Consider the following 113,961-nt stretch of genomic DNA (forward strand, 5'->3'; position numbering starts at 1 on the left):
GGAGGTGGGAGGGGGAGGGGGCCCCAGAGCGGCCAGCACCACCACCGGCTGACTGTTGGCCCGCATACTGGCCGAGTGCCGCTCTCTCTGCATCACGTGGTCATCGATGCCCACGACCTGCCCAGGCTGGCCCGCTTCTGGTCGGCCGTGCTCGACTGGCCGATTCTGTCCGAGCGGGAGCGAGAGATCGTGATCGGCCCGGACGAGACCTCGCCGGTCGGGATCTGCTTCATGCCGTCGCCGGACCAGAAGAGGACCAAGAACCGGATCCACCTCGACCTCACGACGGGCGCACATGACCGCGAGGAGGAGATTCAACGGATCCTCGGGCTCGGTGCGACCCGAGTCGATATCGGGCAGACCGGTGAGGAGTCGTGGCTGGTCCTTGCTGACCCCGAGGGCAACGAGTTCTGCGTCGTCCGGCCCAAGCAGACGCTGATCAGCTGAGGTCGGCCCGCAGCTCCCGGACGACGGAGTCGACGACGGCGACCAGGTCGCCGCCTGTGGCGGCGGCAACGGCGCGCTGGCGCTGGTACGACGCACCGTCGCGGGGGATGTCGGCGACGGCGCGGAGCTCGTCCTCGCAGTTGAGCTTGCGGGCGATGGGGGTGAGCCGTTCGAGGAGGTCGTCGAGGTCCTCGGTGACCAGCCGCTCCCGAGACGAAGCGTCCAGGATGATCACGGCGTCGAGGCCGTAGCGGGCGGCCCGCCACTTGTTCTCCTGGACGTGCCACGGCGGCATCGTGGGCAGCGGCTCGCCAGAAGCCAGCCGGTTGTCGAGGTCCACGACGAGGCAGTGCATCAGCGCGACGAGCGGGGCCAGCTCGCGGAGGGTGGAGACGCCGTCGCAGACCCGGTTCTCCAGGGTGCCGAGGTGCGGCGCGGGGCGGACATCCCAGCGGATCTCCGACAGCTCGTCGATGACGCCGGTGGTCAGCTGGTCGTTCACGAACGACTCGAACTCCGACCACATCTCGAACTGGAACGGCAGCCCGGCGGTCGGCAGCTGCTGGAACATCAGCGCCCGGTTGGACGCGTAGCCGGTGTCGGTCCCTGCCCACACCGGCGAGGACGCCGACAGCGCCTGCAGGTGCGGGTAGTGGTTCAGCAGCGACGACAGGATCGGCATCACCCGGTCCCGCTCCGGCAGCCCGACGTGGACGTGCACCCCCCAGATCAGCATCTGCCGGCCCCACCACTGGGTGCGGTTGATCAGCTCCTCGTAGCGATGGCCGGGGGTCAGCTGCTGCTCCGACCACGCGGCGAACGGGTGGGCGCCGGCGCCGTACAGGTCGACCCCGAGCTCGTCAGCAGCCGGTACGACGACCGACAGGCTCTCGCGGAGATCGTCCATCGCCGACCCGACGTCGTCACAGACGCCGGTCACCACCTCGACGGTGTTGCGGAGCAGCTCCTTGTGCACCTTCGCCGGCTCCTCCAGCTGCGGATGGCAGGCGGCGAACAGCTCGGCGGCGGAGTTGACGAGATCCCGAGTTTGCTTGTCCACGAGCGCGAACTCCCACTCCACGCCCAGGGTCGGTCGCGGCGAGCTCCGGAACTCGATCTCCATCGCACGATCGTGACAGCCGGAGCCCGGCTACGGCGACCGTCTTGTCCCTCCCGTGGACGATCTGGACAAACCGACCGGATTGTGGTCTCGACGAGGGTTGTCGCGCAACCTGCTCGACCCGGGTCGGGCTAATAGCCGGTCGCCGCTCGGGAGCGAACAGCCAGTCCTCGAACAGCCCGTCGAGCTGCTTGCCCGACACCTGCTCCGCGAGCCTGATGAACTGCGCGGTGGTCGCGGTGCCGTACTTGTGATCCCGCAGCCAGCGCTTCGCCAGCCGCTGGAAGGCCGAACTGCCGATCCGCTCCCGCAGCACCTGGAGCGTCATCGCGCCGCGGTCATAGATGGCGGAGTGGAAGAGGTTCTCGGGCCGGTCGGGGTTGCCGGGCGGCACCGTCCAGAAGTCGTCGCCAGCCGGATGCGCGGCATAGGTACGGCGGAACGCCCGGTGCGGCGACGGCCCGCCCTGCCGGTGCGCCCATAGCCACTCGGAGTAGACCGCCCAGCCCTCGTTGAGCCAGATGTGGTTCCAGTCCCGCGGTCCGACGGAGTTGCCGAACCACTGGTGCGCCAGCTCGTGCACGGTGGTCGACGGGTCGGCCCCGCCGGGCATCACCGGCCGGGTCTGGGTCTCCAGGGCATATCCGGAGCTCACGTTGTCGATGACCAGCCCGGACGAGCCGAACGGGTACGGCCCGTAGACGCTCTCCAGCCACGCGAGCATCCGCGGCAGCCGCCGGAGCGCCGTCTTCGTCGCGGGCGTGACCAGCTTGGGGTCGGTGAAGCTGATGAACGGCGTGCCGTCGGCGCCGCGCCGGCGGTCCACGTCGTACTGGCCGATCCCGACCATCGACAACGCCGGCGACATCGGCCGGCCCATCCGCCAGTGCCACGTGGTCCGGCCGTTGCTGGTACGCCGCGACACCAGGTTGCCGTTGCCGGCCACCTCGAGCCCGGACCGGACGTTGACGCGCACGTCGAACCGCGCCTTGTCGCGCGTGGTGTCGTTGTTGGGGAACCAGGTCAGCGCGCCGACCGGCTGGTTAAGCGCCACCGCGCCGTCGCCGGTCCGGAACCAGCCTTCGGAGCTGCCGTCGGGGTCCTGCATGGTGCGCGGCCGGCCGGAGTACCCGATCTTGACCCGGAACGTCGCGCCCTTCCGCACCACCCGTGGCAGGTCGATCCGCAGCTTGTGCCCGGCCTGCTGCGTGGCCGCCACGCGGCCGTCGACGCGGACCGCGCCGACCTTGAGGTTCCGGGCGAGGTCGAGGGAGAGGCCGGTCAAGCCATGCTTGGCCTTCGCGGTGACCGTCGTGGTGGCCACGATCCGCTTGGTCGCAGCGGCCCACCGGATCCGCATGTCGTAGTGGCTGACGTCGTACCCGCCGTTGCCGTACGCCGGGTACACCGTGTCGCCCGCGGTCTCCGCGCCCGGGCGAGGCCCGCCGCTCGACGCACCCATCACCGACGTCGGCGCGGCCACCGCCGTCGCCACGACCATCGCCACCGCGGCGGCCCAGGTCCGCCGGTTCCTCCGAGAAGTCATCGCCACTCTCGCGACCCTACTTGGGCGATCCAGGCGGCCGCGGTGCCGTCGTACGGCGCGGTCCGAGCGAGTACGGCGGCGTGCACGACCTCGCAGCTGACCAGGGCGCCGGCGATCACGTCGGCCGGGTAGCCGAACTCCACCTGGTGCTCGGCGAACTCGTCCTCGTCGTCGATCCGGGTGCTGCCGTCGAGGTCGCCGATCACGTCCAGGTCGAGGTCGACGGCGCGCAGGGTGCTGCGGTCCCACTCGGGCGGGCTGGTGATGTCGACGTACACCTCGACCGCGCCGCCGTCGTCGTGGAACCACGCCAGCCAGCCCCGGTCCCCCGCGTCGACAGCGGGCACCAGCCCGACCTGGTCGGTCGGCGCGACGTACTCCGCGCCGGGCCGCGTCATCAGCGTCCCGGCCGGGATGCCGAGCCACTCGCCGTGGTGGTCGGTGCCGAGCCATCGGGCGTCGTACTCCCAATGCGGGCGGCCGCCCCACTTCGACATCACGACCCGGACCTGCTCGCCGATCTCCCTGCCACCAACCCTGCCAACAACCATGCCGGCCAGTCTGCCAACAGCGCCCTACTTCTTGGGCTTCGGCACGACCCGCTTCGAGGCGGCCGCGAAGACGTCCTGGTAGCGGGCGCCGGTGAACTTGGCGAACTGGTGGATCAGGTGCGCGTCGATGCCGACCAGCACCCGCGGCTTGCCGCCCAGCATGCCCTTCACGATGATCTCGGCGGCGTCCTCGGGCGACATCCGGGCGAGCCGCTTCTCGAACAGGTCGTCCAGAGCGTTGGCGTCGATGTCGGCGGTCTTGCGGCCGTTGCGCGAGATGCCGGTCTTGATGCCGCCGGGGTGCACGCAGGTGACGCCGACGGGCCGCTTGTTGACCAGCATCTCTTCGCGCAGCGCCTCGGTGAAGCCGCGGACGGCGTACTTGGTCGCGTTGTACGCCGACTGGCCGGGCATCGAGACCAGCCCGAACAGCGAGGAGATGTTGACCAGGTGCCCGTCGCCGGAGGCGATGAGGTGCGGGAGGAACTCCTTGGTGCCGTTGACCACGCCGGTGAAGTTGACCCCGACGATCCAGTCGAAGTCCTCGTAGGACATGTTCTCGAAGTCGCCGGTCGCGGTGACGCCGGCGTTGTTGACCAGCACGTTGACCCGGCCGAACTGGCCCGCGACCGCCCCGGCCCAGTCGGCCATCTGCTCGCGCGAGGACACGTCGACCACGTCGCTGCGGACCTCGGTGACGCCGGCTGCCTTCAGCAGGTCGACGGTCTCGGCGAGCCCGTCGCCGTTCCAGTCGGAGATGGCCAGCAGCGCACCGCGCTCGGCCGCGTTGAGGGCCAGCGCCCGGCCGATGCCGGAGCCGGCGCCGGTGATGGCGACTACCTTGCCGTCGAGCGTCTTCATGCGAATGCGTCCTCTCGGGTGCGGGCCGGAGCCACGGTGTACGCCGTCTTGTCGAACCTACTGAGCAGGCGCCGGAAGGTGAAGGTCGCCCGCGGCCAGAGCGTGGTGTTGCGGCCGTGCTCGTCGAGGTACCAGCTGGCGCAGCCCCCCGAGCTCCACACGCTGGGTTCCATCCGGCGCTGCAGGTCGTCGTTCCACGCCTGCTGCACCTCCGCCCGCGGCTCCACGGTCGCCAGGCCGTCGGTCTGCATGGTCCCCAGCGCGTCGCGGATGTAGGCCAGCTGCGACTCGATCATGAACACCATCGAGGAGTGGCCGAGGCCGGTGTTGGGCCCGACGATCTGGAACAGGTTGGGGAAGCCGTGCACGGTGCAGCCCTTGTAGGCGCCCTGCCCGTTCTCCGACCACACATCGGCGAGCTTCCGGCCGTCGCGGCCGCGGATCCGCTCGGCGATCGGCGGGTCGGTGACGTGGAAGCCGGTGGCCACGACGAGTACGTCGATCGGCCGCTCCACGCCGTCGGCGGTGACGATCGCGTCGCCGGTGATCTTGGCGATTCCGTCGGTGACCAGCGAGACGTTGTCGCTCGCGAGCGCCGGGTAGTAGGTATTGGAGATCAGGATCCGCTTGCAGCCGATCGCGTAGTCGGGCGTGACCCGCGCGCGCAGCTCGGGGTCGGCGATGCCCCGCCGGATGTTGGACAGGCCCAGCAGCCTGGCCGGCAGCGCGAGCTCCGGGCGCCGGGTGAACGCCGGGACGTACGCCTCGCGGCCCCAGTAGATCGCGGTCCGGTAGAGCTTCTGGATCGCCGGGACGCGCTTGAACAGCGCCTTCTCGACGCCGGTGTAGGCGCGGTCGTGGCGCGGGATCACCCACGGCGCGGTGCGCTGGTAGACGTCGAGGTGGCCGACCACCTTCTGGATCTCCGGGACGATCTGGATCGACGATGCGCCGGTGCCGATCACGGCCACCCGCTTGCCGGTCAGGTCGGTGTCGTGGTCCCACCGGGCGGAGTGGAAGACCTCGCCCTGGAAGGTGTCGATGCCGTCGATGTCGGGCAGCCGCGGCTCGCAGAGCGCGCCGGCCGCGGAGATCAGGACGTCGGTGGTGATCGTGTGCCGCTCGCCGGCCCGGGACACCTCGACCTGCCAGACCTGCCCGGCCTCGTCCCAGGCGGCCTCCTCGACCGCGGTGTCGAACGCGAACCGGTCGAGTACGCCGGCCTCGCGCGCCACGCCCTGCAGGTACGCCTGGATCTCCGGCTGCGGCGAGAAGGACTTCGACCACGACGGGTTCGGCGCGAACGAGTACGAGTAGAGCTGGCTCGGGACGTCGCACGCCGCGCCGGGGTAGGTGTTGTCGCGCCAGGTGCCGCCGACGTCGCCGCCCTTCTCGATCACGAGGAAGTCGCGCTCGCCGTCCTCGTCGAGCTTGATGGCCATGCCGAGGCCGCCGAAGCCGGCGCCGATCACAAGCTGGCGGACCCGGTCGGGGAGGACTCGAGGGTCGCTGTCGTGGTTCATGCCAACAACGGTAGGTGGGCTATTGAACAGGCGTCAATAGCCTGAGACAACTTATTGAAAGTTGTTCAGTAGTAGCATGGTCCGGTGACCACTCCGCGGATCCGCCTCAGTCCTGACACCCGACGCGAGCAGCTGCTCGATCTCGGGGTCAAGCTGCTGGCCACCCGTCCGCTGGAGAAGCTCTCGATCGACCTGCTCGCGGAGGCGGCCGGGATCTCGCGCGGGCTGCTGTACCACTACTTCGGCAACAAGCAGGACTTCCACGAAGCGGTGGTACGCCGCGCGACGGAGGACTTGTTCGCGCTCACCGCACCCACCGACGACCCGGACCCGCTCGCCCGGCTCAGCGGCTCGCTGGACGGCTACCTCGGCTTCGTCGAGACCAACCGGCAGGGTTACCAGTCGCTGGTGCGGGCGGCGTACTCCGGCAACCCGACGATGCGTGAGATCTACGAGTCCGCCCGGGCCGCGCTCACCGACCGGATCTTCGACGAGGCCGAGCCGGGGGTCCTCGAGGAGTTCGGCATCGAGGACACCCCGGCGCTGCGGCTGATGGTGCGCGGCTGGTCGGCGATGGTCGAGCACGTCGTACTCGCCTGGGTCGAGGACTCAGGCGGCATCGACCGGCAGGCCCTTCTGGACTCGCTGAGCCAGGCGCTTTTCCAGATCATGACGACCGCGCCCAAGGCCGACTGAGACCTTCGCGACCCGCAGCACCACCGGCAACCGCAGCAGCTGCTGCGGCGGGTCGACCAGGTGGCTGACCCGCAGGAACGCCGCCGCCAGTTCCGGGTCGTGGACAGCCGCGGCCAGCAGCCGGTCGATGTACGCCGCCATCGGCCTCGGGCCGGCGCCGACCGCGATCATCCACGGGGTGTCGATGTGCACCGCGGCGCGCTTGTGGAAGCGGCGCGCCAGGTCGTGACGGCCGGCGTCCAGGCAGCGGCCGAGCTCCTCTGCCTCCAGCGCGGCGACCGTCATCCCCTGGCCGTAGACCGGGTCGAACGAGCACAGCGCGTCACCGGTGACGACCAGGCCCTCCGGGAACTCGGCCAGCCGCTCGTAGCGGCGCCGCCGGCTTGCCGGGAACCGGTAGAACAGGCCGTCGTCGAGCGGCTCGAGACCGCGGAGCGCGGCCGCGACGTCGGGGCTGGCCAGGCTCCGGGCGAACCTCACGAAGCCGTCCAGCTCGCGTGGCGGGCGGTCACCTGCAGTGCTGGTGAGGGAGACCGTCCACCGATCGTCCTCGTTGCGGACCATCACGCCGGACCTCGGCTTGGTCGCAGTGGCGTTGACGGCGCGCACCACCATCCGATCGGGCTTCCGCACGCGGAACTGCCGGGTCGCGTAGTGCTTGTCGCAGCGCACGACCTCCTCCTCGGGTGCGTCGTACCCACGCCGCTGCAGCCACTCAGGTGTCCGGGCGTTGCGCCCCGAGGCGTCGACGACCAGGTCGGCGGCGAGGAGCTCGGCCCGGCCGCCGCTGCAGCCGGCGACCCGTACGCCGACGACCCGCGCCCCGTCCGCGGCGAAGGCCAGGTCGAGGACCGACGTACCCTCCGCGACCCGGATCCGTGAGTCGGCCAGCAGCCGCCGGCGCAGGTGGTGCTCCAGGAGCGGCCGGCTGACGCCCAGCATCCGCAGGCCCGACCGGCCGCTGGCGAGCCGGCCGGCCGGGAAGTTCCACCGGCCGTCGGCCAGCATGTCGCCGAGCACGGCGCCTTCGGCCACCAGTTCGTCGGTCACGCCCGGGAATAGCGACTCGATGACCTGGAGCCCGCGGACCAGCAGCCCGTGGGTGTGGCGCCCCTGCGGGACACCCCCACGGGCTGCCGGCCCATGCGGCAGCTCGTCCCGGTCGACCAGGGTGACCCGGTCGTAGTGACGGGTGAGCGACCGAGCAGCGAGCACGCCGGCGATGCTGGCGCCGATCACCACGGCGGTGCGCTCACGCGCTTGCGTGCTCGCTTGCGTGTCCGGGTGCGTGCTCGACATGGCGGATCACCAGGCCGTGGGCTTGAGGATCGCGCCGACCGTGCCCGGAACCTGGCTCAGCCACACGTTGCGGAACTGCGGGTGCGCGGTGTTGAGGTAGGCGACCTTCGCCTGGCCCTTCACCGGGCTCGGGCAGAAGACCTTCTCCACGTCCTTCTGGCGCACGGTCACCGCCGGGGTGCCGTTGACGTTGAACCGGACCAGGAACTGGAAGCCGAGGTTCTCCGACCTGGGGACGGCCACGATCGTGCAGCTGAAGTTCGGCTTCTCGTCGATGTCGACCCGCGGCACCTTGCGGTCGCCGTACGAGCTGAGCACGAGCGAGCCGTCGGGCTTCTCGACGAACGGCGCGAAGATCATCGTGTCGTAGTTCTCGTTGCCGATGAACGCGTCGCTGCCGTCGCCGGGCGCCCAGATGTTGATGTCGTTGCCGGTGTCGCCGACGAGTACGTCGCTGTTCGGCGCCGCGAAGTCCTCCGGGCCGCCGACCAGGATGTCGCTGCCGGAGCCGCCGAGCGCGGTGTCGCCGCCGAGCCTGCCGATCAGCAGGTCGTCCTTGCCGCGCCCGAACAGCACGTCGGTGTTGTCCATGTGCTGCTTGGCGGCCACGCCGGGCGGCTGGATGAAGGTGTTGTCGGCGTTGTCGTTGTCCGCGCCGACGGTGACGTCGTTGCCGTTCGTGCCGGGCGCGACGAACGCGGCGGCGCCCGTCGCGATCCCGGCGGTGAGTACGCCGACGACAGCGGCCGTGGCGAGCAGCCGACGGCCGCGGCGGCCGGTACGGGCCGGAGTGGGGTGGGTCATTGCAGTCCCTTTCGTGGATTGTCTATGTGGGTCAAGTCAGTGGATGACACGGCCCTCACGCTAGGAATCGCGGTGCCTCAGCCACATGGGGAAGCCGCCTTAGATGCGGGCCTGAGGGCCTCAGATGTGTCCGTGGGCGGTCACCGACGTCTCCTAGGGGCCCGTGGAACAAAGAATGGGATTGGCGGCCGATCCGGCCGCGGAGGATAGTGACGCCATGTCCGGTGGCGAGACTGCGATGGTCGAACTGGTCGGCCGTGACGACAGCCTGGGCGTGCTGCAAGAGGCGCTCCAGCAGGCTGCAGCGGGCCGTCCTGCGTTCGTACTTATCTCCGGCGAGACCGGCGTCGGCAAGACCTCCCTAGTCGAGGCGTTCCTTCGGCGTGCCCGGATCCAGCGGCTCGCGGGCGCCTGCGTGCCGGTGGCCGGTGAGCCGCTGCCGTACGCCGCGCTCTCGCAGGCGCTGCGCGCAGCCTCGGCCACCGGCGTGGTCCGTCAGGAGCTGGGCCGCTCGCCAGACCTGGCCCGACTGCTGCCCGCGCCGCCGGTTGAGGAGGTCGCGCAGCGACCGACTCGAAACCAAGGCGATGAGACCGGATCGCGGCTGCGGCTGTTCCAGGCGGTGCTCGGCCTGCTCGGGCGCATGAGCGCCGCCGGGCCCGTCGTACACGTCGTCGAGGACCTGCACTGGGCCGACCGGTCCACGCTCGACCTGCTCTCGTTCCTGGCCACCAACCTGACCAACGAGCGGGTGCTGGTGGTCCTGACCTACCGCGAGGGCGCACTCAGCCAGACCGGCGGCCCGGCCAGCTCGCTCGGCCCGTGGCTGGCCGACTTCGGCCGGCTGTGTGACCCCCGCCGGCTTCGGCTGGAGCGGCTCGACAGGGGATCGGCGACCCGGCTGATCACCACGCTGCTCGGCGAGGTGCCGAGCCCGGAGTTCCTGGAGCGCACCCTGGAGCGCTCCGCGGGCAACCCGCTGTTCGTCGAACAGCTGGTCCGCGGCGGCGACGAGCCGGAGACCCTGCCGGCCACCCTCCACGAGCTGCTCCGGAGCCGGGTCCATGGACTGCCCGACCAGACCCGCCGGGTGCTGCGCGCAGCATCGGTGATCGGGCGCGGCGGCTCGGTCTCGCTGCTGTCGCGGGCGACCGGTGCGGCCCCCGAGGACGTGGAGGACGCGCTCCGGCCGGCGATCGAGGCACTGGTCGCCGAGGTGCGCGCCGACGACAGCATCGGCTTCCACCACCCGGCCTTCCGCGAGGTGGTGTACGCCGAGCTGCTGCCCGGCGAGCGCACCCGGCTGCACCGCGCCGCAGCTGAGGCGCTGACGGGCGATGTCGAGGCGGCGTCGTCCGACGCCGGGCCGGAGGTGATCGGCGAGGTGGCCCGGCACTGGCACCGGGCCGGCGACCTGCCCCGCGCGCTGGACGCGGCGATCACCGCCGGCGCGGCGTACGAACGGATGTTTGCCTTCGCCGACGCGCATGCCGCCTACGCGCGGGCCATCGAGCTGCTGGGGCAGGTGCCGGCCGACCTCGATCGGGTCGACCTGATGCGCCGTGCCGCGGATGCGGCGAGCCAGGTCGGCGAGACCGCCGCTGCTGTCCGGTTGATCCGGCAGGCCCTCGACGACGAGGAGGATGCGCGCGGACGGGCGGCCTTGTTGGAGCGGCTCGGCTCGTTCCAGTACTTCGCTGGGGACGGTGTGGCCGCCGAGGCCGCCCTTCGCGAGGCGGTCGGGCTCCTCGACCCCGACGAGAAGAGCACGCTCGCCGCACGGATCCACGCGGGCCTGGCGCTCTACGGGGCGGCCTGGTCACGTGTCGATCACGCCGAGGCCGACGGGACGCTCGCGCTGCAGCTGGCAACCGCGACCGGTGGCCGTCGCGAGGAGGGCCTGGCCCTGCACGCACTTGGACAGGTCGCCGCTACTCGCGGCGACACCGACCGCGGCGTCGAGCTGCTCGGTCAGGCACTCGAGATCGCACGCGAGGTGGGAGAGGCCAACGACCTCGGCATCGCGTACGTCGATCTCAGCCACGTCCTCAGCGTCGCCGGCCGCCTGGACGAAGGCATCGACCTCGGTCGGCAGGGGATCGTCGAGCTTGGCCGGTTCGGGCAGGACCGGCAGACCGGCAGCCTGTTGATGGTCAACGCGAGCGATGCGCTGATCAAGGCCGGGCGGCTGCCTGAGGCAGAGGAGCTGATCGACCAGGCACTGGCCCGGCACCCGCGCGGGATCATGGCGGCGCCCGTGCTCCTACTCTCTGCGCGGCTGACCATGGCCCTCGGCGAGCTCACCACGGCGTGGGACCGGTGCGAGCAGGCGCGCCTGGTGATCGAGTCCGAGAACGCCCCGGTCGGCTGGTTGCGCGAGGCGATCGAGACCGCGGCCGAGATCGAGCTGTGGGCCGGCCGCCCGACGGCGGCGTACGACCTGGTCATCGACGGCCTCGCTGCGATCCGAGGCACCGATGACGCGCACTTCGGCCGGTCTCTGGTCGCGCTCGGCCTGCGCGCGCTCGCCGACGATGACGCGGTACGCCGCGACGCCAAGTCACGCTCCGAGAGGGCCGGGCGGCTCGCCGTCCTGGAGGCAGAGTGTGATGCGGTCGGCGAGCTGCTCGGCGCGAAGGCGCTGCCCGAGACGGCCGCGTGGGCGGCGCTGTGCGATGCCGAGACGGCCCGGCTGAACGTCGACCGGGCGGGTGCGGGCGACCTGTGGGCGGAGGTGGTCGAGGCGTGGACCGCCATCGACCGGCCGCTGCCCGCGGCGTACGCCCGCTGGCGGGAGGCCGAGGCCCGGCTGATCGCGCGCGTCGACGCCGCCTCGACGGCCTCGCTGCGCGACGCGCACGCCGCCGCTCTGGAGCTGCGTGACGCGCGGCTGACGAGCGAGGTCGAGTCGCTGGCCACCTGGTACCGAGTCGACCTGCTCCCCGCCAGCGATCCCGCTGGCGCCTGCGCGGGGGACGACGGCGCGCTGGACGCCTACGGGCTGACCGCTCGCGAGCTGGAGGTCCTCACCGCACTCGCCGCCGGCCACACCAACCGCGAGATCGCCGACGCGATGTTCATCAGTGCCAAGACCGCCTCGGTGCACGTCTCCAACATCCTGCGCAAGCTCGACGTCACCGGCCGCCAGGAGGCCGCCCGGGTCGCCCACCGTCTCGGCATCACCGGCTGACCGTAGCCCTGATTGCCGCGGGCTTCCTGGCTTCAGGTGACTACCGAGTTACGCGGTCACCGTCGGCGGTTGGTCGCGGTACTACTCAATGTCCGCATTTGTCTTACGCGCCGCTGTGGTCAACGGTCTGTGGTTGCGGTCTATTAGTTCCTCCGGTGGAATCGGATATCGCCGTTGGGCATTCTTTCCGTTGAATAGCGATTATCGTGTGCTCGGTGATGGTGATGTGAGCACAAGAGGATTCCGTCGGTCAGATTCGTCTTTCCTCCCCTCGACCACGGGCTCAGATGATGGGCCTCACACCACTGTGCCGGAACCGAGCAGTTCTCGCCGCGGCATTGCTGGTCGCGGAGTCGGAGTGCCTTGCGTTGAGGCGCGTTGAACAGTCTCCTGGTGCGGCCGAGGTCGAGGATCTCGGACTTCCCGCCCAGCACCACCGGCACGATCTGGGCGGTGCAGGCCAGCCGTCGGGCCTCCGATGCGGTGATCTTGTCGTCGGTGCCGACCAGGCCAGCGGATGCGAGGTCGCGGGTGAGGGCGTCGTGGTTGATGGTGACCATGACGGTGGTGGCGTCGCCGCCGTGGTCGGGGAGCTTGGCTGGGTCGAGATGTTCCAGCAGTGCGATGAACGCCTGACCCCTGGCCCGATCCTGTGGCGCCACGGTGGCGTGCTGGCGGGGTGAGGTGAACGCATCGAGGTAGGTCGCGAGGCGGCTTGCCGCTGCGTCAGGCAGGACGCCGGCGAGTCTGGTGGTGCCGTCTCCACGCCTGGTCAGCGTCAAACTCACTGCTTCCCAGGCTCGTTCTTCCTCGCGCGTGAGCTGCTTGGCCTCCTCGGCTTCTCCGACCTCGGGCGCGATGACGTCCAGAATCCTGCGACCCAGCACCCGTAACTGATCCGGCCGATACTCCTTGGCGGCTTCGACCAGGTGTTCCTCAGCCTGCGCCCGCAGCGCCGGGTCGAGATCGCTGGGGAGCTCGTCGAGAGCGCGGGCGATCACTCGGGCTTGGGCCAGGTTCACCGAACCCTCGGCGACCGCCGTACCGAGTCGGGTCCACCGGCTATGCAGCGCCACCGCGAGGTGCTGCTCGGCCCGACAGGCAGCCGGGACATCGCGAGACTCATGGGCCAGCCACGCGGCCACATCCCGGGCGCCGGCCTCCTCCGCGACATCGTCAGCCGTCGCCATGATCCGCAACCGCAACGCGGCTAGCTGGACCTCCAACCGCGACAGCGCCAGCAGGGCATCAGCCTTCTCCGAGGTCCGCATGAAAGCTGGCTCGATACCGGCCACTTCACTCAATGCGGCATCGATAGCGGCGGCACAGGAAAGCACCGGATGCGGCGCATTCACGAGCATTCTTCCGGCACCTCCTCCACGCTCACCGACGAGATCAACTAAGGCCATCGTAGGGGCTGTCGAACACCAGTTCGAGGTTATCCACAGGGCAATTCAAAGAGATTCTGCGAAGCCTTTCGAGACTAAGGCGCCCTGAGCCAGATCTAAGTGCTAGCCCCGATGCCCGCGCCGGCGCCCCGACCTACCGTCGTATCTACCGTCCGACCTGGACACTCTGGCTTTCCAAGACTCGACGCGAGACCACCTGAGGAGGTGAACCATGTCCGAGCTTCCCGTGACCGTGCTGGCGGGCATGGTCTCCACCGCGGTGTTCGTGGTGAGCTACCTGCCGATGCTGGTGAAGGCGTTCCGCACCCGCGACCTCACGTCGTACAGCCTCGGCAACCTAGTGCTCGCCAACGTCGGCAACGCCGTGCACTCGGTCTACGTCTTCAGCCTGCCGGTCGGCCCGATCTGGTTCCTGCACAGCTTCTACGTGCTCGCGACCGTGCTGATGCTGGTCTGGCACCGCCTGTACGCCGGGCCGCGCCGGGCCTCAGCTTCCAACAGCGCTGAGCGCCAACCGGACCAGGTCTTCGCCAGTGAGGCCGGGCCAGCCGTGGACGGCCTGCCGCCACTCGGCCGGAACGGCACCGGCCCCGAACCTGGCTCCGAGCAGACCTCCGGCAATGGCGGCCACGGTGTCTGTGTCGTTGCCAATCCGGACCGCGTTGTGAAGAGCCGATGTGAGGCCCGCCGAGTGGGTCACGGCAGCCAGCGCCGCCTGTAGCGCCGCCACCGTGAATCCGTTCGGCACGAACCGGCTGCCGGGCACCTCGCCTGCATGATCGCCCAGCGCATCATTGAGCCAGTCCCGCCAGGTGCTCTGTCGGGAGTCGGGCAGTAGGTCGAGACCGGCCAGTACGTCGATCTCACCACCTCGTACTGCCAGGCGGATCGCCTCGCTCCACAAGACGCAGGAGTCGCCGGCGAGCGGGTCGGCGTGGGTGAGACGAGCCACGAGTCGAGCCGCGCGTGCGCACTTGTCGCGGTCGTCGAGGTGCGCGAGCGCGACCGGCGCGGTGCGCATCAGCGCGCCGTTGCCGGCCGAGTGGGCGTGCTGAGCCGTGTAGGCCGCGGCCTCCAGCATCATCGCATCCGCCGGACGGCCGCCTGCCCTGCTCGTGGCCGCGAGGACGGCTCGCGTCTGGATGCCGACGTCGGCCGGCCCATCGGCGTACCAGGCCAGGAAGCCGCGCGCGATCTCGTCGAGCGCATCCGCGCTGGTCAGGTCGACGCCGGTTGCGGCGACGCGCGCGATCGCGACCGCCATCGAGGTGTCGTCGCTCCACTCGCCGGGCGCGCAGTTGCCCAGCCCGCCACCTGTCATCACCGCTTCCTCGCCGGGCAACGGCGGGACGGCGAACTCGTAGGGCACGCCAAGTGCGTCGCCGACGGCTGAGCTCAGCAGCACGCCCGCTGCTCGATCACCGATCACATCTGCCTCTCGTTGCTACTTGTCAAGACGACAAGTTAAAGTCCGAGCCATGGTTTACACCAGCGAGCACCCCATCTTCTATGTGACGACCGACATCGTGGTCCTCACGTTGATGGACGGGGTGCTCTCGGCGCTAGCGGTACGCCGCGACGAGGACCCGCACGCCGGTGAGCTGGCGCTGCCGGGCGGCTTCGTCCGCGAGGGCGAGGATCTCGACGCCGCGGCCCGGCGGCGGCTGGCCGACGAGACCGGTGTCGAGGTCGACGAGCTGGTGCTGGAGCAGCTGCGGACGTACGGCGCACCCGACCGCGACCCGACCCGCGGCCGCGTCGTCAGCGTCGCCCACCTGTCGGTGATCCCGGCCCCGCTCGCGGCCAGCCCGGGCGCGCGCACCCGGGAGGCGCTGTGGCTGCCGGTGGCCGAGCTGCCCGGCACCCTCGCCTTCGACCACAACCAGATCCTCGACGACGCGATCGAGCGGACCAAGGCCAAGCTGGAGTACACCGCGCTCGCGACCTCGTTCCTCGACGCCGAGTTCACGCTGGCCGAGCTCCGCTCGGTCTACGAGTCGATCTGGGGCAGCGAGCTCGACCCCGGCAACTTCCAGCGCAAGATCCGCAACAGCGAGGACTTCGTCGAGCCGACCGGCCAGACCCGCCGCTCGCCCAGCGGCCGCGGCCGCCCCGCCGAGCTGTTCCGCGCCCGGAAGCGGCGTACCGAGCAGCTGGCCAGCCCGCTCACTCGCGTCGCGCTCTAGGGTCAGCGCCGGCCGCCGAACGTCCAGGCGTGCACCTCGATGTCGGCGTACCGGTCCGCGGTCAGTACGGCGCGGGCGGCGTCCGGGTCGGCCGCCCGGACCAGCGCGGCGGTGCCCAGCCATGCGGTGCCGTCGTCGGACAGCAGCGGGCCGTAGCCGATCAGATCGCTGGTGTCGGCGGGCAGCTCGAGGTCGGCGGCCGGGCCGGTGCCGAGGCCGAGCACCAGGTACCGGTCCTCGTCGCCGTCGCGGCCGCCGGGGAACTCCCACATGGTCCGGCCGAGCGTGTTGCGCCAGCGCCGCAGGAGTATGTCGCGGTACGCGCCGGCCTGGTAGTTCGGCTCCTCGAAGGCGAACGCGCGGGCGGCCGCAGCGTCGGGCAGGTCGACGATGTGCACGCTGCCGGTCGGGATCTCGCCGACGAACGTCGGACCGCGGGCGATCAGCTCGGCCTCGAACCGGTCCATGTAGGCCCAGTGCGCCTCGCCCAGCTCTTCGCGCAGCGGCAGCGAGCCGACCCGGTCACGGTGGTAGCAGAAGAACTCCATGCCGATCATCGTGACCGGAACACCCAAAGCCGCAGGGCCAGGAAGCGGGCGACGGTGACCCCGAGGTTCACCAGCGTGAGTACGACGACCTCGGCGCCGTGCGACGCCCCGTCCATCACTGCGAGCGCCGTACTCGTCGCGACCAGGCCCATCGCGAAGACAAGCAGCCCCCCGCCTGGTGCCGGACCAGGTCGGCCCGGCCGCGGACGCCGAAGATCAGCCGCCGGTTGGCGGCGAGGTTGCCGACCGCGGTGATCAGCAGCGCCAGCACGGGCCAGCTGCCCACCACGTCACCTCGATCAGATGACGACTCCGACAACAACTGAGGCGGCGAATGAGTCTCGGCGGCCGGTAGTGGACAGGTGGTTTACCGGGTGGGCGGCGGACAGCGATCCTGAGCACTGTCCGCTACCTACCTCTCGGGGGGACTCATGCCGACCACGACCACTCGCCGCGCCGCGGCCTGGCTCACCGCCGTACTCACCGCCCTGGTCGCACCGCTGGCGCTGGCCGTGCCCGCCGAGGCCGCGAGCGCGTGGCCGACCGAGCAGGACTCCTCGCCACGGTCCGCCAACGTGATGGCGCTGCAGTACCTGCTCACCGCCCGCGGCATCAGCACCGCGGCCGACGGCGACTTCGGGGCGGGCACGCTCGCCAATGTGAAGACCTTCCAGTCCCGCAACGGGCTGACCGCCGACGGCATCGTCGGCCCTGCCACCTGGTCCAAGCTGGTGGTCACTCTGAGCCAGGGCGCGACCAACACCAACGCCGTGAAGGCGCTGCAGACCGCGCTCAACAAGTACCGCTACGGCCTGGTCGTCGACGGCGCCTTCGGCAGCGGCACCAGGTCGGCGGTGGTCGCCTTCCAGCAGGCGCGCGGGCTGGCGGCCGACGGCGTCGCCGGCCAGAACACCTGGCGCGAGCTGCTCGGCTACAGCCGGACCCACGACCAGATCTACTGCTACTACTACGGCGGTACGACGTCGACCACGGTCACCACCGCGCAGGTCGAGAACGCCAAGTCGATCATCGCCGCCGGCAAGAGCGTCGGCGTGCCGCGCGACGGCCTGATCGTCGGGCTGATGGCCGCGATGCAGGAGTCCAAGCTGTGCAACATCTCGTTCGGCGACCGGGACTCGATCGGGCTGTTCCAGCAGCGGCCGAGCCAGGGCTGGTGCAACAACCAGGTCGGCTGCTGGCACCACACCCAGTCCTCGCTCGGCTTCTTCGGGCGCTCGTCGTACACCAACAACCGCGGCCTGCTCGACATCGCGAACTGGCAGTCGATGAGCAAGACCCTGGCCGCCGATGCCGTCCAGCGCTCCTGCTGCCCCAACGCCTACGCCAAGTGGGAGGCACTCGCCACGGCGCTGGTCAACGCGCACGGCTGACCCCAGCCGATCCCGCGAGTTCCCCGCCGACGGCAACGCGACCGGCCTTTGCATCGTCCTACTAGGGGAAGGGGAGCTTCGGGAAGGGGAACCCATGTTGTCGGTGATGCCATCGGTGACGCTGTCGGGGCTGTTGGCGTCCGACGACGGCGAGCTCGTCGAGGTCGCAGTGTCCGACGACCCACCGGCAGTCAGCGGCCGGTGGGCCGTCGACGGTACGCCGGTCGCCGTACTCCGACTGCTGCTGCCGACGCGCGACTCCGGGCTGGTCGGCGAGCCGCCCGCCGAGTGCGACGTGGTGATGGTCGACAACAAGGTGGTGCTGGTCTACGACCTGGCTCCCGAGGCTGCCGGGTACCTCGTGAGCTACGGAGGACCGCGACAGTCGGTGCTCGTGGAGTGGCTGCGCCTGCCTGGGGCCACGAGCGACGGCCTGAGCCGCAAGCGCCTTGCCGAGCTCGCGTCGAGCGATCACTGGCAGGGGTGAGTTTCCGGCCTGGGCCGCCCCGGTGCCGGTGGCGCGGGCGGTTCGGCCTCGGGCGTTCGCGGGCGCTGCGGCGGCGCGTCGCGCGCATGGCCGCCGCCCTTGCTTGCGCGCCGTTGGCGCGCGCCGCGGCCAAGCCGCTTGACGCCGCCCGCGAGCGCCCGAGACCGAACCACCCGCGTGGCTAAGCCCGAACCCTCCAGGCGAGGAGGGAGTGACAAAAACGGCAAACCACCTATACTTCGCGGCGCTGGATTCTTTCTGACGGGAGACCTCATGCGAATCGTCGCGTTGCTCGCGATCGTTGCTCTGACAAGCTCGGCCGTTCCGGCGCAGGCCGCCGAACCGAGCCCCCTCACGCCGTACCACCGGAGCCCAGGCCAACCCGGCGCCGCCGGGGACGAGCAACCCCCTCGCCTGTCGGTGCGCAGGTACGAGACGGCCGTCTATCCGCACCGCGACCGCTACCTCGACCGCACCCCGGTCGACGTCGAGACCAACGAGTGGGTCCGGCTCACCATCGAGTACGTCGACAGCGCGGGCAAGGTCGCCGAGACGATCAGGCGCGAGGGCACGATCGACGAGCGGTTCTGGCTCGACGCCCGTACGGCGGGCGGCACGATGTGGCCCGCCGGCAGGTACCTCCTGCGGGCGACCGCGGTCGACCGGGACGGCAACGTGCGGGAGACCGAGCGCCGGTTCACCGTGTCCCACAAGCGCCTGGTCAAGCGGACCTGGAGGCGGACCTTCTCCGCCGCCGATGTGCTCACCCAGGGCGGCATCGACGTCGGCGACTGCTCGACCCTCAAGCGCCCGGCTCGCTCGGACTGGCGAGAGTCGCGTGGCTACTACTCGATGACCAAGTGCGACAACGCGGACGAGGGTCAGGTGGCGTCGGTGAACGGCGTCTGGGTGCCGAAAGCGCTCGAGGGCAGGTACGACTGGCTCCAGATCTCGATGCACGGCGCGGGCGCGCGGTCCGGCGGGCTACGCAACGGCCCCGATGCCTACCTGAACTTCGGCTACTACAACAAGGCGGGCACCTTCACCGGGCGGGCGGAGTTCGACGGCCGCATGATCGAGCACTTCGGGCCACGGGTGAAGGCCAACGGCTTCGTCCGCGACAAGGACAGCGCGCCGTACATCCTGTTCTGGACCGGCCTCGCCGGCGGCAGCCGGTACGACGTGAAGTCGTTCACGGTGCGACTGCGGCGCTCCGTGCTCCGGTAGCCGCTGGCGCGGGTTATCCACAGCTTCGCGGATTTTTACTTTGCGGAGGCGAAGTTCCGCATAGGCTCCCCTCGCCACTTTGCATTTCTCAAGGGGGAGTTCCCATGCGCATCTCTGCGCTCATCGCTGTGCCCATGGCCCTGGTGGGCCTCGCCGTGCCGGCGTCCGCCGAAGACCCGGGCCTGACAGTCACCTGGCCGACGACGACCGAGGTCGAGGTGCCGACGACGTCGTACACGATCACCGTCGCCGACGAGGCCGCCGAGCCGCAGGGCACTCTGTACGCCGAGTGGCAGGGCGAGCGTCAGGAGATCCCGCACGCCGGCAACTACGCGATGCAGTTCGCCAAGGGCGGCGTCGGCAGCATCAAGGTGATCCGCTGCGTGCCGGCCGACCCTGAGCCCGTCTGCACCGACACCGGCGTCACCTCGCCGGAACTGACAGTGTGGAAGCAGGCGTCGGTCACCCTCAGTGACGTCGGCGGTGTCGTCCGTCCGGGCACCAGGACCGCTGGCATTCGGCTCGACTACGTACCGAGCACGCCGGTGCAGGTGACCTGGTCGGTGTGGACCGCCGGCGGCGTGGCGAAAGCCGCCGGCGGGGCCACCTTCGTCCCGAATGGGGAGGGCTACGGGGAGTTCAGCTACCCGGTCCCCAACCTGGCAAACGGTTGGTACTACGTCCAGGCGAGCGTGGAGTTCGACATGGCGCCGTTCGGCCCGTTCAAGGGTGCCTCGGACAATGTGGTGGCCTTCTATCTCGACGCGACTGCGCCGCGGCTGTCACTCGGCCTGAGCGCGTCCTCGTTCTACCCGGCGACCGACGGCTATCGAGACCAGCTGTCAATCCGCGCTGCGACCAACGAGCAGGTCAAGCAGAGCCTCACTGTGCTCAATTCCTCGGGCGCCGTCGTCCGCACGCTCGGGTCCGGAAGGCTGGGCTTCCGCGACTCGGGCGCTTCGGTCGTGAAGACCTGGAATGGCCGCGACTCGCAGGCACGACTGGTGCGTGGCGGCACCTACACGATTCGATTCGAGGGCACTGACCGTGTTGGCCGCAAGACGACGACGAGCAAGGAGGTCTTCGTCTCCGGCAAGCGTCTGCAGCGGGTGACCTGGAAGCGGACCTTCGCCGCGGCCCGGACCATTGTCCGCAACGGCGCGTTCGTCCAGGCCTGCTCGACGCTGCGCAAGCCGTCGCTGCGCGGCTGGTCCGGGTCGCTGGGCTACTACTCGCGCACCAAGTGCAACCGGAACAACGCCGACATCGTGGCGACCAACAACGGCGTGTACGTGCCGAAGGCGTTCCAGAACCGGTACGGCACCTATCAGGTGAGCTTCTACGGTGGCGGCGCCCGCGGTGCGCGGAGCAAGTACATCGTGATGGGCTACCTCAACAACAAGGGCGACTTCACCCACCGGATCCAGGGCGGCGCCGCGGTTCGGACCTACGCCGGCAAGGTGGCCAGCGCCGGCAACTTCGTCCGCGCGAAGACGACCAAGCCGTACGTCCTGTGGACCGCCGGCCTCACCGACGGCAGCAGGTACGACGTGAAGTCGTTCACGGTGAGGCTGACCTACACCGTTCTGCGATAAGGGCCGGTGGTTCGCGGTTACCATCCATCGGTGCAGGGTCTCGGCTGGTTGTTGGCCGCCGGGCTGGCTCTGGCCGGCCTCGCGGTGCCGGCGTACGCCGAGCGCGACGAGCTGACGATCGACTGGACGGGGTGCCCCCTCGCAGTCGCGGTGCCGAGCACCGCGTGCACGTTCACGATCGAGGACTCCGCCGATCCGCAGGGTGACCTGTTCGCCGCCTGGCAGGACGACCCTCTGGAACCGCTACCGCACCTCGGTCAGCACACGATGAACTTCGACTCCGGTACCGAGCTCGGTGGCGTGATCTCGATCGTTCGCTGCGTCGATGGCTGTGCCCCGACCGGTGTCAGCTCACCCGAGCTCACGGTGTGGAAGGAGTCGCCGATGACCCTCGGCGGCGTGAGCGGCGTGGTGCGGCCGGGGGAGCGGACTGCCGAGGTCGACCTGCCGGACGCGCCGGACACGGAGCTCGAGCTGACCTGGAAGCTCTCCTACGGCGGGACGTCGTACGGCGACGGGACGGTGCCGGTGACCACCGACGACGACGGGCACGCCACCTTCCCCTACACCGTCCCGACCGGGCGCAGCGGCCGGCTGGGGCTGACCGCGAGGACGTCGTTCGACCAGCCGCCGTTCGGGCCGCACCGAGCCGTGGCGTCGCCGGCGTACTTCGACGTCGACCAGGCCGCGCCGACGCTGTCCCTCAGCCTCGGCACCACCTCGGTCTACCCGGCCACCGACGGCTACCGAGACCGGCTCACGATCCGCTACGGCACCAGCGAGCAGGTCAGCCAGCGGGTCGATATCCGCAACGCGGCCGGCACCGTCGTCCGCACGCTGGCGACCGGCACGCTCGGCTCCGGCCACTCCGGCGCCGCCCGGACCATCACCTGGAACGGCCGCGACTCCGCCGACAACGTGGTGCCCGCCGGTAGCTACACCGTGCGCTTCGATGGCGTCGACCGCGTTGGCCGCTCCGCGACGGTGGCCAGGTCGGTGACGGTCTCCCACAAGAAGCTGGTGCAGAAGACCTGGCAGCGCGTGGTCAGGGCCGGCGACGCGGTCGCGCGCGGCGGCGCGATCGTCGGCTCCTGCTCGTCGCTGCGCCGCCCGGCCCGCTCGGACTGGCCCGGCTCCCTCGGCCTGCACTCGCGGACCAAGTGTCAGCGCGCGGCCGACAGCCCGGTCACCGTGCTCCAGCGGGCCGCGGTGCCGAAGGCGTTCGAGGGCCGCTACGGCAGGCTCCAGATCTGGCTGTACGGCGGCGGTGCACGCGGTCTGTCCGGCGGCGGCCGAGGCGCCCGGATCGACCTGGGCTACGCGTCGACCGCCGGCCCGCTCGCCCAGCGGGTGCGGTTCGGTGGCACCGTCGGCAGCCACGCCGGCCGCTCGGCGTACGCCCCCAACTTCGTCCACGCCAAGTTCGGCTCGCCGTACGTCAAATGGCTGGTGGGCGTTAACGGCGGCAGCAAGTACGACGTCCGCTCCTACACCCTCAAGCTGACCTACTTCCTCCTACAGGAGTAGCCACCCAAGGTGGGCTAGACCACCCGGATAGGTGATTTCGCCGTACATCCTTTCCTGCTTATGCTTCGGCGACTTTCGACAACTACGGGGGAGTTCCATGCGTCTTCGCGCAGTCCTGATTGCCGTCCCACTTGCCGTCATCGGCCTTGCCGTACCGGCGTACGCCGAGCCGACCGTCACCGTCGACTGGGGTACGACCTCCGAGTTCAACGCCGACTACTACGGCTACACGTTCCAGATCACCGATGCGGTCGCGGAACCTGAGCGGGGCACCCTGTACGCCGAGTGGCAGGGCGAGCGGCAGGCAATTCCCCACAACGGCCGCTACACCATGGACTTCGTCACCGGTGGGATCGGGACCGTCAAGATCGTGCGCTGCGTGGGCGAGCCGGAGATCTGCACGGATACCGGGGCCATCTCACCGACCATCGAGGTCTTCAAGTACGCAAGCCTCGACGTGGAGGACTTCGACGACTGGTTGCTGCGAGACGGCGCACAGACCGCGCAGCTGAGGTCCTGGGACTCCAGGATGCGCGGCGCCACCGTCGACCTCACCTGGTACGTGCGACTCGGGGAGGAGGGCGAGCCGGCGAGCTCGGGTACCGCTCAGGTCGTGGTGGGTGACAACGACCGGGCGAGTCTGCCGTTCACGATCTCGAAGACGACCACGGGCTACCAGGAGCTCTGGATCGAGGGAACCGTAGACATCGGGTCCTTCGGGCGGCACCGCGTCAGAGGCCACACCGAGCACTTCGAGGTCGACGCGACCGCCCCGCGAGTGTGGACTGGAGCCTCGGCGACTGCCGTCTACCCTGTGCGCGACGGCTACCGCGACTCGATCAACCTCAAGGCGACGACGAACGAGTGGACCTCCGGTCGGCTGGAGATCCTGCGCGGCAGCAGCATGCTTCGCCGGATCTGGCTGACCGACCGCAGCGACCACGTCGTGCGCTACGACGGCCGCTCGTCAAGCGGCAAGGTGCTCGCCGCCGGCACCTACACCGCGAGGTTCACGCTGAAGGACCGGGTTGGCCATGAGGTGACCGCCAGCCGGTCGTTCACGGTCTCCGGGAAGCGGCTGGTCACCCGGCACTTCCGGCGTACCTACAGCGCTGCGAGCACCGTCGTCCGCAATGGCGCAACGGTGGGCCGCTGTTCGACGTTGGCGAAGCCGTCGGCGCGCGGCTGGGCGGGCTCACTCGGGTTCTATTCACAGACCAAGTGCCGGCGGCTCAACGACAGCCTGGTGGCCACCGTCAACGGCGTCTACGTGCCGAAGTCGGTCCAGGCGCGCTACGGCAAGCTCCGGGTCACGATGTACGGCGGCGGCGCCACGCGCGGCGTACGGCACGGCCGCAACGCCTACATTGTGATGTCATACATCAACCGGGCCGACGACTTCGCTGCGCGTGCCCAGTTCAACGGCAGCCTCGGACAGCACGCGGGCCGAACGGTCAACGCTGGCGGCTTCGTCTGGAAGAAGACGACCAAGCCGTACGTCCTCTGGTTCACGGGCCTGACTGAGGGCAGCAACTACGACGTCAAGTCCTACACCGTTGATCTCGACTACACCGTCCTGCGTTGAGCCGGTCCGAAAGGTGAACTCGATGACCAGAATCGCTGCGCTCCTCCTCGCACCGCTAGTGCTGCTCGGTGCCCTTACCTCGCCGACCCACGCGGACGACCCCGACCTGCGGGTGGACTTCCCCTGGGACCAGAGCTACGTGAACGCCCACAGCGACCAGTACCAGATCTACATCGAGGACCGAGGGGTCGGACAGGTGTACGCCGAGTGGCAGGGCGCGCGCCAGCTGCTTCCTCGCTCGGGCTGGCACACCATGACCTTCGACAAGGGTGGCGAGGGCCGGATCTCCATCGTTCGCTGCTCGGGGGAGCCGCAGGAGTGCGTGGACACCGGACGGAAGTCGCCGGAGCTCACGGTGGTGGGCTCCCTGGAGTCGACGGCCACCGGCATCCCCGAGGCGGTTCCGAGCGGCGCGGTCGCGCCTATCGAGATCACCTCACCGCACCTCGCCGGCATCGATGTCGCCGTCGCCTGGACGGTGAGTCGAGGAGGTGGGTGGTCGCCGGTGACGGGCCGGTCCGAGACGCTACGCGCCGACGAATCCGGCCGGGTCGCTTTCGACGTACGCTTCCCGCGCTCTACGCCCGAGGACGACTACGACGTGTCGATCCGCCTCGAGGCCGACGTCGCGCCGTTCGGTACCCGGGTCGGCCGGCACGGCGGCACCGTCCGGGTGGACAGCACCAAGCCACGGGTCAGTCTCAAGCTCCCGCCCGAGGTCTACCCGATTCGCGATGAGTACCTGGACACGGTGACCGCTCTTGCCGAGTTCTCCGAGCAGGCCGACAGCACCGTCGAGCTGCTCCGCGGCGACGAGGTGATCCGACGGTTCACGCACAGGGACAAGTGGGGTGCGACGCAGCTGATCACGGGCCGGACCGCCTCAGGTGGTCTGCTGCCCGCGGGCAGCTACACCGTCCGGGTGACGGCCATCGACCCGATGGGCAACACCGGATCTGCCTCCAGGTCGCTAGTGATCTCCCACAAGCGGCTGGTGAAGAAGACCTGGGAGCGCACGATCTCCGCGCAGGCCGCGATGCAGCAGAGCACAGTTGCCCCATGCTCGACGCTCCGCCGCGGGAGCTCCCGCGGCTGGTCCGGCTCGCTCGGGCTCTACTCGCAGTCCAAGTGCCGCAAGGGCGCCGACCAGGTTCGCGTGGTCAATGCGATCGAGGTGCCCGACGCGTTCCAGTTCCAGTCGGTGCGGGTATCGACGTATGGCGGCGGAGCCACGGGTCGCGGTGGCGGGACAACCGCGTCGCTGTCGCAACTGCTCATCGAGGACTGGAGCACGGCCGGAGTGAGCCGCTTCAACGGCAAGGTCGGCCTCCATCATGGCGGCTGGGGTGCCGCATTCAAGCGCATCGACGGCAAGTGGCTGGTCCGCTGGCGTGTCTGGGCCGAGCACGGCAGCCGATACGACGTGAAGTCGTACACCGTCCGCCTCATCTACACCGCGCTGCAGTAAACCGGTTCGCACGAGCTCAGGTGGGCCAGGCAGAATTGCGCCGTTGTGCGTATCTCCTACCCACCCGAGCTCCCGGTCAGCGGGCGCCGTGACGACATCGCTGCGGCGATCCGGGACCATCAGGTGGTCATCGTCGCGGGCGAGACCGGGTCGGGGAAGACCACCCAGATCCCCAAGATCTGCCTCGAGCTCGGCCGCGGGCTGGGGCAGGCCGAGGGCGGCAAGCTGATCGGACACACCCAGCCGCGCCGGATCGCGGCGCGATCGGTGGCCGAGCGGATCGCTGAGGAGCTCGGGACCGAGCTGGGCGACGTGGTCGGCTACCAGGTCAGGTTCACCGACCGGACCTCGCGCAGCAGCCGGGTCAAGCTGATGACCGACGGCATCCTGCTCGCCGAACTGCAGCGCGACCGGCAGCTGCAGAAGTACGACACGATCATCATCGACGAGGCCCACGAGCGCTCGCTCAACATCGACTTCATCCTCGGCTACCTCAAGCGGCTGCTGCCGCGCCGGCCGGACCTCAAGGTGATCATCACCTCGGCCACGATCGACCCGGAGCGGTTCGCCGAGCACTTCGCCGACAAGCGCGGCCGGCCCGCTCCGATCATCGAGGTGAGCGGCCGGACCTACCCGGTCGACATCCGCTACCGGCCGCTGGTCGAGCTGCCAGAGGAGGACGAGGAGGGCGAGGCGGTCGTCCGCGACCAGACCGAGGCGATCCTCGACGCCGTCCGCGAGCTCTCCGCCGAGGGCCAGGGCGACATCCTGGTCTTCCTGCCCGGTGAGCGAGAGATCCGGGACACCGCCGACGCGCTCAAGCCGCTCACGACCGGCCGGTCGGCGGTCGAGGTGGTGCCGCTCTACTCGCGACTGTCGGCGGCCGAGCAGCACAAGGTCTTCGAGCGGCACACCGGGCGCCGCGTCGTACTGTCCACCAACGTCGCCGAGACCTCGCTGACCGTCCCCGGCATCCGGTACGTCGTCGACACCGGCGTCGCCCGGATCAGCCGCTACTCCGCGCGGACCAAGGTGCAGCGACTGCCGATCGAGCCGATCAGCCAGGCCTCCGCCAACCAGCGTTCCGGTCGCTGCGGCCGGGTCGAAGCGGGCATCGCGATCCGGCTGTACGGCGAGGAGGAGTTTGCCGCGCGCCCGGAGTTCACCGATCCCGAGATCCTGCGCACCAACCTCGCCAGCGTCATTCTGCAGATGACCTCGCTCGGGTTGGGCGACCTGGCGCGGTTCCCGTTCGTCGACCCGCCCGACAAGCGCAACGTGGCCGCCGGCGTACAGCTGCTGGAGGAGTTGGGCGCCCTTGGCGACCAACGCCTCACCAAGTTGGGGCGGCGCCTGGCGCGGCTGCCGATCGACCCTCGGCTGGGCCGGATGATCCTCGAGGCCGAGCGGCTCGGCTGCGTGCGCGAGGTGATCGTGATCGCGGCGGCGCTCTCGCTGCAGGACCCGCGGGAGCGGCCGGTGGAGTTCCGGCCGCAGGCCGACCAGCAGCACGCCCGGTTCAAGGACGAGACGAGCGACTTCATCACCTGGCTCAACCTGTGGCGCTACCTCAAACAGCAGCAGCGCGAGCTGTCCTCGAGCGCCTTCCGGCGGATGTGCAAGGCCGAGTACCTCAACTACCTGCGGGTGCGCGAGTGGCAGGACTTCGAGTCCCAGCTCCGCCAGGTCTGCAAGGAGATGAAGATCCAGGTCGGTACGCCGGCCGACCTGCCCGACGCCGACGGCATCCACCAGTCGCTGCTCTCCGGGCTGCTCTCGCACATCGGGCTGCTGGAGGAGCGCGAGCGGCGGGTCGAGAAGGGCCAGCGCCCGGCGATGCGGGAGTACCTCGGCGCCCGTGGCGCGAGGTTCGCGATCTTCCCGGGCAGCGGCCTGAAGGGCAAGAACCCGCAGTTCCTGATGGCCGGCGAGCTGGTCGAGACCGGTCGGCTCTGGGCCCGCCAGAACGCCGCGATCAACCCCGAGTGGGCCGAGCGGCTCGGCTCGCACCTGGTCAAGCGCACCTACAGCGAGCCGCACTGGTCGAAGAAGCGTGCGGCGGTGATGGCCGTCGAGCGGGTCACGCTGTACGGCGTACCGATCATCGCCGACCGCCCCGTCAACTTCGGCCGGATCGACCCGGAGCTGAGCCGCGAGCTGTTCATCCGGCACGCGCTCGTCTACGGCGAGTGGTCGACCCTTCACAAGTTCTACGCCAAGAACCTGCGCCTCCTCGACGAGGCCGCCGAGCTGGAACACCGGGCCCGGCGCCGCGACCTGGTGGTCGACGAGCACACGCTGTTCGACTTCTACGACGCCCGGATCCCGGCCGACGTGGTCAGCGGGGCGCACTTCGACCAGTGGTGGAAGAAGGAGCGGCAACAGCGCGGCAACCTGCTCACCTTCGACCCCGCGATGCTCACCCACGACACCATCGCCGAGGTCCAGGAGGCGGACTTCCCGACCACCTGGGAGGCGGCCGGGGCCGACGGTGGGATGACGTTCCCGATCGGCTACCACTTCGAGCCCGGTGCGGCCGACGACGGCCTGACCATCGACGTACCCGTGGCCACGCTCAACCAGGTCGACGCCGCCGACTTCTCGTGGAACGTGCCGGGCCTGCGCGAGGAGCTGGTCACCTCGCTGATCCGCAGCCTGCCCAAGCCGCTCCGGGTCCACTTCGTGCCGGCGCCCAACCATGCGCGGGACTTCCTGGCCAAGGTGCCGGCGGGGGAGGAGCCGCTGCTGGACGCGTTGGAGCGGCACTTCCGCTCGACCACCGGTGTCGTGGTGCCGCGCGAGGCGTGGGACTGGACCAAGGTCGCCGACCACCTCAAGCCGACCTTCCGGGTGCTGTCGGAGCAGGGCGCCGAGGTCGGGCGCGGCAAGGACCTGGAGGCGCTGAAGGCGCCGCTGCGGCCGCGGTTCGCGCAGGCGATGCGCGAGGTCGCCGCGGAGACCGGACGGACGGTGACCGGCCAGACGACGTGGACGTTCGGCACGATCGAGCGGTCCTTCACCCAGAAGCGCGCCGGGCACGAGGTCCGCGGCTACCCGGCCCTGGTCGACGAGGGCGAGTCGGTGGGGCTGCAGGTGTTCGGCTCCGAGGATGAGGCGGACGCCCGGCACCGGCTCGGAGTACGAAGGCTGCTCCTCCTCGAGACGGCGTCGCCGGTCAAGGCGGTGCTGGACTCACTGACCAACCTCGAGAAGCTGTCCCTTGCGAGCACGCCGTACGCGGGTGTCGGTGAGCTGCTCGACGACTGCCGTGCCGCAGTCGTCGGCGAGACCGTCGACGCTCGGCCCGCCGTGCGCAGTACCGAAGAGTACGACGCCCTGCTGGCCGCCGCTGGCGCCGATCAGGAGGCGCGGCTGCGCGGGGTGCTCGCCGACGTGATCCGGGTGCTGGCCGCGTGGCGGCATACCGACAAGCTGCTCAGCGGCCGCGCGGACATGCTGATGCTGCCGGCGCTCGCGGACATGAAGGCCCAGCTGGGCCGGCTGATGGACCGCGGCTTCATCGGCGAGGCGGGACCCACGCAGCTGCGCCGCTACCCGGTCTGCCTCGCCGCGCTCGACTACCGCCGCGAACGCCTCGACGGCCAGGTCAACCGGGACCGCCAGCTGATGGACCAGATCGGCGACCTGCAGGACGCCTACCTGCACCAGATCGACGCCCTCCCCGACGGCCGTCCGCCGTCCGCCGCGCTGCGGCAGGTGCGCTGGATGCTGGAGGAGTACCGCATCTCGTTGTGGGCGCAGCACCTCGGCACAGCGGGCTCGGTCAGCGACGCCCGGATCCGCAAGGCCCTCGGGTGATCGGCTTAGTCATCTAGGCGAGCGTCCGGGGCAGGCCGAAGGACGGCGCGAGCGTCGTCTCGAACCGAGTGAGCTCGCGGACGCGGTCGCCAGCGAGGGCGACGACGAGAATGCCCGTGAGATGCAGGCCACCGGTGACGGGGTCAGCGACGTACTCACCCCAGGCCAGGTGGCGGTTGGCCCGCACCGGCACCAGGTGGCTGACCTCGCGCCAGTGAGCGTCGATCGCGGTGAAGAAGCGATGCGCGTCCGCGATGCCGCGATACTCGAACGGCAGCGGTGGCATCCGCACCCAGACGTCGTCGGTCATCAGGGCGACCAGGGCGTCGATGTCGTGGGCGGTGAAGGCCGCGACGAAGGCGTCGGCCAGCGCCCGCTCCTCCGGACTTCCGGTCGCCGGCGGCGGCGGGCCCGGCGCGTGGGTTGCTGCCATCGTCGCGCGAGCCCGCTTGAGCGCGCTGGTGACGGCGTCCTCGGTCAGGCCGAGCAGCGCAGCGGTCTCCTTCGCCCGATATCCGAGTACGTCGCGCAACAGCAGCACCGCACGCTGGTTGGGTGGCAGCAGCTGTACGGCGCTGACGAACGCAAGCGAGATCGCCTCCCGGGTCTCGACCTGGGCGTCCGGTCCCGGGACCGCGTCGGGTAGCCCGTCCAGCAGGATGTCCGGGTACGGCTGCAGCCACGGCACCTCGCCCAGGCGGCTCGGCTCGGAAGGAGCGACGGGCAGGGGTGCGGCGGTCACCGGCCTCCGCGACGACGACCGCAGCAGGTTGAGGCACCGGTTGGTGGCGATCCGGTAGAGCCAGGTGCGCAGCGACGCGCGTCCTTCGAAACCCGCGAGACCGAGCCAGGCGGCGAGGAGGCTCTCCTGCAGCGTGTCCTCGGCGTCCTGAAGCGAACCGAGCATCCGGTAGCAGTGCACCTGCAGCTCACTGCAGTGCGGCTCCACCAGAGCGGTGAACGCGTTGCGGTCACCGGCCCGTGCCCGCTCGAGCAACTCTGCTGTCATCGGCCACCTCCATCTCGCCGCTGTCTCGCCTCTGTTTCCTTGCAACGTACTGACACCGGCGCCGTACCGAACTGGGCGCCGCCGGCGCGCCCAGTTCCGAACGGGCGTCGTGTCTTCTCCAGTGCAGGCCAACCGTCGGCAAGCCAGCGCCGGCAATCACCTCAGGAGGACACATGACACCCGACGACCTGACGAGCAGAACCGCGGTGGTGGTCGGCGCGAGCCGCGGCCTCGGTGCCGGGATCGCCACGGCGCTGGCGGGAGTCGGCGCACGGGTCGTGGCGGTGTCCCGCACCGCAGCCGTCACTGCCGGCCCAGGCGACGGCGACGGTGATATCCGGGATATCCGGCACGAGACCGCCGATGCCGGAGAAGCGACCGTCGCAGGACGCCTGCTCGACCGCTACGACCCGGAGATCGTCGTGTTGGTGGCCGGTGCCAGCCCGCACATGCGGGCGCTTCAGCAGCAGACCTGGGAGACGTTCTCGGTCAACTGGGAGACCGATGTGAAGATCGCATTCCACTGGCTCCGGGAGGCGCTGCTCAGGCCGCTTCGCCGTGGTGGCCGGGTCATCGTGGTCAGCAGCGGTGCCGCACTCGCCGGGTCACCGCTCAGCGGAGGGTACGCCGGAGCGAAGGCGACCCAGCGGCTTATCACCGGCTACGCCCAGGCCGAGGCCGAGCGCGCCGGACTCGATCTCACCTTCACCGTCGTGCTGCCCAGATTCGCGCCGGAGACCGACTTGGGCCGGTCGGCGGTCCAGGCGTACGCCGCCCGCGCCGGCCGTTCGGTGGCGGAGTTTCTCCAGCCCATGGGCCCGCTGGTCACCCCCGAGATCGCGGGAGCGGCGGTGGTCCGGCTGTCGACGACCGACCACGCTGCGGTTGCCCAGGCGTACCTGCTGACCGGTGCGGGCCTCCAGGAGCTCAGCTGAGGAGGCCGGAGCGGGTGTGGACGGCGCTGGACCACGTGCGGGACTGTCGGTGACCTGTGACAGATTTCGTCTCGTGGCCGAACGTCCTGACCTTCCGCTCGCCTGGGTGGAGCGCCTGCGCGGCGTACTCGACGCGTTCCCGGAGTGCGAGGAGGACTCGGCCTGGGTCGGCCTGCGGTGGCGGGTCGGGCAGGCGACGGTCGCGCACGCCTTCGGTGGCGAGGACCAGCTGTTCCGGATCACGTTCCGCGCCGAGCCCGACGAGGTGGTCGCGTTCATGCATCTGGGCGCGCCGTACTTCAGGTGCGACTGGGGCCGCGACGTCGTCGGGTTGTTCCTGGACGAGGACACCGATTGGGACGAGCTCGGCGAGCTGCTCACCGACTCCTACTGCATCCAGGCGCCTCCGCGCCTGGCCGACCTGGTCGAGCGGCCCGCAGTCAGCTGAGCCGTCAGCTGAGGTGGCCCTCGAGCTCGGCGTGGCCGGCGTGCTCGAGCTGCTCGGAGACCAGCAGCATCCGGTTGGCGTCCTCGCGGCCCTGGAGCGCACGGCCGTGGGCGATCACCCGGGCGAAGGCGGCGGCGCGGAGGAGTACGTCGGCGAACTCGCGCTCGGCGATGCCGCGCAGCACCTCGTCGATCATCACCCGGACCTCGTCCGGGCCGGGCGGTTCGGCGACGCCGGCGACCACGTGGGCGACGTCGGCGTGGACCCTGCCTTCCTCGAACTGGCTCGCGGCCAGCAGCGGGTCGGCGTACACCCAGCTGCGCAGCGCATAGAGCCGCCACAGGCAGCCCGCCACCGACTCCGGCGGCGCACCGGACCAGAGCTCGGCGAGCTGGTCCAGGCCTTCCGACTCGGCCAGCCGGAGCACCCGGCCGGCGATCTCCGGGTCGTCGCTGGCCTGCGCGCCGCGGACGATCAGAGTGGCCACGGTGTCGGCGGCCTCGCGGAGGGCACCCGCGTCCGCACCGGTGGTCGCGTCCTCGAAGTACGTCGAGTCGCGCAGCATCGGTCGGTGGTGCGGGCGGTCGGTCACCGCTCCAGAGTACGTGCCGTTTGGGGAGGGCCGAACCCGGCCGATATGTCAAGACTTGTCTCGATGCCGGGGTAGCGCCGTACACTCGCAAGTGCGTCGGGCCGCGGCAGCCCCGGGTCCCAAAATTAGCCGCTGCGAGCGGCCACGCGCCGTGAGGCGCTCCCGGCCCGACGCGCCAACTCTTCTAGGCTGACTGTCATGGTCGAGCCCACGTATGCGCCCAAGGCCGACGGCCGCCCCGATCCCGGCGAGGTCGTCTGGGGCTGGGTCCCGTACGAGGAGAACGACGGCCGCGGCAAGGACCGGCCTGTGCTCCTGCTGGCCAGTGCGGGCGCCCACGTCTATGGGCTCCAGCTCAGCAGCAAGGACCACGACCGCGACGCTGCCGACGAGGAAGCCCACGGCCGGCACTGGATGGATGTCGGCAGTGGCGGCTGGGACCCCGAAGGCCGGCCGAGCGAGGTGCGGCTCGACCGGCTGCTCACTCTCGACGCCGCGACCGTACGCCGCGAGGGCGCCGCCCTGGACCGTGAGATCTTCGATGCCGTCGTTGCCGCTGCGCGGGAGTTCCACGACTTCGGCTGAGGTCCGGCCGGCGGCCGACGGCCGTGGTGGCATTCTGGTAGGGCTGACTCTGCTCTAGAGTTTATTGAGTTACGTGGTTACCGTCTGCTTTGGTTGCGGTACTACTCAATGTCGGCGCCTATTCTTGCGCGCCGCTGTGGTCATCGTTCTGTGGTTGCGGTTCGGTTTATGTTCGGCGGTGGAATCGGAGATCGCCGTTGGGCATTCTTTCCGTGGAATAGCGGATGTCGTGGGCTCGGTGATGATGATGCGAACACAAGAGGGTTCCGTCCGCGAGGTTGGTCTTTCCGCCTTTTGACCACGGCTTCAAATGATGCGCCTCACACCACGATGCCGGGATCGTGCAATTCTCGCCGCGGCACCGCTGGTCGCGCAGCCGCATCGCCTTGTGCTGGGCGAAGGAGAAGAGTCGCCGGGTGCGGCCGAAGTCCACGATCTCGGACTTGCCACCGAGGACGACGGGGATGATCTCGGCGGTGCAGGCCAGGCGTCGTGCCTCGCCGGCGGTGATCTTGTCGTCGGTGCCGACGAGGCCCCCGCTGGCAAGACCGCGTGTCAGTGACTCGCGGTCGATGGTGACCATGACCGTGGTCGCGGCTCCGCCATGGTCAGGCAGCTTGCTCGGGTCGAGGTGTTCCAGCAGAGCACAGAAGGCTTGGCCACGAGCCCGGTGCTGAGGTGTGGCGGTGGTCTGTTGGCGAGGTGAGGTGTACGCGTCCAGGTAGGTCGCCAGCCTGGTCGCCGCTGCATCCGGCAGCAGCCCGCTCAGCCGGGTCGTGCCGTCGCCGCGCCTGGTTAGGGTGAGGCTGGTGGTCTCCCAGGCCCGTGCTTCCTCGCGCTGCAGTTGTTTCGCTTCTTCGGCTTCGCCGACCTCGGGCGCGACCACGTCGAGGATCCGCCGGCCGAGCACCCGCAGCTGCTCCGGTCCGTGGTGCTCGGCCGCGTCGACCAGGTGCTCCTCGGCCTGCACCAGCAGCTCAGGGTCGAGATCGGCAGGGAGCTCGTCCAGCGCCCGCGCGATCACCCGGGCCTGCGCGAGATTCACCACGCCGTCGGCGACCGCCGTACCGAGCCGGGTCCACCGGGTGTCGAGCCCGACCGCGAGGTGCTGCTCCGCGCGACACGACTTCGGGCTCGCCTGGGTCTCATGGGCCAGCCACGCCGCCACATCCCGGGCGCCGGCGTCGACGGCCACGTCGTCCGCGGCGGCCATCACCTTCAGCCGCAGGGCGGCCAACTGGACCTCCAACCGAGCGAGCGTAAGCAGGGCATCAGCCTTCTCGCTGGTACGCATGAAAGCGGGCTCGACCCCGGCCACCTCACCCAGCGCGGCTTCGATAGCGGCGGCACAGAAAAGCACCGGATGTGGCGGATTGACAAGCATTCTTCCGGCACCTCCCCCGAAGCACGCCGATTGACTGAATAAGACCATCGTACATACGTTCGAGCGAGAGATCAAGAAATGCAACCGAGTTATCCGAGGAAACCGCAACCATAGAAAGTCGACCACGGGCGGCCGTTAGCCGGCAGCCAACCGCAACCAAGTACCGCAACAAGAAGCAGACGGTAGCCACGTAATTCGCTAACCGAAGCCCCGGCCCGAAGCAGCCCGCAGCGCACGGCGCGCCGGAGAGACGGAGTAGGTTCGACGTCATGGAGACCAGGAAGCTGGGAGACGTAGAGGTCAGCGCGATCGGGCTGGGCGCGATGCAGCTGTCGACGCGCGGCGCCGACGGCACCCTCCCGGACCGCGACCGCGCGTTTGCGACGGTCCACGAGGCGCTGGACCGTGGCGTGACGCTCATCGACGTCGCCGACTGCTACGCACCGAACAACCACCCGAAGGACAACGGGCTGGGCCACAACGAGGAGCTGGTCGCCGACGCGCTCCGCGGCCGCAGCGAGGACGTCATCGTCGCCACCAAGGGCGGCATCCGGCGACGCGGCGGTGAGTGGCCGGTCGACGGCCGGCCCGAGTGGATCCGCGAGGCGGTCGAAGGTTCGCTGCGCCGGCTCGGCGTCGACGTGATCGACCTCTACCAGAGCCACCGGCCGGACCCGACCGTGCCGTACGCTGAGACGATCGGCGCCTTCAAGGAGCTGTACGACGCCGGGAAAGTGCAGAGGGTCGGCCTGTCGAACGCCAACCCCGCGATGATCCACGAGGCCCACGGCATCCTTGGTGACGCCCTGGTGAGCGTTCAGAACCAGTTCAGCCCGAGCTTCCGCAGCAGCGAGCCGGAGCTGGAAGTGTGCGAGGAGCTCGGCCTGGCGTTCCTGCCGTGGGAGCCGCTCGGCGGGATGCGGCACGCCGCGGACCTGGGATCGGACTTCGCGGCGTTCGGTGAGCTGGCGGCCAAGTACGACGCCAGCCCGCAGCAGGTCTGCCTCGCCTGGATGCTGGCGAAGTCTCCGAGCATCATCCCGATCCCGGGCGCCAGCCGGCCGGCGTCGGCGGCGGGCTCTGCGGACGCCGTACACCTCAAGCTCGAGCCGGAGGACTTCGCCCGCCTCGATGGGTAGGGGTTTGACAGGTCAGTCACACCGGCGGAAAGCCGGGTTTGCCGCGGCTGCGAGTTGGCTATGGTGTCAGGGTGCGGCTGAGGAACGACCCCAGCTGAGAGAGGCTGTGGTGAGTTCTCGACGGACGTCGATGTTGGTGTCTGTGTGCGCGTTGGCCGTGGTCGCCGCCTGTAGCGGTGACACGGACCCGAAGTCCGACCCGACCAAGCCGACGAGTTCGTCGGCCACCCCGATCGACCTGACCTTCGGAGTGTACGGCGAGCCCGATGAGGTCGCGGCGTACCAGGAGGTCGCCGACGCCTACAACGCCGAGCACCCCGAGGTGACTGTCAAGATCGAGGCCACGAGGTCCGAGGCCGAGTCGATGACCGCGGTCGAGACGGGCGCCGCTCCCGACATCTACCTCGCCAACAGCCGCAACCTGCACAAGCTGCAGACCGAGGAGCTGACCCAGCCGGTCGACGAGCTGCTCGACGAGCGCGGCGTGGACTTCGGCGACGGCTACCAGCGCGGTGCCCTGCTGGCGTTCAGCGGCAACAACGCGCTCCAGTGCATGCCCTACGCGATCTCGCCGATGGTCATCTACTACAACACTGACCTGATCAACTTCCAGGCGATGCGCAACCGCGACATCGACGCGCCGTCCGAGCACAGCACCTGGACGCTCGCGCAGTTCGCGGCCGCCGCTCAGTGGGCGACCCAGCCGAAGAAGAAGGCGCGCGGGGTGCACATCGACCCGACACTCGACGGGCTGGCGCCGTTCGTCTACTCCGGCGGCGGCACGGTCTTCGACGACGACCTGGAGCCGACCGCGACCTCGTTCTCGAGCGACGGCTCCCGCGGCGCCCTGGAGGAGACGCTCGAGGTGCTCCGCAACCCACACGTCACCCTCACCGACAAGCAGCTCCAGCGTCGGTCGGCGGTGGAGTGGTTCGAGGCCGGCCGGCTCGGGATGATCGCCGGCTACCGCGACCTGGTGCCGGAGCTGCGGAAGGCCAAGGGCCTGAACTTCGACGTGATGGCGATGCCGGTGCTCGACGACAAGACGACCGTGGGCGACGTGACCGGCATCTGCCTGTCCGCGGAGACCGACCACGACGCGGCGGCCGACTTCCTGGTGCACCTGCTGTCGGTGGAGTCGGTGACCACCGTCGCCGAGGCGGGCTACATCGTGCCGGCCAACCTCGAGGTCGCGGTCTCCGACGCGTTCATCCAGCCGTCGCTGCTGCCCGCCCACGGCAGCACCTTCAACGCCACGATTCGGCACATCATCCCGCCGCCGATGGTCCCCGACTGGACCGCGGTGGACGAGGCGGTCGCGCAGGGCCTGCAGGAGCTGATGGACGTCCCGGTCCTCGACGCCGAGGAGATCACGACCACGACCGAGGAGATCGACGAAGCCTCGCGGGCGATCCTGAGCCCCGAGGACGAGTCCGAGTCGCCGAGCGACTAGTCGGTCTCGGGTTCCTGGTCGGCGGTGAGGATGGCGTCGACCAGCACCGGGCCGACGAGTGAGATCTGCCAGGGGCGGGCGCCGTACGCCGCGAGGGCGACGCCGATCTCGTCGGTCAACGCGGGCTCGTCGCGAGTCTCGGGCGGAGTCCACAGCACCCGGCGCAGGTAGTCAGGGGTCAGCAGGTTCTCGGCCGGCACGTTCTGCTCGGTCGACAGCGCGGCCAGCGCGGCCCGGGCCAGGGTGAGTCGCCGGGCGGCGACCGGGTCCTTCTCCGCCCACGCCCGGGGGATCGGCGGGCCGTCGTTGCGGGGAGCGCGAGTCGGCAGCTGCTCCTCGGGCATCTCCTTGGCCTGCTTGATCGCGGCCGCCCACCTGTTGGCGTAGCGCTCGGCGCCGCGGCCGTGGAAGCCCTTGGTCTTCAGCAGCGCCCCGCGGTCCGGCGGCATCGCCAGCGCGGCCTCCACGATCGCGGAGTCCGGGAGGATCCGGGTCGGCGTGACGTCGCGGTCCGAGGCGATCCGGTCGCGCAGCTCCCACAGCGCCCGGACCGCGCCCAGGCCGCGGCGGCCGCGGACCTTGTGCAGCCCGGAGGTACGGCGCCACGGGTCGGTGCGCACCGTGACCTGGTGCCCGAGCAGGTAGTCGAACTCCTGGCGCGCCCACTCGTCCTTGCCGGCCTCGGCCAGCTCCTTGGACAGCACCTCGCGCAGCTCGATCAGCACCTCGACGTCGAGGGCGGCGTACTCACACCACGGCTTGGGCAGCGGGCGGGTGGACCAGTCGACCGCGGAGTGCTCCTTGCGCAGTGACTTGCCGAGCGTGGTCTCGACCAGCGTGGCCAGCCCGACCCGCGGATAGCCAAGGAGCCGGCCGGCGAGCTCGGTGTCGAACAGGGACGACGGGATCAGCCCGACCTCGGCCAGGCAGGGCAGGTCCTGGGTGGCGGCGTGCAGGATCCACTCGACGCCGTCGAGGGCGGTCTGGAGTGGCGCCATCGACTCGAACGCGGTCGGGTCGATCAGTGCGGTGGCGGCGCCGTCGCGGCGGATCTGGATCAGATAGGCGCGCGCGGAGTAGCGGTAGCCGGAGGCGCGCTCTGCGTCGATCGCGACCGGCCCGGTCGCCGCGGCGAAGGTGCGGCAGACCTCGGCCAGGGCGGCCTCGGTCTCGACCACGTCCGGCAGCCCGTCGCGGAGCGTGAGCAGTGGGACCGGGGTGGGTTCGGCAGCGGCCTCAGCGTCGGCGGCGGCGCTTGTGTTGTCTTCGACCGACATCAGCCTCGCCCGCGCTGTCCGCGCCGGCTCGGCATCGCGGCCACTCCGTCCGGGACCGGGGGCAGCCCCGCGGCGGTACACAGCAGCTCGCCCCACGCCTCGACGTGGGCGGCGAGTGCCAGGTCATCAGGTGTCCAGGACACCCGGATCTCGATCTGGGCGGTGGTGGCCTCCTCGGCCATGCCACCGAAACTCTCGGTTGCCACCCGGGTGATAGTGCCAGACGGCGCGGAGTACGCGGCACCGTGTTCAGCCAGTGCCTCGGTCAGCCAGGACCAGCCGACCTCGCCGAGCATCGGGTCGGCGGCCAGCTCGGGGTCGATCTCGGCGCGGACGTAGCCCACGCACCGGAACGTCCCGCCCCAGGCGTCGTTGCCGGCGGGGTCGTGCAGCAGGATGATCCGGCCGGTGGCCACGTCGTCGCCGTCGATGGTCACGTCGGCCGACAGCGCCGATGCGTACGGCGCGATCCTCTGGGGCGCCGGCATGTCCTCGCAGAGCACCTCGGGCCGCAGGCGTGCGGACTGCATGCTGGCCACTGCCGTGCGGAACTCCGACGGCTCCATGCCCGCACCCGAACCCGGGTGCGCCTCCTGGCGGACGACCATGGGACCACACTAGATGGCCGCGGAGATTCCCGATGCGAAGCCACGCCGCCTGACCTGGGAGGATTCAGCCCGTGACCGCTCCCAACGCCGAATTGTCCGCCAGTCCGTTCCTCCGCGCCGCCCGTGGCGAGCCGGTCGACCGGGTGCCGGTGTGGTACATGCGGCAGGCGGGCCGCTCGCTCCCGGAGTACCTCAAGGTGCGCGAGGGGATCGGCATGCTCGAGTCCTGCATGGACCCCGAGCTCGTCGTCGAGATCACCCTGCAGCCGGTACGCCGCTACGGCGTGGACGCCGCGATCTTCTTCTCCGACATCGTGCTGCCGCTCAAGGCTGTCGGCGTCGACCTCGACATCAAGCCGGGCGTCGGCCCGGTCGTCGCCTCACCGGTGCGCACCCTCGCCGACGTCAAGGCGATCCCGGACCTGACGCCGGAGCACGTCCCCTTCATCACCGAGGCCGTCCAGGGTCTGGTCGGCGAGCTCGGCGGTACGCCGCTGATCGGCTTCGCGGGCGCGCCGTTCACGGTCGCGTCGTACCTCGTCGAGGGCGGGCCGTCCAAGGAGCACGCACTGACCAAGGCGCTGATGTTCGGCGCTCCCGATGTCTGGGACGCGCTGATGCGCAAGATCGCCTCGATCTCGGCCGCCTACCTCGAGGTCCAGGTCGCGGCCGGGGCGTCGGCGGTGCAGCTGTTCGACTCCTGGGCCGGTGCCCTGACGCCGGCCGACTACGAGGCGCACGTGATGCCGCACTCGGCCCGGGTACTGGCGGCGGCCGGGGCGCTTGGCGTACCCCGGATCCACTTCGGCGTCGGCACCGCCAACCTGCTCGGGCTGATGGGGGAGGCCGGCGCGGACGTGGTCGGCGTGGACTGGCGGACGCCGCTGGACCGGGCGATCCCGCTGGTCGGCGACCGCTCGGTGCAGGGCAACCTCGACCCGACGCTGGTCTTCGCGCCACCCGCGGTGATGACCGAGCGCGCCGCGCAGATCATCGACGCCGGCCGGGCCGCCCGTGGCCACATCTTCAACCTCGGCCACGGCGTGATCCCGTCGACCGACCCCGACCAGCTGAAGCGGCTCACCGAGTTCGTCCAGTCGTATGAGCTCGGCTGAGTCAGGCCCGAAGCGGCGACTCGGGCGGCGCCTGGCGATCGGCGTACTCGTCGGTCTGGTGGTTCTCGGCGTTGTCGCCCTTGTCGCCCTTGTCGGCTGGCGCTGGTTCGCGACCTGGGAGCCGGACCGCGACCGCTACCCGCTGCGCGGGATCGACGTCTCCCATCACCAAGGACCGATCGACTGGCCGACGGTCGCGAAGGACGACGTCGCCTTCGCCTACATCAAGGCGACCGAGGGCGGCGGCCACGTCGACGACCGGTTCGCCACCAACTGGGAGCAGGCGCGGGCCGCCGATGTTCCGGCCGGCGCCTACCACTTCTTCACGTTCTGCAGAACCGGCGCCGAGCAGGGCCGCAACTTCGTGGACACCGTCCCGGTCGAGACCGACGCGCTGCCGCCGGCGGTCGACCTGGAGTTCGACGGTCAATGCAGCGACCGCCCCTCTGGCGACGCGCTGCGCGCGGAGCTGGAGGCCTACCTCGCTGTCGTGGAGAAGGTATACGGCAAGCCCGCGATCCTCTACGTGACGCCGGACTTCCTCGACGAGTACGGCGACTCCCTGCCGGAGCGGGACCTGTGGTGGCGCGCGATCGTCAGCTCACCCGACGGCGACTGGCGGATCTGGCAGTACCACTTCCGCGCCAGCGTCGACGGCATCGACGGCCCGGTCGACCTCAACGTCTTCGAGGGCGACCGGGACGCGTTCGAGGCCTGGCGCTAGCTCTCTGCGGCGACCTCGGCCGGCTCCGGACGGCGCCGGGAGGTACGGCGTACCAACAGGGCCACGGGTACGCCCACCAGGGCGAGCACTACGGCGAAGGGGAGTACGGCGCCGGCGACGGTCGCGGCAGCGGTGCCGGTCTTCACCAGCCCGGACCAGCCGGCGTCCAGGCCGGCCAGGAAGCCGCTGTCGTCGTCGTCCTTCTTCTCCTTCTTCTTCTCGGTCTGCTCCAGGTAGACCGTGATCGTGGACAGCGAGGTCTGGTCCTTGAGGTAAGCCTGCTGCGACTTCAGCGAGTCCAGGTCGGCCTGCCGCCGCGACAGCTGCGACTCGATCGAGATCACCTCGGCCAGCGTCTGCGCCTGGGCGAGCAGGGCCTCGATCCGGGCCAGGCTCTTCTCCTGCGCCCGCACCCGGACCTGGTTGTCGATCACCTTGGTCGTGACGTCCTTGGCGGTCTGGCTGGACGACTCGACCTTGGCGATGCCTTCGAGGGCCTTCATCGCGTCGTCGAACCGGTTGCTGGGGATCCGCAGCACCATTCGCGAGCTATGGGTCTTGCCGTCGTCGTCGACCGCGGTCTCCTCGTCGGAGACCTGGCCGCCGTAGGTGTCGACCATCTTCTTCACATCCAGCCGAGCCTTGGCGACGTCGTCGCCGCTGAGCGAGATGGTGCCGGTGGCGATGATCGCCTGGGTCGCGGCGGGCGGCCGCGCGGGCGCCTGGTTGCCGGCTGCGCGACCGGCGTCATCGCCTTCCAGGTAGTCGGCTGGGGCCTCGGCCTCGTCGGCGGCGGCCTTGCCGGCCACGGTGGTGCCGCCCGCGTCGTCGGAGTCGGAGCCGCCGCTGGCGCAGCCGGCAAGGACGACCGCAGCGGCCGCCATGGTGGCGAGTACGACGCCGAGCCGGCGCCGGTGGTGGGTTCGCGTTGTCGAGGTCATAAGCGTCGGACGCCCCTGCTAGGGGACGGGTTCCGCACCGTTGTCAGACTGAGACCATGACGCGGGTCGTGGTGGTGGGTGCCGGGATCGCCGGCCTGACGGTGGCTCACGACCTTGCCCGCGACCCGGATCTCGACGTCCTCGTCCTCGAGGGCGCGCCGCGGGTCGGCGGCAAGCTGCTCACCGCGGAGGTCGGCGGGGTGAGCGTCGACGTCGGCGCCGAGGCGATGCTGGCCCGGCGACCCGAGGGGGTGGCGCTGGCCCGCGAGCTCGGGCTCCCCGTCGTACACCCGGCCACCACCTCGTCCCGGCTGTGGCTCGGCGGTGAGCTGCGGCCGCTGCCGCGGTCGGTGCTCGGCGTACCCGTCGACCTCGACCAGCTCGCGGCGTCCGGCGTACTCACCCCGGCCGGGCTGAACCGGGTCCGGGCCGAGCCGTCGCTGCCGCCGACCGAGCTGGCCGGCGACGTCTCGGTCGCCGAGCTGGTCGGCTCCCGGCTCGGCGCCGAGGTGGTGGACCGGCTGGTGGAGCCGCTGCTCGGCGGCGTGTACGCCGGCCACGCCCGCGCTCTGTCCGCCCGGGCGACGGTGCCGCAGGTGGTGTCGATGCTGGACCGCGGCTCGCTGGTCGAGGCGGCGGCCGCGCTGCCGGTCACCGATACCCCGGTCTTCGCCGGCATCGAGGGCGGCGTTGGCCGGCTGCCGCTGGCGCTGGCCGAGGGGCTGACCGTCCGTACCGGCGCCACGGTCCGCGAGCTGCGGCGGCGCGCCGAGGGCGGGTTCGAGCTGGTCGTGGGCTCGGCCGCCGCGCCCGAGCTGATCGCCGCCGACCGCGTCGTACTCGCCACCCCGGCCGCGCCCACCGCGCGCCTGCTCGCCGACCTCGCGCCGACCGCGGCCGCCGAGCTGGCCGCGGTCGAGTACGCCTCGATGGCGATCGTGACCCTCGCCTTCCGAGCCGCCGACGCCGCTCTGCTCGGGACCGACGTGTCCGGCTTCCTGGTCCCGCCGGTCGAGGGCCGCACGATCAAGGCGTCGACGTTCTCCTTCGCCAAGTGGGACTGGGTCCGGGCTGCCGGGGGAGACGTCGCCGTGCTGCGCACCTCGCTCGGCCGGCACCGCGAGGAAGCCGTCCTGCAGGCGGCCGACGACGAGCTCGTCACCGCCTCGCTCGCCGACCTGAAGGCCGCCACCGGCCTCGCCGCGACGCCGGTGGCCAGCCAGGTCCAGCGCTGGGGCGGCGGCCTGCCGCAGTACGCCGTCGGTCACCTGGACAAGGTGGCCAGGATCCGGACCGCGATCGCGGAGGTGCCCGGCCTCGCGGTCTGCGGCGCGGCGTACGACGGCGTCGGCATCCCGGCCGTCATCGCCTCCGCCCACCGCGCTGCGGCTGAGGTGGGCCAGGCAGAATAGGCGCATGTCCAAGGCAGCCAAGGCCCGCGAGATCAACGACACCATCCGCTACACGATGTGGTCGGTCTTCCAGCTCGGCGACGTGCTCGGCGACGACGCCGACCGCGCGGCCGAGGCGGCGGAGGTGGAGGCGCTGTTCGAGAAGCTGGGCGGCGAGGACACCGTGGTCCGCGGCACCTACGACGTCTCCGGCCTGCGCGCCGACGCCGACGTGATGGTCTGGTGGCACGCCGAGACCAGCGAGCAGCTACAGGACGCCTACAACCGATTCCGGCGTACGACGTTCGGCCAGCGGCTGCTGCCGGTCTGGAGCCAGCTCGCGCTGCACCGGCCGGCGGAGTTCAACAAGAGCCACGTCCCGGCGTTCCTGAACGACGAGGACCCGAAGGCGCACATCTGCGTCTACCCGTTCGTCCGCTCCTTCGAGTGGTACCTCCTCGAGGACGCCGAGCGGCGCCGGATGCTGGCCGAGCACGGCAAGATGGCGCGCGACTACCCCGACGTCCGCGCCAACACCGTGGCCAGCTTCGCGCTCGGCGACTATGAGTGGATGCTGGCGTTCGAGGCGGACGAGCTCTACCGGATCGTCGACCTGATGCGGCACCTGCGCGCCTCCGACGCCCGCCGCCACGTCCGCGAGGAGGTGCCGTTCTTCACCGGCGCCCGCACCTCGGTCGCGGACCTGCTCGACCGGCTGCCGTAGCGGGAACCGGCGTGGCGGGGTGCTCGTCGTACCCCTATGAAGCGCACTCTCGCCCTCGCGGCACTCCTCTTGCTCGTCGCCGCCTGTGGCAGCGAGACCACCTCCGGATCCGACGGCCCGGGCAACGCGCCGTCCGACCCCGACCACCCGCCGCTGCCGATCTCGGTCGACCCGCCCAAGACGGCGGTGACCGGCATCGGCACGGTCATGGACACCGGCCGACCCGAGCTCTGTCTCGGCGCGGTCGCCGAGTCGTACCCGCCGCAGTGCGGCGGCATTCCGCTGACCGACTGGGACTGGGCCCGGCAGCGTGGCCAGTTCGAGCACCAGGGCGACGTCCGCTGGGGCAGCTTCGTGGTCACCGGGATGTACGACGGCACGACGATGAAGGTCACCAAGGTTGTCTCGTCGGCGCTCTACGACCCGCCGGCCGATCCGGGCGCCGAGGAGGACCCGTTCGCCACGCCGTGTCCGGAGCCGGACGGCGGCTGGCGGGTCGTCGACGAGACCAAGGCTGACGAGACGGCGATGGAGGCGGCGTTCACCGAGGCTGCCGAGCTCGACGGGTACGGCGGTGCCTGGATGGACCAGCACCTCGATCCGCAGCAGAGCAACGACCCCAGCAAGGCGATCGTGAACGTCGCGGTGACCGGCGACCCCGCCGCGGCGGAGGCCGAGCTGCGCAAGGTCTGGGGCGGGGCACTGTGCGTCAGCAAGGCCAGGTACACCGAGGCCGAGCTGACCCGGATCCAGGACGAGCTGATGGACCTGCCCGATGCCTACAGCGCTGGCAGCGGGCGCGACCAGGTCACCGTCGACGTGCTCTGGGACGACGGGTCGCTGCAGAAGTGGGCCGATGACGCGTACGGCGCCGGGCTGGTCAAGGTCACGTCCGCTCTGAGGCCGACCCAGCAGCGAGTCCAGCCGGCGGGATAGTCGCTAAAATACAGTAAGTTAGTACACAATGGAGGCATGGCCACCCTCACCGTGCTGCCCTTGCTGCAGCTTCTCCGCGACCACGCAGACGACGCCGACCTGCTTGAGCTGCTTGACCCGGACGACCACGAGCGGTCCTGGTCCGAGCTGCTGAGGACCGATGACGCCCAGCTCTGGCTGATCTCCTGGCCGCCCGGCGCCCGCACCGGCTGGCACGACCACGGCACCGCGACCGGCGCGTTCACCGTGCTGCGCGGCCGCCTGGTCGAGCACAGCTGGTCCGACGGCGGCGTCGTGGTCCGCGCCCAGGAGGCCGGCGACGCGCACGCGTTCGCCGGCGGCCACATCCACGAGGTACGCAACGAGGACGACCGGCCCGCGCTCTCGCTGCACGCCTACTCGCCGCGGCTGGCCACCATGACCCGGTACGCCGTCAAGGGCGGCCAGCTCGAGATCGCCGGCGTGGAGCAGACGGGCGTCGACTGGTGAGCCCGATCTACACCGATGCCGTCTACTTCGACGGCATCGACGCGATGCTCGACGACGCCCGCTCCCGGTTGCGCCGGGTCAGCGCCCGGACGGCGTACCAGGAGGCGCTGTGGGACCGCTCGGTGCTGCTGGTCGACATCCGGCCGGCGGCCCAGCGGGCGGCCGAGGGCGAGCTGCACGAGGTGATGCGGCCGCTGGTGATCGAGCGGAACGTGCTCGAGTGGCGGCTGGACCCGCGCAGCAGCGCGAAGATCCCGCAGGCGGCGTACGACGCACGCGTGATCGTGGTCTGCCAGGAGGGCTACACGTCCTCGCTCGCCGCCGACGCGCTGGTCCGGCTCGGTGTCTCGCGCGCGACCGATCTGGTCGGCGGGTTCGCGGCCTGGCGGCAGGCCGGGCTGCCGATCAGCTCGGCTGTGACTGCTCCTGACCTGCGGTCGGCCCATCAGCCTGCTCGACTGGCTCAAGCGTGATCGCGATCGAGTTGATGCAGAAGCGGTCGCCGGTGGGCGTGCCGTACCCGTCGGGGAAGACGTGGCCCAGGTGTGAGCCGCAGTTGGCGCAGCGCACCTCGACCCGCTTCATCCCGTGGGAGCTGTCCTCGATGTACTCGATCGTGTCCGTGATCGGCTGGTAGAAGCTCGGCCAGCCACACCCGGAGTGGAACTTCGTCTCGCTCCGGAACAGCTCGGTCTGGCACGCCTTGCAGCGGTAGACGCCGACCGTCTCGGTGTCGGTGTACTCGCCGGTGAAGGCCCGCTCGGTGCCGGCCTTGCGGAGTACGGCGTACTCTTCCGGCGAGAGCTGTGCGCGCCACTCCTCGTCGGTCTTCTCGACCTGGTATCCCATGGCGCCAACGGTAGCCGCGCCCGCCAGCGACCGGGGAGCGGCGGTCAAGTCGTAAGAATTCGGAAATCTAGAAAGATCTCGGGACATATGTAACGCCTCGCCCAAGTCATGACATGTGGAGGGTAAGGCGCCCGGTGGTGCGGAGTCCCCCGCTCGCACCACCGGCGCGCCTGACCAAGACAAACGAGGAGAGCGAGATGGATCCGGAGGCCGACAACCCGCTACGGGTAGTCATCCCGGATCTGGCGCCCGATCCGGAGTTCATCGGCTTGCTTGCAGCGCGCGCGGCCGCCTCCAGATCGAGCGCGCCGTCACCGCTGGCGGGGCCCGGCCTGGGGGTCCGGGTCGCCGCCGCGGCGGCCGGCGTCGTGCTGGTCATCACTGGTGCGGCCGTTGCCGCGGCCAAGCTTGCCGGTGATGGATCTGCCCCATCGCCCACCGGGCCGCCGCCCACTGCCGCCCCTACGGAGGGGATGACGGCGCCGGCCGACGCCGAGGGCGGCCCGGCGCGGAACGCCTCCCCACCCAAGCCGCCGGTGGACCGTGGGGGGACGCCGGCCGGCACACTTGATGACGGGCCCGAGTCGAGTGACCCGGAGCCCAGCTCGACACCGTCCACGCCGTCCGAATGGCCGGACACCTGCGAGGAGTGGCTCGACTGGTTCGAGGAGCGCGGCTACGACGTGAGCAGCTACGACTGCGACCGGATGCGCGACCGGAACTGGGACCGCGACTGGTACCGCGACAGCGGCCGCGACCGGGACGGTGACTACGGCGGCCGTGACCGCCACAATGACGACTTGGGACGGGAGCCCCAGGGTGAATGAAGAGAGTCCAATGATCGGGAGGGTGGCAATCAGGGTGCCGGGTGAGTGTTGACGATCTGATACTGCGCGCGAAGGACGGCGACCCGCAGGCCTGGCGTGAGCTGTACGCAGCTCACGCCGGGCGCCTTGTCGTCTGGCTCCGAACGCTGCCGACCGGCGACACCGCCGTGGCACCGGACGACCTGGCCGCCGAGGCCTGGCTGACCGCTGCCGAGAAAATTGCCGGCTTCTCGGGCTCCCGCTCGGAGTTCGCCGGCTGGCTGTTCGGGATCGCCCGCCTGCTCGCCACGAACGCGCGCCGCCGCAGCAACCGGCGCGCCACCTCACCGAGCGACCTGCTGCACGGACACGCCAGCGACCATCACCACCTCGCGCCGGTCCCGGACGTCGGCCACCAGGTGATCGGCGAGGAGTGGGTGCGCGGCGTACTCGCCGACCTGCCCCGCCGTGAGCGCGAGGTCGTCGCCTGCATGGATGTGGTCGGGCTGGACGTGGAGGGCACGGCCGTGGCGCTGGGCATGAGCCGTACGGCGGTGCGGGTCGCCCGGCACCGCGCGCTCACCCGGCTGCGCCGTACCGTCGTCCTCGCCCCGTCCTGAACCCCACTCGGTAGGTTGGCGCCATGGCCACGCCACCTGCCGCAGAGGTCGACGCCGACGGCACTCCTGTACGCGTTTCCAGCCCGGACCGGGTGATCTACGAGGCGACCGGGCGCACGCCCGAGGTCACCAAGCTGATGGTCGCGGAGTACTACGCGAGCGTCGGCGACGGGATCATGCGGGCGCTGCGGAACCGGCCGACCGCGCTGGAGCGCTGGCCGTCCGGCGTACGCGAGGGGATGAAGCTCGCGACCGGTCCGCAGGACCGCAACGCCGAGGCGTTCTACCAGAAGCGGGTGCCCAAGGGCGCGCCCGACTACCTCGAGACCGCGACGATCACCTTCCCCTCCGGCCGGACCGCCGACGAGATCTGCCCGACCTCGCTCGCCGTCCCGGTGTGGTGCGCCCACATGGGCACGATCACCTTCCACCCATGGCCGGTCCGGTCCAGCGATGTCGACCGGCCCGACGAGCTGCGGATCGACCTCGACCCGCACGGCGACACGACCTGGTCCGACGTACTCCGGGTCGCCGGCGTCGCCCGGGAGCTGTTCGACGAGCTCGGCCTGGTGGCGTTCGCGAAGACCTCCGGCAAGGCCGGCGTCCATATCTACGTCCGGATCGAGCCGAAGTGGGAGTTCGTCGACGTCCGGCACGCCGCGATCGGCTTCGGCCGCGAGCTGGAGAAGCGCGACGCCGGCGTCACCACGGCCTGGTGGAAGGAGGAGCGGGGCGACCGGATCTTCGTGGACTTCAACCAGAACTGCCGCGACCGCACCATCGCCTCGGCGTACTCGCTGCGCCCGGCGCCCGGTGCGCCGGTCTCCACGCCGCTGACCTGGGAGGAGCTGGCAGAGGTCACCGACCCACGCGAGCTCAACCTGTTCACGGTCCCGGAACGGCTCGCCGCGCAGGGCGATGCCTGGGCCGCGATCGACGACGTGCACTCCTCGATCGAGCCGCTGCTGGCGCTGTTCGAGGAGCAGGGCTCGGTGGAGCTGAACTACCCACCCGACTACCCGAAGATGCCCGGTGAGCCGCCGCGCGTGCAGCCGTCGAAGAAGGTCGAGGCGCACTGGGACGCCGACGGAAACCGAATCGAGGACGTGAGCCGATGACCGAGGACAACCGCAAGGCGCGCAACCCTGGCGAGCCGCCGAAGAGCGGGCCGGCGGGCGCCGAGCGCTGGGTGGGATTTCTGGACTGGGTGCGCGAGGAGATGATCGACGGCGTCCTCGGGCTGTCGGCTGCCGAGCAGCGGACCACCCGGCTGCGCTCCAGATGGACGCCGATCGAGCTGCTCTCGCATGTGACGCACATGGAGCAGCGGTGGTTCGTCTGGGGCTTCCTCGGCGAGCCGGTCGACGACCCGTGGGGCGACTGGTCGGTCGACGACCCGACCATCTCCAACCCCGACGGCCGCTGGGTGGTCGCCGACGAGGTCACCGCCGAGGAGCTGGTCGCGCGGCTGCGGGCGATCGGCGAGCGGACCCGGGCCATCCTCGCCGAGCACCCGCTGGACGCGACCGGCGCGACGGGTGGGCGGTTCACCGAGAACCCGCCCACGCTGGAGTGGATCTGCTTCCACGTGCTCGCCGAGTACGCCCGGCACGCCGGCCACCTCGACATCGCGGTCGAGCTCGGGCGCGGTCAGGCGCCCTCGACCACCTCGTAGATCTTGTCGGCGACCAGGCCGTGCGCCTCCCGGTGTACGGCGATCGCGGCGTCGGCGTCGGGCGCCTCGACCAGGCAGAAGACCTTCCCGTTGGCCTCGTCGACCCAGTAGCGCTGGTAGCTCACGCCGTACTCGCCCTGCGTGCCGAGGTCCGCCTGGTGGGCGCCGGCGACGTCGGCGACGGTCGCGCCGTCGGGCAGCTGCTCGTGTACATCCATGAAGAGTGGCATCTGAGTTCTCCTTCTTGTTCGGCACTCGGGTGCCGGTTCTCGGTGACACACTGAGTCTCATGCCGGGGCCGCTGGCGGGCCATGACCGAGCGCCCGCCGTACCTGACCCAGACCCCACGTCCGCACTCGCGGACGCGCTGGCCCGGCTGCGCCTGGAGGGCGCGATCTTCCTACGCGGCGAGTACTCCGAGGCGTGGGCCTACGAGTCCCTGCCTTCGGCCGACGCCGCCGCTGTCCTGGCGCCGGGCGGCGCCCGGGTCCTGCTGTTCCACGTGGTCGCGGCGGGCCGCTGCTGGGTCGAGGCGGGCGGTGAGCGGCACTGGGCGCAGGCGGGCGACGTCGTCGTGCTGCCCTACAACGACGAGCACCGGATGGGTGGGGTGGCGCCCGCGAGCTGTGTGCCGATCGCTGCCCTGATCGACGATCCGCCGTGGGAGCGGATGCCGGTGATCGAGCACGGCGAGGGCGGCGCCCGGACGTCGGTCGTGTGCGGCTACCTGACCTGCGAGGATCCGCTCTTCGACCCACGGCTGCGCGCCTTCCCACCGCTGTTCGTGGTGAGCCCGCCCGACGGCCCCGGCCGGGACTGGGTGCGCGCGAGCATCGACTACGCGATGGCGCAGACCGCCCAGATCTCGCCCGCCCGGTTCGAGGCGCCGGCCCGGGTGCCGGAGCTGCTCCTCGTCGAGATCCTCCGGCTGCACCTGGCCAGCGCGCCGGCCGCCGAGCGCGGCTGGGTCCGCGCGCTCCGCGACCCGGTCCTCGCGCCGGCACTCGCGGCGATCCATGGCTCGCCCGACCGTAAGTGGCGGGTGGCCACCCTGGCCCGCGAGGCCAGCGTGTCGGAGTCACTGCTCGACGAGCGCTTCCGGGCGGTGCTCGGGGTCGCGCCGATCCGGTACCTCACCGAGTGGCGGATGCATCTGGCCGAAGATCTGCTCCGGTCGACCGAGCTGGGCCTGGCCGCGGTCGCGCGGCGGGTGGGCTACGACTCCGAGGTGGCGTTCAGCCGGGCGTTCAAGCGCGCCCACGGCGAGGCGCCGAGTGCCTGGCGTGTACGCCGGCCCCGGTAACCCGAGGGCCCTCAGCCGAACGTCGCCAGCGCCAGGCCGACCAGCGGCGCGAGCACGGCGAGCCCGGCAAGTCCGGCCAGCCAGGCAACCAGCCCCTGCCGGACCGGGCCGCGATCGGCGAAGGCCGGGCGCCGGCGCAGCACGACCAGCGCGATGTACGCCGCACCCGCCAGCGCGACGAACAGCAGCACCGCGATGTACGCCGCGAGCGGCAGGCCGTCGGTCCAGGAACCGTCGCGCGCGTTGCCGGCGGCGTCCGGGTAGGAGTCCCGCCAGGTGTCGATCGCGAGCACGAACAGCAGCCCGAGCGCGGTACCGATCATCGCCGAGGCCGCGCCGATCACGCCGAGCGCGGCGCGCAGCGGATGAGCCGTCATGACCCGCAGTCTTCCGTGTTCTCGTTGCTCGAGCCGGACTTTGTCAGGGACCGGCCACTAGCTGGCGGCGAACCAGACCAGGACGACGGCGAAGGTGAGCGGTGCGCTGGCGAGCACCGCGACGGCACCCTGTCGCGGCCCGGACATCGCGTCGAACGAGGCTCGTGCGCGCAGTGCCCAGAGGGCGAGATTGCTGGTCACCCAGGAGACCGGCAGCCAGGCGAGGCCGGCGGCGGCGAGGGCCAGCGGCAGCAGCGGGTCGAGCTGGCTGGTGGAGCCGGGCTCGAACCTGGCGACGGCGAGGGCGAGCAGCAGCCAGGCGAGGGTGCCGAGGATCGAGAGGTTGACGATCGCGTGCTGAGTGCCGCGTACCGAGCGCGCCGCCGGGCTGGCCTGAGTGGCCATCACTGGTGCATCGCGATCATGATCGGCACGCCGACGACACCGCCGGCGAGGAAGGCGAGCAGTCCCTGGACGAAGCCCGGCATCGCGGCGTACCAGGCGATCCGGCGCAGACCCGCCAGCAGCGCGCCGCCCAGCAGCCCGGACATGACCGCGGCCGCGGCGAGCAAGACGAGGGCGGCGACGCCGAGGATGGGGAGCAGCAGGATGTAGCCCTCCTCGCCCTCCGGCTGCATCGCCACCGCGAGACCGAGGACGGCCATGGCAGTAGCGATGGTGACCAGCACCGGGACGGCGGAGAGCGAGATCAGCGTCAGCACCGCCGAGCGCAGCGAGCGCGCGTTGGGGTCGGCGATGTGCAGTGGCGGGTGGACGGCGAGGTGCGGCTGGCTCATGCAGGACAGCCTGTACCGGCGGCGCGCCGGCCAAACCGGTGCGCGCACCCGACCTGCCTAGTGCGCGCTACTCAGATCAGGGCTCAGACGCCGCTGATGCCCTCGCCCTCGCTGCCGGCCTGCTCGTCGAAGTTCTCGTGCTCCAGCAGGTGCAGCACGGGTACGCCGAGATGGCGGCGCGCGCGTGAGGTCCAGTCGACGTGGAAGAACTCGGCGACGACGTGCGGCCGGGTGAGGATGATCGCCTCGCGGCCGTCGACCTCCTTGACCTTGGTGGCCAGCGCGTCGACCGGACGGTCGTGGACCACCTGGCCGGTCGCGGTCGCCCCGGTCTCCTGCAGCCGCTTGAGCGTGGAGTCGAGGCAGGTGTTGGAGCGCTCCAGGCACTCGCGGCGTACCTCGGCGAGATCGACCTCGCGCAGCGCCAGCGCCGGGGCGGCCAGCACCTCGCCGGCAGCCAGCGACCCCATCGCTGCCTCGACCCGGCCCGCGGCGTCCTCGACCGGGATCAGCACGTGGTAGTGGACGGGCTGATCGAGGCCTTCGTGCAGCGATCTGACCTGTTGGGCGTCGGCGGCAGAGAGCTCCTGCTCCACCAGCAGGACTACGTCATAGTGCTCTTCATCAGTCATCCGAACCGCCTCCTCGCGGGGTTCAGCCGATACCGAGAATCTTACCCAGTTCGTAGCTCACAGGCTCCTCCAACTGCTCGTATCCGCAGGATTCCGGATCGCGGTCGGTGCGCCAGCGCTTGAAGTGCGCGGTGTGCCGGAACCGCCGTCCCTCCATGTGGTCGTAGGCGACCTCGAGCACCCGCTCCGGCCGCAGCGGAATGAAGGAGAGGTCCTTGCCGGCGCTCCATCGGCTCTGGGTGCCGGGGACCCGGTCGGGGTTGGCGATCGCCCACTCCTGCCACTGCCCCCACGGGTGCTCGTCGAACCCGCACTCCAGCGGCTTCAGCTCCTCGATCAGCTCGGCTCGCCTGGCCCCGGTGAAGCTGGCGGAAACGCCGATGTGCTGGAGCTGGCCGTCGGCGTACAGGCCGAGCAGCAGGCTGCCGAGCAGCGGCTCCTCGGGCGTGGAGTTCTTGTGGTGGCGGTAGCCGGCGAGGACGACGTCGGCGGTGCGGTCGTGCTTGATCTTGAGCATGGTCCGCGAGTTGGGGGAGTACGGCGCGGTCAGCGGCTTGGCGACCACCCCGTCGAGCCCCGCCCCTTCGAACTGGGTGAACCACTCCTCCGCGACGGCCGGGTCGGTCGTCGTACGCGTCAGGTAGCAGGGACCATCGAGCCCTTGAAGCACTGTCTCCAGCTTGGCCCGGCGGTCGCTGAACGGCTGCTCGGTGTAGTCGGTGTCGTCGAGCGCCAGCAGGTCGAACGCCACGAAGCTCGCCGGCGTCTGCTCCGCCAGCAGGTCGACCCGCGACTTTGCCGGGTGGATCCGCTCCTGCAGCGTCTCGAACTCCAGCTTCGGCCCGATCGCGACGAACAGCTCGCCGTCCAGCACGCACCTGGCGGGAAGCTGGGCCCTGGCCGCCTCGACGACCTCGGGGAAGTAGCGGGTCAGCGGCTTGGTGTTGCGGCTGGCCAGCTCGACCTCGTCGCCGTCCTTGAACAGGATGCACCGGAACCCGTCCCACTTCGGCTCGAAGCTGAGCCCGCCGTACTTCCCCGGGTCCGCCAAGCTCGTGATCGGTCCCTTCACGCTCTTCGCCAGCATCGGCAGCACGGGCGGCATCACAGGTAGGTCCACGATTGGCCAGCGTAGCCGGGCGACCGGCCTCACGCCCCACGCTATGGTCAGCCATGGTTTCGCGTCGGATCCTCATTTCGTTGTTGGCCGGGGTGCTCGTTTCGCCCCTCCTGATCTCGGCGTCCGGGTCTGCCCAGAGCTCGACCGAGCCCGCCGCCCGGCCTTCGCGCTACGCCGCGACGATCACCTGGACCAAGCACGGCATCCCGCACATCAAGGCGCGGGACTTCGGCTCCCTCGGCTTCGGCAGCGGCTATGCGGTCGCCCGGACCTCGGCCTGCACCCTGGCCGACACCATCATCACCGCCCGCGGCCAGCGCTCTCGGTACTTCGGTCCGGAGGCGGCGTACGACGACCAGGTGTCGATGAGCGGCAGCAATCTGCAGATCGACGCACTGGTCACCGACCTGCGCAACCGCCGGGTCGTGGAGAAGCTCCTCGCGGACCCGCGCCGCGGCCCGAGCGCTCGAGCGCGGCAGCTGGTGCGCGGCTACGTCGCGGGCGGGAACGCCTGGCTTCGCAAGGTCGGCCCGGACGGGGTCAAGGACCCCGCGTGCCGCGGCGCCAGCTACCTGCGGACGCGGACCGCCGAGCTGGACCTGTGGTACGGCGTGTACCTGTCCAACATCCTCGCGTCGAGCGGGCGTTTCGTGAAGGAGATCGTGGACGCGGCGCCGCCGCTGGCCGGTGCGCTAGTGCCGGCGCTGCCCAAGGCGGGCGAGGTCGACCGCGACGCACTGCGCAAGGCGCTGGGCCGGGACCCGGAGGCGACGTTCGGGTCCAACGCGACCGCCGTCGGCGGCAAGCACACCACGAGCGGGCGCGGCATGCTCCTGGGCAACCCGCACTTCCCGTGGCGGGGTCGCTACCGGTTCACCCAGCAGCACCTCACGATCCCGGGCCGGTACGACGTGGCCGGCGCCTCGCTGGTCGGCTCGCCGGCGATCAACATCGGCTGGAACAAGCAGGTCGCGTGGAGCCACACGGTGTCCACGGCGTACCGGTTCACGCCGTACGAGTACAAGCTGGTCGCCCCGACGACCTACCTCTCCACCGATGGCCCGAAGAAGATGACGCGCCGCGTCGTGGCCGTCACCGTGCGCAAGCCGGACGGTTCGCTGGGCAGGGTGACCGAGGACCTCTACCGAACCCGTGAGGGGTACGTCGTCAGCTCGCCCGCGACGCTGATGCCGTGGACGCCGGTGAGCGCCTGGGCCCTCCGCGACGCCAACGCCGAGCATCTGCGCACCATCGACACCTTCCTCGCCATGGGCGAGGCGCGCGGGGCTGCCGACTTGTTGCGACGGCAGGACCGCTGGGGCGGCATGCCATGGGTCAACACGATCGCGGCCGGACGCGGTGGCGGGGTGCTGTACGCCGATCACTCCGTCGTACCCAATGTCCCGAACTCGCTCGCCAACCGCTGCCTCACGCCGACCGGTGCGCTGCTGTTCCAGCTCGTCGGGCTGCCCGGCCTCGACGGCACGCGCGCCGGCAGCGACTGCGCGTGGCGCTCTGACGCCGACGCGTCGCGGCCGGGGATCTTCGGCCCTGCCAACCTGCCCAAGACGCAGCGTCGTGACTGGGTGATCAACGCCAACGACTCGTACTGGCTGCCCAACCCGGCCGTGCCGTTGGAGGGCTATGCCCGGATCATCGGCTGCGAGCGGTGCGAGCGGTCGCTGCGCACCAGGATGGTCTACCGCTATGTCGTCGACCGGATCGCGGGGGTCGACGGCCTGGCGCCTGGGCGTCGGATGTCACCGCGCTCGTTGCGGGCGACCCAACATGCCAACCGTGTGTACGGCGCGGAGCTGATGCGCGAGGGCGACGCGCTCGACCGGGTCTGTCAGCTGGCGCAGGGCGGCCAGGCATGCGACGTACTCTCCGCATGGGACGGCCGCTCCGACACCACCTCGGTCGGCACGCACATCTTCGAGCAGTTCGTGGCGCGGATGCCTGCTGCCGGAGTCTGGCTGACGCCGTTCTCCGCAGCCGACCCGGTCAACACGCCACGCGACCTGAACTTCGCCAACCCGCTGGTGATCAAGGCGATGTCCGACGCGATCGCCTTCCTGAAGTCGAAGGGTGTCGCGATGGACGCGCGCTGGGGCACCCTCCAGGTCGCCGGTGACCGAGGCGCGCGGCCCATCCCGATCGGCGGCGGCAGTGGCGCGGCCGGCAACGCCAACGCCGTCGCGAGCCGTACGCCGCAGGACAACGTCGGCCACCTGTCGCCGGTGACGTTCGGCTCCTCCCACATCCAGGCGGTCGCCTTCCTCCGCGACGGACGGGTGCAGGCGCACACGATCCTGACCTACTCGCAGTCCGAGAACCCGCGCTCTCCGTGGTCCGCCGACCAGACCCGGCTCTTCACCCGCGAGCGGTGGGTAGCCTTCCCCTGGACGCCACGCCAGATCGCCGCCGCCCGAATCTCGCGGATAACGGTCAGGGGTTAGCCGGTTCCTGACTGCAGAGGCCACTCCGACCTGCAGGTTGGTCGCGACACGCCGCAGCCGCGGCGTGTCGGGCTGGATCTGCACGTCGGTGTGGCCCCTCGGCCCTCGCCAAGTAACCTGTGTGCGCGCCCTTTCGAGGGAGCGTTCCCCGGTTGGTCTGCCGGGCGGGACATAGAGCCCCGCCAGGCGGGCCGGTTGGGGCAATCCCCGGTTGGTCTGCCGGGCGGGACATAGAGCCCCGCCAGGCGGGCCGGTTGGGGCAATCCCCGGTTGGTCTGCCGGCAGGGCCCGCCTGACTTTGAATCAGGATTAGCGACGTAGGTTCGACTCCTACCCGGGGAGCCGAGTTTTCGAGCAACGCGGTGGATTGCAGTCATCCTGTGGCTGGAATCCACCGCGCTGTCTAGCCTTGCCGGATGAGACTGGGACCCTTGGCGCTGGCGGCCATGTCGCTCCTGCTGGTCGGCTGCGCGACCTCGCCCGAGTCCCTCGAGAACGCCGTCAAGGACAAGCCGGGCGTGATCAAGGTCGAGGCCACGGAACATGAAGGCGACGACGGTCTTCCGTGGGTGAAGATCGCGAAGCGCGTCGAGGTCCTGATGGACTCCGATGCCTCGGCGAAGCAGATCATGGCCGTCTTCGACGCGTACGACGGAGAGATCGACGACGGCGACGTCTACGCGGTCGAGGTGATGCTGAAGGGCCGAAGCGCGCCACCCTGTCGGCGGGGACGGATGTCTACGTGACCCAGCGGATGGTCGACGAGCTCGTCGAGGCCCAGCACGACGACGACATCATTGAGTATCGCCGGGAGGCGCATCCGGTGCTGCCGTCTGTGTACGTCACCTTGGCTGCCGCCGACTACGAGGGCGTCGTTGCCGTTGCCGATCGTTACCGCGACGTCGAGGAGATCGAGTATGTGTCGGTGGTATCCGGCGGCTTCACCCTGAGCCGGGACAAGGTCAACGACCCCCAGTCGCGCGCCCGCGCCAGGGAGCGTTTCGCGCTCGACGTGAACCGCCGCTTCCGGCTGACCGGCGCGGTCGTAGTCGGACGCGGACCGCTCAGGCTCGCAGTCCCGCGGGAAGAGCGGGCAGCCTTGCGCGCGTACGTGAAGCGTCACGCCGCCGAGCAGAATCTCGGTCGGGTGATCGTCGGAGCGAAGGCGACTCTCAGACCATGACCGTGCCGGACTCGGCGGTGAGGGCGGCGTAGGCGTCGACGAGGCGGGCGGTCATCGGGCCTGGCTTGCCGTCGGCTATCGGACGGCCGTCGACGGCGACGACGGGGGTGAGGCCGCCCATGGTGCCGGTCACGAAGACCTCGTCGGCGGCGTACACCTGGGTGAGCGAGAAGTCGCCGACCTCAACTGGGACCTCCTCGGCAGCGCAGACCGCGAGGATCGTCTCGCGGGTGATGCCCTCGGGGCAGGCGCGGGTGGTGGGCGTGCGGACGACGCCGTCATTGACGTGGAAGACGTGGGTGGCGTTGGTCTCGGCGACGAAACCGTTGTCGTCGAGCATCAGCGCGTCGTCGGCGCCGGCGACGTTGGCCTCGATCTTGGCGAGGATCGAGGTGAGCAGGTTGTTGTGGTGGATCTTGGGGTCGAGCGAGTCGGGGCGGTGCCGCCGTACCGACGAGGTGACCAGGGTGATCCCGGCGTCGTCGTAGACCGGTGACTTGAACTCGGCCAGCACGATCAGCGTCGGCCCGGCCTGGTTGAGCCGCGGGTCCATGCCGCTGGTGATCTTGACGCCGCGGGTCAGCGTGAGCCGGATGTGGACGTCGTCGGTCATCTGGTTGGCCGCGAGCGTGGCCCGGATCTGCGCGACGATCTCGTCGTCGCTCGGGATCTCGGCGAACGCCAGCGCCTGTGCCGACCGCCGCAGCCGGGCGAGGTGCTCGTCGAGCTTGAAGATCCGGCCCTGGTGCAGCCGCAGCCCCTCCCACACGCCGTCGCCGCCCTGCACCACCGAGTCGAACGGGCTGACCCCGGCCTGGTCGCGGTGGGTGAGCTCGCCGTTGATGTTGACGATCAGGTCGCGGTTGCGTTCGTCGTACTTCTGCTGCACGTCAGGACTCCTCGGGGTTGGTCTGGAGGCGGTACGGCGCGAGCGCGTCGTAGTAGGGCCGGCACTGGTCGAGCAGCGGCCACAGTCTTTCGGGCAGCGGGTCGCCGCTGCCGGGGGAGTACGGCGCGAAGCCGGTCGAGGCCTCGACGCCGGCGTACCAGTGCGGCGCCCACACGCCGTCGGTGTCGCGCGGGCCGGCCGGCCACGACAGCATCGCCTCGTCGAAGCCGACGCCGAGCGCCTCGCAGAGCAGGCTCAGCGTGCCGCGCGGGTCGCGAAGCACGTCGGCCGCGTCGACCACCGGTCCGCCGTACGTCTCGAACAGCTCGACCTGCTGCGGCAGGCCGAGGTCGGCAAGCGTCGGCTCCTCGCGCACCTTGGCGTAGGAGGTCAGCACCCGCTCCGGGTCGCGCACCAGGAACGCGTGCCGGAGCCCGTCGAGCAGGCCACGATCGATGCCGGGGAGCAGGTGGTGGGTCATGTGCTTCTGGTACTGCAGCGGCGTCGGCAGCGTGCCTCGCGTGAGCTGGTCCAGCACCTCCCGCCAGTCCCTGGGCTGCGAGGCGAGCACGTCGTCGCGGCCCGGATGGTCGAGACCGGTCTGGTCGAGGTACGCCGCGTACAGCGGCTCGTCGACCACCGAGCAGTCCGCACGGTTCTCGAAACTGCGCATCAGCGCGGTCGACAGGTTGCGGGGACCGGACCACATCGCGATCCGGGTCGTGTCGGTGGCGGCTGTGGGGGTCATCGCCGCGACTCTAGCCGGGTGCCGCCAAGGCTGGCGCCCGGACTACGCTGGCGCGGTGCCTAGTGAGCTGACCGTGATCGTGCTGGCCGCAGGCGGCGGCACGCGGATGAAGTCGAAGACGATGAAGGTGCTGCACCCGGTTGCCGGGCGGAGCATGATCGGCCACGTGCTGACCGCGGTCCGGGCGATGGAGCCGCAGCGGGTGGTGGCGGTGGTCGGCACCCAGCGCGAGCAGGTTGGACCGCACATCCAGGAGCTGCTCCCGGACGTCGTGCTCGCGGTCCAGGAGACCCAGGACGGCACCGGCCACGCGGTGCGGGTGGCGATCGAGGCCGCCGGTACGACGCACGGCACGGTCGTGGTCGTCACCGGCGATACTCCGCTGCTGCGCGGCGAGACGCTCGCCGAGTTCGCGGCCGACCACGAGCAGTCGGGCCGGGCGGTCAGCATCCTGAGCGGCGTCGTACCCAACCCGTTCGGCTATGGCCGGATCGTGCGCGACGCCGACGGCAACGTCGAGGGCATCGTCGAGGAGAAGGACGCGAGCGACGAGCAGCGCGCGATCCAGGAGATCAACTCGGGGATCCTGGCGTTCGACGGCGCGTTCCTGGCCGACGCCGTCCACAAGATCACCAACGACAACGCCAAGGGCGAGTACTACCTGACCGACACCGTGCACCTGGCGCGCGAGGCGGGGCAGACGGTCGGCGCGCACCCGATCGACGACGTGATGCAGACTTCAGGAGCGAACGACCGGGCACAGCTGGCAGAGCTCGGGCGCGAGATGAACAGCCGGATCGTGACCCAGTGGATGAAGGACGGCGTCACCGTGATGGACCCGGCCACCACCTGGATCGAGGCGGACGTGGTGCTGGCGCCGGACGTGACCATCCTGCCCGGCACCCAGCTGCTCGGCACGACCGTGGTCGGGGAGGACGCCGTGATCGGACCGGACACCACGCTGAAGGACTGCGAGATCGGCGTCGGGGCACGCGTCGTACGCACTCACGGCGAGCTCGCGGTGATCGGCGACGGGGCAAACGTCGGGCCGTTCGCCTACGTCCGGCCCAACACCCAGCTCGGTGAGGGCGGCAAGATCGGCGCCTTCGTGGAGACCAAGAACGCCCAGATCGGACGCGGTTCGAAGGTCCCGCACCTGTCGTACGTCGGCGACGCCGAGATCGGCGAGGCTTCCAACATCGGAGCCGGCACGATCTTCGCGAACTACGACGGCGAGAAGAAGCACCGCACCAAGGTCGGCAGCCGGACGAAGACGGGCGCGAACAACACGTTTGTGGCGCCGGTGGAGATCGGCGACGACGCCGGCACCGGCGGTGGCACGACCGTACGCCGCGACGTACCGTCCGGCGCGCTGGCCGTCTCGGCCGGCCCGCAGCGCAACCTGGAGGACTGGAAGGCACGGAAAGCCGGACTGTCCAGTAAGCAAACAGAGGATGGCCCCGAGTCGCGATAGTGGCGGTTGCCAAGGCAGAATCAGGGTGACCCGAACATCGACCCGCGCATCGACGCAAGAGGGGCCCGGCGTGAACGGATTGAAGCGGACCACCGAGAAGAACCTGATGGTCTTCAGTGGCCGAGCACACCCCGATCTCGCCGAGGAGGTGGCGGCTGATCTCGGCGTCCAGCTGGTTCCCACCGAGGCCCGCGGGTTCGCGAACTCCGAGATCTACGTGCGCTACGAGGAGTCCGTCCGCGGGTCCGACGCCTTCGTGATCCAGAGCCACACCGCTCCGATCAACGAGTGGATCATGGAGCACCTGATCATGGTCGACGCGCTCAAGCGGGCGAGCGCGAAGCGGATCACCGTCGTGATGCCGTTCTACGGCTACAGCCGCCAGGACAAGAAGCACCGCGGCCGCGAGCCGATCTCCGCGCGCCTGGTCGCCGACCTGTTCAAGACCGCCGGCGCCGACCGCCTGATCACCGTCGACCTGCACGCCGACCAGATCCAGGGCTTCTTCGACGGCCCGGTTGACCACCTGATGGCGCTGCCGATCCTGACCGACTACGTCAAGAAGAAGTACGGCGGCGAGGACCTCGCCGTGGTCTCGCCGGACGCCGGCCGGATCAAGGTGGCCGAGCGCTGGTCGGCCCGCCTCGGCGGTGCGCCGCTGGCGTTCATCCACAAGACCCGTCGCATCGACCGGCCCAACGAAGCGGTCGCCAACCGCGTGGTCGGTGACGTCAAGGACCGGATCTGCGTCCTGGCCGACGACATGATCGACACCGGCGGCACGATCGTGAAGGCCGCCGAGGCCATCGTTGACGCCGGCGCCGCGGGCGTGATCATCGCGGCCACCCACCCGATCCTCTCCGACCCGGCCGTCGACCGGCTGAAGAACTCGTCGGCCGTCGAGGTCATCGTCACCAACACCCTGCCGCTCGCCGAGGACCAGAGGTTCGACAAGCTCACCTGCCTCTCGATCGCGCCGCTGATCTCCCGCGCGATCAAGGAGGTCTTCGAGGACGGCTCGGTCACCTCGATGTTTGACGGGCACGCGTAAGCGTTCTCCAGCACCCACGTTTGCATCTGCGAATTTGCGGATAGACGTGGGTCATGACCTACGACGACGCGCAGTGGCACGGTGACGCGGTCGCGCACCTCGGCCTCGACGAGACCGCCGGCGGCACGCATATCGCGATGTTCATGACCTGGCTGGTGCTGCACGGCTTCGCGGCCGCCGCGTGGACGGCAAGCGGAGCGGGCCTGGCAGATCGGTCGATCACGCCAGGGGAGTACCTGTTCGACGTGTGCGACGAACAGCTCGACCCGGTGATGCTCACCGCTGCCGGCAACGAGTTCGTCGCGGCTCGCTACGTTCACTACGTGAGCGGGTACGTCGACGTCCCGGAGCTGTCCTCCCTCAGGTCGCTCTACGAGGCAGAGGACTCGTGGGCGACGTACGACGCGGTGGCGCCGATGATCGACCGGCTGTTCAGCGACTGGCGGGCAGCCGCCTAAGTGGAAACCAGTTCGAGCCCGTCCCCGCTGAGCAGCGCTGGGTCGCCCGCGCGGCCGGCACAGAGCATCAACAGCTCCCGCATTGGGCCCTCGACGGTGGGGCCGCGGCCACGCGTCCAGTCGACGTCGGTCGCAACCATCCGCACGCCCTTCACCACCCGCCGGCTGCCGAACAGCAGCGACAGTGTCCGGCACCGGTCGGCGGCAACGGCAGCGGCCGCCGGGTCCGGCTCGCGAATGATGCCGAGCGGGCGCACGATGTCCTGGTGGTGGACGATCGCGTCGATCAGTGGCTCGATCACCGTCACTGTCGGCACCTTGCGAGTCGAGGTTGCGTACGTCGTGTAGTCGGCCAGGATCTGCTCCACCGACTGCTGGTGTGACAGTCGCTTGACCTCGCGGAAGATCATCTTGTTGTAGCCGCGACCGAGGTTGCGCCCCATGATGCCGACCATGTCGGCGGGCTTGATCTTGGCGGTCGAGATGACGTGGGCCGCGACGTCCTTGACCGTCCACCCGGCGCACAGCGACTCGTGCTCCCACTGCTCCGCGGTGAGTGAGCCGAGGGTGTCGGCGAGTGCGGCGCGCTCCGCGTGGATGTGCCGCCACACGTTCTCGCGCTCCATCGCGCACCTCCGAACTTGGTAAGATTGCCTGACTAAAATAGTCAGTCTGCCTGATCAGTTTGTCAAGCGACCCGAAGGAGCCCGATGGTCCGGCCGCACCCCGCGCTGCTGATGTTCATCTCCTTTCGGCATGCCGAGGAGCGGATCGTTGCCGCGATCCAGGAGGCCGGGTATGACGACATCACGCTGGCTCAGGCCAGGCTGATGGCCCGGGTCGGCCCGGACGGCACCCGGCTCACCGACCTGGCGGAACAGGCCCAGGTGACCAAGCAGACGGCGGGCCAGATGGTCGACCAGCTGGTGCGGATGGGGTACGCCGAGCGCCGGCCCGACCCGTCCGACGGCCGTGCCCGGCTGGTCTGCATCGCCGCTCGTGGTCTCGAGGTGCAGGAGGTGGCGCGGCGTACCGAGAAGGTGCTCGAGTGGGAGTGGGCCGCCCACCTTGGCAAGGAGCGGATGGCCGCACTACGCGAGGCGCTGGAGGACCTGCGCGAGGTCACCGACCCGTATGCCTGAGGGTCACCGTCGGGTGAGGGCCGCAAGATCGATGGTGAGGCGTGCCCAGTCGGTGTCGATCTGGGCAACGGTGTCGAACTCACCTGCGGCCTCGTAGGTGCGGTGCTCGGTGAGGCGGTGGCAGGTCAGCAGCGGCGCGTCGATGTCGAGAATCCAGTAGTGGGCGATCTCGGCTTCGGCGTACTCGCTGAACTTCGTCACTCGATCGATCCGCCGGCTGCCGGGCGACAGGATCTCGACGACCAGGAGAACGTCCTTCGTCCTGAGGCGGACGGGGTTGGCCTCGCCGATGTCGGTCGACGTGACGGTCACGTCAGGCGCACGCACGGTCAGCGGATCTTCGGCGAACAGCACGTCGATGTCAGACACGGCCGTGAGGTGCGCTGGGAGTTGGCCGTCGAGGAGGACCATCAAACGAGACGTTGCCCGCTGATGCTTGAAGTGCGGGTTGGGCGTCACGTACAGCACTCCTTCGCCGCACTCCACATGGTGCAGCTCGTCCTCGGGCAACTGCTCCCAGTCGGCAAGGGTCACCAGCCGGTCTGGAAAGCCGATCGTCGTCATCGCCGTCATCGGATCACCACCTCGGGTCCAGTTTGACACGGGGCGCGCTGACAGCAGGCTCGACATGTGTCCAGCGTCCCTGACGTCGCAGGACTGTCCAACCGCGACCGGCGCCGGTTGTGGATAACGCGCAGATTCGCGTCGTACCGCGGGCCTGGCATAGGATCTGCAGGTTGCCTCGGCGAGGGAGCTGGACTCCGTGATCGACAGGGCAGGCCTCACCGCCGCGCCTCCTGTCCGGATGCGCGGCGTCGCTGCTTCTCGACGAGACGACGTCCCCCCAACAAGGAACGTACGTACGAGGAGACACCGCATGTCTGCGGAGAAGATTCAGGCCGAGACTCGCAGCGAGTTCGGCAAGGGTGCGGCCCGCCGCATCCGTCGCGACAACAAGGTCCCCGCGGTCATCTACGGCCACGGCAACGACCCGATCCACGTGACCCTCCCGGGTCACGCCACCATGATGGCGCTCAAGCACGGCGGCGCGAACGCCCTGCTGGAGCTCGACATCGAGGGCAAGAGCCAGCTCGCGCTGACCAAGCAGGTCCAGGTCGACCCGCTGAAGCGGACCCTCGAGCACATCGACTTCGTGGCGGTACGCCGCGGCGAGAAGGTCACTGTCGACGTCCCGATCCACGTGGTCGGCGAGGCGGTGAGGGAGACCCTGGTGGTCACCGAGAACGCCACCGTCCAGGTCGAGGCCGAGGCGACCCACATCCCCGAGTTCATCGAGGTGTCGGTGGAGGGCGCCGAGGTCGGCACCCAGATCCTTGCCTCCGACCTCGCGCTGCCGCAGGGCACCACGCTGATCGTCGACCCGGAGACGCTGATCGTCAACGTCACCCAGCAGCAGGCCGCCGAGCCTGAGCCGGAGGCCGAGGGTGAGGCTGCCGAGGCTGCCGAGGGCGAGGCCGCCGCCGCGGAGGCTCCGGCCGAGGAGGCTCCCGCCGCGGAGTGACCGCCTTGGTTTCGAGACGGTTGCTAGCGCAACCTCCTCAACCAGCGCCGGCAGCATGAGGTGGGGCCAGCGATACGCTGGCCCCACTCTGCATTTCACGACCGATCCGACGAGCAGGAGACCAGGCATGGGCGACACCGCAGCCGACGTGTGGCTGGTCGTCGGCCTGGGCAACCCCGGACCGGCGTACGCCGGCCACCGGCACAACGTCGGCTATCTGGTCGCCGACGAGCTCGCGGACCGAATGGGCTCGCCGTTCCGGGCCCACAAGTCCGGTCGCGCCGAGGTGGTCGAGGGTCGGATCGGTACGCCGGGCGTCGGGCCCACGCCGCGCGTGGTCCTTGCTCGCACTCGGTCGTACATGAACGAATCGGGTGGCCCAGTTTCGTCATTGGCAAACTTCTATTCGATCCCCAAAGACCGCATAGTGGCCATTCACGACGAACTGGACATTGGATTCGGGACACTTCGGGTGAAATTTGGCGGTGGCGATAATGGACATAACGGTCTGCGGTCGCTACGTGCGTCATTAGGCACCGGCGATTTCTACAGATTGCGGGTCGGAATCGGTCGCCCGCCGGGCCGTCAGCAGGTCACCGACTTCGTGCTCGGGAACTACTCCACCAACGAGCGGAAAGAGCTTCCACTGCAGGTCAGCGACGCTGCCGACGCCGTGGAGTCACTGCTGACCGAGGGTCTTGAGAAGACCCAGTCGCGCTTCAACTCCTAGTTCATTGACTGTTCACTGAATGTGCACAGCTCGTCGAGCGAGTGACCCCAGAACGCGACACTAGGGGCAATGGCGTAGTTGTAACTACTACACAACTACCCGGCCAGCACACCCAAGTTGCGTATCAATTGTCATTACGGAACGACCTGATAAAGGCGACGCTTTAACCCGTGCGTTACCCGGGGGGGAAGCGCTATTCAACTTGAGGATCGGGGGGACCGTGTCCGAAGGAGAGTCTGCGCAGATCGACGGCGATCTGCGTCTGCTCGTCGAACGCGCCGCGCCGCGGCGGCGTCACAGTGCCGCTCCCGCGCGCCGCCCGGCCCGTATCTTGCTCACCTCACTGCCGGCCGAGATTGCGGTCGCCGTCGGTGTCGCCTTCCCGATCGGGCTGGCCGCGCATCTGCCCGCGTACGCCGTCCTCGGCGTACTCGCGGTCTGGGTTGCCGTTGCCTATCGCAGCGGCAATGCCCTGGTCGCGCCCGGCACCGAGCCCACCCGCGGGCTACCGGCCGCCTTCTCCCCGCCGATTGCCGTCGCTGCGCTCGCGGTCGGCTACACCGGGGGGGGAGCCCGATGTCGTGGCCGGCGTACTCGCCGCGGTCGCGGCCGCGACCTTGAGCGCCCTGATCTTCCGCGTGGCGCGGGCCCGCGCCACGCGGACCTGCCGTGTCGTCGTCGTCGGCGACCGTGACGCCATCGAGAGCGCGGTCTCCCGCTGGCCCGGTACGGCGAGTGTCGAGACCGTCGGCGGCTGCCTGGTCGTGCCGGACCCGGACCTCGGCATCCCGCCGGACGACGTCCTCGGTGTCCCGGTGGTCCTCGGACCTGCGGACTTGGTGACACTGGCCAGGTCCACTCGAGCCGATCTCGTGGTCGTCGTGCCCGGGCCGACCGTGACCAGTCGTGCCCTCGCCGAGGTCTCGTGGCACCTGGAGGACCGCGGTCCGTCGGTCGCCGTACTCGGTCCGCTCGACCTGGTCGCGCCTTACCGGGTCAGCCCGGGTGCCCTCGGCGGCGCCACCCTGGTCCACGTCGAGCCCAGCACCCGCTCGGTGCTGACCCGCTCGCTCAAGGGCGCGCTGGACCGGGCCAGCGGACTGGTGCTGCTGACGGTGAGCGCGCCGCTGCTGGTGGTGCTGGCCGTGGTGATCCGGCTCGACTCCCGCGGTCCGGCCATCTTCCGGCAGACCCGGGTCGGCCGTGACGGTCGCGAGTTCACCATGAACAAGCTGCGCACCATGTGCGAGGACGCCGAGCAACAGAAGGCGGCGCTCAGCGACGACAACGAGGTCGACGGCGCGCTGTTCAAGATCAAGCGCGACCCGCGGATCACCCGGGTCGGCCACTTCCTGCGCCGATCCTCGCTGGACGAGCTGCCGCAGCTCATCAACGTGGTCAAGGGCGAGATGTCGCTGATCGGCCCGCGGCCGGCGCTGCCGGGCGAGGTCGCGACGTACAACGCGGGGGCCCGCCGCCGGCTCGCGGTCAAGCCCGGCATCACCGGACTGTGGCAGGTGAGCGGCCGCTCCGACCTGCCGTGGGACGAGGCGATGCGGCTCGACCTCCACTACGCCGACAACTGGCGGCTCACCGACGACGTACTGATCGCGCTGCGGACGGTGAAAGCGGTGGCGAGCTCCAAGGGGGCGTACTGACATGGGCCGGTCGCCCCGCCCGCGGAAGCCGCTCGCCGGCGTGGTGATCCCCGCTCACAACGAGGAGCGGGACGTTCTGCGTACCCTGGCCGCTCTCCACGACGGCCTCCAGCCCGGAGACCTCGACATCGTCGTGGTCTGCAACGGCTGCACCGACCGCACCGCCGAGGTGGTGCGGGAGGCGTACCCCGAGATCAGGGTGCTGGAGATCCCGCAGCCGTCGAAGGCGGTCGCGGTCGCGGTCGGCAACGCCGCCAGCAGCGTCTTCCCGCGGGTCCACCTCGACGCCGACGTCCGGATCAGCGGCGTCGGGATCATGCGGCTGGTGGCACCGCTGGTGACCGGCGCCGAGGGCGACGTACTCGCGACCGCGCCGCACCGGGTGCTGGACAGCAAGGCCTCCGCGCTCCTGGTGCGGTCCTACTACGACGTGTGGGAGCACCTCCCTCAGGTGCGCGACGGGCTGTTCGGACGGGGCGTGGTCGCGCTGTCCGAGCGCGGTGAGGCCCGGGTCGCCGCGCTGTCCAAGCTGGTGAGCGACGACCCGGCCGTCTCCGAGGCGTTCGCACCCCACGAGCGGCTGGTGGTGCGCTCGGCCCAGGTGGTGGTGGTCCCGCCGCGCACGATGCGTGACTTGGTACGCCGCCGGGTCCGGGTGGCGACCGGCAATGCGCAGGCCTCCGCGGCCGGCGCCCGCAGCGAGGCATCCGCGACGAGCATGCGGATGCTGGCGAAGCTGTCGCTGTCCCGGCCCGCGCTGGCGATCCGGATGCCGGTCTTCGTGGGCGTAACCCTGGTCGCGAAGAGCCGCTCCCGGAAGGCGGTCCGGGATGGCGACTTCCACCTTTGGCTCCGAGACAAGTCGTCCCATGCCTAGGCTGAGCGGGGCTGTCGCCCCGGTCCACAAGCGGCTTGCCGGCGCGGCCGACCCAGCGAAGGTGGCGGGCAGGGACTCCCGCCGCCGTTGCGAGGTCGGAGACGTCAGCGGTCACCACCGCGCCGGCGGCCACCACACAATCCTCGGGAGCGTCTCATGGAGTGGTTTGCGAAGCTGGACATTTCGCCCAGTCGGGGGATCATGGCAGCGCACCGGCAGCCGGCGTACTCGGACTGGGATGGCCAGCTGCCGGTGACCAATCACGGCACTGCGGCCGGGCAGCCATGAACCGCCTCCTCCTGATCGCCGCGAGTGGGCTGGCGCGCGAGGCGCTGGCTGTCGAGCGCGCGCTCGGCCGCTTCGCCCGGATCCGGGTGCTCGACGACGACCCTGATCTGTGGGGCAGCAGCCTCGACGGCGAGCCGGTCGTCGGCGGGCTGGAACTGGTCCGGGAGGACGACGACCACCGGGTGCTGGTCTGCGCCAGCAAGGGCCCGACCCGCCGCGCGATCGTGGACCGGCTGACCGACATGGGCGTGACCCACGACCGCTTCGCCCGCACCGTGCACCCCGATGTCGACATCCCGCCGGGCTGCTCGGTCGGCGCCGGGAGCATCCTGCTGGCCGGCGTCGTACTCACCGCCAACGTACGGATGGGCAACCACGTCGTGGTGATGCCGAACGTCAGCCTCACCCACGACGACATGGTCGCCGACTTCGCGACGATCTGCGCCGGCGTGGCGCTGGGCGGCGGTGTCCACGTCGGCTCCGGCGCCTACCTCGGCATGAACAGTAGTGTCCGTGAGGGGCTCTCCATCGGGCACGACGCGGTCCTCGGCATGGGCTCGGTGCTGCTCACCGAGCTGCCCGCGGGCCAGACCTGGGCCGGCGTACCCGCGCGGCCCGTCGAGGCGATTCCCGTTCAGAAAGTAAGACGAGACGCCTGATGACCACCACAGAGTCGAGGGTTCCGGCGACGCTCGAGGAGCGTCGCCCTGAGCACTCAGCTCTGGGGAAGCAGGTCGGCTGGGGCATCGCGCTCCGGCTGGCCAACATCGGCGTCACCGCGATCATCGCCCGGATCCTGGCGCCGGCCGACTTCGGCGTCTTCGCGGTCGCCCTCGCGGTCCACGTCGTCGTGGCCGGCGTGGCCGAGCTCGGCATGGCTTCGGCGGTCGCGCGCTCGGCGCTGGAGCCGGACGAGATCGCACCGACGGTCGCCTCGATCTCGATCGGCGTCAGCCTGCTGCTGGGCGCGGCGATGGTGACCTTCGCGGGGTCGATCGCGTCGGTACTCGGCACACCCGACGCGGCGGAGCCGATCCGGATCCTCTCCCTGTCGCTGGTCATCGCCGGCGTCTTCGCGGTGCCCGGCGCTCAGCTGGCTCGCGAGTTCGAGCACGACAAGATCCTCATGGCGACGGTCGCGGGCTTCGTGCCCGCGAACGCGCTGTTGATCGGGCTGGCGCTCGACGGTGGCGGCGCGGCCGCGTTCGCCTGGTCCCTGGTGGCCGGCCAGCTGGTCACCGGACTGGTGCTGGTCGCGGCGCTGCCGCGGCACTACCTGCCGGGCTGGCGGCGCTCGGTGGTCGGCTCGCTGATGCGGTTCGGGCTGCCGCTGGCGCTGGCCAACCTAATCAGCTTGGTGCTGCTCAACGCCGACTACCTGATCATCGCGAGGCTGCTCACCGAGACCCAGATCGGCGTCTACATGGTCGCGTTCTCGGTCGCCGGCGGGGCGACCGCCGTGCTCGGCATGGTGCTCACCGGAGTCGTGGTGCCGGCCTTCGGGCGGGTCGCCGACGACCGATCCAAGCTCGCCGACGCGCTGGTCACTTCGTCCGGGCTGGTGGCGCTGGTTGCGATGCCGATCGCGTTCGTCACCATGGGACTGTCCGGGCCGATGGTGGAGACGCTGTTCGGCGCGCGCTGGCTGGACGCGGGGCCGGTGCTGACCGTGCTCGCGCTCCATGGCCTGCTCTTCTCCTTCTCACTGCTCTACGTCAACGTCCTGGTCGCGACCGGCCAGACCGCACGGCTGCTGCTCATCCAGGTCGCCTGGCTGGCCGCGCTGGCGCCGGCGATCGTGCTCGGCGTCAAGGTGGACGGACTGGTCGGCGTTGCCTGGGCCCACGTTGCGGTGATCGCACTGGTCGCGATCCCTGGCTACCTCTGGGCGGTACGGCGCGCCACCGGCCGGCCGGCCGCCCAGCTCGGCACCGGCCTGGTGGGAGCAGTCCTCCATCCCATGCTGGCCGCGGTATTTGCCGGTTTGGTGGCCGGGGCAACGTCAGGTTTGTTCGAAACCGCATGGATTGGGTTCCTTGCGGGTGGCTTCGCCGCGGTCGCGGCGTACACACTGGTGGTGTGGCCCGCACTGGTCCACCATGTCCCCACACTTGCTGGGCGGCTGCCCGGCACCAGACGCACTCCGGCCGGCCATACCCCTGCCAAGGCCGGCCGGAGTGTCCAGTCCGTTGATCGGCGACCGCGACTCGCGTTCGGGCTCGAAGGGCTCGCGCTCGGCGGCTGCTCGATCAACGCCATCGACCTGGCCCGGACCCTTCGCGGCCGCGGCCAGGAGGTGTCGATCTTCGCGGTCGAGGAGGACGTGCAGGTCTCGCTGATCCCGTACGCCGAGGCGGCCGGGTTCGCGGTCACGACGATCCCCGCTGATGTCGGGCTGGTCGGGCGGGCGCGCGCGATCCGCCGGTACGCCGACGCTCACGACGCCGACATCGTCCACGTCTTCGCGCCCGGGCTCGGACCGGCCGCCTCGGTGGCGGTCAGCGGCCGGTCCCGGCGGGCCGCGGTGATGCTGAACTGGACGATGGAGAACGCCTTCTGGACCGCCCCGCACACACCGATGATCGTCGGCACCGGCGCCATGCGCGACGAGGCCGAGCCGCTGCACGGCAGCCAGGTCTGGCTGCTGGAGCCGCCGGTCGACCTGAGCAGGGACCGGCCGCACGAGGAGGCGGCCGCGGCCTTCCGTCACGACTTCGGCATCTCCTCCCTCGACCTGCTCGTCGTCCAGGTGACCGGCGTGGACCGGGTGCTGCAGCTGTCCGGCATCCTGCAGGCGATCGACGCGGTGGTCCGGCTCGACGAGGCAGGTGATCATTCGGTCCGGCTGGCGGTGGTCGGTGACGGCGACGCGATGGCCGAGGTGCAGATGAAGACAGTCGCCGCGAACGAGCGCCTCGGCCGCGACGCGATCCTGCTGACCGGCTTCCTGCTCGACCCGCACCCGGCGTACGCCGCCGCCGACGTCGCCCTGGCGACGGGCGGCTCCGCGCTTCGGTCGCTCGCCCACGCGCGGCCCACGATCGTGCTCGGCGAGAACGGCTTCGCCAGGCCGCTCGCGCCCGACACCGTCGACTACTTCCTGAGCGCCGGCTTCCTCGGAACGACGCCGGTCGACGATCCTGCGGGTCACCTCGCCGGGCTGATCGGCGACCTGCGTGATCCGGCGCTGCGCGACGAGCGGGGTGGCTACGGGCAGTGGATGGTGGAGAAGCGGTTCGGGCTGGAGGCGGCGGCCGACTCGCTGGAGCGGATGTACGCCGAGGCGCTGGCCACCGCACCGCCGGTGCCGACCCGGCTCGCCGACGCGGCGTACCTGCTGGCGCGCAGCGCCGCCGGTGACCTCAAGCGGCTGGTTACCCGCCAGTGAGCCAGGTACGCCTGTTGCGCTATCCGGACGAACGGACCAGCATGGGGAGTCTGGCAGCCGAACGCGCGCGGCAGGAGTTCTCGGGGCGGGCCTTCACCGAAAGAGTGGGGGCAATCGTGCAGACGACGATGGGGGAGGGAACCCCGTGAGCCGCAACGGAGCAGCGCCCGTGCACGGCATCTCGATCGTGTGCGTCTTCAACGACATCGACGTCCGCCAGCACTGCCTTGACCGCTCGATCAGCGACTACCAGGGTTCGGGGTCGGTCGACTACGTGCCGGTCGACAACACTGCGCAGGCCTTCACCTCCGCCGGCGCGGCGCTCAACCACGGCGCCCGGCGCGCGCAGCACGACGTGGTCGTCTTCGTCCACCAGGACGTCTACCTGCACTCCATCGACCGGCTGATCGAGATCGCACAGCTGATGACCGACGACGGGCCGTGGGGTCTGCTCGGTGCCTCCGGTGTGACCGCGTCAGGCGGGGTGGTCGGCCGGCTGCGGGACAAGGTGCAGCTGCTCGGCAGCGACGCTCCCGCACCGGTCGCGGTGGACAGCCTGGACGAGGTGCTGTTCATGATCCGACGCTCGCAGGTGCTGGCCGAGCCGCTGTCGGAGGACGCCGAGCTCGCCTGGCACGCGTACGGCATTGAGTACGGCCTGCGGATGAAGGCGCTCGGCCGCGACGTCGGCGCGGTCAACCTCGCCGTCACCCACAACAGCCTGACCATCAACCTCGCGCGGCTCGACGTCGCGCACGCCCGCGTGGCCGCCCTGCACCCGTCAGCGGTGCCGGTGCGGACGACCTGCGGGGTCGTCGGCGGCGACAGCACCTCGCGGCTGAAGTCGCTGCCGGTGCTCGGCTCGGTGGCGGCCAAGCACGGCTGGCGCTACCAGTGGTTCCAGGAGTCGCGGCTCGCGCGACGGGCGTCGCGGCGGGCCAAGCTGCCGGCCGTGATCGGCGACATCCGGCGCTCGGTCGACGGGCTCGAGGTCGGCGTCGACCGGACCCTGCACGTCGTCAACGTCGACGACGTTGGCGGTTTCGCCGGGTACGGCGCCGAGCCGCTGTGCCTGCTCCGCCGCGAGCAGCCGGTCAAGGCCCGGGCGGTCTCCACCCCCGACGACCTGGTCGCGGCCCTCGGCTCGATCCCGGCCGGCGAGTCGACCCTGGTCACCGACCTCGATGTCGAGCACGTCGAGCCGGTCGGCGAGCTGGTCCGGCGCCGCGCCGAGGAGGCGGTGCTCGGCGTACACGACGGGATGCTGTGGCTGCTCACGGGCTCCGCCGCCACCCACCTCCCCGAAACCTTCGGCAACCGCCGCGCCACCTCGCTGGGTACGCCGGTCCTGCACTGACCCAGCGGCCGCCACCCGCTCAGCGCGTGTCGTACGCGTCCCGCGCGCGCTCGACCTGCTCGTAGTGCTCCTCGGCCCAGCGGCCGAGCGCACCCAGCGGTGCGGAGAGGGTACGGCCGAGGTCGGTCAGCTCGTACTCGACCCGAGGTGGGATCTCGGCGTAGGCCTGGCGCGCTACCAGCCCGTCGCGCTCCAGGTCGCGCAGCGTCTCGGTCAGCACCTTGCCGCTGATTCCGCCGACCATCTCGCGCAGCTCTCCGAACCGCAGGCGACGCTCGCTCAGGGCGATCACGATCATGGCCGTCCACTTGTTGGCGATCCGGGCCAGCGACGTGCGCGACGGGCAGGTGGCGAGCATGACGTTCCACTCCGGCGTCGACATCGCACTCCTTAGTTACGTTGAGGTAACAGGTTACTAGATGTAACTATCGGTGCGTAGACAGTCCACGAAGGAGACGAACATGAACGACCAGAACCCCGCAGCCGTCGCGACCCGCTACTTCGATGCCCTGGCCGCCGGAGACCTCGCCACGGTGACCAGCCTGCTGAACCCCGGCCTGGTCTGGCATCAGCCAGGCGCCAACCGCTTCTCCGGCACCCACACCGGCCTCGCCGGCTTCGAGGAGCTCATCGGCGGCATGATGCAGGTCAGCGGCGGGACATTCCAGCTGTCCGTGACCGGCGCGCCCATGGTCAACGGCGAGAAGGTCGCCGTCCCCGTGCGCTTCCAGGCGCGGCGCGAGGGTCACGAGATGGACATGGGCGGCATCGACCTGCTGACGGTCCGTGACGGCACGATCGTCGAGGTCCACCTCTTCTCCGCCGACGGACCCGCCGAGGACCGGTTCTGGGGCGCCGCCGGCTGACCTGGGCCGATCGAGTGAGTGGATTGCGCAGAATGCGCGCATTCCAGGGTAAAGAATGCCTCGAACAATTCGGTCATAAGGAATATTCAGCCACATCGGTAACGACTCGATAACAGGCGTCCCCTATGGTCGTGCCCCATGCTAGCGATGCACCGTAGTTCCCGTAGTCCCCGTCCGCCCCGATCCTCAGCAGTCCGTATCCGTCACGCCGTTGCCGGCGCCATCGGGCTGTGCCTACTGGCAACAGCACTCGCGGCCTCGGCCGGCTCCTCGAGCGCGGGCCCTGGCGACGCGGCGAGCGCGGGTGGGCGCACCTGGTACGTCGCGACGAACGGCTCCGGCTCCGCACCGGGAACCAAGGCCCAGCCGCTGCGGAGGCTGGCCCAGGCCGTCAGCCGCGCCGGCCAGGGCGACACGATCGTGCTGCGGAAGGGCACCTACCACGAGCGGGTCGTGGTCACCACGCCCGACCTGACCATCACGTCGATGCCCGGCGAAGCCGTGTGGATGGACGGCTCCAGCTCGGTCACGGGCTTCCGCGCGACGGGCGCAACCTGGACCAGGGCCAACTGGAACTACGACTTCGACCACAGCCCGACCTTCAACCGAGGCGCGCCGGACAACACCGGTGCAGGCTGGAACTACATCAACCCGGCGTACCCGATGGCGGCGCACCCGGACCAGGTCTGGATCAGCGGCAAGAGGCTGCGTCAGGTCAAGACCCCGGCCGACGTCCGCGCCGGCACCTTCGCTGTCGACAGGGCCGCCAACAAGCTGGTCGTTGGCACGAACCCGCTGGGGAAGACGGTGAAGGCCAGCACGCTGAACAAGGCGATCTCGGTGCGCGCTCCCGGCGTGCACCTGATCGGGTTCGGGGTACGCCGGTACGCCGTCTCCATGCCCGACCACGGCGCCGTCACCCTGGAGAAGCCGAACACCCGGATGACCCGGATGAAGGTCGTCTCCAATGCCACCTCGGGTATCGGCATCTCCGCTGACTACATCAAGCTGGTCAACAGCACCTTCAGCCGCAACGGGCTGATCGGGATCCACGGCGCCTCGACCTATCACCTGCGGATGAGCGGGTTGACGGTGAAGCGGAACAACCTGGAGCACTTCAACGAGCTTCCGATGGCTGGCGGCATCAAGATCGGCCGTGCCCGTGACGTCTCGATCCGAAACAGTGTGGTCACCCAGAACCTCGGTAGCGGGGTGTGGTTCGACGAGTCGGTCTACGACAGCCGGATCATCAACAACCGGGTGAACGGGAACACCGGGCACGGCGTCGAGGTGGAGCTCTCCGAGCGCTCGGTGATCGCCAACAACATGATCCTGGGCAACCACGAGCACGGGATCCTGGTGCTCGATACCGGCGCGGTGCGGATCTACAACAACACGCTGCTGCGCAACTACCGGCCGATCAACATCATCCAGGACAAGCGCACCCACCAGAACGCGCGGTCGGGCCATGACCGGCGTCGCCCGTTCCCCGACCCGACCGTGCCGTGGCGGGTGCAGAACGTAGAGATTCGCAACAACGTGCTGGCCTACGCCCGCACCGGCTCGGCCTGCGTGCTGTGTGTCGAGGACGGCTCGCACCAGCGGTCGGCGGCGCAGATGGGCATCGCGCCCGAGTCGAACGTGTATGTCCGCACGGGCAACCTGCCCCGCTGGCTGATCGTCTGGTCGAGCGGCGTGGGGAACCCCAAGGTGTTCACCACGCTCGACGAGTTCCGCTCGGCGACCGGGCGCGAGCGCCTCGGCGTCCACACGACGTCAGCCGTCGTCTCCGCGCACGGCGGGGCCTCGGACCAGCTGCTCAGCTGGGGCGAGGACCGTGCCTCCGCGATTCCGGACGACGTCGCGGACATGATCGGCGTACCCACCTCGCTCCGGCGGATCGGCGTGGTCCCGTGGGAGCTGAACTGGTAGTGGGCAGCCGGATCGATCAGGTGGGGTACTGACCGCTCACTCGCGTAGGTGCTTCCCGATGAACTGGAAGGCGTCCTCGGCGACACCGGTCCAATACACCATGGTGTGCTCTCCTGCACCGTAGGAGACGATCTCGGGGCGCTCGGGGAGTGCGGCGACGAGGGCCTTGGTGTCGTCGAGGAGGGGGTCCTCGGTGCCGCACCAGATGCCAATCGGTGTGTTGGCCAGGGCTTCGACGTCGGCGAAGACTGCATCGCCTGCGCGGACTGCCGGACTGAACGCCGCGACGGCCCGCAACCACCCCGGGTCGAGCTCGGCGTGGCGGAAGGCGCCATGCCCTCCGAGCGACCAGCCCCACGCCGCCACCCGTCCGACGTCGAAGCCGCGTTCTCCCAGCCACCTGGGGAGCTCCTCGGTGAGCATCCGGGCGGGGTCGTCCTCACTCGACGCGTCCCAGCCGAGCTCGCCACCGTCGGCGCCGGCAAGCACGAACGGCGAAGCGCCGTTGCGGACCGCGGAGGTGAGGAGCTGGGGAAGGCCGTATTGACGGAAGCTCTTCGGACGAGTGCTTGCGCCGTGAAGCACCAGACAGACCGGTAGGTCGGCGCCGGCGCCGTACCCATGAGGGACGGCCGTGAACAGGTCGACGTCGCGTTGCCGTGCGACCGACCTGACCTGTTCGAGCCTGACCTCGCCGGCGGGAACGTCGGGGATGTGGTAGTCCGGTCCCATGAGCCGGCGCCGCACTGGCGCTGCGACGAATCCCGCCACGACAGCGGCGCCAACGGCGCCGGCACCGCCGAGAACGAGTCCGCGCCGACTGACACTCATGCGGACAGGTTCGCGGGCGATGCCCAGCGCCGCAACCGAAACCGCTCAGACGGACTGGCGTGATCACCTGGGAGCTGAACTGGTAAACCCGACACCAAGCCCATTCGGCGCATATTAAAGAAACACCGCGTCAATGGACAATCGCGACATGGAGAGTGACACTGGCTAACGGGTTGGCCGGGGCCGGACGGACAGGCGTTCGGTTATGTCGTCTGCACGTCGGCGCTCGGCGGTCGTGCTGGGCTTCGCACTGCTTCTTCCAGTGCTGCCCGGCGCGACCGCTTCGGCGCCAGCCGCGTCCGCGGCATCCGCCCGCACCTGGTACGTCGCGACCAGCGGCTCCGACTCTGCATCGGGCACCCTGTCGCAGCCGCTGCGCCGGCTGCGGACGGCGGTGGACCGCGCCGCCGCGGGTGACACGATCGTGCTGCGCCGCGGCAGCTACCACGAGAACGTCGCGGTCTACACGCCCAACCTGACCATCCGCGCGATGCCCGGCGAGCCGGTGTGGATGGAGGGCGCGCGCGTGGTCACCGGGTTCCGTGACACGGGGAGCACCTGGACCCGCGACGGCTGGCACTACGACCTCGACCACAGTCCGACCTTGACGCGCGGTGCGCCGGACGGCTCGCCGCCGGGGTGGCAGTTCGTGAACCCGGCGTACCCGATGGCGGCGTACCCGGACCAGGTCTGGGTCGGCAGGAGCCGGCTCCGCCAGGTGGCCACGGCGGCCGAGGTCGGTCGGGGCACCTTCGCCGTGGACACCGCGGCCGACAAGCTGGTGATCGGGAGCGATCCCGCCGGTGGGACGGTGCTCGCCAGCACTCTGAGCAAGGCGATCTCGGTGCGGGCCACCGGCGTCCGGCTGATCGGCTTCGGAGTACGGCGCTACGCAGTGTCGGTCCCCGACCACGGTGCGGTGACGCTGGAGCGGGCGAACACGAGCATGACCCGGATGAAGGTGGTGGACAACGCGACCTCGGGTCTCGGGGTCTCCGCCGACGACATCCACCTCACCGACAGCACCTTCAGCCGCAACGGCCTGATCGGCATCCACGGCGCGCACTCCTACCGGCTCAAGATGCGCGGCCTGATAGTCCAGCGCAACAACCTGGAACGCTTCAACCAGGCCCCCATGGCGGGTGGCATCAAGATCGGCCGCAGCCGAGGCGTCTCGCTGCGCTACAGCGTGGTCACCCAGAACTACGGCACGGCGGTGTGGTGGGACGAGTCGGTGTACGACAGCTTGGTCGTCAACAACCGGATCACGTGGAACACCGGCCACGGCGTTCACGTGGAGATCTCCGAGCGGGCCGTGGTCGCCAACAACCTGATCCTCAAGAACGACGACAAGGGGATCCAGGTCGTCGACTCGGGCGCGGTCCGGGTCTACAACAACACCCTGGTCAGCAACCACCGGCCGATCAACATCATCCAGGACAAGCGCACGCAGGAGAACGCGCAGTCCGGGCACGACCTGCGGCGGCCGTGGCCCGACCCCACAGTGCCCTGGCGGGTGGACGACGTGACGCTCCGCAACAACGTGGTCGCCTATCCGCGCGAGGTCGCCAACTGCATGCTGTGTGTGGAAGACGGCTCGCACCAGCGGTCCGCGGCGCAGATGGGCGTGCGCTCGCAGGCGAACGTCTACGTCCGCCCGTCCGGCCCGAGGTGGCTGGTGGTGTGGTCCAGCGGCGAGGGGAACCCGGCGACCTTCACCACGCTGAGTGCGTTCCGGAGTACGACGAGCCAGGAGACGCGCGGTGTCCTCACCTCATCCGGCGTGGTGACCTGGCGCGGCCGGCCTGCTGCCATGTTGCTGCGGTGGGGCCGCGAGCGGGCGACCTCGCTGCCGAGCGACATCGCGGCCTTGATCGGCGTACGCACCTCGATCGACCGGATCGGCGTGTGCCAATGGCGGCTGAAATGGTGACCTGAATGGTGACCTAGCCATTCCCGCAACGCGCCGGCATACCGGCAGTTAGGGTGGATGACGCAAGTAGTTCACAACGTGCGGGAGTGCCATGACCGGGCCACGGCCTACCGTTCGGATGCTCGGGACCCGCGGGGTCCCGGCGGCCCACGGCGGCTTCGAGACGGCGGTCGAGAACATCGGTCTCCGGCTGGTCGAGCGTGGCTGGCGGGTCGTCGTCTACTGCCAGGACGACGAGGCCGGTGCCGACCGCCGCGAGGACACCTGGCGCGGCATCGAGCGGATCCATCTGCCGAGCCGGTACGACGGCGCGAAGGGCACGATCTGGTTCGACCAGCAGGCCGTGCGAGACGCTGCACGGCACCGCGACCTCTGCCTGACGATGGGCTACAACACTGCCTTCCTCAACGCTCTGCTCCGGGCCCGGAGGATCCGCAACGTCGTCAACATGGACGGCATCGAGTGGAAGCGCGGCAAGTGGAGCAGGCCGAAGAAGACGTTCCTGTACGCCAACGAGCGGCTCGGCTGCCTGCTCGGCAACCACCTGATCGCCGACCATCCGGAGATCGAGCGGCACCTGGCGACGCGCGTCTCCGGCGCGAAGATCACGATGATTCCGTACGGCGCGCCCGCGCTGCGCGACTCCGGCCTCGGTCCACTGGCGCCGTTCGGACTGGAGTCGCGCGGCTATCTCACCGTGGTCGCGCGCCCGGAGAAGGAGAACTCCATCCTGGAGATGGTGACCGGGTTCTCCCGGCGTCCGCGGCACGTCAAGCTGCTCGTGCTCGGCGACTACCGGCCCGAGGAGTTCAACTACCACCGCGCCGTGCTCGACGCGGCCAGTGACGAGGTGCTCTTCCCCGGTGCGATCTACGACCAGGAGGTCGTCACCGCTCTGCGGTTCCACTCGATCGCCTATCTGCACGGCCACACCGTCGGTGGCACGAACCCCTCACTCGTCGAGGCGCTGGGCTCTGGCAATCCGGTGATCGCGCACGACAACGTCTACAACCGCTGGGTCGCCGGCGACGCGGGACTCTACTTCGCCGATACCGACAGCTTCGAGGCCGCGCTGACGCGGGTGCTCGCCGAGCCCGGCCTTCGCCCGCAGCTCGCCGCGAACGCCTGCCGCCGGCATCGCGAGGCGTTCGCCTGGGAGGCGATCACCGACCAGTACGAGCAGGTCCTGAGCCGCTATCTGACGAGCTCGGCGACCTCGGCGGCGATCCGCTCCCGGTAGACCGCCACCGAGAACCGCTCCTTGGCCGAGGTCCGGCCCGCCGCCGCCAGCCGGGCCGCCGTCGCCGGGTCGTCGAGCAGCGACGCCACCGCGTCTGCGAGCGCTGCCGGATCCTCCGGGCGCACGAGCAGCCCGGTCACCCGGTCCTCGACCGTCTCCCGCAGGCCCTGGAGGGAGGGCGCGACGACCGGCCGCCCCGCGAGCTGGGCCTCGACCGCTGCGATGCCGAACGACTCCGTGCGTGACGCGAGCAGGACGACGTCCGCCTCGCCGAGAACGCCCCACACCGGCTGGACGTAGCCGAGGAACCGGACCCGCCCGCGCAGATCCGGCCGCTCCGCGCGCTCCCGCAGCTGCTCCTCGAACCACTCGTAGCCGGGGAAGACCGAGCCGGCGAGGTTGACCCGGACGTCGTACCCCCGGCTGACCAGCTCGGCGACCGCCTCGAGCGCGAGGTCGGTGCCCTTGGTCGGCGAGAGCCGGCCCAGGACGGTGAGGGTCGCGGGTACGCCGTTGCGCGCGGCCAGCTCGGGCACCGCGACGGTTGGTTCCGGCACGCCGTTGTGCACCACGTGAATCCGGGACCGGGCCGGCGGGAAGTTGGCGCGGATCGTCGCGGCGGTGGCGTCGCTGTTGGCGATGATCCGGTTCGCGAACAGCAGCGGGCTCGCCAGCGCCACCCGCAGCACGCGCCGTCCCTCCTCGTTCGCCTCGTGGACGTGACAGACGGCCGGCCGACGGGCGAGCCGGCCCGCCAGCACCCAGATCGGGATCGTGAGCGTGTTGACGTAGACGGCACCGGCGCCGGCCCGGCGTATCGCCCGGATGCAGCGCGGCAGCGCGGTCACCGAGTGCCGGAGCAAGGTGACCAGGCCGCGCGGGGAGAGGAAGGCCTTGCGCAGCACCGGGAAGTCGACGAACTCCACCTCGGCCCCGCGCTCCCGGGCCAGCGTCGTCAGCGGGCCGTCGGTGGGAAGCGCGAGCACCACCCGGTAGTCAGCGGACACCAGGGCCGAGATCGATTCCAGGAGTTGTCGGTCCGAGCCGTAGACATCCGGCGTATGGTGCGCAACCAGGACCGCGCGACGCCCTGCCCTTCTCTCCATGGCTGGGCAGTATTGCATTATGAACCGCCACTATCTGGAGGACGCGATGACACACGCCCACCCGGCCGCACTGCGCGCTGTTGCCTGTGTCGCGGCGGCGGTGCTACTCGCCGGGGGCCTGGCCGGGTGTAGCGACTCCTCCGGGGACACGGCGGGGCCGGACTCGTCCTCCCCGTCCGACACGCCGTCCGGCACGCCGACCCAGGAGTCGCCCTCGCCGTCTGCGATCGAGACGGGGAAGCGGCGCGACCCGCTGGCACCCACGGAGATCCCGCCCGTCATCCGAGGCGGCGAGACCCCGCAGCCCTCGTTCTCGGCGGACCCGCAGCCGTTCGACCAGCCCATCGAGTACCCCGACGGCGTTTCGCTCGAGGTCACCGGGATCAAGCAGGGCGAGGTGACCGACCAGGGCCCGGGCGTGGTCGGCGGTCCGAAGACCGCCTTCAAGCTCGTGTTCACCAACGGCAGCAAGAAGCCGGTCGAGCTGAACCAGGTCGTGGTCACCGCGGTGTACGGCGACCCCGGCCGGCTCGCGCACCCCGTCTACGACACCCAGAGCCAGGACTTCGCGGGCCGCGTGGCCCCAGGCAAGGCCGCGCAGGCGCGCTACGTGTTCTCGATCCCGCGCGCGCAGCTCGGAAACGTCACCGTGCACGTGGACTTCGACGGCCTGCACGCCGCCGGTCGCTTTACGGGTGATGTGGCATAGGTCAGCCGGACTAGGCCCGGCATAGACCATGTGGAAGCCGGGCCCGGGGGTTTGGGTCGTCCCGGCAAAATCCGCCCAGATGCGTCCGTAGCCGGGCGGCGGCGTCTCTACCATCACGTAGGAGGCCGGGATCGCCGGCCTTCGTTTTTGGGGGCGTCGCCGGGGGGCGACGACGCAGAATAGGGTGGGGAGCACGCGATGAAGGTGTCGGCGCTGGGCAGGTGTGCCCTGACGGCGGCCGCCGTTGCCATGATGTCCACGGGGATCGCCGTTGTCGGCACGGTCTCCACGACGGCGACGGCGGACACTCAGCCTGATCCGGGTACGCCGGGTACGGTGACCGCCGACGCACTGCCCACCTGGCAGATCAACGGCGTCGTGTGGGACCAGGTGGTCGTGGGCAACACCGCCTACGTCACCGGCGAGTTCACCAAGGCGCGGCCGCCGGGCGTGCCCGTCGGCGGTGCCGGGGAGGTTAATGCCCTCAACATCTTCGCCTTCGACGTCACCACCGGAAACCGGATTGCTTCGTTCGACCACTCCCTGAACGCGCAGGGCCTCGCCATCGCTGCCACCCCGGACGGCTCACGGGTGATCGTCGGCGGCGACTTCACGACCGTGGACGGTGTCGCGCACAACCACCTCGCGGCCTTCGACACCGCTACCAATGCGCTGGTCGCCTCCTTCGACGCGTCGGTGAACTCCCAGGTGAGCGGCGTCGACGCGACCAACGACACCGTGTACGCCGGCGGGAACTTCTTCAGCGCCAACGGCCAGACCCGGACCCGGCTCGCGTCCTTCAGCCTCGCCAACGGCAACGTCACCTCCTTTGCACCGACCGCGGACGGCCGTCAGGTCGACGACATCGTCCTGACCCCGGACTCCACCGGTCTGGTCGTCGGCGGCCGCTTCGGCACCATCAACGGCCAGCCCGCCAACGGGATGGGCGCCGTCGACGCAACCACGGGCGCCCTGCGGCCGTGGCAGATCAACACCACCGTCCGCAACGCCGGTGACAAGAGCGCGATCATCAGCCTCGACGCGGACGACACGCACGTCTACGGCACCGGCTTCGCCTTCGGCACCGGCAACTTCGAGGGCGTGTTCCGTGCCGACCCCGATGACGGTGCCATCTCCTGGGTGCAGAACTGCCACGGCGACACCTACGGCTCGTCGGTCACCGGGGGTGCCGTGTACTCGGTGGGCCACGCCCACGACTGCCGATGGATCGACTCCTTCCCCGAGGTCACCCCTCGGCGCTGGCAGCGCGCGCTCGCCTTCAGCGCCGAGCCGACCGGGCTCGGCATCGGCCCGGACAACTACGGCTGGAACTTCAACAACGTCCCCTCGCCAGATCTGCTGCAGTGGTTCCCGACGGTCCCCGCGGGCAGTTACACCGGGCAGAGCCAGGGTGGCTGGACGATCGCCGGCAACGACGAGTACGTCGTCATGGGCGGCGAGTTCCCCTCGGTGAACAATGTTGCCCAGCAGGGCCTGGTCAGGTTCGCGATCCCGAGCAAGGCGCCGAAGAAGCGCGGCCCGGCGCCGGCCCCGTCCGCACCCGCTCCGACCGCCGTGGCGCTCCCGGACGGACGGATCCGGGTGGGCTGGCAGGCGGCGTACGACATGGACAACGAGCTGCTCACCTACCGGATCACCCGCTCCGACTCCGCGCAGGTACTGGGTACCAAGACGCAGAGGTCGGCCTTCTGGTGGTACCCCTCGATGTCGTTCGTGGACGACACCGCGACTCCGGGGCAGAGCTACACCTACACGATCAAGGCCAACGACGCCAACGGAAACATCCGCAACCTCGGTACGACCGGGTCGATCAACGCCGGCAGCGCCGCCGCCACCTCGTCGTACAACGACAAGGTCGTCAACGACGGCGCGATCGCCTTCTGGCGGCTCGGTGAGTCGAGCGGGTCACGGGTGAACGACTACGCCGGCAGCTACGATGCGTCGGTGACGTCGTCGGTGGAGCGCAATATCACCGGCGCCATCGTCGGCGACCCGGACAGGGCGACCAGGTTCACGAGCGGCCTGTTCAGCAACAGCAACGTCGCAAGCGACGCGATCATGAACCCGTCGCGTGAGTTCGCCGTCGAGGCCTGGGTGAAGACAACCACCTCGAGCGGCGGCAAGATCGTCGGCTACCACTCCTCACGCACCGGCACTGGCGGCAGCGCGGACCGACACCTCTACATGCGCAGCAACGGCCAGATCAACTTCGGCGTCGAGCTCAACGGGCGCTGGACGATCTCCAGCCCGCAGTCCTACAACAACGGTCAGTGGCATCACATCGTCGGCCTGCTCGACCGCGACGCCGGCATGAAGCTGTACGTCGACGGCCAGCAGGTCGCCGAGAACCCGTCGGTGAAGAGCGCTCGCCACTACTTCGGCTACTGGCGGGTCGGTGGCGGCAACCTGAGCAACTGGCCGAACCGGCCGTCGCGGGACTTCATCTCCGCCGACATCGACGACGTCGCGGTCTACGGGCACGCGCTGTCGGCAAGCACGGTCGCCGACCACAACACCCTCGGCCGCGGCACCGTGCCCAACCAGGCACCGATCGCGGACTTCTCGTGGACGCGGTCCGCCACCACGGTCTCCTTCGACGGCAGCGGCTCCTCCGACCCCGACGGCACCATCGCGTCCTACTCGTGGGACTTCGGGGACGGCAGCCCGGCCGGGTCGGGCGCGACGCCGGACCACACCTACGCGGCCGACGGGACGTACGACGTCACCCTCACCGTCACCGACAACCTGGGCCGCACCGCGAGCCAGACCTTGGAGGTCTCGGTGCTCAACGAGTCGCCGGTGGCCGACTTCAGTGCCACGCCGTCGGAGCTCTCGGTGTCGGTCGACGGCACCGATTCGGATGACCCGGACGGCAGCATCGCGTCCTACGCGTGGAACTTCGGTGACGGCAACACCGACACCGGCCCAACCGCGAGCCACACGTACGCCGCCAGCGGGACCTACAACGTCACCCTCACCGTGACCGACAACCAGGGCGCCACGGACTCGATCACCAAGCCGGTGACGGTGAGCTCCACGCCCATCGGGATCGTCAGCGACGCGTTCGGGCGTACCGTGAGCGGTGGCTGGGGCACGACCGACACCGGCCAGTCGTGGACCGGCACCGGCTCGGCGTCATCGTTCGCGGTCCAGAGCGGTGTCGGCCGGATCACGATGTCGGCCCCGGGCAGCGGTCCGGCCATGCGTGTCGGCGGGATCACCCAGCTCGACACGGACACCCGGACGTCGGTCGGGCTGGACAAGATGCCGACCGGCACTGGCGTCTTCGTCTCAGTCATGGCCCGTGACCAGGGCAGCGCGGGCAGCTACCGCGCGGTGGTCAACCTGCGTGCGAACGGCTCGGTCTCGGTCGCCCTCACCCGCAACCTCGCAGGTGGCACCACCACGCTGCAGCCGGCGGTCGTCGTACCCGGCCTCACCTACGCCGTCGGCGACCGGCTCGAGCTGAGGTTCCAGGTGGTGCCGTCCGGCGGCAGCTCGGTGCTGCGCGCGAAGGTATGGAAACAGGGCACCGGCGAGCCGGGATCCTGGGTGGCTGAGGCGTCCGACGCCGATCCGACCCTGGCGACCGCGGGCGGTGCGGGCGTGATGAGCTTCCTGGCCGGCAGCGCCACGAACGCTCCCCTGATGGCCACCTTCGACGACTTCACCGTCACGACAGCGCCGTAGCGGATTGGTGCCATGGGCAAGCGAATCCTTCTCCTGCTCTCGGCCCTGGTCCTGCCCGCCACGCTCCTCCAGGCGAGCGCCCCGGCGGCGCTTGACGAGCCGTCGGTGAAGTTCGTCGCGGTCGGCGACTTCTCGGCGTCGACCCGGGCCGGCCAGGTCCTGGACACGATCGACGGTCTGGACACCGACCTGACGCTGGCGCTCGGGGACCTGTCCTACGGCGCGACCGGAGCCGAGCAGGTCTGGTGTGACTTCGTGACGGCGCGGGTCGGTGCGGGCTATCCGTTCGAGCTGCTCGCCGGGAATCACGAGAGCAACGGTCAGAACGGCAACATCAACGACTTCTCAGCCTGCCTGCCCAACCAGCTTCCGGGCGTGGTGGGCACCTACGGCCGGCAGTGGTACGTCGATGTCCCCGCCGTCGACCCGCTGGTCCGCTATGTGATGATCTCTCCGGCCCTGCCGTTCCCTGATGGCACCTACACCTACGGCGCCGGCTCGCCCCGATATCAGTGGACGGCCGCCGCGATCGACGGGGCCCGGACCGCCGGCGTTCCGTGGGTGGTGGTCGGTATGCACAAGCCGTGCCTGAGCGTGGGCCAGTACACCTGCGACCCGGGTGCCGACCTGATGAACCTGCTCGTGCAGAAGAAGGTCGACCTGGTGTTCAGCGGTCACGAGCACCTCTACCAGCGCTCCAAGCAGCTGAGCCATGGCACCGGCTGCACCACCATCGCTCCGGGCGCCTACGACCCGGACTGCGTGGCCGACGCCGACAACGCGCTGATCGCGGGCCGCGGGACGGTCATGACCACCGTCGGCACCGGTGGCGTCGAGCTGCGCGACGTCACCGCGACCGACATCGAGGCGCCGTACTTCGCGGCGTACTCGGGCGCGAACTTCGAACCGACGTACGGCGCACTGGAGGTCACCGCCACCGCTGGCGTGCTGTCGGCGCGGTTCGTGGCGGCCGACGCCGGCCTCCTCGACGACGCCTTCACGATCACCAAGGCAACCGGGAACCAGCCGCCGATCGCCTCGTTCACCGACGTCGTCGACGGACTCGAGGTGTCCGTGAACGGCTCCGGCTCGACCGACCCGGACGGCAGCATCGCGTCGTACTCCTGGAACTGGGGCGACGGTCAGCCGGCCGGTAGCGGGGCGACGGCGTCCCACACCTACGCCGCGGCGGGCACCTACACCGTCACGCTGACCGTGACCGACAACCTGGGGGAGACCGGCTCGGTGTCCCGGTCGGTCACCGTCAGTGAGGCAGGCGTCATCGCGGCCGACGAGTTCGGGCGGACTCTGACAAATGCGTGGGGGCCGGCCGATATGGGCGGCTCGTGGGTGCTGCGCGGGTCGCCGTCGTTCTTCTCGGTCGGAGGCGGCGCCGGCACGATCCGGATGACGACGCCCGGCTCGGGGCCGTGGACCTACCTCGACGGCGTCGCATCCACCGCGACCGACACCGCGGTGACGATGTCCACCGACAAGGCGGCCACCGGAAGCGGCACCTACCTGACCCTGATCGGCCGTGAGATCAGCGGCGTGGGCGGCTACCGCGCGGTCGCCCGCCTGCAGGCCGGAGGCGCGGTGAGCCTGGCGATGAGCCGGCGGACCGCGGCCGGCGCCGTGACCGCGATCGGCCCGACGGTGACCGTGCCCGGGCTCAGCTACGCGGTCGGCGACCGGCTGCGGCTCAGGCTCGTCGTCTCCGGCTCGGGGACCACCGCGTTGCGGGCCAAGATCTGGAAGGTGGGCCAACCGGAGCCGGCGGCGTGGTTGGTCACGGGCAGCGACGCGACGCCGGGGTTCCAGGTGCCGGGCACCGTCGGGGTGATGACCTACCTGTCGAGCAACGCCACCAACGCCCCGGTGGCCGCGAACTTCGACGGGCTCTCGGTGACGGTGGCGCCATGAGTATCTGAGGCGCAACCGCGCGCTCCTCGGGACTAGGAGCAAACGTTGCCGGGAGGGCAGAGAGCTATATCGGACCAGCGCGCATCAACTCGGAGAAATGCCGCGCACATTCTCTGAGGGAGCTGCGTAAATGTACGGGTCAACGGTCGGGTCAACAGTCGGGTCAACAGTCGCGCGACGTCTCAGGTCCGCCATCGTGGCGGTCGCCCTTGTGTGCGGCCTGGTCACGGCGGGGTCCTTCCAGACCGCGGTGGCGGACACCTCGCCGGCCGCCGGCACACCGCCGACAGTGTCCGGGGACGGGCTGCCCACCTGGCAGATCAACGGCGTCGTCTGGGCACAGGTGCTCGTCGGCAACACCGTCTACGCGACGGGGGAGTTCACCAAGGCACGTCCACCGGGTGTCCCGCCGGGCGGGGCCGGCGAGCGCAACGCCCTCAACATCTTCGCCTTCGACGTCCGGACCGGTGCGCCGGTGACGTTCAACCACTCGCTCAACGCCCAGGGCCGGGCCATCGCCGCCACCCCCGACGGCTCACGGGTGATCGTCGGCGGCGACTTCACCGCGGTGGACGGCGTCGCGCACGGTCACCTTGCCGCCTTCAATACCGCCACCGGCGCGCTCGTGAACTCCTTCGACCCGTCGGTCGGCTCCACCGTGCGTGGCGTCGACGCGACCAACGACACCGTGTACGCCGGCGGCAACTTCTTCAGCGCCAACGGCCAGACCCGGCGCCGGCTCGCCTCGTTCGACCTCGGCACCGGCAACCTGAAGTCGTGGGCGCCGACCGCGGACGACGCCCAGGTCGACTCGCTGGTGCTGACACCGGACTCCACCGGGGTCGTCGTCGGCGGTCGGTTCTCCACGATGAACGGCCAGTCCGCCAACTCGATGGGGGCCGTCGACGCCACCACGGGCGCGCTACGCCCGTGGCTGATCAACCAGAAGATCCGCAACGCCGGCACGGCCAGCTCCATCCTTCACCTGAACGCCGACGACACCCACGTCTACGGCACCGGCTTCGCGTTCGGCACCGGCAACTTCGAGGGCGCCTTCCGTGCGGACCCCGACGACGGCGCCATGTCCTGGATGGAGGACTGCCACGGCGACACCTACGGCGTGCAGCCGATCGGGGAGGTCACCTACATCGCCGGCCATCCGCACAACTGCAGCTGGATCGGGTCCTTCCCGCAGTTCGACCCGCGCGACTGGCGACGCGCCATGGCCTTCACGACGGAGCCGCGCGATGTGAACATCGGCCCGGACGACTTCGGGTGGAACCACAACGGGTCGCCCGCGCCGGAGGTGCTGAACTGGTTCCCGAACCTGCAGCTCGGCAGCTACACCGGGCAGAGCCAGGGGCCCTGGAGCGTCACCGGCAACGACGAGTACGTCGTCATGGGTGGCGAGTTCCCGACCGTGAACGGCGTGGCCCAGCAGGGGCTGGTCCGCTTCACAGTGCGCAGCAAGGCGCCGAACCTGCGTGGGCCGACGCTGGCCACCGGCGCTCCGGCTCCCACGGTCGTCGCGCTGCCGGACGGCCGGCTCCGGGTGTCCTGGCAGGCGGCCACCGACATCGACAACGAGTGGCTCACCTACCGGGTCACCCGCTCCGACGGCGCCCAGGTCATCCACACCGAGACCCAGCGCTCTACGTTCTGGATGCTTCCCAAGTTCGCCTTCGCGGACGACAACGCGGACCCGGGCGAGAGCTACAGCTACACCATCCGTGCCTACGACCCGGACGGGAACATGCGACTGGTCGGCACCACCGGCGCGGTGACGGCGGGACCGGCGGCGCCGGCGACGTCGTACAACAACGCGGTCGTCAACGACGGCGCGCTCGCGTACTGGCGGCTCGGTGAGACATCCGGAAGCCGGGTCAACGACTACGCGGGCGGCCACGACGCGTCGGTGACGACGACGGTCACCCGCGGCACGGCGGGAGCGATCGTGGGCGACCCGGATCGGGCCACGACCTTCACCGGGACCTCCAACGGCAACGTCGCCACCGATGCTCGGATGACGGCCACGCGGGAGCTCACGCTCGAGGCCTGGATCAGGACGACCACAACCACGGGCGGCAAGATCCTGGGCTACGGCAGCTCGCGCACGGGGGCCAGCGCCAGCTTCGACCGGCATCTCTACATGCGCAACAACGGGACCATCAGCTTCGGGGTGTTCCAGATGGGCGGCTGGGTGGTCAGCAGCCCGACCCCCTACAACAACGGTGCCTGGCACCACGTCGTTGCGACGGTCGACCGAGAGTCGGGGATCAGCCTGTACGTCGACGGGCAGCGCGTCGCCCACAACCCCAAGGTCCTGAACCCCAAGCTCTACTCGGGCTTCTGGCGAGTCGGCGGCGACAACCTCACCGGCTGGGGCGGACGGCCGAGCCTCGACTACTTCACCGGCGCCATCGACGAGGTCGCGATCTATCGCGACGCCCTGCCGGCCTCGGTGATCCAGGACCACAACACGCTCGGACGTGGCGGAACGATCAACCAGGCGCCGATCGCCGACTTCTCCTGGCTCCGAAGCGGGCTGGAGGTCGAGTTCGACGGGTCTGCGTCGTCGGATCCCGACGGCACCATCGCGTCGTACTCCTGGAACTTCGGCGACGGCAGCCCGGCCGGCTCCGGCCCGTCACCGTCACACGAGTACGCCGCGGAGGGGACCTACAACGTGACGCTCACGGTCACCGACAACGGCGGCCGGTCTACGAGCAAGACTGTTCCGGTCGAGGTGGTCAACCAGGCTCCGGTGGCGGTGTTCACGCCGACGACCTCGGAGCTGTCGGTCTCGGTGAACGGCGCGGGGTCGTCTGACCCGGACGGCAGCATCGTGTCGTACGCCTGGGACTTCGGCGACGGTGCCACCGGCTCCGGAGTCATGGCGAACCACACGTACGCCGCCACCGGGACCTACCAGGTGACGCTCACCGTGACCGACGACCTCGGGCGGACGGGCTCGGTGACGACGCCGGTCACCGTGAGCATGACCGGTGCCGAGGTGGTCACCGACCACTTCACGCGGACGGTCGCCGGCGGCTGGGGAACTGCCGACAGCGGACAGCTGTGGAGCGGCACCGGCTCAGCATCACAGTTCGCCGTCGCAAGCGGCACCGGCCGGATGACGATGACCGGCCCGGGCAACGGCCCGAGCATGCGGATAGGCGGGATCAGTGATCTCGGCACGGACACCCAGGTGTCGGTCGGGTTGGACCAGGTGCCGACCGGGAGCGGCGTCTTCGTGTCGGTCCTGGCCCGCGACCGCAGCGCGGGCAGCTATCGGGCGGTCGCCAACCTGCGTGCGAACGGATCGGTCTCGCTTGCCCTGACCAGGATCGTGAACGGGACGACGACCACGCTGCAGGCCGGAGTCGTCGTACCGGGGCTGACCGTGGCGGCCGGAGAGCGTCTCGATGTCAGGTTCTGGGCCACCCCGTCCGGCGGTAGCACGCTGCTGCGCGCCAAGGTGTGGAGGCACGGCACCGCCGAGCCTGGCTCCTGGCTCGTCCAGGCCACCGACGCCAACGCCACGCTCGCCAGCGCCGGCGGCTCCGGCCTGATGAGCTACCTCGCCGGCAACGCCGCTCCTGGTGCCCTCGTGGCCAGCTTCGACGACCTCACGGTCTCCACGGCGCAGTGAGCGGCGTCGCCAGTCAGCCCCTAATCCAGCACGGCTCCATTCGGCCACACCCGCACGCGGTCAGTGCTCGGCCGGGAATCCCTCCCGGTACTTGGTGGCTGGCACGATCGCGACCAGCGAGCCGCCAGCGTTTAGGACAGCCTGGGCGAACAAGGAGTCGGCACCATCGGCGAGAGCGGATATGCCGACCAGTTCGTCGTACGGCTGGAGTTCGCTACGAATAGCGGCGTCGCTGAGCTGGGCGGTGCCGGCAGGTAGTTCGCGGTGGCCGGTGACGCGATCCGAGTCATGAGCCCGTTGTATACAGCGCGGCCAACTCCTGATCCAGGCCGGCCGGCGCTGACGGACAGGAGCGACTCCACTGAGCGTCTACGCTCAGCGGAGCGTCGAGCACCTGTGCAAGTGACGCTCCGGACGGAGTCCGTCATGCGACTCCCGTCGTGCCGGGACGGAACGGGATCGGCGAGACGCAACACCGATGCGACGCAGACGCGACATCGAAGAGCAAGCCGCGACGTTCGCGGGATCGTGATGCGACGTGGTCGTGGGCGACTCTGGATTCGAACGCCAGCACGGACGACGATGCGCGAGGGGTGATGGCCGGGATGGATCACATCGAGATTGACGGATTGCGGCTGAGATGTGTGATCGGTGTAACCGCCGAGGAGCGCCGCGACCGGTCAGACGTAACGGTTGACCTGCGGCTAGGTGTGGACACTCGCGCGGTTGCCGACAGTGATGCCATCGAGGACGCATGGAACTACCGGACCGTGACGAAGGCGGTCATCGCGCACGTCGAACAGTCCAGCTACCGCACCGTGGAGGCCCTCGCGGCAGCGCTGGCGCGGATCTGCATAGTGGACTACGGCGCACAGTGGGTGGAGGCGAGTGTGCACAAGCCCGGCGCATTGCGTTTCGCCGACTCTGTCGGCGTCTGCATCTCTCGCAAGCCCGACGACTTTCGGGAGTCACCCGGAACCGAGGTCGGTCAGTCCAACGTGGGGGCGGTCTCGGCATGACCTGCACCCAACACGCGCCGGCAGACCGGGTGGCGAGTGGCGTTGGAATGGAACGCACGAGTCGGATCGATCTGCCTGCGGCGGAGCGTGCCGCAGCTGACCTCCTGAGAGCGCTCGGGGTAGCCACGACCGCCGAGTCCACGCGGGCGACGCCGGCGCGGATGGCCAAGGCACTGGCAGAACTGTTGACGCCGCGCCCGTTCAAGTTGACGACGTTCCCCAACGACGAGGGGTACGCCGAACTGCTGGTCCAAGAAGGCATCCCGTTCACCAGCCTGTGCGAGCACCATGGGTTGCCGTTCATGGGCACCGCAGTGGTGGCGTATCTGCCGGGCGAGCGGATCGTCGGCCTGTCCAAACTCGCGAGAGTCGTCGAGCACTTCGCTCGCCGCACGCAGGTACAGGAACGACTTACCAAGGAGATCGCGACCTGGCTTCAGGCCAACCTGCTAGCCCAAGGTGTCGGAGTGATGGTGCGGGCCGAGCACCTCTGCATGACATTGCGCGGCGTACAGGCCCCGGGAACCTCAACGCTGACGACGTCGTTGACCGGCGACCTGCTGAGCGATGCACGAGCACGTCAAGAGTTCTTCACCCTGGCTGGCCGGGCCCGCTGATGCCTGGCTCGGCTGGAACGGTACGCGACCAGATCTTCGTCAGCGTCGGGTCAAACATCGCGCCGGCCCACAACGTGCGCTCGGTCCTGAGCCGGCTCACCAGGTCCGGCATCCTGCGAGAGGTCTCCCCCACCTACTGGACCCAGCCGATCGGCATCCCTCAGGCCGGCCTCTTCTTGAATCTCGTCGTACGCGTCGCCTGGGACTCAGATCTCGCCAGCCTTCGACGCCAGCTCACAAGGATGGAGCGAGCATTGGGCCGCACATGTGCACAGTCGGGATGGCAGTCGCGGACCATCGACTTGGACATCGTGCTCGACGGTGACGTCGTCACGACCTACGGCGACCAGCCATGGCGGGTCCCGCACCCCGACATCGACCAGTTCGCGCACGTAGCAGTGCCGCTGGCTGACCTGGCACCAGACATGGTTCACCCCGCACACGGTACGACTCTTGCCGAGATCGCTCACAGGTTCGCGCCGCACGACCTCCGAGCCGCATCGGAGGTTGCAGATGCACTCTGAGGCCCTGCCCACGTGTGCCTGGCTCGGCGACTGGCCGGGTGACTGGCTGGGCGACGCGGCAGTCGCGATCATGTGCATGCCCTGCCGCCGCAGCAGCGGCTCCTTCGTGCCAGCCGCCGACCTCGTGCTCGCCGAGCTGAGTGGCAACGAGGGTCACCACCCTGTCCATTGGCTCGCTGGGTGGTGTCGTCAACCGGCGCTGCGCTCGCGCCTTCGAGGGCAGGCGCGGCACCTGGTCGTGCTCTTCGACGACCTGGCTGTCGCCCGAAGCTGGATGCTCCCTGCCGTGTCGCCGGACCTCGATGCGTTGTGGCCTTCGATCCTGGAGGCGACGTCCCGGTTGTTCACCGGCAGCGTTGTGCCCGTCCGCGTCATGCGCTTTTCCGACTTCCTTGACCGACACGCAGCACGCAGTGGCTTCGAGCGCCTCGTCGCGACGCACACCAACGGCTTCCTGCAGGCACTGCGCGAACCGGACGGCGCGTTCAAGCGCGCGATGGAACACGAGCTTGCCCGCCGGCGCCGCTTCGCCCGCGAGACCAGCCAACCTGCCGATGTCGCGCACCTGCGACAACGTGCCGCCAGCCAGCTCGCCAACTACGCGGCCCAGGGCACCCTCCTGAAGCAGGCGAACGTCGGCGCCTACGTGGCCTGGACAGACCTGGAGGTCGAACTCATGGCGGCGGCCGATCCAGCATTCGCCGACCATGTCATCGACCTTCGGTACGCGCGTCCGCCCGCGAGCGACGACCGGCACCTCGTCGAGGCGATTCCGGACGACTACCCGGAGTTGCGGGAAACCCTCGCCTTGTACCTGCGCGACCTCCCGACGACGCTCGGGGCCATCGTCCCCGGCCTCGCGGCCGACGTAACGCGTGCACTGGGAAAGCTGCTCACGCCCGGCCTGGCAGCCGTCGGAGCACGAGAGCTCACCGCGCTCAATCACGTCCTGCCCGGTGGCGCCATCAATCGCGGACTCGCCGCCAAGCTGATCGGGGAGGCACTCGATCCGCGCGTGACCGGGTGGCGGCGCGAGACCACGATCAAGAAGCTGTGGTGCCAGTTGGCCAGCCGATACGACGACGAGGTGCCTGCGCGCGAATGCCAGCGCCACCATCAGGTAGTTCGCGATCTCGTGGACCGTTTACCCGCGGGGGCAGGGACCGCGCTGGTGCTGGCCGGATCGCTGGTGGACGCGCCGGGCGGCATGTGGCACCCGTACCTTTCCGACATAGACGTGATGCCGCTGCACCACCAGCCACCGAACACGGCAACGGTCGAGGCGCTTGCCCAGGCATACGCCGCGACCCGCCGGCCGCCCTGGCTGTACCTGAACACCGGCGCTCGGGCCGGTGTCGCGGGCCTGACCCGCGACCCAAGCACGACCATGTTCGCAGTGGACCAGATCCACGATCTGACGGCCCACGAGTTCGGCTACCTCCTCGGCTGCGCCGAACGCACCAGATTCGTCGGTGGAGACCGGGCCCCCTACGCCGCCTTCCTCGCAAAGGTCCACGCAGAACACCACCGCCGCCGTTCCGATCACGTCCAGCGCACGTCCAAGCGCACGCCCAGCGCAGCAGGACGGTGAGCCGCTGATGCCCCGCACCGCACTCATCACCGGAGCGTCCCGCCGCATCGGCGCCCACCTGGCCGAAACACTCGCCGCAGCCGGCTACCGCCTGCACCTCCACACCGGGCACGACGCGAACGCGCTGCAGGATCTGGCGCGACGCCTGCGCCGTACCCACCACACGGAGGTGACCGCACACGTCGTGGACCTCTCCGCCCCCGACCGGGTGGCCTGCTGGGTGAAGCGCCTGCGAGACGCGCCCAACAGACCACACCTCGTGGTCAACAACGCCTCCGCGTTCCCACCAGCCTCCCGCCTGACAACGGTCGAGGAAACGATCCGCATCCTGACCCTCCACGTGGTCGCACCGATCGCACTCACCACGACACTGGACCACCATCACGGCGATCACGTAGTCAACGTCATCGACGCCCGGGTCGACCTGTTCAGCGGCGAACGCCCCGCCTATGAGCTGGCCAAGCGCCTTCTTCGCGACTACACGCTGGCCGCCGCCCGGCAGCTCGCGCCACGCATCCGCGTCAACGCGCTGGCTCCCGGCCTCGTCCTGCCCGCCCTGGGCGACGACCGGGGGGACGGCGTCGACCACCTGGCCAGCCTCGCCCGCGACCGGGCGCCGTTGGCCAGGCCAGCGTGCGTCGACGAGCTGGGCGCGGCGCTGCTGTTCCTCGACCGGGCCCTCAGCGTGACCGGGCAGATCGTCTACGTCGATTCAGGGGAGCACCTCGGCCACCCGTGCCGACGAGACGTGAACGAAGAGGTGGACGTCAGCCCGATACCGTAAGCCCACCGCACCCGCACCAGCACCTGTTACAGCCAACGCATCAAGGGAGTTCGCACGTGTCCGCCGACCTGGCGCAAGATCTAGAGCAGCGGATTGTCGCCGCTGTCCACGCGGCCTATGGCATCGAGATTACGGCCAAGGAGGCCGTCATCCGACCGGCTCAGCCGGGCCGACCCGGCGACTACCAGTGCAACGCGGCGATGCCGCTGGCCAAGCGCCTCGGCCGCCCCTCCCCGGAGGTCGGCGCGGCCATCGCGGACCGACTAGACCTGACCGGGCTCGCTGGCCGCCCAGAGGTCGCGGGTCCCGGGTTTCTCAACATCGTCTTCGACGCCGGCTACCTCGGCGACCATGTCGCGGCCCTGGCCGCCGATGAGCACCTCGGTGTGCCGCGTACCGAGCCGCGCCGGGTGGTGGTCGACTACTCCTCGCCGAACATGGCCAAGGAGATGCACGTCGGCCACCTGCGGTCCACGATCATCGGCGACGCGCTCGTCCGGATGCTGGAGGCGGTCGGCCACGAGGTCGTCCGGCAGAACCACCTGGGTGACTGGGGTACGCCGTTCGGGATGCTGGTCGAGCACCTGGTCGACGAGGGCTGGACCGGCGGTGGCGGGCACACCGTCGCCGACCTGACCGCCTTCTACGCCGACGCCCGGCACAAGTTCGACACCGACGACGCCTTCGCCGACCGTTCCCGCAAGCGGGTTGTCGCCTTGCAGGCCGGCGACCCGACGACTCTCGCGCTCTGGGAGGAGCTGCTGGACGAGTCCAAGCGGCATATCGAGGCCGTCTACGAGCTGCTCGACGTCCGGCTGACGCCGGACGACTACCGCGGCGAGAGCTCGTACAACCCCCGGCTCGACGAGGTTGTCGCCGACCTCCAGCAGCGTGGCCTCGCCGTCGACAGCGATGGCGCGCTGTGCGTGTTCCCGCCCGGGTTCGCCGGTCGCGACGACGAACCGCTGCCGCTGATCATCCGCAAGAGCGGCGGCGGCTACGGCTACGACACCACCGACCTCGCGACGCTCCGCTACCGCACCCAGGAGCTCAAGGCCGACGACATCTTCTACGTCGTCGGCGCCCCGCAGGCCATGCACTTCGCGATGGTGTTCGCTGCAGGACGAGAAGCCGGCTGGGTGTCGGACGACTCACGGATCGAGCACGTCCCGTTCGGGTCGGTGCTCGGCAGCGACGGACGGATGCTCCGCACCCGCGCCGGCGCCACCGTCAAGCTCACCGACCTGCTGACCGCAGCCGTCGACCGAGCCGCCGCAATCGTCGCCGAACGCGGGCAGATGGACCCGCAGGAGCGGGCCGCTGTCGCGCGCGCGGTCGGCATCGGCGCGGTCAAGTACGCCGACCTGTCCAGCCAACGGGAGAAGGACTACACCTTCGACCTGGACCGGATGCTGGCGATGGAGGGCAACACCGCGGTCTACCTCCAGTACGCCCACGCCCGCATCCGGTCGATGCTCCACAAGGCCGACCAGACACCCGACCAGACACCCGCTTCGGGAACGCCGGTGATCCTCGACGAGCCAGCAGAGCGGGCACTCGCACTCAAGCTCGCCCAGTACCCGGCCGCGGTCACCGCGGCGATCGAGGCCGTCGAACCACACCGGCTCTGCGGCTACCTCTACGAGCTCGCCGTGTTGTTCTCCACCTTCTACCAGCACTGCCCCGTGCTCACCGCACCAACCGCCGAGCTGCGCCAGTCACGGCTGGCCCTGAGCGAGCACACAGCCCGGGTCCTGGAGCGTGCCCTAGGGCTGCTCGGCATCGAAGCGCCGGACCGCATGTAGGTATGGAGCGACCAGTGACAACCGGCCCGACGGCGCGAGGCATCCTGCCTTCACCGGACATGATGTCGGGTGCCGCGCTACCCACGACGAAGGTCTCCTTGTCTGGTCTGGCGCGCTACCTGCGGCTCGCAGCCGGAGACGTCGGCGACCGCCGTTTCGTTCTCGGGATCGCTGGGCCGCCAGGCGCCGGCAAGTCGACGCTGTCGGTGCTGGTTCGAGACGAGATCAACCGGCAGGCAGGGACGGGGTTGGCCGAGGTCGCCCCGATGGACGGGTTCCACCTGCGCAACGAGCAGCTGGATGCGGCCGGCATGAGAGCGCGCAAGGGCGAGCCCGACACCTTCGACGCCGCCGCCTACGCGACCCTGCTCGGCCAGGCCCGCAACTGGTTGGGGCTGGTCCCATGGCCGGCGTACGACCGCGACCTGCACGATCCGGTGCCCGGCGGTCTCAGCATCGACGAGAACGTCCGCATCGTGGTGACCGAGGGCAACTACCTGCTCTTGGCCTCCGAGCCGTGGGCGCAGGTACGCGGGCTGCTGGATGCCGCTTGGTACCTCGACGCCGACCTCGAGACCGTGCGGGCACGGCTGCTTGAGCGACAGATCCAGGGCGGCAAGACCTCAGCGGAGGTGGTGGCCAAGGTCGAGTCGAGCGACCTGCCCAATGCGCACCTGGTGGCAGGGTCGCGATCTCGCGCCGGCCGCGTCCTTACCGCTATCGAGGGCGGCTATCGCGTCGGGCCAGCCGAGGCGACGGCGTCGATCCAGGCGCGGGTGCCCAACTGCTGACACGACAGCGCGGCGATGTGTGCCGCCGCACGAAGTGACTGCTCGAAGTCCCTTCCGGTCTGGAGCATGAAGTGACAGAACGCGCCGTGCAGGATGTCGCCCGCGCCAAGGGTGTCGACCGCAGCAACGGGCTCGACCGGAACGGCGCCGAGGACACCGGCAGACAGGTAGCGGATCGGCCCATGGCCGCCGGTCATGGCGGCGTGGCGCACCCCGTACTCCTCTAAGCGCCGGAGCCTGGCAGTGACGCCGGCCGATGTCGCTGGCGGCCGCCAGCCGGCAGAGCAGATCGCGATGTCGGCCAGCGGCAGCAACGCGTCGTGGGACTCCCGCCAGCGTCCACAGTCAAGGACGACGATGGCGCCCGCCGCCTTGGCGCGAGTGACCACCGGCACCGACAGCGTCGGGTAGTGGCCGTCGGCCAGGACGATCCGCGCCGTGGGGTGACTGGGTGCGGCATGGGCTGTGGCATGGGCTGTGGCATGGGCTGTGGCATGGGCTGTGGCATGGTCGGGTGGCGGTGGGCGCAGGGTTCCGTCGAGCGAGACCACGGTTCGGCTGCTGCCCTGGCTGGCGACCACTACTGAGGACACCGGAGGCCGATCCATGCTGTCCGGCATCGCATCGACGACACTCACCTGATGCGCCGCGAGGTCGGCCTTGATGATGTCGGCGACCTGGTGGCCTCCCACCACGGTGTGTAGCTCGGTGGGCGCCGCCGACAATGCCGCGAACGCCACCGCGGCGTTGGCGGCCGGCCCTCCGGCTCCGATGAAGGTCGAGCTCGCCTTGGTCTTGGTGTCCTCCCCGGGATACCGGTCGACCAGCTGTGCGACATCCAGCGTGGTCAAACCGACAAACAGGCCCGCTACCGAGTAGCCCCCCATCGCACGTCCGCTCATTGCACGTCCTCAGTGCCGGCCGGGCCATGGCAGATTCGGAGCAGTCGAGCGGTCTGGTCGGAGTACGCGCCGACCTCGACGATGGCGACGAAGTCGCGGTCATCGACCTGGTCGTGAAGTCGCTGCCAGTGATTCGCGAGGTACCAGGCGGCCCCGGAGGTCCCCCACGGGCCAAGGCCGGCGCACAGGAACCATCGTCGACCGGGCACATTGACCGGATCGGGGCGACTCCGCACGATCAACCCGATGTTGGTGTCCTCGGTCGATCGGTAGATGCTTGCGTCGGCGAGCTCGACGTACTCCAGAAAACGGGACTCATCCGTCTCGTCGCGGATCTGGAAGAGCGGCTGGATTGCCTGGCGCAAGTACAGGTGTGTGCAGTCGTTGCTGCTCAGCCCAAAGGACACCATCGAGCGTCCGCACCGTTCGACCGCGTCAAGGTCGGTCATCATCTCCACCGAGGTCTGCAACCTGCGCTCCAGCAGTGAGGAGACGTACAGCAGCGCCCGCACATCGTTCTCGGCCACCGCGACCGGCACGTCGATCCGATGCGGAGCGCCAAACGACGTGCTCCCCTTCTCGTAGTACAGCTGTTGCTGCATCCCCGCCTCGACCAAGGCCGTCTGCGCGGCCGCAGCCAAGACGAACGTCGGGTACACCAGCGCGGCCCCACCGTCGGCGATCTCAGCGCCCACGAACGCCCGCAGCCCATCGACCGACGGCGCATCGGCGGCAAGACCTGACCCTGGCCCCATGCCCCGGGCTGCGACGCGCCCGGGTCCGACGCGATGGCCCGAGGGCGCGGCGAACAGGTCGGATGCGGTCCACCCGGGGAACATCGCCTCCAGCACGATGCAATGAGCGGGGTAAGGCAGGCCCTTGATCCCGCCGGCTAACCAGCGGTGGAGATGCGCGCGCCCGGGCGCGGTCCCAACCAGCGACCCGTCAACAGTCGCGGCGGCTCGGTCGTACTCACGGGCGAAGATCGAGTGCGACTGCCAGTGACGTTCGCGCACCAGTTGGTCCAGCAGGGTGCTGCTGGTCGCCATGATCGGATCCCCCTGGTTCGGCCGAGCCTGCTCGTCGGTGCCGGAGTGCGCAGAACCTACCAGAGATGAGACGAGAAGAGACGAGGCTGCGCAAGCAGCGGGAGGCAGTCACTTCGCCGTTTTGGCGAGCGTGCTGAGACTGCCGGAGGGTTAGCAAGCTCCTTCGACCGGCCATGTGAGCCCGTCGCCGCAAAATCACGGCCATTCGCTACGCCCGGGCGCGCACCTCGCGGCGTTGCGTCACTTGCTGGACGAGCGAGTAGAGCGTCGCTCCGGCGCCTTGCGATGTGCGCACCCGGACGTCGCGAACGCGGCGCTTTGGCGGCGACGGGCAACTAGACTCGAAGCGACATCCGACGACCTAAGCGACGTGACGTGACCAGGGTTCTCTACATCGCAGGGTGGGGCCGCAGCGGCACCACGATCCTCGACAACCTGTTGGGACAGGTGCCGGGGCTTGCGTCGACTGGGGAGCTGCACAACATCTGGCAGCGCGGCCTGATCGAGCGACGGCAGTGCGGGTGTGGCGAGGTGCTCTCCGAGTGCGCCTGGTGGCAGGCGGCGTTCAAGGAAGGGTTCGGCGGCATCGACAAGGTCGACGCCGCGGACGCCGTACGCGCTCAGGGACAGATCCACACCCGGGACTCGCGGGCGGTGCTTCGCGCGTTGCGCCAGGGTCAGATGATCGAGCGCTATCGCTATGCGGACTATCTGAAGAAGCTGTACGACGGGATCGCGACGAGCACCGGCGCCGACGTGATCGTGGACTCCTCCAAGTTCCCGGCGGATGCGATCGTGGCGGCGGGGCTCCCGGGCTACGACGTCCGCATCGTGCACATGCTGCGTGACCCGCGCGCCGTCGCCCACTCGTGGCAGCGCAAGCGCGCGGTGGCCGACAAGGACTCTGACAAGAACTCAGGGCAGCTCAGGCGGGTGAACCTCGTGCGCAGCACCGCCGTCTGGCAGTTCTACAACCAGGTGATCGCGAGGCACGGGCGGAGCGCGGTGGGTGCTGGCAGCTATCTCCGGATCCAATATGAAGAGCTCGCGACCGAGCCCGAGCGCGTCGTCCGCCGGATCCTTCAGCACGCAGGCGTCGACGAGGATCTGTGCCCCGAGTTCGACGGCAACGAGGTCGAGATGCTGCCAACCCACACCGCGAGTGGCAACCCCAACCGCTTCCGCACCGGGCGCACCGCGATCCGGCTCGACGACGAGTGGGCCGAGAACATGCCGAGCTGGCGCCGGCTCGCCGTGACCGCGCTGGCGACGCCCACCCTGCGGCAGATGAGTTACGACCGCCGGCCGTGACGACGTACGACCCGCCCCGGCCAGACCCGCCGGCCCGCCTACCCTGGCTGGTCTGGGCGCTGTTGATCATGAGCCTGGTGGCGTGGCGGAGGGGCGTCTACTTCTCCGGCGGCGTCGACCCGATCGTGATCGCCAAGGCGGCGGTCGGCGGCGTGGCCCTGATGCTGGCGTACGCCGCTCTCCCGGAGGCCGCGCACCGCGCCAGACTGGGCGCACGCACCCCACTCTTCGTGCTCGCCTACGTGGCCCTGAGCCTGCTTGGCGCGTGGGCGGGTGAGTCTCTCCTGGCGTCCGCGGTGCTGGCGGTGCGGGTGCTGATGGTGCTCGCCACGGTAGGCCTGCTCGTGGCCTCGTTCCCGGCCGCTGTCCTGCTGCGCTCGATGCTCACCACCATGGGTGTCCTTGGAGTCGTGATCGGCCTCACCGGGCTGGGCTCGTTCGCCGCCGAGGGGCGGCTGTCGGGCGGAGTGCCGCCCCTGGCGCCCAACCAGCTCGCACTGCTCTACACCGCCCCGTTGCTGGGCCTGGTCTGGCAGCTGCTCCATCGCTCGGCGACCGCTTGGCAGCTCGCGGGTGTCGTCGTGCTCGGCGCGCTGACCTGGATGACCGGATCGCGTACCGGCATGCTCGCCCTCGCGCTCGCCTGCCTCGTGGTCATCGTGACCGCGCCCCGGCTCAAGGTCGGCGTCATCATGGTGACGGTGATGTCGGTCCCGACGCTCTTCTTCGTGGCGGCGTTCACGCCGATCCTCGCCACCTACTTCGGCCGCGGTGGCGCCAAGAACCTCACCACCCTGAACTCCCGGACCATCGCCTGGGAGGCCGCCTTCAGTGCCGGCAACGACTTCTGGAACAAGTGGTTCGGCAGCGGCATGGCCGTGAAGACGATCTCGGTCACCGGCACCTACTGGGATACCCAGGTGCTCGACAGCACCTGGGTGTCGGTGTTCGTCCAGGGCGGGATCGTGGGCATCACCCTGCTGGCGATGTGGTCGCTCTGCACGCTGCTGTCGGCCGGTTCGGTGCGCGTCGAGCACCGCAGCCTGTGGCTGGCCCTGGTCATCCTGGTCCTGATCCGCAGCGCGGTGGAGACCGGGCTCTTCGACAGCTATGTGTTGTTCGTGGTGATGCTGCTGCCGGCGTTGGTCGCCGAGCGGCGTACGAGCGAGGTGGCGGCCAGTGCCAGCGCGAGCCCGAGCAGCAGCCCGCAGACGATGTCGGCGAGCAGGTGGCGGCCGAGGTAGAGCCGGCTGATGGCCTCCACCACGAGGAACGCGCCGCCGAGCGTCACGAGCTGCCGACTCCGGCGCTCGTCCGACGCATGCCAGAGACATGCCGCGATCAGGAAGATGCTCGACAGCCGGGCGATCGACCCGGACGGGATGGTGCCGTCGCCGCCGAGCACGATGTCGGGGTAGAAGTCGGCGATCGTGTAGTCGTCGAACCCCTTGGTGACCGCGAACTGGATCACGGTCTGGACATAGACCACCAGCGGCAGCAGCATCCACGCGAAGCGGTGCACGCCCTGCCGCTGCACCAGGACCGCCAGGATCGTGGCGATCGTGAAGCTCGGCACCACGTCGCCGATCGTCGTGATGTAGAGCATCAGCTGGATGAGCTTCTCGTTGCGCGAGGTGCACATGCCCTCGATGACCTCGGCGTCCACCTTCGCGATGGCCTCGACCTTGTAGAGCAGCGCCAGGCCAAGCAGCCCGGCCACGGCGATGACCGCGGCCAGCGCCCTCGCCCGCGTCCCGGCGAGTACGCCGCCACGCCAGACCGACTCCCCGAGGTGGAGGCAGAGGCCGATGCCGGCGATGAGGACGCCCGTGACGACGAACCAGTCGAAGAACTCAGTCATGGGCAGTAGCGTCCCAGAACGTCTGGGGAGCCGAGAGGCAAACGCGGAATCACCAGCCCACTAGGACCGACTACTCGACGGTTGCGTCCGGCGAGCGTCGCAGGGCCCCGAGTGCCGACCGTTCGTCCTGGCCGAGGCCGAGCCGCAGCGTGACGGCGGCGTACACCACCACCAGGACGCAGCTGCCGACAACGGCCGCGCCCAGGCCGGACGACATGAGCGCGCGGACGGTCAGGGCGGCGCCGGCAGCCAGCACGGCCGCGGCCGCAGCCTTCGCGATGACCCGGCGGAACGGGTGGATCCCGAGCACCAGCCGCACCTGGACCAGACGGGCGAGGTTCACCACGGCCAGCGCGGCGGTCCAGGCGATGGCCGCGCCGACGATGCCGTACGGCGGGATCAGCAGCAGGTTGAGAACGATGTTGAGCACGAGGACGACGATGTTGTTGACCAGGTTCAGGCGGACCCGGCCGGCCATGTTCAGCAGCGTTCCGCACGGGCCGGAGATGGCGTTGACCAGCTGACCGACGGCGAGCAGCACGGTGACGGCCACGGCGTCGACGTACCCGGGTCCGAACAGGCCGAGCAGCTCCCTCGGGAACACGAGCAGCACCACGAACGCGGGCAGTGAGAGCCGCACGATCCAGCCGGTCGCGGCGACGTACGCCGACCCGAGCTCGTCGATCTCGCCACGGTGGTGGAGATGCGCGAACTGGGGCGCGAACGCGGCGTTGATGGGGGCCATCACGAAGACCGCGAGGCTCACCAGCCGGGTGGCGACGCTGTACTCACCGACCGCGGCGGTGTTCGCCAGGTTTCCGAGCATCAGCGTTCCCGCCCAGATCAGCCCGGTCGACGCCAGCGTCGTACCCCAGCTGGTGAACGAGAACGACAACAGCTCGCGCCGGCCGGGATCGCCCGTGCCGCCGGTGCCGCGGACGACCGTCTTCAGCTTCCTCCGCAGCGCGCGGGCGGCGGCGACGGCCGAGCCCCAGGAGCTCACGACCAGCGCGAGGAACGCGCCCTCGAGACCCCAGCCGGCGGCCAGCGCCAGGCCGGTCAGCGCGAGCCGGGCGACCGGCTCCCCGATCCAGCCGATCAGCGTGAAGTCACGCTGGGTTCGCCATCCTTGCGTCGCCGCCAGGCAGGCGTCGCGCAGGGTGATGGCGGGCAGGGCGACCGCGGCCAGGACGAAGCCCAGCCGCATGTCGTCGTCGTGGAACACCGAGGCGAAGCCGCCGGAGGCCAGGGCAAGGGCGACCGCCAGGACGACTGCGGCGATCGTGGTGACCACGAGCGAGAACCTGATCGTCGCCCGGACCCTGCCGCCGTCGTCGTCGGCCAGCCGCATCGCGATGAATCTGGTCAGCGTGGCCCTAAAGCCGAACAGCGCGGTGAGCTGAAGCAGCATCAGCACGGCGTACACGAGGACATAGCGGCCGAGGTCGTCCGCGCCCAGCATCCGCGCGATCAGGGCGATGGTCAGCAGCTGTGCCGCCTGCTGGCACACGGCGCCCACCAGGTTGAGGCTGCCGCCGCGAGCCATCCGCTCCCACATCGCGGTCACTTTATACTCGCCAACGACCTCACGCTCTCACTTCCCCGGACAGGTGGTCATCGGTTGCCCGAGTTCACCGCGCTGGTCGTCTGCTCCGCGAACGTGTGCCGTTCCCCTTCCGCCGCCGCGGTGCTGCGCCACCGCCTGGCCGGACCGGAATACCGGGGACTGCGCATCACCGACGCCGGAGTGCGCGCCTTCTCGGGCCAGTCCTGGTGTCGCGAGGCGGTCGCCCATCTGCAGCGGCAGAAGATCCTCACCGGCGAGCTGCCCGACCACCCGGCCCGCCAGGTCGACGCCGCTGACCTATCTGAGGCGGGGTTGGTCCTGGCAGCGGACCGGGCCGTGCTCGGGACGCTGATCCGCCTGGACCCCACTGTGCGGGACCGGTTGTTCACGATCACCGAGGTCGCCGCGCTGGGACCACCCATCGCCTCCGAGCGTCCGACGTACGTCGTGCCGACAGACGAGAGCGATCTCTCGGGCGTGCTCAGCTGGTGGGTTGCCGCGATGGACGACGCACGGGGCCTGGTGGACATGACCGAGCCCGCGGAGCGACGGTTTCCGTGGACCCGACGGGCCACCATCGAGGGGTACGACGTACCGGACGCCCACGTCGACGGAAACGGCGTGTCGCACCGACGGATGCTGCCGCTCCTGGTCGAGACAGTCGACGGGATCGCCGAGGCGGTGCGATCGCTCGTCGGCGGTCGAGGAGACCGCTAGGTCTTCGTCTTGACTGCGTGCTCGACCGGGGGCTCGCTGCGCTCCGGCCGCTTGATCACGGTGTACTCGTTGCCGTAGTCGGCCTGCCGCTGCTTGACCGGCATCCGGTTGATGATGGTGCCGATCAGCGTCGCCCCCACCGACTTCACCATGTTGATCGTGTCGTCGAGCTGGTCGCGTTTGACGTGTCCGTAGCCGGCCACCAGGATCACGCCGTCGGTCTGTGCACCCAGGACCGCAGCGTCGCTCACCGGGAGCAGCGGTGGGGCGTCGATGATCACCATGTCGAACCTCGCGCGGAGGCGAGCCAGCAGCTCGCCCATCGCCTTCGAGCCCAGCAGCATGCTCGGGTCGGGCGGCGTGTGACCGGCCGGCAGCACGCTCACCAAGCCGCCGCCCCACGGCACGAGAACCTCGTCCAGCGCGTGGTCGCCCGCGACGACGTCGGCAAGCCCGATGCTGCCGTCGATGCCGAGGTACGTCGTCACCTTGGGTCGGCGCAGGTCCGCCTCCACGAGACACACGTTCAGGTCCGCATGGGCGAGGGTGATCGCCAGGTTGCAGGCGGTCACCGACTTGCCCTCGCCCGCGATCGCTGACGCGACGACGATCATCCGGGGTGGGGCGTCGACGTTGACGAAGCGCAGGCTGCTGCGGATGGAGCGGAAGTCCTCCACCGTCGCGCCCGTCTGGGTCATCGTCACCAGCGGCCGCCTGCGCAGCGTCGGGTCCTTGCGGATCACACCCAAGGGCGAGGAGCCGGTGCGGGTCTCGATGTCCGCAGCGGACCTCACCCTGGTGTCCAAGCGCTCCCGGAGCACGGCGGCCGCGACGCCGAGTGCCAGCCCGAGCAGCAGCCCGAAGGTCAGGTTGAGGGCCGGGCGGGGCGAGGCGGGGCCGGTCGGGACACGCGCCGGAATCACGTTGGTGACCTTGACGGGTGACTTGGCGCCGGCCGCCGCCGGCGTCTCGGTCTCCTCGATCAGATCACCGAGCCGGTCTGCGATCGCATTGGCGAGCTCCGTGGCGAGCTCCGGCGAGGTGTTGATCACCTGCACCTTGAGCAGGATGGTGCCGGTGGGGTTGACGGCGGTGACCTTGGGCCGCAGCTGCTGCGGCGTCAGCTTCAGCCCGAGGTCACCGATGACCGGCTCGAGCACCTCGGGGCTGTGCACCATCTCGGGATAGGAGCCCACCCGCGTCAGCGTGAACTGGGAGTTCTGGTAGAGATCGGCGCCACCTTGACCCCTGGAGGTGAGGCTCACGAAGCTGGTCGACGTGGCGGCGTACTCCTTCGGCATCAGCGCGGTCGCGCCGGCCGCGGCGAGCACGCCGGCCACGGCCAGGGCAACGACCATGAGCCAGCGCTTGCGCAGGGTGCGGACGAGCGACGCCAGTGTCACGTAACTAGCCTACGGGGCCGGTCATGGCCTGGGCCATCTTCAGCGCACGCTCCATGCCTGCGGCGAGCTCGCGGTCGCCGGGAGCGGTCAGCGAGCGGCCCGCGATCCGGTCCGACCAGAAGGTGATCGCGTCTCGCGACAGCCCGTGCGGAACGGGACGCCCGGCGAGCGCATGGGCAGCCACCGCGAAGTAGACCCGGTCCGCGCCGACCGGCGCCGGCGCGGCGTCCTCCCAGTCGAAGAGCCAGCGGTGCCCGTTCCGGTCGCGGCGGAGGTTCCACGGGGTCAGGTCGTTGTGGGCGAGCGCGAAGCCGTCGTCTGTCGGAGGTTCCTCGGTCAGGCAGCGCTCTAGCTCGTCGAAGAGCGCGTCGGGCGGATCCAGCTCGGGCGCGTGCGGGGCGGTGAAGACCGCGCTCTGCGCGCTCCAGTGCAGGTCGCCCGCGACCCTGCCCATGCCGCGTGGGGAAGGGGTCCGGAAGGTCGTCGTACCGGCCACAGCCAGCATGTCGAGCATGGTCTGCTCGCGCGCCAGGGGCTCCTCCTCAGTGCGCAGCTTGACCACCGCGAGTGGCTCCCCGCGGTTGACCAGCAGCAGGGTGAGGCCGCCGCGATCGGTCTGCCGGCGCTGGTACGCCGCGAACCGGTCGAAGCCGCCGAGCGCGTCCCGCCACTGGCGCACCAGCTCCTGCCACTCGTCCGACGAGCATGGTGGGCGCCATTCCTGGGCGCGGCCGGGGAGGGCGCGGGCGCCGACCTTGCTGACCAGGGAATGGGCCGCCCGCTGGGCGGCAAGGACGCGCGGGCGGGAGGCGGTGTACATGGAGATCCCGAGCGCCGCCGCTTTGCGGTCGTCGATCGGCAGCAGTACTCCGGGGCGCCCGGCCGGGAAGTTCTTCATCCGGAGCGCCACGGCGGGTCCTAGGTCCATGGCAGGTCGTGGCCGATGAGCCGCACCAGCGCGCGGTTGGGCTCGCGGAAGCGGTCCTCGAGCATCGTTCGCAGGTCTGGATCCAGCTCGTCGCCCGCCGCTGCGTTGCGGACCTTGCCGGTCGAAGCTTCGCGGGGTGGGAGACCGAGGAACTCGTCGGCGCGACGGAGGACGGTGACCGGGTCGGCGTAGTAGTCCTCGCTGGCCAGCACCAGCACCTGGTCTCGCCCGAACCGGTTGACCCAGGCGGCGAGCGGGGCGGCGTACTCGCTCTGGGTCGCGTAGCTCTGCTGCTCCCACGCGTAGCTGTTGTACGCCGCGTCGGCCGCCAGTCGTTCACACTCGCCGCGCAGCCGGTCGGGCTCAGCCGCGAGTGCAGCGGCGAAGTCCAGCTCCTCCGCGCCGGAACGGCGGCGCTCCTTCCAGTGGCTGTAGGTCCGCAGCACCGGATCGCGGAGCAGCACGATGATCTTCGCGCCGGGCACCTCTTCGTGCGCCCGCTCGGCGGCCATCGGATGGAACAGGTAGTACGGCGACGCCTCGCCCGCGACCGCCGGCGCGCCTTTCCTGCGCTCGGTGAGGCGCCTCGCCGCGGAGGTGGGCAGGTACGAGCGGTACCAGCGGCGGCCGCGTGGATAGTTCGAGTCGAAGTAGTGAATGCCCTTGGTGGGGTCTGCCTTCAGGCCCGGAACCGGCGGCGGGAACAGCCGGACGACCTGATGGTGAGCGAGCAGGTCGTAGTAGAAGCTGGTGGTCCCGCCCCGCTTGGCGCCGATGATCAGGAAGTCGGGCGGTGGCCGCAGGCCCGCGGTGGCCACGCCGAAGGCTCGGGTGACCGTCTTCAGGATCTGGCGCAGCACCCGGGCAGATTACCCGGAGGAACGCGCTGGCCCGCGATATTCCTCATTTCGAGGACCGCGGGCCGGGCTGGGAGTTAGATTCTTTCGGTTGGGGACGCCGCGTGGGGGCGGCGACTTTGGGTTGGGTCCATTTGGTTGGAAGTGGGGCGACGATGTCGCGAGTCTTGAGGCGGTCCGGAGCGACCGCAGTAGCAATCTTCGGCGCCGTTGCGGCACTGGTCGTGACCGCCGCACCCGTGGTGGCGAGTCCGTCGACCACGCCGGCGCCGACCGCGAAGGTCGACTGCGTGGTCCTCAATCCCGCCACCGGGGCATGCGACGTCGTCGGCGTCGTCTACGCGCTGACCCAGGTGGGTGACCGCACCTACATTGGCGGCTCCTTCAAGTCCGTGTCGGGCGCGCCGCGTGCGAACGTCGCAGCGATCCGCGGCGACGGCACCCTAGACCCGACGTGGAAGCCGGAGACCGACGGCGTGGTCTACGCGATGGCCGCGTCCAACGACGGCACCAAGATCTTCCTCGGCGGCACCTTCACCACCGTTGGCGGCCAGGCCAAGGCCCGGCTCGCCGCGGTCACCCCGGACACCGGTGCGCTCGTCGCCGGGTGGACCGGCACCGCCAGCGATAAGGTCCGCGCGATCGCGGTCGACAACGGCGACCGGCTGTACGTCGGCGGCAACTTCAACTCCGTCGCCGGGCGGGCGTTCCCGAAGCTCGCCGCGGTCAGCCAGACGACGGGCGCGGCGGTGTCGACCTTCGTGCCGAGGCCGAACGGCAACCTGATCGCCCTGACCGTGTCCGACGACGGCTCGAGGGTGTACGCCGGCGGTTCGTTCACCGCGCTGAACGGTGTGAGCCGCAAGGGGATCGCCGAGGTCGTCGCGACCACCGCGGCCCTCACCTCGTTCGCCCCCACCGAAGGTGGGGTCACGATCGCGCTGGACGTGACACCCAGTGGCCGGCTCTTCGCCTCCACGTCAAACAACCGGCTGTGGGCCTACGACACTGGCTCCGACAGCGTCCCCGAGTACGTCATCCAAAGCAGCGGCGAGGTGCAGGGCATCCTCGCGCTGGACGACGAGGTCTACGTCGGCGGTCACTTCACCAGCATCTCCAAGGCTCACCTGAAGCGGGTCCAGGTCGCCTCGCTCGTGACGTCGACCGGCCAGATCACCGGCTGGGCCCCGCCCGTGAACGGGTGGTACGGCGTCTGGACCCTTGGCCTGACTCGGACACCGCTCAGCCCGGAGGCGGCGCCCGCATTGTCCATCGGCGGTGGCTTCAGTGCGGTAAGCGGCATCTCCCGCCGTGGGTACGCGCGCTTCCTGTTCTAGCAGCGGCCCGGCGAGAGCCGTGCGACCATGGCATGAGTTTGGGTTTGCTGGGGGAAGTCATGTGGAGAGACATCGCACGCCGGTGCGTGGCAGCCGGGGCAGTCGTCGTACTGGCGACGACGCTGACGCCTGCTGCGGCCGAGCCGCCGCCGACCGTCGGCACGGCGCCGGTCAGCGACGAAGCGGTCCGTGGGCTGGGCAAACTGGTCGGCCGCAACGGCAGCTCGCAGACCACATGCCGGGTGGCCGGCCGGCCGCTGCTGGTCACCACCGGTGACTTCACGGCGTACGTCGGGCCGTCGGGCACCTCCCGTCCTGCTCGCCGCGTCGTGGTGACCAACGCCCGTACCGGCGCCTTCATCTGGGCGCCGCGCGAGGTCGATGGCTGGGTGCAGACCAGCCATTGCGCGCACGGGCGGATCTACTTCGGTGGGTCGTTCCACCGCTTCCACGGCCAACGGCGGCCGGGTACCGCCGCGGTTGATGCCACGAGCTTCCGACTGCTCCGCTGGACGGTGCCCGCTGGACAGTTCAACGGCGCCGAGGTCCGCAGCATCGTGTCCGGCAACGGCGCGGTCTTCGTTGCCGGCGGGGCCAAGGTGGCCCGCGTCGACAAGACCACCGGCGCGGTGGCGTGGAGCCGGTCTTTCGACTGCGGGGTCCGAGCGCTCGTCCAGGCCGACCGCTTCGTGTACGCCGGCGGCTTCTTCAACACGATCATCCGTCCAGGGGCCAGACCGATCCGGGCCCGCGGCCTGGCCAAGCTCAAGGCCAGCACCGGCGCGCCGACCGGCTTGCAGCCGCAGGGCTCGAAGGCCAACCGGGCCTCCTGCCGCACGCCGTACGACCCGAAGGACCCGACCGCGAGGTACAGCGGTGCCAACCCGCTCGCGCTCGCCCACGACCGCGAGCGTGGCCGGATCGTGGCGTGCGAAGGCGGCATCTCCAACCGGGTCCGCTCGGTCGGCATGTGGAGCGGCCGGAACGTCTGGGTGCGACTGATCGACGGCGACGGCCAGGTCTGCGTGATCGTGGGTCGGATGGTCTTCGTGGGCTTCCACCGTGCCAACCCGCTGGCACGCACCCACAACTGGGGCGCGATGGGTGCGTTCCTGCATGCCGGCAGCGGCCTGCAGGCGGCCTGGCAGCCCGACCCCGACTTCACCGGTTACGGGCCTGGGCGGGACGGTCGCAACAGGGGCATCATCGGCGCGGTCTACGTCCCCGTGCTGCGGCGGCTGTACGTCACCGGCTCGTTCGACCAGGTCGACGGGCTCTTGACGCCGAAGCTCGCGGCCTTCGCGGTCGGCTGAGCCCTCAGCCCGGATCCAGGCTCAGAACTGACGCCGATCCGGCGCGAGCTGACTGTCCCAGGCGTAGAGCAGCCAGCCCAGCTCGTACGGGCGGCACTCGTGGTCGACCTTGCCGGGCGGCAGCGCCCGGTCGAGCCCCGGCAGCTGCGCGCCGGCGCGCACCGCCGTACTCACCGCACCGAGCGCCCGGGCAGCCTTGGGCGGCTCGTGCCGGCCGATCTTGCGCCAGATCAGCCCCCAGCGGTCGGAGATCAGCTCCTCGACCGCCTCCGGGTGGGTCTCCAGCCAGCGCACGCCGAGCGCGATCTCGTCGACGCGGTCGTCGCCGCCGGCCTCCAGCAGGTCGAACAGCACCATCGGCGCCGTCGCGTGCTGGTGGACGCTGTAGACCGGGAAGCCCTCCACGACCGAGCCGTCGCGGGAGTCGTAGTGCCACCACCACTGGCCGTGGTCGCCCTGGAGCTCGCAGATCCGGGCGGCGGTGCGGTTGGCGGCGGCCAGCAGGGAGCCGTCGCTCTTGAGCACCGCCGCCCGGGCGAGAGCCTGGATCGGGTAGGCCTGGTCGGCGAAGGAGCCGACGTGGGCGCGCCACCGGGGCTGCTCGTTCGGGGGGAGGTGGTGCGGGAAGATCCCGCGCCCGCCCTGGTAGCGCAGCAGCAGCGCGAGTGCCTCATCGAGCACCGTGTCGGTGTTGCCGAGCTCCGCCGCCGCGACCGCGGCGGTGGCCATCCAGGCGGTGTCGACGGTCGGCAGCGGCCGGCCGTCCTTGAGCATCGTCCGCAGCTGCATGAACAGCTTGTCCGGGAAGACGTCGTTGATCTCGGCGTCCGCCCAGGCGGCCAGCGCGATCGCCCCCGGGTCCTTCTCATCGACCGCGTTCTCGCTCGCGATCGATGCGATCTCGGCGGCGGTGCGGTCGTGCAGTACGTCGCGCTGGACGTCGATCGGCAGCTTGCTCAGGCCGAGCGCGGCGATCGCGGTGTACCGCAGGTTGCGGCCCTCCGCCCGGATCTGCACGCCGTCCGGTCCGGTTACGCCGCGCACGGTCTGCGCGAACGACCCCGTCTTGGGGTCGTACGCCGCGGCGAGGCCGCGCAGGGCCAGCGCCAGCATCCGGCGTACCAGGACGCCGGTGTCCCCGATGGGCTCGAATGCTTCGAGCCGGGCAGTGGTCTCGTTCGTCATGAGGCTCCCTCTCCTGATGTGCGGACCAGACGTCGGTGATGCCGGACTCGTCCTCCCTAGGGAGCCCGAAAGTAAGGTGCCATCGTCGAGGCACTCGACCTGGTCGTCAACGCCCTCCAGCGCGCGTCCAGCGCGATGGTGGTGATCGTCTCGGTGGCCACATGCGACTTTGATCCCCCGTGGTGTCGGTCTGGGCTGCTCCAGAGTAGGTTCCGCCTCCAGGTCCCTGGGGTAGTTTGTCCCGGTTCCTGGGGTGCCCGTGGCCCAGGTGGGTGGCGCCGGGAGCTGTCAGATCTAGAAGTCGTCTGCACATCTGCCCAAAGTGCCCTGCACATGGCGTAGTCGAGGGGACTGCGGTTGACTCCGCGACGCCAGGTGCGCGACACCGTCGGCGATCAGCTGGGCCGCCTGGTCGACCTCGCTGGCGGTGGTCCATCGGCCGAAGGACAGGCGCAGTGCTGCGAGGGCATGGTCGGGAGGCTGGCCCATGGCGGTCAGTACGGGTGAGGGCTCGTCGGTGCCTTCGTGGCAGGCCGATCCGGTGGCGGCCGCGATGCCGGGTGCCGCAGCCAGCACGTCTGCGCCACGGGTGTTGCTGATGGAGACGTTGAGGGTGCCGGGGAGCCGATGCTCGGGGTGGCCGTTGAGGCTGACCCGGTCGGGGAGGAGTTCGGTGAGCTGACGGTGGAGGCGGTCGCGCAGCTCCAGGAGCTGGTGGGCGCTCTGGGGCAGCGAGTCAGCCGCGATACGACTGGCAGCGCCGAACGCCGCGATCAGCGCGACGTTCTCAGTTCCGGCACGCAGTCCCTGTTCCTGGCCGCCGCCGTGGATGGTGGGTTGGAGCCGGGTGCCGGCCCGCACGTAGAGCGCGCCGACGCCCTTGGGTGCGTACATCTTGTGTCCGACCACGGTGAGGAGGTCCACGCCGAGCTCGGTCATGTCGATCGGGATCTTGCCGGCGGCCTGGGCGGCGTCGGTGTGGAAGAGCGCGCCGTGGGCGTGGGCGATCCGGGCGAGCCGGCTGATGGGTTGCAGGGTCCCGGTTTCGGCGTTGGCGAGCATGATGCTGACCAGGGTGGTGTCGCCGGTGATGGCCTGTTCGAGGTCGGCTGGGTCGACCTGACCGTGGTGGTCCACCGGGAGGATGGTGACCCGGAACCCGTCGGATTGGAGGCTGCGACACGCTTCGAGTACGGCGGGGTGTTCGGTGGCCTGGGTGATGACGTGGTCGCCGCGGTCGCGGTTGGCGTCGCGGTTGGCCAGGGCCGCGCCTCGGATGGCCAGGGTGTCGGAGTCGGATCCGCCGGCGGTGAACACGATCTCGTCGGTCTGGGCGCCGAGCAGGTCTGCGACCTCGCGGCGGGCTTGCCGGATCGCCTGCCGGGGGGTGTGGCCGTAGTAGTGGGTGCTCGATGGGTTGCCGAAGTGCTCGGTCAGGTAGGGCAGCGCGGCCGCGATGACCCGTGGGTCGACCGGTGTGGTGGCGTTGTAGTCGAGGAAGATGGGCCCATTCCTGAGCCCAGAGGGCCTCGATCCGGCCTCGGGAGCCATGTCGGGAGCCATGTCGGGAGCCATGTCAGGCGGCGCCAGGCTGGACGGGGATGCCGGCGACCCGCCACTCGAGGACGCCGTCGGCGGCTCGCCTGGCGGTGAGGCCGTTGGCGTTCAGCAGGCGGACGGCGTCGTGGGCCAGGACGCAGTAGCGGCCGCGGCAGTAAGCGACGATCTCCTTGTCGTGCGGGAGTTCTTTCAACCGCTCGGCGAGCTGCTCGAGGGGGATGTGGATGGCGCCGGGCAGGTGGCCCCCGGCGTACTCCGGCTCGGGTCGGACGTCGAGGATCACGGTGTCGCCGGTCTCGAGACGGCGGAGCAGCTCGGTGGTGTCGACGGCGGCGGTGTCCTCGGGGCCGAGGTAGGTCTGTCGGGCGAGTTCGGTGTGGGGGCGGTGTCGCTGCGCGACCTGGCGTAGGTGGTCCCACAGGCCGGCGACATCGTTGCTGGCCAGGGAGTAGTAGATCCGGCGTCCTTCGCGCCGGGTCTGGACCAACCCGGCTTCGCGGAGCGT

General features: G+C 70.0%; 102 protein-coding genes, 1 tRNA gene and 3 pseudogenes (2 of these 106 running past the window's edge). 65 read left to right on the forward strand and 41 right to left on the reverse strand.

What is annotated here, in order from left to right; genetic code table 11:
• Together DDV73_RS03540 and DDV73_RS03545 are read left to right on the forward strand one after the other, a co-directional pair.
• Positions 1–52: the 3' end of a DNA polymerase IV gene (locus DDV73_RS03540; RefSeq protein WP_109505868.1), read on the forward strand. It extends 1,070 nt beyond the left edge of the window; only the last 52 of its 1,122 coding nucleotides appear in the window; its start codon lies off the left edge, out of view; the stop codon is at positions 50–52.
• A 23-nt stretch (positions 53–75) separates the two neighbouring features.
• Positions 76–447 (forward strand): VOC family protein, encoded by a 372-nt coding sequence (locus DDV73_RS03545; protein ID WP_109505869.1) that lies wholly within the window; start codon positions 76–78, stop codon positions 445–447.
• Here DDV73_RS03545 and DDV73_RS29020 read toward each other — a convergent pair.
• The 5 genes and pseudogenes from DDV73_RS29020 to DDV73_RS03570 all read right to left on the reverse strand — a co-directional run bounded on the left by DDV73_RS29020 (position 440) and on the right by DDV73_RS03570 (position 6,048).
• Positions 440–1,570 carry a glutamate--cysteine ligase gene (locus tag DDV73_RS29020; RefSeq protein WP_109505870.1) on the reverse strand — a complete coding sequence of 377 codons (1,131 nt, stop codon included), beginning with the start codon at positions 1,568–1,570 and terminating at the stop codon, positions 440–442. The two genes, DDV73_RS03545 and DDV73_RS29020, sit on opposite strands and share 8 nt — an antisense overlap.
• 172 nt (positions 1,571–1,742) lie before the next feature.
• A pseudogene (locus tag DDV73_RS03555) lies at positions 1,743–3,113 on the reverse strand (M1 family metallopeptidase); the annotation flags it as partial.
• The gene (locus tag DDV73_RS03560) at positions 3,110–3,664 is read right to left on the reverse strand and encodes a ribonuclease FAU-1 family protein (protein ID WP_109505872.1); all 555 of its coding nucleotides are present in this window, start codon (positions 3,662–3,664) and stop codon (positions 3,110–3,112) included. The pseudogene DDV73_RS03555 and the gene DDV73_RS03560, both read right to left, overlap by 4 nt.
• A 24-nt stretch (positions 3,665–3,688) precedes the next feature.
• On the reverse strand, positions 3,689–4,525 hold the full coding sequence (locus DDV73_RS03565; protein WP_109505873.1) for an SDR family NAD(P)-dependent oxidoreductase: 837 nt from the start codon (positions 4,523–4,525) through the stop codon (positions 3,689–3,691).
• A complete protein-coding gene (locus DDV73_RS03570) occupies positions 4,522–6,048 on the reverse strand; it encodes a flavin-containing monooxygenase (protein ID WP_109505874.1) in 1,527 nt (508 codons plus the stop codon). Before DDV73_RS03570 ends, DDV73_RS03565 begins: the two co-directional genes overlap by 4 nt.
• Before the next feature lie 84 nt (positions 6,049–6,132).
• Here DDV73_RS03570 and DDV73_RS03575 point away from each other — a divergent pair, with 84 nt between their 5' ends.
• Positions 6,133–6,744: a TetR/AcrR family transcriptional regulator gene (locus DDV73_RS03575; RefSeq protein ID WP_109505875.1), complete on the forward strand. Its 612-nt coding sequence runs from the start codon at positions 6,133–6,135 to the stop codon at positions 6,742–6,744.
• On the opposite strand, the gene DDV73_RS03580 is transcribed toward DDV73_RS03575, so the two are convergent.
• On the reverse strand, positions 6,658–8,043 hold the full coding sequence (locus DDV73_RS03580) for an FAD-dependent oxidoreductase (protein WP_109505876.1): 1,386 nt from the start codon (positions 8,041–8,043) through the stop codon (positions 6,658–6,660). The two genes, DDV73_RS03575 and DDV73_RS03580, sit on opposite strands and share 87 nt — an antisense overlap.
• 6 nt (positions 8,044–8,049) lie before the next feature.
• On the reverse strand, positions 8,050–8,847 hold the full coding sequence (locus DDV73_RS03585; protein ID WP_109505877.1) for a calcium-binding protein: 798 nt from the start codon (positions 8,845–8,847) through the stop codon (positions 8,050–8,052).
• A gap of 217 nt (positions 8,848–9,064) precedes the next feature.
• Between DDV73_RS03585 and DDV73_RS03590 the strand changes: the two genes are divergently transcribed.
• A complete protein-coding gene (locus DDV73_RS03590; protein ID WP_161962276.1) occupies positions 9,065–12,037 on the forward strand; it encodes a helix-turn-helix transcriptional regulator in 2,973 nt (990 codons plus the stop codon).
• 143 nt (positions 12,038–12,180) lie between these two features.
• Here DDV73_RS03590 and DDV73_RS03595 read toward each other — a convergent pair whose 3' ends face one another.
• Together DDV73_RS03595 and DDV73_RS03605 are read right to left on the reverse strand one after the other, a co-directional pair.
• On the reverse strand, positions 12,181–13,308 hold the full coding sequence (locus tag DDV73_RS03595) for an HNH endonuclease signature motif containing protein (RefSeq protein WP_240617098.1): 1,128 nt from the start codon (positions 13,306–13,308) through the stop codon (positions 12,181–12,183).
• 625 nt (positions 13,309–13,933) lie between these two features.
• Positions 13,934–14,851, reverse strand: coding sequence for an ADP-ribosylglycohydrolase family protein (locus DDV73_RS03605; protein WP_240617099.1), 918 nt, complete (start codon positions 14,849–14,851; stop codon positions 13,934–13,936).
• Positions 14,852–14,924: 73 nt separating this feature from the next.
• On the opposite strand from DDV73_RS03605, the gene DDV73_RS03610 reads away from it, so the two are divergent.
• Positions 14,925–15,632, forward strand: a complete 708-nt coding sequence (locus tag DDV73_RS03610; protein ID WP_109505881.1) for an NUDIX hydrolase — start codon at positions 14,925–14,927, stop codon at positions 15,630–15,632.
• Between the two features lie 2 nt (positions 15,633–15,634).
• On the opposite strand, the gene DDV73_RS03615 is transcribed toward DDV73_RS03610, so the two are convergent.
• Positions 15,635–16,180: a YciI family protein gene (locus DDV73_RS03615; RefSeq protein ID WP_109505882.1), complete on the reverse strand. Its 546-nt coding sequence runs from the start codon at positions 16,178–16,180 to the stop codon at positions 15,635–15,637.
• Between the two features lie 115 nt (positions 16,181–16,295).
• Entirely contained in the window at positions 16,296–16,466 is a 171-nt protein-coding gene (locus tag DDV73_RS27695; protein ID WP_154402593.1) for a hypothetical protein, read from the reverse strand.
• A gap of 145 nt (positions 16,467–16,611) precedes the next feature.
• Here DDV73_RS27695 and DDV73_RS03620 point away from each other — a divergent pair, with 145 nt between their 5' ends.
• The 8 genes and pseudogenes from DDV73_RS03620 to hrpA all read left to right on the forward strand — a co-directional run.
• Positions 16,612–17,571, forward strand: a complete 960-nt coding sequence (locus DDV73_RS03620) for a peptidoglycan-binding domain-containing protein (protein ID WP_109505883.1) — start codon at positions 16,612–16,614, stop codon at positions 17,569–17,571.
• Positions 17,572–17,665: 94 nt separating this feature from the next.
• Positions 17,666–18,058, forward strand: coding sequence for a hypothetical protein (locus DDV73_RS03625; protein ID WP_206050691.1), 393 nt, complete (start codon positions 17,666–17,668; stop codon positions 18,056–18,058).
• Between the two features lie 420 nt (positions 18,059–18,478).
• Entirely contained in the window at positions 18,479–19,285 is an 807-nt protein-coding gene (locus DDV73_RS03630; protein ID WP_109505885.1) for a hypothetical protein, read from the forward strand.
• Between the two features lie 104 nt (positions 19,286–19,389).
• Positions 19,390–20,880, forward strand: a complete 1,491-nt coding sequence (locus DDV73_RS03635) for a flagellar hook assembly protein FlgD (protein WP_109505886.1) — start codon at positions 19,390–19,392, stop codon at positions 20,878–20,880.
• Between the two features lie 30 nt (positions 20,881–20,910).
• Positions 20,911–22,407, forward strand: a complete 1,497-nt coding sequence (locus DDV73_RS03640) for a FlgD immunoglobulin-like domain containing protein (protein WP_154402594.1) — start codon at positions 20,911–20,913, stop codon at positions 22,405–22,407.
• 97 nt (positions 22,408–22,504) lie between these two features.
• A complete protein-coding gene (locus DDV73_RS03645; protein ID WP_109505888.1) occupies positions 22,505–23,992 on the forward strand; it encodes a hypothetical protein in 1,488 nt (495 codons plus the stop codon).
• A gap of 22 nt (positions 23,993–24,014) precedes the next feature.
• A complete protein-coding gene (locus DDV73_RS03650; RefSeq protein WP_154402595.1) occupies positions 24,015–25,460 on the forward strand; it encodes a hypothetical protein in 1,446 nt (481 codons plus the stop codon).
• A gap of 12 nt (positions 25,461–25,472) precedes the next feature.
• Positions 25,473–29,279, forward strand: a pseudogene (gene hrpA, locus DDV73_RS03655) (ATP-dependent RNA helicase HrpA); the annotation flags it as partial.
• A gap of 13 nt (positions 29,280–29,292) precedes the next feature.
• Here the strand turns inward: hrpA and DDV73_RS03660 are convergent.
• Positions 29,293–30,288 carry an RNA polymerase subunit sigma-70 gene (locus DDV73_RS03660; RefSeq protein WP_109505891.1) on the reverse strand — a complete coding sequence of 332 codons (996 nt, stop codon included), beginning with the start codon at positions 30,286–30,288 and terminating at the stop codon, positions 29,293–29,295.
• 173 nt (positions 30,289–30,461) lie between these two features.
• Between DDV73_RS03660 and DDV73_RS03665 the strand changes: the two genes are divergently transcribed.
• Positions 30,462–31,223, forward strand: coding sequence for an SDR family NAD(P)-dependent oxidoreductase (locus tag DDV73_RS03665; protein WP_109505892.1), 762 nt, complete (start codon positions 30,462–30,464; stop codon positions 31,221–31,223).
• 73 nt (positions 31,224–31,296) lie between these two features.
• Positions 31,297–31,671: an MmcQ/YjbR family DNA-binding protein gene (locus DDV73_RS03670; protein ID WP_109505893.1), complete on the forward strand. Its 375-nt coding sequence runs from the start codon at positions 31,297–31,299 to the stop codon at positions 31,669–31,671.
• 4 nt (positions 31,672–31,675) lie between these two features.
• Here DDV73_RS03670 and DDV73_RS03675 read toward each other — a convergent pair whose 3' ends face one another.
• Positions 31,676–32,263, reverse strand: a complete 588-nt coding sequence (locus DDV73_RS03675; RefSeq protein WP_240617100.1) for a hypothetical protein — start codon at positions 32,261–32,263, stop codon at positions 31,676–31,678.
• A 198-nt stretch (positions 32,264–32,461) separates the two neighbouring features.
• On the opposite strand from DDV73_RS03675, the gene DDV73_RS03680 reads away from it, so the two are divergent.
• Complete coding sequence (locus DDV73_RS03680; protein ID WP_109505894.1) at positions 32,462–32,848, forward strand: type II toxin-antitoxin system PemK/MazF family toxin; 387 nt, start codon at positions 32,462–32,464, stop codon at positions 32,846–32,848.
• A gap of 166 nt (positions 32,849–33,014) precedes the next feature.
• Here the strand turns inward: DDV73_RS03680 and DDV73_RS03685 are convergent, their stop codons facing one another.
• A complete protein-coding gene (locus tag DDV73_RS03685; protein ID WP_161962277.1) occupies positions 33,015–34,097 on the reverse strand; it encodes a DUF222 domain-containing protein in 1,083 nt (360 codons plus the stop codon).
• Positions 34,098–34,501: 404 nt separating this feature from the next.
• Here DDV73_RS03685 and DDV73_RS03690 point away from each other — a divergent pair, with 404 nt between their 5' ends.
• The gene (locus DDV73_RS03690; protein ID WP_109505896.1) at positions 34,502–35,371 is read left to right on the forward strand and encodes an aldo/keto reductase; all 870 of its coding nucleotides are present in this window, start codon (positions 34,502–34,504) and stop codon (positions 35,369–35,371) included.
• 142 nt (positions 35,372–35,513) lie between these two features.
• Complete coding sequence (locus DDV73_RS03695) at positions 35,514–36,824, forward strand: extracellular solute-binding protein (protein WP_161962278.1); 1,311 nt, start codon at positions 35,514–35,516, stop codon at positions 36,822–36,824.
• Here DDV73_RS03695 and DDV73_RS03700 read toward each other — a convergent pair.
• Both DDV73_RS03700 and DDV73_RS03705 read right to left on the reverse strand, forming a co-directional pair.
• Entirely contained in the window at positions 36,821–38,101 is a 1,281-nt protein-coding gene (locus DDV73_RS03700; protein WP_109505898.1) for a ribonuclease D, read from the reverse strand. The genes DDV73_RS03695 and DDV73_RS03700 overlap by 4 nt on opposite strands.
• A complete protein-coding gene (locus tag DDV73_RS03705) occupies positions 38,101–38,709 on the reverse strand; it encodes a DUF3000 domain-containing protein (protein ID WP_109505899.1) in 609 nt (202 codons plus the stop codon). Before DDV73_RS03705 ends, DDV73_RS03700 begins: the two co-directional genes overlap by 1 nt.
• A 71-nt stretch (positions 38,710–38,780) precedes the next feature.
• Between DDV73_RS03705 and hemE the strand changes: the two genes are divergently transcribed.
• Positions 38,781–39,824 carry a uroporphyrinogen decarboxylase gene (gene hemE, locus DDV73_RS03710; RefSeq protein WP_240617101.1) on the forward strand — a complete coding sequence of 348 codons (1,044 nt, stop codon included), beginning with the start codon at positions 38,781–38,783 and terminating at the stop codon, positions 39,822–39,824.
• Positions 39,811–40,548, forward strand: a complete 738-nt coding sequence (locus DDV73_RS03715; protein ID WP_109505900.1) for a GH25 family lysozyme — start codon at positions 39,811–39,813, stop codon at positions 40,546–40,548. The genes hemE and DDV73_RS03715 overlap by 14 nt, the downstream gene beginning before the upstream one ends.
• Here DDV73_RS03715 and DDV73_RS03720 read toward each other — a convergent pair.
• Positions 40,545–41,489, reverse strand: coding sequence for a DUF4349 domain-containing protein (locus tag DDV73_RS03720; protein WP_109505901.1), 945 nt, complete (start codon positions 41,487–41,489; stop codon positions 40,545–40,547). The genes DDV73_RS03715 and DDV73_RS03720 overlap by 4 nt on opposite strands.
• A 56-nt stretch (positions 41,490–41,545) precedes the next feature.
• On the opposite strand from DDV73_RS03720, the gene hemG reads away from it, so the two are divergent.
• From hemG to DDV73_RS03745, 5 genes are read left to right on the forward strand one after another with little or no spacing between them, the layout of a single operon-like run.
• Complete coding sequence (gene hemG / locus DDV73_RS03725; protein ID WP_109505902.1) at positions 41,546–42,901, forward strand: protoporphyrinogen oxidase; 1,356 nt, start codon at positions 41,546–41,548, stop codon at positions 42,899–42,901.
• 4 nt (positions 42,902–42,905) lie between these two features.
• On the forward strand, positions 42,906–43,604 hold the full coding sequence (gene hemQ / locus DDV73_RS03730; protein ID WP_109505903.1) for a hydrogen peroxide-dependent heme synthase: 699 nt from the start codon (positions 42,906–42,908) through the stop codon (positions 43,602–43,604).
• Between the two features lie 36 nt (positions 43,605–43,640).
• Entirely contained in the window at positions 43,641–44,540 is a 900-nt protein-coding gene (locus DDV73_RS03735) for a hypothetical protein (RefSeq protein WP_109505904.1), read from the forward strand.
• Between the two features lie 36 nt (positions 44,541–44,576).
• Positions 44,577–45,029: a cysteine dioxygenase gene (locus DDV73_RS03740; RefSeq protein WP_109505905.1), complete on the forward strand. Its 453-nt coding sequence runs from the start codon at positions 44,577–44,579 to the stop codon at positions 45,027–45,029.
• Positions 45,026–45,502 (forward strand): rhodanese-like domain-containing protein, encoded by a 477-nt coding sequence (locus DDV73_RS03745; protein ID WP_240617102.1) that lies wholly within the window; start codon positions 45,026–45,028, stop codon positions 45,500–45,502. Before DDV73_RS03740 ends, DDV73_RS03745 begins: the two co-directional genes overlap by 4 nt.
• Here DDV73_RS03745 and msrB read toward each other — a convergent pair.
• On the reverse strand, positions 45,435–45,878 hold the full coding sequence (gene msrB / locus DDV73_RS03750; RefSeq protein WP_109505906.1) for a peptide-methionine (R)-S-oxide reductase MsrB: 444 nt from the start codon (positions 45,876–45,878) through the stop codon (positions 45,435–45,437). The two genes, DDV73_RS03745 and msrB, sit on opposite strands and share 68 nt — an antisense overlap.
• Positions 45,879–46,075: 197 nt before the next feature.
• Here msrB and DDV73_RS03755 point away from each other — a divergent pair, with 197 nt between their 5' ends.
• Genes DDV73_RS03755 through DDV73_RS03770 form a run of 4 tightly spaced genes read left to right on the forward strand, consistent with a single transcriptional unit; the run spans position 46,076 to position 48,979 of the window.
• Positions 46,076–46,705, forward strand: coding sequence for a hypothetical protein (locus tag DDV73_RS03755; protein WP_109505907.1), 630 nt, complete (start codon positions 46,076–46,078; stop codon positions 46,703–46,705).
• Between the two features lie 41 nt (positions 46,706–46,746).
• Entirely contained in the window at positions 46,747–47,304 is a 558-nt protein-coding gene (locus DDV73_RS03760; RefSeq protein ID WP_109505908.1) for an RNA polymerase sigma factor, read from the forward strand.
• A gap of 23 nt (positions 47,305–47,327) precedes the next feature.
• Entirely contained in the window at positions 47,328–48,422 is a 1,095-nt protein-coding gene (locus DDV73_RS03765) for a DNA polymerase domain-containing protein (protein ID WP_109505909.1), read from the forward strand.
• Positions 48,419–48,979, forward strand: a complete 561-nt coding sequence (locus tag DDV73_RS03770; RefSeq protein WP_109505910.1) for a mycothiol transferase — start codon at positions 48,419–48,421, stop codon at positions 48,977–48,979. The genes DDV73_RS03765 and DDV73_RS03770 overlap by 4 nt, the downstream gene beginning before the upstream one ends.
• On the opposite strand, the gene DDV73_RS03775 is transcribed toward DDV73_RS03770, so the two are convergent.
• Positions 48,955–49,209, reverse strand: coding sequence for a DUF4242 domain-containing protein (locus tag DDV73_RS03775; protein WP_109505911.1), 255 nt, complete (start codon positions 49,207–49,209; stop codon positions 48,955–48,957). The genes DDV73_RS03770 and DDV73_RS03775 overlap by 25 nt on opposite strands.
• Before the next feature lie 59 nt (positions 49,210–49,268).
• Here DDV73_RS03775 and DDV73_RS03780 point away from each other — a divergent pair, with 59 nt between their 5' ends.
• Complete coding sequence (locus tag DDV73_RS03780) at positions 49,269–50,282, forward strand: AraC family transcriptional regulator (protein WP_109505912.1); 1,014 nt, start codon at positions 49,269–49,271, stop codon at positions 50,280–50,282.
• 11 nt (positions 50,283–50,293) lie between these two features.
• Here the strand turns inward: DDV73_RS03780 and DDV73_RS03785 are convergent, their stop codons facing one another.
• From DDV73_RS03785 to DDV73_RS03805, 5 genes are all read right to left on the reverse strand, one after another.
• Entirely contained in the window at positions 50,294–50,659 is a 366-nt protein-coding gene (locus DDV73_RS03785; RefSeq protein ID WP_109505913.1) for a hypothetical protein, read from the reverse strand.
• Positions 50,660–50,716: 57 nt separating this feature from the next.
• Positions 50,717–51,064 carry a hypothetical protein gene (locus DDV73_RS03790; RefSeq protein WP_109505914.1) on the reverse strand — a complete coding sequence of 116 codons (348 nt, stop codon included), beginning with the start codon at positions 51,062–51,064 and terminating at the stop codon, positions 50,717–50,719.
• Positions 51,064–51,456, reverse strand: a complete 393-nt coding sequence (locus DDV73_RS03795; protein WP_109505915.1) for a hypothetical protein — start codon at positions 51,454–51,456, stop codon at positions 51,064–51,066. Before DDV73_RS03795 ends, DDV73_RS03790 begins: the two co-directional genes overlap by 1 nt.
• 83 nt (positions 51,457–51,539) lie before the next feature.
• A complete protein-coding gene (locus DDV73_RS03800) occupies positions 51,540–52,088 on the reverse strand; it encodes a hypothetical protein (RefSeq protein WP_109505916.1) in 549 nt (182 codons plus the stop codon).
• A 22-nt stretch (positions 52,089–52,110) separates the two neighbouring features.
• On the reverse strand, positions 52,111–53,208 hold the full coding sequence (locus tag DDV73_RS03805; RefSeq protein ID WP_206050692.1) for an ATP-dependent DNA ligase: 1,098 nt from the start codon (positions 53,206–53,208) through the stop codon (positions 52,111–52,113).
• 92 nt (positions 53,209–53,300) lie between these two features.
• Between DDV73_RS03805 and DDV73_RS03810 the strand changes: the two genes are divergently transcribed.
• From DDV73_RS03810 to DDV73_RS03825, 4 genes are all read left to right on the forward strand, one after another.
• Positions 53,301–55,667 carry a penicillin acylase family protein gene (locus DDV73_RS03810; RefSeq protein WP_240617103.1) on the forward strand — a complete coding sequence of 789 codons (2,367 nt, stop codon included), beginning with the start codon at positions 53,301–53,303 and terminating at the stop codon, positions 55,665–55,667.
• A 263-nt stretch (positions 55,668–55,930) separates the two neighbouring features.
• A tRNA-Gln gene (locus DDV73_RS03815) sits at positions 55,931–56,009 on the forward strand.
• A gap of 74 nt (positions 56,010–56,083) precedes the next feature.
• The gene (locus tag DDV73_RS03820; protein ID WP_154402596.1) at positions 56,084–56,413 is read left to right on the forward strand and encodes a hypothetical protein; all 330 of its coding nucleotides are present in this window, start codon (positions 56,084–56,086) and stop codon (positions 56,411–56,413) included.
• A complete protein-coding gene (locus DDV73_RS03825) occupies positions 56,410–56,850 on the forward strand; it encodes a hypothetical protein (protein ID WP_109505919.1) in 441 nt (146 codons plus the stop codon). The genes DDV73_RS03820 and DDV73_RS03825 overlap by 4 nt, the downstream gene beginning before the upstream one ends.
• Here DDV73_RS03825 and DDV73_RS03830 read toward each other — a convergent pair.
• Both DDV73_RS03830 and DDV73_RS03835 read right to left on the reverse strand, forming a co-directional pair.
• Positions 56,840–57,739, reverse strand: a complete 900-nt coding sequence (locus DDV73_RS03830; protein ID WP_109505920.1) for an aminotransferase class IV — start codon at positions 57,737–57,739, stop codon at positions 56,840–56,842. The two genes, DDV73_RS03825 and DDV73_RS03830, sit on opposite strands and share 11 nt — an antisense overlap.
• 1 nt (position 57,740) lies before the next feature.
• Positions 57,741–58,487, reverse strand: a complete 747-nt coding sequence (locus DDV73_RS03835; protein ID WP_109505921.1) for a sulfotransferase-like domain-containing protein — start codon at positions 58,485–58,487, stop codon at positions 57,741–57,743.
• A 55-nt stretch (positions 58,488–58,542) separates the two neighbouring features.
• Here DDV73_RS03835 and glmU point away from each other — a divergent pair, with 55 nt between their 5' ends.
• The 3 genes from glmU (at position 58,543) to DDV73_RS03850 (ending at position 61,470) form a co-directional block, all read left to right on the forward strand.
• Entirely contained in the window at positions 58,543–59,961 is a 1,419-nt protein-coding gene (gene glmU, locus DDV73_RS03840; RefSeq protein WP_109505922.1) for a bifunctional UDP-N-acetylglucosamine diphosphorylase/glucosamine-1-phosphate N-acetyltransferase GlmU, read from the forward strand.
• 70 nt (positions 59,962–60,031) lie between these two features.
• On the forward strand, positions 60,032–61,012 hold the full coding sequence (locus tag DDV73_RS03845; RefSeq protein WP_276310082.1) for a ribose-phosphate diphosphokinase: 981 nt from the start codon (positions 60,032–60,034) through the stop codon (positions 61,010–61,012).
• A gap of 53 nt (positions 61,013–61,065) precedes the next feature.
• Positions 61,066–61,470 (forward strand): DUF7832 domain-containing protein, encoded by a 405-nt coding sequence (locus tag DDV73_RS03850; protein ID WP_109505924.1) that lies wholly within the window; start codon positions 61,066–61,068, stop codon positions 61,468–61,470.
• On the opposite strand, the gene DDV73_RS03855 is transcribed toward DDV73_RS03850, so the two are convergent.
• On the reverse strand, positions 61,467–62,096 hold the full coding sequence (locus DDV73_RS03855) for a maleylpyruvate isomerase family mycothiol-dependent enzyme (RefSeq protein ID WP_109505925.1): 630 nt from the start codon (positions 62,094–62,096) through the stop codon (positions 61,467–61,469). The genes DDV73_RS03850 and DDV73_RS03855 overlap by 4 nt on opposite strands.
• A gap of 84 nt (positions 62,097–62,180) precedes the next feature.
• Between DDV73_RS03855 and DDV73_RS03860 the strand changes: the two genes are divergently transcribed.
• Complete coding sequence (locus DDV73_RS03860; RefSeq protein WP_109505926.1) at positions 62,181–62,612, forward strand: MarR family winged helix-turn-helix transcriptional regulator; 432 nt, start codon at positions 62,181–62,183, stop codon at positions 62,610–62,612.
• Positions 62,613–62,615: 3 nt separating this feature from the next.
• Here the strand turns inward: DDV73_RS03860 and DDV73_RS03865 are convergent, their stop codons facing one another.
• Positions 62,616–63,242 carry a Uma2 family endonuclease gene (locus DDV73_RS03865; protein ID WP_206050693.1) on the reverse strand — a complete coding sequence of 209 codons (627 nt, stop codon included), beginning with the start codon at positions 63,240–63,242 and terminating at the stop codon, positions 62,616–62,618.
• 247 nt (positions 63,243–63,489) lie between these two features.
• Between DDV73_RS03865 and DDV73_RS03870 the strand changes: the two genes are divergently transcribed.
• From DDV73_RS03870 to DDV73_RS03900, 7 genes are all read left to right on the forward strand, one after another.
• The gene (locus tag DDV73_RS03870; RefSeq protein ID WP_109505927.1) at positions 63,490–64,134 is read left to right on the forward strand and encodes a 50S ribosomal protein L25/general stress protein Ctc; all 645 of its coding nucleotides are present in this window, start codon (positions 63,490–63,492) and stop codon (positions 64,132–64,134) included.
• A 127-nt stretch (positions 64,135–64,261) separates the two neighbouring features.
• Positions 64,262–64,864: an aminoacyl-tRNA hydrolase gene (pth, locus tag DDV73_RS03875; protein ID WP_109505928.1), complete on the forward strand. Its 603-nt coding sequence runs from the start codon at positions 64,262–64,264 to the stop codon at positions 64,862–64,864.
• A gap of 581 nt (positions 64,865–65,445) precedes the next feature.
• The gene (locus tag DDV73_RS03880; RefSeq protein ID WP_206050694.1) at positions 65,446–66,522 is read left to right on the forward strand and encodes a sugar transferase; all 1,077 of its coding nucleotides are present in this window, start codon (positions 65,446–65,448) and stop codon (positions 66,520–66,522) included.
• Between the two features lies 1 nt (position 66,523).
• On the forward strand, positions 66,524–67,399 hold the full coding sequence (locus DDV73_RS03885; RefSeq protein WP_109505930.1) for a glycosyltransferase: 876 nt from the start codon (positions 66,524–66,526) through the stop codon (positions 67,397–67,399).
• Between the two features lie 284 nt (positions 67,400–67,683).
• On the forward strand, positions 67,684–68,346 hold the full coding sequence (locus DDV73_RS03890) for an LbetaH domain-containing protein (protein WP_109505931.1): 663 nt from the start codon (positions 67,684–67,686) through the stop codon (positions 68,344–68,346).
• Positions 68,346–71,075 (forward strand): oligosaccharide flippase family protein, encoded by a 2,730-nt coding sequence (locus tag DDV73_RS03895; protein WP_109505932.1) that lies wholly within the window; start codon positions 68,346–68,348, stop codon positions 71,073–71,075. Before DDV73_RS03890 ends, DDV73_RS03895 begins: the two co-directional genes overlap by 1 nt.
• A gap of 145 nt (positions 71,076–71,220) precedes the next feature.
• Positions 71,221–72,432, forward strand: coding sequence for a glycosyltransferase family protein (locus DDV73_RS03900; RefSeq protein ID WP_161962279.1), 1,212 nt, complete (start codon positions 71,221–71,223; stop codon positions 72,430–72,432).
• A 19-nt stretch (positions 72,433–72,451) separates the two neighbouring features.
• On the opposite strand, the gene DDV73_RS03905 is transcribed toward DDV73_RS03900, so the two are convergent.
• Positions 72,452–72,814, reverse strand: coding sequence for a winged helix-turn-helix transcriptional regulator (locus DDV73_RS03905; protein ID WP_109505934.1), 363 nt, complete (start codon positions 72,812–72,814; stop codon positions 72,452–72,454).
• Positions 72,815–72,893: 79 nt separating this feature from the next.
• On the opposite strand from DDV73_RS03905, the gene DDV73_RS03910 reads away from it, so the two are divergent.
• Together DDV73_RS03910 and DDV73_RS03915 are read left to right on the forward strand one after the other, a co-directional pair.
• Positions 72,894–73,298 carry a nuclear transport factor 2 family protein gene (locus tag DDV73_RS03910; protein WP_109505935.1) on the forward strand — a complete coding sequence of 135 codons (405 nt, stop codon included), beginning with the start codon at positions 72,894–72,896 and terminating at the stop codon, positions 73,296–73,298.
• A 147-nt stretch (positions 73,299–73,445) separates the two neighbouring features.
• The gene (locus DDV73_RS03915; protein ID WP_161962280.1) at positions 73,446–75,230 is read left to right on the forward strand and encodes a right-handed parallel beta-helix repeat-containing protein; all 1,785 of its coding nucleotides are present in this window, start codon (positions 73,446–73,448) and stop codon (positions 75,228–75,230) included.
• Positions 75,231–75,266: 36 nt separating this feature from the next.
• Here the strand turns inward: DDV73_RS03915 and DDV73_RS03920 are convergent, their stop codons facing one another.
• Positions 75,267–76,061 (reverse strand): alpha/beta hydrolase, encoded by a 795-nt coding sequence (locus DDV73_RS03920; protein WP_206050695.1) that lies wholly within the window; start codon positions 76,059–76,061, stop codon positions 75,267–75,269.
• Between the two features lie 205 nt (positions 76,062–76,266).
• Between DDV73_RS03920 and DDV73_RS03925 the strand changes: the two genes are divergently transcribed.
• Positions 76,267–77,994 (forward strand): right-handed parallel beta-helix repeat-containing protein, encoded by a 1,728-nt coding sequence (locus DDV73_RS03925; RefSeq protein WP_109505938.1) that lies wholly within the window; start codon positions 76,267–76,269, stop codon positions 77,992–77,994.
• A 118-nt stretch (positions 77,995–78,112) separates the two neighbouring features.
• Entirely contained in the window at positions 78,113–79,234 is a 1,122-nt protein-coding gene (locus DDV73_RS03930; RefSeq protein WP_240617104.1) for a DUF1972 domain-containing protein, read from the forward strand.
• Here DDV73_RS03930 and DDV73_RS03935 read toward each other — a convergent pair.
• Positions 79,189–80,340 (reverse strand): glycosyltransferase family 4 protein, encoded by a 1,152-nt coding sequence (locus DDV73_RS03935; RefSeq protein WP_206050696.1) that lies wholly within the window; start codon positions 80,338–80,340, stop codon positions 79,189–79,191. The genes DDV73_RS03930 and DDV73_RS03935 overlap by 46 nt on opposite strands.
• Positions 80,341–80,359: 19 nt before the next feature.
• Between DDV73_RS03935 and DDV73_RS03940 the strand changes: the two genes are divergently transcribed.
• From DDV73_RS03940 to DDV73_RS03990, 11 genes are all read left to right on the forward strand, one after another.
• Positions 80,360–81,049: a hypothetical protein gene (locus DDV73_RS03940; protein ID WP_109505941.1), complete on the forward strand. Its 690-nt coding sequence runs from the start codon at positions 80,360–80,362 to the stop codon at positions 81,047–81,049.
• Positions 81,050–81,247: 198 nt separating this feature from the next.
• Entirely contained in the window at positions 81,248–84,760 is a 3,513-nt protein-coding gene (locus tag DDV73_RS03945; protein WP_109505942.1) for a PKD domain-containing protein, read from the forward strand.
• A 12-nt stretch (positions 84,761–84,772) separates the two neighbouring features.
• Positions 84,773–86,683 (forward strand): PKD domain-containing protein, encoded by a 1,911-nt coding sequence (locus DDV73_RS03950; RefSeq protein WP_240617105.1) that lies wholly within the window; start codon positions 84,773–84,775, stop codon positions 86,681–86,683.
• A gap of 196 nt (positions 86,684–86,879) precedes the next feature.
• Positions 86,880–90,335, forward strand: coding sequence for a PKD domain-containing protein (locus DDV73_RS03955; RefSeq protein ID WP_109505943.1), 3,456 nt, complete (start codon positions 86,880–86,882; stop codon positions 90,333–90,335).
• A 605-nt stretch (positions 90,336–90,940) separates the two neighbouring features.
• Positions 90,941–91,354: a dihydroneopterin aldolase gene (locus DDV73_RS03960; RefSeq protein WP_109505981.1), complete on the forward strand. Its 414-nt coding sequence runs from the start codon at positions 90,941–90,943 to the stop codon at positions 91,352–91,354.
• Positions 91,355–91,401: 47 nt separating this feature from the next.
• On the forward strand, positions 91,402–91,971 hold the full coding sequence (folE, locus tag DDV73_RS03965) for a GTP cyclohydrolase I (protein WP_109505982.1): 570 nt from the start codon (positions 91,402–91,404) through the stop codon (positions 91,969–91,971).
• Positions 91,971–92,495: a 2-amino-4-hydroxy-6-hydroxymethyldihydropteridine diphosphokinase gene (gene folK, locus DDV73_RS03970; protein ID WP_109505944.1), complete on the forward strand. Its 525-nt coding sequence runs from the start codon at positions 91,971–91,973 to the stop codon at positions 92,493–92,495. The genes folE and folK overlap by 1 nt, the downstream gene beginning before the upstream one ends.
• Positions 92,485–94,086 carry a hypothetical protein gene (locus DDV73_RS03975; protein ID WP_109505945.1) on the forward strand — a complete coding sequence of 534 codons (1,602 nt, stop codon included), beginning with the start codon at positions 92,485–92,487 and terminating at the stop codon, positions 94,084–94,086. The genes folK and DDV73_RS03975 overlap by 11 nt, the downstream gene beginning before the upstream one ends.
• Positions 94,087–94,093: 7 nt before the next feature.
• Entirely contained in the window at positions 94,094–94,870 is a 777-nt protein-coding gene (locus tag DDV73_RS03980) for an SDR family oxidoreductase (protein ID WP_109505946.1), read from the forward strand.
• Positions 94,871–94,926: 56 nt separating this feature from the next.
• Positions 94,927–96,675, forward strand: a complete 1,749-nt coding sequence (gene argS / locus DDV73_RS03985; protein ID WP_109505947.1) for an arginine--tRNA ligase — start codon at positions 94,927–94,929, stop codon at positions 96,673–96,675.
• A 14-nt stretch (positions 96,676–96,689) separates the two neighbouring features.
• Positions 96,690–97,466: a nucleoside/nucleotide kinase family protein gene (locus DDV73_RS03990; RefSeq protein WP_240617106.1), complete on the forward strand. Its 777-nt coding sequence runs from the start codon at positions 96,690–96,692 to the stop codon at positions 97,464–97,466.
• Here DDV73_RS03990 and DDV73_RS03995 read toward each other — a convergent pair.
• Both DDV73_RS03995 and DDV73_RS04000 read right to left on the reverse strand, forming a co-directional pair.
• Positions 97,406–98,368 carry a PfkB family carbohydrate kinase gene (locus DDV73_RS03995; protein ID WP_206050697.1) on the reverse strand — a complete coding sequence of 321 codons (963 nt, stop codon included), beginning with the start codon at positions 98,366–98,368 and terminating at the stop codon, positions 97,406–97,408. The genes DDV73_RS03990 and DDV73_RS03995 overlap by 61 nt on opposite strands.
• Positions 98,365–99,417: a hypothetical protein gene (locus DDV73_RS04000; RefSeq protein WP_109505949.1), complete on the reverse strand. Its 1,053-nt coding sequence runs from the start codon at positions 99,415–99,417 to the stop codon at positions 98,365–98,367. Before DDV73_RS04000 ends, DDV73_RS03995 begins: the two co-directional genes overlap by 4 nt.
• A 375-nt stretch (positions 99,418–99,792) precedes the next feature.
• Here DDV73_RS04000 and DDV73_RS04005 point away from each other — a divergent pair, with 375 nt between their 5' ends.
• The gene (locus DDV73_RS04005; protein WP_161962281.1) at positions 99,793–100,728 is read left to right on the forward strand and encodes a sulfotransferase family protein; all 936 of its coding nucleotides are present in this window, start codon (positions 99,793–99,795) and stop codon (positions 100,726–100,728) included.
• Positions 100,729–101,120: 392 nt separating this feature from the next.
• Positions 101,121–101,699: pseudogene (locus DDV73_RS29575) on the forward strand (O-antigen ligase family protein); the annotation flags it as partial.
• A gap of 137 nt (positions 101,700–101,836) precedes the next feature.
• Here DDV73_RS29575 and DDV73_RS04010 read toward each other — a convergent pair.
• Both DDV73_RS04010 and DDV73_RS04015 read right to left on the reverse strand, forming a co-directional pair.
• Complete coding sequence (locus DDV73_RS04010) at positions 101,837–102,589, reverse strand: phosphatase PAP2 family protein (RefSeq protein WP_109505951.1); 753 nt, start codon at positions 102,587–102,589, stop codon at positions 101,837–101,839.
• Positions 102,590–102,659: 70 nt separating this feature from the next.
• Entirely contained in the window at positions 102,660–104,147 is a 1,488-nt protein-coding gene (locus tag DDV73_RS04015; RefSeq protein ID WP_154402597.1) for an oligosaccharide flippase family protein, read from the reverse strand.
• 63 nt (positions 104,148–104,210) lie between these two features.
• On the opposite strand from DDV73_RS04015, the gene DDV73_RS04020 reads away from it, so the two are divergent.
• Positions 104,211–104,873 (forward strand): arsenate reductase/protein-tyrosine-phosphatase family protein, encoded by a 663-nt coding sequence (locus tag DDV73_RS04020; RefSeq protein WP_161962282.1) that lies wholly within the window; start codon positions 104,211–104,213, stop codon positions 104,871–104,873.
• On the opposite strand, the gene DDV73_RS04025 is transcribed toward DDV73_RS04020, so the two are convergent.
• Genes DDV73_RS04025 through DDV73_RS04035 form a run of 3 tightly spaced genes read right to left on the reverse strand, consistent with a single transcriptional unit; the run spans position 104,870 to position 108,064 of the window.
• A complete protein-coding gene (locus DDV73_RS04025; protein WP_109505953.1) occupies positions 104,870–106,276 on the reverse strand; it encodes a tyrosine-protein kinase domain-containing protein in 1,407 nt (468 codons plus the stop codon). The two genes, DDV73_RS04020 and DDV73_RS04025, sit on opposite strands and share 4 nt — an antisense overlap.
• Positions 106,277–106,280: 4 nt before the next feature.
• Positions 106,281–107,186, reverse strand: coding sequence for a phosphotransferase (locus tag DDV73_RS04030; RefSeq protein ID WP_109505954.1), 906 nt, complete (start codon positions 107,184–107,186; stop codon positions 106,281–106,283).
• Positions 107,187–107,194: 8 nt separating this feature from the next.
• Positions 107,195–108,064, reverse strand: coding sequence for a sulfotransferase (locus DDV73_RS04035; RefSeq protein ID WP_109505955.1), 870 nt, complete (start codon positions 108,062–108,064; stop codon positions 107,195–107,197).
• 221 nt (positions 108,065–108,285) lie between these two features.
• On the opposite strand from DDV73_RS04035, the gene DDV73_RS04040 reads away from it, so the two are divergent.
• Entirely contained in the window at positions 108,286–109,398 is a 1,113-nt protein-coding gene (locus DDV73_RS04040) for an NHL repeat-containing protein (RefSeq protein ID WP_206050698.1), read from the forward strand.
• A gap of 59 nt (positions 109,399–109,457) precedes the next feature.
• Positions 109,458–110,711, forward strand: a complete 1,254-nt coding sequence (locus DDV73_RS04045; RefSeq protein WP_109505957.1) for a PQQ-binding-like beta-propeller repeat protein — start codon at positions 109,458–109,460, stop codon at positions 110,709–110,711.
• Between the two features lie 21 nt (positions 110,712–110,732).
• Here the strand turns inward: DDV73_RS04045 and DDV73_RS04050 are convergent, their stop codons facing one another.
• The 3 genes from DDV73_RS04050 to DDV73_RS04060 form a co-directional block, all read right to left on the reverse strand.
• Positions 110,733–111,896, reverse strand: a complete 1,164-nt coding sequence (locus DDV73_RS04050) for a hypothetical protein (RefSeq protein ID WP_109505958.1) — start codon at positions 111,894–111,896, stop codon at positions 110,733–110,735.
• Between the two features lie 294 nt (positions 111,897–112,190).
• Positions 112,191–113,459, reverse strand: coding sequence for a cysteine desulfurase family protein (locus DDV73_RS04055; protein WP_206050699.1), 1,269 nt, complete (start codon positions 113,457–113,459; stop codon positions 112,191–112,193).
• A 13-nt stretch (positions 113,460–113,472) separates the two neighbouring features.
• Positions 113,473–113,961: the 3' portion of an ArsR/SmtB family transcription factor gene (locus DDV73_RS04060; RefSeq protein WP_109505959.1), read on the reverse strand. 177 nt of this gene lie beyond the right edge of the window; only the last 489 of its 666 coding nucleotides appear in the window; its start codon lies off the right edge, out of view; its stop codon occupies positions 113,473–113,475.

Source organism: Nocardioides speluncae, from assembly GCF_003121585.1.
Taxonomy (GTDB): Bacteria; Actinomycetota; Actinomycetes; order Propionibacteriales; family Nocardioidaceae; genus Nocardioides; species Nocardioides speluncae.

Bases quoted from the DNA above. Each gene is read 5' to 3' on its own strand.
- DDV73_RS03935 (WP_206050696.1), bottom strand. From the start codon at position 80,340: ATGGAGAGAAGGGCAGGGCGTCGCGCGGTCCTGGTTGCGCACCATACG.
- DDV73_RS03910 (WP_109505935.1), top strand. From the start codon at position 72,894: ATGAACGACCAGAACCCCGCAGCCGTCGCGACCCGCTACTTCGATGCC.
- DDV73_RS03770 (WP_109505910.1), top strand. From the start codon at position 48,419: ATGACCGAGGACAACCGCAAGGCGCGCAACCCTGGCGAGCCGCCGAAG.
- DDV73_RS03585 (WP_109505877.1), bottom strand. From the start codon at position 8,847: ATGACCCACCCCACTCCGGCCCGTACCGGCCGCCGCGGCCGTCGGCTG.
- DDV73_RS03720 (WP_109505901.1), bottom strand. From the start codon at position 41,489: ATGACCTCGACAACGCGAACCCACCACCGGCGCCGGCTCGGCGTCGTA.
- DDV73_RS03885 (WP_109505930.1), top strand. From the start codon at position 66,524: ATGGGCCGGTCGCCCCGCCCGCGGAAGCCGCTCGCCGGCGTGGTGATC.
- DDV73_RS03615 (WP_109505882.1), bottom strand. From the start codon at position 16,180: ATGGAGTTCTTCTGCTACCACCGTGACCGGGTCGGCTCGCTGCCGCTG.
- DDV73_RS03950 (WP_240617105.1), top strand. From the start codon at position 84,773: ATGGGCAAGCGAATCCTTCTCCTGCTCTCGGCCCTGGTCCTGCCCGCC.
- DDV73_RS03865 (WP_206050693.1), bottom strand. From the start codon at position 63,242: ATGTCGAGCCTGCTGTCAGCGCGCCCCGTGTCAAACTGGACCCGAGGT.
- DDV73_RS03905 (WP_109505934.1), bottom strand. From the start codon at position 72,814: ATGTCGACGCCGGAGTGGAACGTCATGCTCGCCACCTGCCCGTCGCGC.
- DDV73_RS03635 (WP_109505886.1), top strand. From the start codon at position 19,390: ATGCGCATCTCTGCGCTCATCGCTGTGCCCATGGCCCTGGTGGGCCTC.
- DDV73_RS03930 (WP_240617104.1), top strand. From the start codon at position 78,113: ATGCTCGGGACCCGCGGGGTCCCGGCGGCCCACGGCGGCTTCGAGACG.
- DDV73_RS03650 (WP_154402595.1), top strand. From the start codon at position 24,015: ATGACCAGAATCGCTGCGCTCCTCCTCGCACCGCTAGTGCTGCTCGGT.
- DDV73_RS03890 (WP_109505931.1), top strand. From the start codon at position 67,684: ATGAACCGCCTCCTCCTGATCGCCGCGAGTGGGCTGGCGCGCGAGGCG.
- msrB (WP_109505906.1), bottom strand. From the start codon at position 45,878: ATGGGATACCAGGTCGAGAAGACCGACGAGGAGTGGCGCGCACAGCTC.
- DDV73_RS03785 (WP_109505913.1), bottom strand. From the start codon at position 50,659: ATGACGGCTCATCCGCTGCGCGCCGCGCTCGGCGTGATCGGCGCGGCC.
- DDV73_RS03660 (WP_109505891.1), bottom strand. From the start codon at position 30,288: ATGACAGCAGAGTTGCTCGAGCGGGCACGGGCCGGTGACCGCAACGCG.
- DDV73_RS04015 (WP_154402597.1), bottom strand. From the start codon at position 104,147: ATGTGGGAGCGGATGGCTCGCGGCGGCAGCCTCAACCTGGTGGGCGCC.
- DDV73_RS03945 (WP_109505942.1), top strand. From the start codon at position 81,248: ATGAAGGTGTCGGCGCTGGGCAGGTGTGCCCTGACGGCGGCCGCCGTT.
- DDV73_RS03680 (WP_109505894.1), top strand. From the start codon at position 32,462: ATGGTCGAGCCCACGTATGCGCCCAAGGCCGACGGCCGCCCCGATCCC.
- DDV73_RS03570 (WP_109505874.1), bottom strand. From the start codon at position 6,048: ATGAACCACGACAGCGACCCTCGAGTCCTCCCCGACCGGGTCCGCCAG.
- DDV73_RS03765 (WP_109505909.1), top strand. From the start codon at position 47,328: ATGGCCACGCCACCTGCCGCAGAGGTCGACGCCGACGGCACTCCTGTA.
- DDV73_RS03590 (WP_161962276.1), top strand. From the start codon at position 9,065: ATGTCCGGTGGCGAGACTGCGATGGTCGAACTGGTCGGCCGTGACGAC.
- DDV73_RS03565 (WP_109505873.1), bottom strand. From the start codon at position 4,525: ATGAAGACGCTCGACGGCAAGGTAGTCGCCATCACCGGCGCCGGCTCC.
- DDV73_RS03645 (WP_109505888.1), top strand. From the start codon at position 22,505: ATGCGTCTTCGCGCAGTCCTGATTGCCGTCCCACTTGCCGTCATCGGC.
- DDV73_RS03800 (WP_109505916.1), bottom strand. From the start codon at position 52,088: ATGACTGATGAAGAGCACTATGACGTAGTCCTGCTGGTGGAGCAGGAG.
- DDV73_RS03925 (WP_109505938.1), top strand. From the start codon at position 76,267: ATGTCGTCTGCACGTCGGCGCTCGGCGGTCGTGCTGGGCTTCGCACTG.
- DDV73_RS29020 (WP_109505870.1), bottom strand. From the start codon at position 1,570: ATGGAGATCGAGTTCCGGAGCTCGCCGCGACCGACCCTGGGCGTGGAG.
- DDV73_RS03940 (WP_109505941.1), top strand. From the start codon at position 80,360: ATGAACCGCCACTATCTGGAGGACGCGATGACACACGCCCACCCGGCC.
- DDV73_RS03855 (WP_109505925.1), bottom strand. From the start codon at position 62,096: ATGGAGCGCGAGAACGTGTGGCGGCACATCCACGCGGAGCGCGCCGCA.
- hemQ (WP_109505903.1), top strand. From the start codon at position 42,906: ATGTCCAAGGCAGCCAAGGCCCGCGAGATCAACGACACCATCCGCTAC.
- DDV73_RS03560 (WP_109505872.1), bottom strand. From the start codon at position 3,664: ATGGTTGTTGGCAGGGTTGGTGGCAGGGAGATCGGCGAGCAGGTCCGG.
- DDV73_RS03775 (WP_109505911.1), bottom strand. From the start codon at position 49,209: ATGCCACTCTTCATGGATGTACACGAGCAGCTGCCCGACGGCGCGACC.
- DDV73_RS03860 (WP_109505926.1), top strand. From the start codon at position 62,181: ATGGTCCGGCCGCACCCCGCGCTGCTGATGTTCATCTCCTTTCGGCAT.
- DDV73_RS03870 (WP_109505927.1), top strand. From the start codon at position 63,490: ATGTCTGCGGAGAAGATTCAGGCCGAGACTCGCAGCGAGTTCGGCAAG.
- DDV73_RS04055 (WP_206050699.1), bottom strand. From the start codon at position 113,459: ATGGCTCCCGACATGGCTCCCGAGGCCGGATCGAGGCCCTCTGGGCTC.
- DDV73_RS03780 (WP_109505912.1), top strand. From the start codon at position 49,269: ATGCCGGGGCCGCTGGCGGGCCATGACCGAGCGCCCGCCGTACCTGAC.
- DDV73_RS03850 (WP_109505924.1), top strand. From the start codon at position 61,066: ATGACCTACGACGACGCGCAGTGGCACGGTGACGCGGTCGCGCACCTC.
- DDV73_RS03790 (WP_109505914.1), bottom strand. From the start codon at position 51,064: ATGGCCACTCAGGCCAGCCCGGCGGCGCGCTCGGTACGCGGCACTCAG.
- DDV73_RS03975 (WP_109505945.1), top strand. From the start codon at position 92,485: ATGCACTCTGAGGCCCTGCCCACGTGTGCCTGGCTCGGCGACTGGCCG.
- DDV73_RS03705 (WP_109505899.1), bottom strand. From the start codon at position 38,709: ATGGTCGTCCGCCAGGAGGCGCACCCGGGTTCGGGTGCGGGCATGGAG.
- DDV73_RS04010 (WP_109505951.1), bottom strand. From the start codon at position 102,589: ATGACTGAGTTCTTCGACTGGTTCGTCGTCACGGGCGTCCTCATCGCC.
- DDV73_RS03980 (WP_109505946.1), top strand. From the start codon at position 94,094: ATGCCCCGCACCGCACTCATCACCGGAGCGTCCCGCCGCATCGGCGCC.
- DDV73_RS03735 (WP_109505904.1), top strand. From the start codon at position 43,641: ATGAAGCGCACTCTCGCCCTCGCGGCACTCCTCTTGCTCGTCGCCGCC.
- DDV73_RS03795 (WP_109505915.1), bottom strand. From the start codon at position 51,456: ATGAGCCAGCCGCACCTCGCCGTCCACCCGCCACTGCACATCGCCGAC.
- DDV73_RS03960 (WP_109505981.1), top strand. From the start codon at position 90,941: ATGGATCACATCGAGATTGACGGATTGCGGCTGAGATGTGTGATCGGT.
- DDV73_RS03690 (WP_109505896.1), top strand. From the start codon at position 34,502: ATGGAGACCAGGAAGCTGGGAGACGTAGAGGTCAGCGCGATCGGGCTG.
- DDV73_RS04050 (WP_109505958.1), bottom strand. From the start codon at position 111,896: ATGACGAACGAGACCACTGCCCGGCTCGAAGCATTCGAGCCCATCGGG.
- DDV73_RS03715 (WP_109505900.1), top strand. From the start codon at position 39,811: ATGAGCTCGGCTGAGTCAGGCCCGAAGCGGCGACTCGGGCGGCGCCTG.
- DDV73_RS04000 (WP_109505949.1), bottom strand. From the start codon at position 99,417: ATGGCGACCAGCAGCACCCTGCTGGACCAACTGGTGCGCGAACGTCAC.
- DDV73_RS03620 (WP_109505883.1), top strand. From the start codon at position 16,612: ATGCCGACCACGACCACTCGCCGCGCCGCGGCCTGGCTCACCGCCGTA.
- DDV73_RS03895 (WP_109505932.1), top strand. From the start codon at position 68,346: ATGACCACCACAGAGTCGAGGGTTCCGGCGACGCTCGAGGAGCGTCGC.
- DDV73_RS03700 (WP_109505898.1), bottom strand. From the start codon at position 38,101: ATGTCGGTCGAAGACAACACAAGCGCCGCCGCCGACGCTGAGGCCGCT.
- DDV73_RS03820 (WP_154402596.1), top strand. From the start codon at position 56,084: ATGAGACTGGGACCCTTGGCGCTGGCGGCCATGTCGCTCCTGCTGGTC.
- DDV73_RS04045 (WP_109505957.1), top strand. From the start codon at position 109,458: ATGTGGAGAGACATCGCACGCCGGTGCGTGGCAGCCGGGGCAGTCGTC.
- folE (WP_109505982.1), top strand. From the start codon at position 91,402: ATGGAACGCACGAGTCGGATCGATCTGCCTGCGGCGGAGCGTGCCGCA.
- DDV73_RS03580 (WP_109505876.1), bottom strand. From the start codon at position 8,043: ATGTCGAGCACGCACCCGGACACGCAAGCGAGCACGCAAGCGCGTGAG.
- folK (WP_109505944.1), top strand. From the start codon at position 91,971: ATGCCTGGCTCGGCTGGAACGGTACGCGACCAGATCTTCGTCAGCGTC.
- DDV73_RS03995 (WP_206050697.1), bottom strand. From the start codon at position 98,368: ATGAGCGGACGTGCGATGGGGGGCTACTCGGTAGCGGGCCTGTTTGTC.
- DDV73_RS03625 (WP_206050691.1), top strand. From the start codon at position 17,666: ATGTTGTCGGTGATGCCATCGGTGACGCTGTCGGGGCTGTTGGCGTCC.
- DDV73_RS03595 (WP_240617098.1), bottom strand. From the start codon at position 13,308: ATGCGGACCTCGGAGAAGGCTGATGCCCTGCTGGCGCTGTCGCGGTTG.
- DDV73_RS03920 (WP_206050695.1), bottom strand. From the start codon at position 76,061: ATGAGTGTCAGTCGGCGCGGACTCGTTCTCGGCGGTGCCGGCGCCGTT.
- DDV73_RS03915 (WP_161962280.1), top strand. From the start codon at position 73,446: ATGCACCGTAGTTCCCGTAGTCCCCGTCCGCCCCGATCCTCAGCAGTC.
- hemG (WP_109505902.1), top strand. From the start codon at position 41,546: ATGACGCGGGTCGTGGTGGTGGGTGCCGGGATCGCCGGCCTGACGGTG.
- DDV73_RS03835 (WP_109505921.1), bottom strand. From the start codon at position 58,487: ATGACCCCCACAGCCGCCACCGACACGACCCGGATCGCGATGTGGTCC.
- pth (WP_109505928.1), top strand. From the start codon at position 64,262: ATGGGCGACACCGCAGCCGACGTGTGGCTGGTCGTCGGCCTGGGCAAC.
- DDV73_RS03665 (WP_109505892.1), top strand. From the start codon at position 30,462: ATGACACCCGACGACCTGACGAGCAGAACCGCGGTGGTGGTCGGCGCG.
- DDV73_RS03755 (WP_109505907.1), top strand. From the start codon at position 46,076: ATGGATCCGGAGGCCGACAACCCGCTACGGGTAGTCATCCCGGATCTG.
- DDV73_RS03740 (WP_109505905.1), top strand. From the start codon at position 44,577: ATGGCCACCCTCACCGTGCTGCCCTTGCTGCAGCTTCTCCGCGACCAC.
- DDV73_RS03610 (WP_109505881.1), top strand. From the start codon at position 14,925: ATGGTTTACACCAGCGAGCACCCCATCTTCTATGTGACGACCGACATC.